This is a genomic window from Collinsella sp. AF02-46-1 (assembly GCF_003465825.1).
GTDB lineage: Bacteria > Actinomycetota > Coriobacteriia > Coriobacteriales > Coriobacteriaceae > Collinsella.
In genome coordinates this window covers 35113-133335 of record NZ_QSBV01000003.1, presented here as the reverse complement: position 1 = coordinate 133335, position 98223 = coordinate 35113, and the positions used below count along the sequence as shown (strand labels likewise).

The following is a 98223-nucleotide window of genomic DNA, read 5'->3' as shown; positions in this document are numbered from 1 at the left end:
GCGCCGGGGGCGGGAATCTGGGCGTACACATTTCCTACACATATTAAAACCCTGCTTACGTTTGCCAGCCGTTCTCTACCGCTCACCGAGGGCCTCTTTATAGTGAAGCGTCATATGGCTAAAGCTGATAGGCTCCCTTAGCCAAGGCACAGCCGGCATCGAGCAACTCATCGCGCTCCTCCACCGAGAACCCCTCGGCGTATACGCGAACCACCGGTTCGGTCCCGCTGGGGCGGATCAGCAGCCAGGTGTCATCCTCGAATGCCAAACGTAAACCATCCATATGGCTTACAGCCTGCGGCGCCTTGCCGCAAATCGATTTAGGATTCATGCCAGGAAGCAGCGTTCGCAGCGATTCGGCGTCTTCGGCCTCAAGGCGCAAATCGCGACGCCCATAGCTCGTCTTACCAAAACTGGCCTCGAGCTGATCGACCAAAACGCCCAAAGGCGCGCCCGTCTTTGCCATAAGCTCACACAGAATCAGACAAGCAAGGATTCCATCACGCTCAGGCATATGCGCGGCGATGCCGATACCGCCGGCCTCCTCGCCTCCCATGAGGACGCCGCCCTTCTTCATCTCTGCAGCTATATATTTGAAACCGACCGGCTTAACGGTCACACGACAGCCAAGCGCCTCGGCAATGCGACGCACGAGCGTCGAGCACGAGAGATTGACGACGACACGCCCCTCCAAATTGCGGAATTGAACGAGGTCGCCCAAAACAAGCGCCATGATTTGATGCGGATGAATATATCTACCGCGTTCGTCGACCGCACCGATACGGTCGGCATCGCCGTCGGTCACCAGGCCTGCACACGCCCCGTCCTCGACAACCGCACGCTCGCAAGCGTCCACCCACGGCTCAACAGGGTCGGGGCAAATGTCCTCTTGATCGGACGACTGTCCGGCATGAATCTCATGCACCTCGACGCCTAGCTCCCGCAGCAGGTCGGCAAGATATCCCTGGGCCGCGCCGCCCATGGGGTCAACTACCACACGCAGGTGAGCGGCTCGAATGGCCTCGGCATCGACAAACGATGCCACCGCCTGCATATAGTCAGGAATAATATCCGCGGTGCGATAGCGTTCCTCGATCCCCATCGGCTCGGGGGCCATAGTCTCTTCGAGCTCTTCGATGACATCCTGATTGGCCGTCGAGCCATCTCCCATGCGCAGCTTAAGGCACAGATACCCCTGCGGATGATGGGATCCCGTCACCATGAGCGCACCGCAGGCCTCGCCGTCATACGCCGCCGCCCACGTAAGGGCGGGGGTCGGAACAGGCCGAGATGCGAGCACTGCGTCCAATCCGTGAGCGGCAAGCACGCCTGCCGCAAGCTCAGCAAACTCGCGCGCCTGCGGCCGGGTGTCGAACCCTATATATACTGTTTTGCCGGGATTGATCTTTTGCCACAACTCGCCGACGGCATCGGCAATGCGGGCAACGTTGTCGACGGTAAAGTCGTCGTCGACGCGGGCGCGCCAACCGTCAGTTCCAAAATGAATTATCGCGCACACGCGCAGACACCTCGCAGTGTTTGGATCATGGTACGCATGAGGTATACCCGCAGCACGCACCCGGCAACCTGCCGGTACCAGCATTCACCATTTGGGCAAATGCTGCCGAGGACATGCAGGCAATAAAAAAAACCGCCCCGTATGGAGCGGTTTTGCCCTTTATATATCGAGCGCCTCGGCCATCGCTGCCGTAGTGATTGCCGTGGTTCCACAGCAACTGCCCACCATTGCGGCACCGGCATGTCTCCATTCGATGCATGCGCGCGCGAAAGCTTCGGGGTTCTCGTGCCATACGGGGCCATCCTGAGTCTGGACCGGATCGCCTACGTTGGGACGCACCGTGACGGGAGTAGTCGCCGATGCAACCATCCTGGGCACCGCCGCGTTCGCGGCCGCAAGCGAACAGCAATTAACACCAACCGAGTTTGCGCCGTGTTTTTCGGCGTACAAAACGGCTGCCTCGATGTTGAGGCCATCGCCCAACAGGTCGCCTTTATCGTCAACGACAAAACTCACCAGGACAGGCATGCCGTCGGCGGCATCTCGGGCGCCGGCAAGCGTGGGCTGCAAATTACGGATAGACGTCACCGTCTCGATCAGCAGACCGTCAACACCAGCATTGAGCAAGGCGTGCGCCTGTTCGCGCGCAATGCCTCGGATTTCACGATACTCGACAGAGTCTTCGGCAAACCACTCAATACCGATCGGGCCCATCGAGCCCAGTAGCAGCTGAGGGTGCGCCTGGCGGGCATCGTCGACGGCCCCGCGATTGACCTCCGCCACGGACGGCGCAATCTGATCGTGCTTGAGGGCATAGCTCGATGCCTGAAAGGTGTTGGTAATGAGCACCTGCGCGCCGGCGGCGACATACAAGCGATGAATACGAGAAACGGTCTGCGGCTCTGCCAGATTCCAAAACGCCGGTGGAATGTCGGCGGCATCGTACTCACTCAACAGAACACTGCCCATGGGGCCCTGCGCCAACAAGGTCTCGCTCGACAAGCGGCGCGTAAGTTCCTCGGCACCAAAGCGGTTGTAATAACTCGTATCCATATATATCCCGCTATTCCTCGACGCTGATTCCCTGCTTTTCGAGATAGGCGAGCCAGCGGTTCATCGTGTCCTCGGATAGCGCATGCTCCATCATGCAGGCCTCGGAATCGGCTCGCTCAAATTCGACACCGAGCTCCTGAACCAAAAACGTGCGGATGAGGCGATGACGGTACCAGATAGCCGTACCAACCTCGCGGCCGCGATCGGTCAGGACTACCTTGCCGTAGTGCGATTGCTCGACAAGTTCGGATGCTTTGAGCGCCGAAACCGCTTTATTGACCGATGCCTTGGAGACGCCAAGGCGCTGCGCGATGTCGACCGATCGCACGCCGTTGGTTTCCCCCTCTTCGCTTTCAATGCGAACCATGCACTCCAAGTAGTCTTCGTTCGCCACCGTCAGATGTAGTTCGCGCGAGCTATTTGTCGTATCCATGATCTTCCGTCCCTTCTGCATTCATTGGCTGATTCTACCCCATCCAAGCGTCGCGGTATGCCGTGGCATACCGTGCTAGAGTTCTTGTTGCACACGACGACCAAGATTGGAGCGGTCTTTATGGAAAACACCACCACGAACCCCGATGTCCTCGAGCGCTTTTTGCGCTACGTCCAGATCAACACGCAGTCCGAGGATGCAAACTGCGACCAGGTACCCTCGAGCGCCGTTCAGTTTGACCTTGCCAACGTGCTGGCTGAAGAGCTGCGCGAGCTTGGTGCGGAAGATGCCCACGTGACCGAGCACGCCTATGTCTGCGCGCATATCCCCGCAAGTGTGGGCGCTGAGGACAAGCCCGCCCTGGGCCTGATCGCCCATCTCGACACCACCGAAGTTGCACCGGGCGCCGGCGTGAAGCCGCACATCGTGCACTACGAAGGCGGCGACCTGGTCTGCGGCACGGTTGACGGTAAGCCCGTTGCCATGAGTACCGCCAAGCTTCCCGCCCTGAACGACCTCGCGGGTGAGGACCTGGTCTGCAGCGATGGCACCACGCTGCTGGGCGCGGACGACAAGGCAGGCGTCGCCGAGATCATGTCGCTTGTCGCGCGTATCGCTCAGGACCCTTCTCTGCCCCATCCCGCACTCGGCATTTGCTTCTGCCCTGACGAGGAGATCGGCCACGGAGCCGAGCTGTTGGATATCGATACCTTTGGCTGCAAGTATGCCTACACGGTCGACGGTGGCCCCATCGGCGAGCTGGAGTGGGAGTGCTTTAATGCCGCTGAGGCGACCGTCTGCTTTGAGGGCCAGTCCATCCACCCGGGCGACGCCAAAGGCCGTATGGTTAACGCAGGCAATCTGTTCTGCGACTTCAACGCGTTGCTCCCCTACGTGCAGCGCCCGGAGTATACGGAAGGCTACGAGGGCTTTTATCACCTTGAGGGTGTATCTGCAACCGTCGATCACGCCACAGCGCGCTATATCGTCCGCGACCATGACGCAGCCAAGTTCCAGCAGAAACTCGACCTTATTGATGCCGCCGCCTCGATGCTCAACCAGCGCTTGGGTGACAAGCGCGTGACGGTCGAGATTAAGCAGCAGTATCGAAATATGGCCGAGATCGTTCGTGACTATCCCGAGCTTATTGATGTTGCCAAGGAAGCCTACCTTGCCTGCGGCGTTGAGCCCCAAGTGCTGCCGATTCGCGGCGGCACCGACGGCGCGCAGCTGTCGTTCCGCGGTCTGCCCTGCCCCAACCTTTCCACCGGCGGCTATTGCTACCACGGCGTCAACGAGTTTGTCCCGGTCAGTTCGCTCGTCAAGATGACCGACGTCCTGCAGGAGCTCGTCGCCCGTTTCGCATAAGCCTGGCTGCATAAGCCCAAAAGACGAATCGCCCCGTCCTCTACAGAGAACGGGGCGGTTTTTGATACAAGGGGAGTAGTCAACATCGCAGGTTGAGCCAACGTCAGCGAGCGACGTCCAAGGCGAACAATTTGTCATTCAAAAGGCAGGGCATTGACCTTCTGGTCATGCCCTGCCTTTTGAATGACAAATTGTCGCCTTGGGCGGCGCGCAGCGTCGAGTCGTTACGGCGTTTGGTAAAACGCCGTAACTTAGTAGTTGGCTTCGTAGCCGTTGCCGTCGCCGGTGGGCTCTTCGTAGTAGTCCGAATCGCTCGAATCGCTTGAGTCATCGGAATCGTCAGAGCTGACCGATGAGGTTGCGGTACCGTTTGCGTAGTCGTCAGACGTGTTGTTGCTGAGGTCACCGATCGTGGAGCTGGAGCCGTCGGAAAGACCCATGGTGTTGGGGCCCTTGGGGTCCTTGCCGGCGTCGACACGGGCCATCATTTCCTTAAGCTCGTCTTCGTAGACAAAGACATAGCTCACGCCGTCGATCATGGTGCTGTCGTCGGCGTACGAGGGCAGGTTGGCCGAGTAGATACCGTCGACATCCATACCGCGCATGGCATTGACCGTAGCCACGATATCCTGAACGCTCATATCGGTTACGAGCATATCGGACAGCGAATTAACCAGGCCAAAGATCTTCGTGGCATCGAAGTTATTGAGAATCTGGTTGGCAAGGGCGCCAAGCACCTGACGCTGGTGGCGCATGCGCGTGTAATCGCCGTCGGCATAGGTGTAGCGGCAGCGGGCATAGGTAAGGGCGGTGGCACCGTCCATATGCTGTTGGCCAGCGGTAATCTTAATATCCAGGTGCTCGGGGTCGTCAACATCATCGGTTGCGTTAATGTCGATACCGCCAACCGAATCAATCAGCGCCTGCATACCGTCGAAGCTGACCTCGGCATAGTGGGAAATCTGAACACCGCACAGCTCGTTGACCGCCTCGACCATGGCCTCGGCGCCGCCAACGGTATGGCAGGCGTTGATCTTCATGGTCTCGCCCTTGTACTCGACCTTGGTGTCGCGCGGAACGGAAATGAGCGTCGCCTGCTTTTGCGTGGGGTCGATGCGTGCCAGGATAATCGAGTCGGCACGATACGTATCCTCGCCCGGACGGCCGTCGGTGCCAAGAAGCAGCACGTAGAACGGATCCTTTGCCTCATCGGTGTCAACCAGAACCCGACGCAGATTGTCGGTAATGACATTAGAATCGCCGAGCTTGCCCATAATGGTGGCAAACCACAGGCCGGCAGCGGTAGTGGCACTCAACAGCACGCCAAGCACGACAATGAGCGCGACGTGACGAATCGTGTGGCTACGACGACGTTGGCGAGCGCGCTCGGAATAGCGAGCCACGTTATCGCGACTGTAGATCTTGGCCTGCGCACCAGTTGAGGGTCTTCGGGTGGTGGTATCTGCGAGGGGCTTTTTATTAAACATAGGCAACCTGTATTAGTAGATGACGGGATCGGGGACGGTAGCATGCTCGACATGCGCGCCGAGCGCCTGCAGCTTTTCGACAAACTGCTCGTAGCCGCGCTTGATGTGATGGATAGCCGAAACCTCGGTCGTCCCGTCGGCGATCAAGCCCGCTACGACGAGGGCCGCTCCGCCGCGCAGATCGGGCGAGGTAACCTGTGCACCCGAGAAGCCCTTGACGCCATGAATCATGGCATGATGGCTCTCGATACGAATGTCGGCACCCATGCGCACCAGCTCAGAGGCAAACATAAAGCGATTCTCGAAGATGTTTTCGGTAATAACAGAACTGCCGTCGGCAAGGGCGGAGAGCACCATAATCTGCGCCTGCATGTCGGTCGGGAAACCGGGGAACGGAAGCGTCTGGATGTCGACCGGCTTGATACGCTCGGCACGGTTCACATGGACGCCATCCTCGACGCGCTCGCAGTCGATACCCATGAGCTCCATCTTCTTGAGCACCATGCCCAAGTGAATGGGGCAAATGCCCGTGACATCGACACCGCGATCGTCGGCCATCAACGCACCGGCAACGATAAAGGTACCGGCCTCGATGCGGTCGCCCACCACGCGATGGGTAACGGGATGGAGCTCTTCCACGCCTTCGATCGTCACGACGGGCGTACCGGCGCCAACAATCTTGGCGCCCATCTCGTTGAGCATGTTAGCGAGATCGACGATCTCGGGCTCGCGGGCGGCATTGTCGATAACTGTGGTGCCCTGTGCGCGCACAGAGGCCATGATGAGGTTCTCGGTCGCACCGACGCTGGCGAACTCGAGCGTGACGGTGGTACCGCGCAGACCTTGGGGCGCATTAGCGTTGATGTAACCGTGGGCGGTATCGAACTCAACGCCCAGGGCCTCAAGACCAAGAATGTGCATATCGATCTTGCGAGCACCCAGGTTGCAGCCGCCCGGCATGGCAATTTTGGCGCGATGGAAGCGGCCCAGCAGGGGTCCCATGACGGCGGTGGAAGCGCGCATCTTGGCAACGAGCTCGTAGGGGGCCTCCCATGAATCGACCTGAGAGGTATCAATCTCGAGCGTGTGCTCGTCGAGAACATCGATCGTAGCGCCCATGCCCTTGAGCACCTTGCCCATCACGTGGACATCGGAAATATCGGGCACGTTCTGCAGCGTCGTCTTGCCCGGCGCCAGAAGCGTTGCCGCCATGAGTTTGAGCGCGGAGTTCTTGGCGCCCGAGACGGGCACGGAGCCTCCGATGGCGTGGCCACCCTCAACGCGGATAATATCCAAGGTCTACCCTTTCAAAAAGCATGCCCGGGGTGGCTGGGCCATCCCGGGCATGATGTGTTCGCAAATGGTCGAACGCTAAATCGTTTGACTATTGGGCAAGCTTGAGCTTACACCATGCGATTTCATTATAGAGGTAGGCGCGGCGTGCATCATCCTCCGACAAATTACCCAGCTTCTCTTCAAAACCTTGAATATCAGCTTTAAGCTTGTCGGCATCGACGGTCGCCAAATCGCAAGCGCGCTCGGCGAGAACGGTCACGACATCGTCCGCAACCTGGGCATAGCCGCCGGCCACGGCAAACGTGTGGTCGACAGTGCCCATGGCCTTATCGGAAACGCGAACGTAACCGCGGTCGATCGTGCAGATCTCGCTGGAGTGAGCAGGCAGGACGCCAAACTCGCCATCCGTGGACGGAATCGACACAAACGCAGCGTCGCCCTCATAGGCGCAGCTCACGGGGCACACGATGCGGATACGCATAACCTACTTCTCCCCCATCTTGCGGGCGCGCTCGCGCACGTCCTCAATCGTGGAAGCATAGCGGAAAGCCTGCTCGGGCAGGTCATCGGCCTTGCCGTCGACAATCTCGGCGAAAGAGCGGACGGTATCCTCGACGCGGACGTAGACACCGGGGTTGCCGGTGAACTTCTCGGCGACGTGGAAGGACTGCGAGAGGAACTGCTGAATCTTACGGGCACGGTTGACCGTAAGGCGCTGCTCCTCGGACAGCTCGTCCATACCCAGAATGGCGATGATGTCCTGAAGGTCGGAGTACTCCTGCAGGAGCTCCTGGACCTTGACGGCGACACGGTAGTGCTCCTCGCCGACGATCGAGGGATCGAGAGCGTCGGAGGAAGATGCGAGCGGGTCGATAGCCGGGAACAGGCCAAGCGACGAAATGCTACGCGAAAGAACCGTGGTGGCGTCGAGGTGCGTAAACGTCGTGGCAGGCGCCGGGTCGGTCAGGTCGTCTGCGGGGACGTAGACAGCCTGGACGGAGGTAATGGAGCCCGTCTTGGTCGAGGTAATACGCTCCTGGAGGTCGCCCATCTCGGTTGCCAGCGTGGGCTGGTAACCAACGGCGGACGGCATACGGCCCAGCAGTGCGGAAACCTCGGAACCTGCCTGGGAGAAGCGGAAGATGTTGTCGATGAACAGCAGAACGTCCTGGCCGCGATCGCGGAAGTACTCAGCGGTGGTAAGGCCGGCCAGACCGATGCGCAGACGCGCTCCGGGCGGCTCGTTCATCTGACCATAGACCAAGCAGGTCTTGTCGATAACGCCAGACTCGCTCATCTCGAGGAACAGGTCGGTGCCCTCGCGGGTACGCTCGCCGACGCCGGTGAACACCGAGGTGCCGCCGTGCTCCTGGGCGAGGTTGTTGATGAGCTCCTGAATCAGAACGGTCTTGCCGACGCCGGCGCCGCCGAACAGGCCCGTCTTGCCGCCACGGATGTAGGGCTCGAGCAGGTCAACAGCTTTGATGCCGGTCTCGAAGATCTCGGTCTTGGTGGTGAGCTCGTCAAAGCGGGGCGCTGCATGGTGGATGGGGTAGAACTCCTCCACCTCGGGCATGGGCTTGCCGTCGACGGGCTTGCCCATAACGTTCCAAATTCGGCCGAGCGTCTTGGGGCCAACGGGCATCTTCATGGGCTCACCGGTATCGGTGGCGATGAGGCCGCGCTGCAGGCCGTCGGTCGAGGACATGGCGACCGTGCGGACGACGCCGCCCGGAAGCTGGCTCTCGACCTCGAGGATCGTGCTCAGATGACCGATCGGGGTCTCGGCCTCGACCGTGAGCGCGTTGTAGATCGGGGGCACCGCGCCGTCAAACTTGACGTCGACGACAGGGCCGATGATTCGCACGATGCGACCATCACCGGCAGTCGTCTTCTTGGTGGCTTCCTCGACCGCAAGCTTTACGGTGTTATTAGCCATTACTGTTCCTCCAATGCTGAGGCTCCGCCGACGATCTCGTTAATCTCGGTCGTGATCGAAGCCTGGCGCACGCGACTATACGTGCGGGTAAGGGTCGAGATGATCGCGGTGGCGTTTTCCGTCGCGGAGTGCATGGCCTTGCGGCGTGCACCCTGCTCGGCAGCCGCCGAATCGATCAGGGCCTGGTAGATGACCGTCAGGATGTAAGACGGCACAAGCTTGCCGAGAACATGCTCGGGAGAGGGCACGAACTCGAACGTGGACGAGATGCGCTTAGGGGCGTCGGTCTCGTTCTTACGCGGACCGTGGGCCATAGCGATCATCTCGGGGTCGAGCGGCAACAGATGCTCGACGCGAAGCTCCTGATCCACGCGGTTCTTGGCGTGGTGGTAGACAAGCTCGACACGGTCAAGCTCACCGGCACGATACGCATCGCAGATATGAGAGGAGATCATGCGGGCCTGATTGAAATCGGGCTCAGAGGAGTTGCCCTCAAAGTGCATGACAACGTTTGCGCGGTCACGGAAATACGTGGCCGGCTTACGCCCGCACGCGATGATCTCGCACTCGATGCCGTCGTTCGCCCAAGAAGCGGCGAGCTTTTCGGCCGTGCGCTCCACCGTCGTATTGAAACCGCCGGCAAGGCCGCGGTCCGAGGCAATAACGACAATCAGGCCATGCTTGACGCTCTCATGCTTCTGCAGCATGGGATCGGTGCCCGAACAGGAGGCGTCGCCGGCGACCGTCAACATGACGTCGGTCAGCGCCTCCTTATAGGGCTCGGCCTGCTTGGAGCGATCGAGGGCACGACGGATCTTGGCCGTAGAGACCATCTCCATCGTGCGCGTGATCTGCTTGGTCGTGGTAACCGAGGAGATTCGCTTCTTAATGTCGCGAAGGTTAGCCATGGGGCTTAGTTCTCCTCTGATCCAGAAACATCCGAATGGTGCTTGGCCATGAACTGCTGCTTGAAGTCGCCGATGACGCGCAAGAGCTCAGCCTTGGTGTCATCATCGATCTTCTTGGCGCGAACCTTGTCGAGCAGCGAGCCAAAGCCATTGTCCATGTACTCGATGAGCTCGGCACGGAAGGGCAGCACGTCGGCGATCTCCAGGTCATCCAGGAAGCCCTCGTTGCCAGCGAACAGCGTAACGATCTGCTCGCCAACCTCAAACGGCTTGTAACGCGGCTGCTTCAGGAGCTCGGTCATGCGAGCACCATGGGTCAGCTGCTTTTGCGTGGCCTCGTCGAGGTCGGAGCCGAACTGCGTGAAGCCGGCGAGCTCCTGGTACGAAGCAAGGTCCAGACGGAGGTTGCCGGCGACCTGCTTCATGGCCTTGGTCTGCGCATCGCCACCGACGCGGGACACGGAGATGCCCACGTCGACTGCCGGGCGCTGACCCTGGAAGAAGAGCTCGGACTGCAGGTAGATCTGACCATCGGTAATGGAAATGACGTTGGTCGGAATGTAGGCCGAGACGTCGCCGTCCTGGGTCTCGATGATCGGCAGTGCCGTCATGGAGCCGTAACCGTTCTTCTTGGACATCTTGACGGCACGCTCGAGCAGACGAGAGTGCAGGTAGAAGATGTCGCCAGGATAGGCCTCGCGTCCGGGCGGACGATGCAGCGTCAGCGACATCTGACGGTAGGCCACAGCCTGCTTGGACAGGTCGTCGTAGATGACGAGCACGTGGCCGCCGGGGTTGGTCTCGCTGGCGGGCTTGCCGTCCTCGCCGTTGTACATGAAGAACTCGCCGATAGCGGCACCGGCCATAGGCGCGATGTACTGCATAGGGGCGGAATCGGCAGCGGTGGCCGAAACGATGATGGTGTAGTCGAGCGCACCGTGCTGAGCGAGGGTCTCGCGGATGTTGGCAACCGTGGAGGCCTTCTGGCCGATGGCGACATAGATGCAGACCATGCCCTTGCCGCGCTGGTTGAGGATAGCGTCGATGGCGATGGCGGTCTTACCGGTCTTACGGTCGCCGATGATGAGCTCACGCTGACCGCGGCCAATAGGCACCATGGAGTCGATAGCGAGCAGACCGGTCTGAACCGGCTCGCACACCGGGGTACGATCGATGACGCCGGGAGCCTTGAACTCGATGGGGCGACGGTGCGTGGCGACGATGTCGCCCAGGCCGTCGATGGGCTGGCCGAGCGGATTGACGACGCGGCCGAGCATGGCACGGCTCACGGGGATATCCATAATGCGGCCAGTGGTGCGGCACTCGTCGCCTTCCTTGATGGAGTCGACGGCACCGAACAGAACGGCGCCGACCTCGTCACGGTCAAGGTTCTGGGCAAGGCCGAAGACGGTCTCACCGGTATCGGAGCTCTTGAACTCCAGAAGCTCGCCTGCCATGGCGCTCTTGAGGCCGGAGACGCGCGCGATGCCGTCGCCTACCTCGTCGACCGTTGAAACCTCATGCGTATCGACCGTCGCGGAGAGGCTCGTGAGCTGCTCCTGCAGTTTCTTGGCGATATCCTGGGCATTGAGGGTTTCGGACATTAGGCTTCACCTCCGTACGAATTAGCAGAGTTTGCGAGGGTCTCCTGCGCGATGCGCAGCTGCGTCTTGACGGAAATATCACGACGCTCGCCGCGGGCCTCGAGCACCAGGCCGCCCACGATAGACGGGTCGACCTGCTCGATAAGGAATACCTTGCGGCCGAAGTCCTGCTCGCATTTCTTAGTGATGGTTTGACGCAGCTCGTCGTCGAGCGGGATCGCCGTGGTGACGGTCACGCCCACTACATCCTCGTCTTCCTCGGCAACATACTTAAAGGCAGCTGCCACCTTGGGAAGAAGGTCGAGCTGGTCGCGCTTGGACATGGTGTCGAGCACGGCGATGATCTCGGGGCTGGCAGAAGCCAAGCGCTCGATCATCTCGAGGTCCTCGAACACATGGTTCTCGGCCTTAGCGGCTTCCAGAAGGGAGCGCGCGTAGGTCTCGAGCACCTTGTCCTGATAGCGGCTAGTCGGCATTCAGGCTACCTGCTTCCTGGATGTAGCGCTCGATGAGCTTCTTCTGCTCGGCATCGTCCTCGAGTGCCTCGCCCACGATCTTGGTGGCGACGGCAACGGACAGGTCGGCGATGGAGCTCGCGGCACCGGCGTAAATGGACTTGCGCTCGTCCTCGACGGTCGTATGGGCCTTGGCGATGATCTCCTCGGCCTCCTTGTGAGCAACCTCGATGATACGGGCGCGCTCGGACTCGGCGTCCTTACGGGCCTCGAGAACGATGTCGGCAGCCTGACGACGGGCGTCGGTGACGATCGAGTCGGACTCAGCGCGCTTGGCGATAGCCTCCTGCTTGGTCTTCTCGGCCTCGTCGAGGCTCTCCTCGATCTTCTTGCCGCGCTCCTCCATGGTTTTCATGATGCCCGGCAGGGCGACCTTGGCCAGCACGATCCAGATAATCAGGAAGGCGATAAGCGCCGGGATGAACTCCGCCATCTTAGGGATGAGGATGTCCGCACCGGCGGCGCCGTCCTCGGCGAACGCGGAAACCGGCATGAGCAGCGCGGCCGCGGACGCGGAGAGTGCGATCGCGCTCTTCTGGGATGAAAGATTCATACTTGACGCTCCGTGCTATTTAACGATCAGCGCGACAACGAAGCCGATCAGAGCCAGAGCCTCGCCGAAGGCGGAGCCCATGATGAAGACGGTGAACACGCGGCCCTGGACCTCAGGCTGACGGGCCATAGCACCCGTAGCACCCAGAGCAGACAGGCCGATAGCAAGACCAGCGCCGATAACACCGAGACCGTAACCGATAACTCCCACGATTCCTCCTTTGTCGTGCGTGTCTTATTTCACGCAGGATAACCTTTTTTATAACTGCCGGGCTCCATGGGTACGGGCACCGGCGGTTTAACGAATTGCTTACCTTTAAGGCGCGAGCGGAAGGCTACTCCTCCTCCGCGACCTCCTCTGCCTCGGAGACATACACGGCGGTAAGGACCGTGAAGACGTAAGCCTGGATGGCGCCGACCACAAGCTCGATCGCATAGATCAGGATGAGGATGGCAAGCCAGGCTAGCGAAGGCAGGGCGCCAACGGCGTGGGCCGCGGAAACCTGCTGAAGCAGCGGCTGCATGAACATGCTCGCCATGATGGCGAACGAGCCCATGACCACGTGTCCTGCGAACATGTTGCAGAACAGACGGACGGCAAGCGTGATGAGACGCAGGAAGGTCGAGAAAAGCTCGACGACCCACACAAGCACGTTCATCGGGAAGCTTACGCCCTGCGGGGCGAGGCTCTTGATGTAGCCGATCACGCCGTGAGCCTTGCATCCGTAGTAGATGAAGTACACGAAGGCGAAGATGGCGAGCGCGGCGGTGGAGCCGATTGCGCCGGTGCCGGGCTTCATTCCCGGAATCAGGCCGATCATGTTATTGATCAGGATGAACAGGAAAAGCGAGCACAGGAACGGGAAGTGTTTCTTCCAGTTCTCACCCACGACGCCCTTGCCGATATCGTTCTCGACGTACTCGATGATGTACTCGAAACCGTTGACGAAGAAGCCCTTGGGAACCAGGGTCTGCTTCTTCTTGAACACGGCCAGGACGATCAGGAGCACGATCGTGGAGACGATCAGCCAAAACGAGTACTGCGTGATGCCGCAGCTCAGATCGCCCACGACAGGGGTGGAGCTGAACTCGCTGACCAGATGATTAATCTCATCAGGCAGCTTTTCAAAAATTTCCACGACTTACCTTTCGACCTCATGAGGATCTCGCAGCGCCTTGGCGACGCGAACCGCGCAGGCGGCCATAAAGGCCACGAAGCCGATCGCCTCGCCCAGGAGGAACATGCGAAATGCCTCTCCGAACAACACAAACACAACCAAGGTAAAGACGAGCAGGGCGATTGCCGAGACCGCCAGACTCACCATACCCTTGAGCATGTCCGCATTCTGCTTATCGTCAAGAACCGGCTTGAGCGTAAAGACAAAGGGAAGGAAGGCAATTGCGCCCGCGATGGCGCCTGCAACGATAGCGAGCAGATCGGCTATCTGAAACACTGGCGTCCTCACTTTCCTTTTTTAACGCTTCCCAGAACAGTTCCCGCCAAACATTGGTGACTATTGTACGAGCCAATCGCTAAAGTACAACCGAAAAAGCATCGGTTAATACGCACCTGTTCGTTTTCTTAAGACCTTCTTTATGCCGCAGGTAGGTAATACGTTTTTCTCGAACCCCTCTAGGCTAAACGTCCGTTAACAGGAGTGCGCGTGGACGTCTTTTGCTCGCCCGCGCGCACCATTTCTTCGTATTTGTGACCGTAGCCGACAAGGCCCGACAACTAGAGCGTGCCGTAGATGCGGTCGCCGGCGTCGCCCAGGCCGGGAACGATGTAGGCGGCCTCGTTGAGATGGTCATCGATGGCGCACGTATAAATATGTACGTCAGGATCCTTCTCGGTCAGCGACTTGAGGCCCTCGGGCGCGGCGACGATGCACAGCATGCGGATGTCCTTGACACCGCGCTCGCGCAGGTAGCTGATGGCCATCTCGGCCGAACCGCCCGTGGCGAGCATGGGGTCGACAACCAGGCAGATACGCTGGTCGATATCCTTGGGCATCTTGCAGTAATACTCATGCGGCTCGTGGGTGACCTCGTCGCGCTCCATGCCGATGTGGCCCACGCGAGCGGAGGGCACCAGGTCGAGGATGCCGTCGACCATGCCAAGGCCCGCACGCAGGATGGGCACGATGGCGAGTTTCTTGCCGGCAAGCTGTTTGAACGTGGCGGTAGTGATGGGGGTCTCGACCTCGACGTCTTCCATAGGCAGGTCGCGCATGGCCTCGTAGCCGTCAAAGAGCGCAAGCTCGCGCACGAGCTGGCGGAACTGGTTGGTGCCGGTGTTTTTATCGCGCAGGATCGACAGCTTGTGCTGAACGAGCGGGTGATCGACAAGCGTCACACGGGACGCATCATAGGTGACGGTCATGGGTTGATTGCCCCTTTCGTTGCGGCCGCAAAACGGCCTTGCTGACAAGGCGCGCAGCAATGTTGCCGCCGCACGCCATGCATTAGTTTAGCGGTTTGTTGTATCGAGCAGCCCATCGCAGCCCTACTGTGCGGTACTGAGCGAGCGCCTGACTGCATCACACCAGCCCGCAAGGTTTTGTTCGCGGCGCTCGGCGGACATGTGGGGAAGGAAGGTCCTAACGATCTGGGCATTTTGCTCCAGCTCTTCCAGGTCTTCCCAATAGCCGACGGCAAGACCCGCCAAGTACGCGGCACCGATTGCCGTGGTCTCCACCGTCTCGCATTGCAGCACGGGGATATCCAGCAGGTCGGCCTGGAATTGCATGATGAACTCGTTGCGCGAGGCACCGCCATCGACAGACAGGCGCTCGATCGAAAGCCCCACGTCCTGCTCCATGGCGCGCAGCACGTCGTAGCTCTGATATGCCATGGATTCGCAGGCGGCACGTACGATGGTCGCACGGCTCGAGGCGCCGGTCAGACCGCACACGATACCGCGGGCATGCGGGTCCCACCAGGGAGCGCCCAGACCCGCAAAGGCGGGAACGAAGTAGCAGCCCTCGTTGTCGCTAATCGAAGCGGCGAGTTGTGCCGACTCGCTCACGCTCGAGATGATGCACATGTTGTTGCGAAGCCAGTTCATGGTGGAACCGGCAGCAAAGATGGAGCCCTCGAGCGCATAGCTGATCTTCCCGTTCGCAGCGATACCGATGGTGGAGACCAGACCGTTCTTGGATTCGACGATCTCGTCGCCGGTGTTCATGAGCATAAAGCAGCCCGTGCCATAGGTGTTTTTGGTCTGGCCGGGATGAAAGCAGCAGTGACCGAACAGCGACGCCTGCTGGTCGCCCGCCACACCCATGATGGGCGGCATGTTGGTCATGATGTCGCTCGCGACGCGGCCGTAGTCGCCCGAGCTCCAGCGAACCTCGGGCATCATGGAACGTGGAACATCAAAGAGCGCCAGCAGGTCGTCGTCCCAATCGAGCGTATGGATATTAAAGAGTGCCGTGCGGCTGGCATTGGTGTAGTCGGTGGCAAAGACCTGGCCGCCGGTGAGGTTGTAGATGAGCCAGGTGTCGATGGTGCCAAACATGAGGTCGCCCGCCGCCGCGCTCTCGCGTGCGCCGTCGACGTTGTCGAGAATCCACTGTACCTTGGAGGCCGAGAAATACGGGTCGAGCGTGAGTCCCGTGCGGGAGCGCACCAGCTCCTCGCAACCCTGTTCAACCAACGCCTCGATTGTCGACGCGGTACGGCGGCACTGCCATACGATAGCGTTATAGATCGGCTGACCGCTCACGCGATCCCAAACCACCGTGGTCTCGCGCTGGTTGGAGATGCCGATGGCGGCAATGCGGTCGGAGTGGATACCGCTCTTAAACTGGACTTCCATCATGACGGCGATTTGACTGGCAAGGACCGCCATGGGGTCTTGCTCTACCCAACCGGGACGCGGAAAACTGGTTTTGACGCTGCGACGTGCCTGCGCGACGATGCATCCGTACTCGTCGACGATGGTCGCAAGTACCGAGGTGGTGCCGCAGTCGAGCGCCATGATGTAGGAACCGCCAAAGTTAAACGAGGCATCTTCCATGCCCAGGCTGCCCAGATTCAACGACATCGCTTACACCTTTCTATTGCATCGGGTCGGACAGGACCCGTTCGATCTCTGATGCGGGAAGTGCGCCTTGGCGCAGGATCTGGAGCCCGCCGTGCTGGAGCGACACGATGGTCGAGGCATCGCGACACGGAGTCTCACCGGCGTCGACGGCAACATCGACACCCTCCAGGATGCGACCCTCGACGGCGGCAAAGCTTGCCGGCGAGGGCGCACCGTGCGTGTTGGCGCTGGTGCAGGCAAGGGGGCTGCCACAGGCGCGAATGAGCGCCTGCACCACGGGCGAGGCCGAAGCGCGAAGTGCCACCGTGTCGTCGGCGGCGCGCATAAAGGTCGGCACGCAGGGGGCCGCCTTGACCACGATAGTCAGGGCGCCCGGCCAGCATCGTCGGGCGAGCACGCGGGCCTCGTTAGGGATATCCACGCCATAGCGGTCGAGTGCCTCGGCATCATCGACCAGCCAGGCAACCGTTTGGGTGAGCTCGCGCTGCTTGAGGGTAAAGATACGACGATAGCCGGTACCGAGTGCGGGGACCGCGGCGCCGTTGACGGTGGCCTGCGGATCTCGCGGCCACGATGGGAATTCGCTTGTATCTTGAGGCACGGCGTCCGAAAAGGCGTTGACCGCCACGGCGACACCGTAGACCGTCTCGGTCGGGATCAAGGCCAGGCCGCCGCGGTCGAGCACCTCGGCCGTGCGCTCGACGGCAAGCCGATGCGGCTCGCGCGTTCCCTCGTATACCCGATAGACCGTCTGCATGTGTATGCCAGCCCCTTACGCTCTGGTGCAAGTTTGTTTACTGTGGGGCATTCTCGCACGAAACGTTCAACCTATTTGACCAGAGCGCATGTTGGTTTGGTGAGCGGCTCTAGTAGTCGGTGAAAGTGAGGGGGTTATTGGACTGCGACGAACTTCTTTGGCCTGCCGGCGTGGCGTTTTTGGGCTGCGTAGCGCTCGATGCTGTCTATCGTTATCATCCGACGGCCATCGACGAGTTCAACAACGAGTTTTCCGGCTTTGACCAGCGCGGTAATCCGCGGAGCGGAGACTTTGAGGTCCAGCGCTGCGTCTTTAAATGTTCGGCACGCCGCTTCCCGAGCGTCCTCGTGGTCGATTTCGACTGAAAGGGCCACGACCTCGGCCGAGCGTTCGTACCCTGCCGGAGTCAAACCGTTGTTGAGGTCGTCGGCCAAAAACGCCATCAGCGCCTCGGTGGCATGGGCAATCGCTTCTTCGCGCGTATCGCCATCGGCAAAGGCGCCGGGAATCTGCGGGAAGCTGGCGCAGTAACCGTCGTCTTCTTTTATGAGAACGCAGTCATAGGTAAATCGCTGCCTCATTTTGCCTCCAACTACCATCCAGCTTGGCGACGAATACTTGCCCACGTGCCCTTCTTTGGTCGATCACCACCAGAGCCGTTCACGGTGACAACACGGTCACCAGAAACATACTTAGCATGACTACCGACTTGCGCGACCTTCACGAATCCATCGTGCTTGAGTAGGGCAATGATTTCCCGAAAGGTAGGAGGTTGCATGGGCCGACCTCTTTCAGCCGTCCTAATTATAAATTAATTTATAATTTTTGCTAACCAGTTAATAAATATTACTGGCGCTGTTTGGGCTCGGTGACGATGGCTCGGACGATGCGGGGGCGATCGGTGAGGTCGTGGACGATGCGCACGTCCGACAGACCCGCTTGGCGGCAGAGCTCGGCCGCAGCGTCGAGCGCGCCCTCGTAGAGCTCGCAGGCAAAGAGGCCGCCAGCGCGCAACATGTAGGGCGCCGCGTTGAGCAGGCGGCGGAAGATATCGAGGCCGTCGGCACCGCCCTCGAGCGCCAGATCGGGCTCAAAGTCCTTGACCTCGTGCGGCAGCGAGCGCATGACATCGGTGGGGATGTAGGGCGGGTTGGAGACGAGTACGTCAAAGGTGCCCCACTCTTCACGGGGAATGGAGCTCACCAGGTTCGTGAGGCTGAAGGCGACCTCGTCGGACGTGAGGCCAAGCGCATCGCGGTTTTTGGTAGCAAGGTCGATGGCGCGCGGCTCGATATCGGTAGCAGTGCAGGTGACGTGGCCGCGACGCTCCCAGGCGATCGAGAGCGAGATACAGCCCGTGCCGCAGCCGACCTCGAGAACGCGGGCAGTGCGGGGCTCGGCTGGGGCAGGCGCAGCGGCATCCTGAGCTGAAACCGTCTCCTGGTCGGCGCCCTCGATGGCGATGTCGTATTCGTCGAGCTCGGGCTCGGCGGCTTTTGCGGCTTCGGCTTCTGCTGCTTGCGCGGCGGCTTCCTCGGCCTCGCGATCGGCAAGCTCCTCGGCATAGGCGCGGCTACCGAGCACGTCGCTACCCAGCGCAGCCTCATCGGCGGCCGTCAGGTTGGCAGCACGGCGCTCGGCGGTTGCGCGTTCGTCGGCCAGCGCCGCCTCAGCTTTGCGGGCCTGCTCGACCTCATCGTTCCAAGGCAGCTCAACACGCTGACGGGCAGCGGCCTCGGGGCTCAGCACCTCGGTATCCAGATAGTTCAGGACTTCTTCGACGAGCATCTCGGTCTCGGGGCGCGGGATGAGCACGCCGGGGGCGCACGCGACGTCGATCATGCGAAACTGCGCGCTGCCGGTGATGTACTGCAGCGGCTCGCCTTTGGCGCGACGAACGACGGCCGCGTGCATGGTCTCGAGCTGGGCTGCGTTAAGCGTCTCGTCCATGCGCATATACAAGTCGATACGCGCCAGGCCCGTGGCCGCGCACAGCAGCCACTCGGCAGAAAGACGGGGATGCTCCTCGCCGCGCTCGGCCAGGTACTCCTTGGTCCACTCGAGACAACGCTTGATGGTCCAAATCTCGTTTGCCATGGGGGCCCTCCCCTCTTAAGCGCCGGACGGCGCGCGAATGTCGGAGCAGATTGTAAGCGAGGCCAGCGCTTGGCAAGGGGCGATTAAAGGCGATTATCGAGAATCAGCCCAGAATTTTGCTTGGAGCCTGCCTAGAGTGTTCATTCGTCGACGTCTAAATCTGCATCCGTCAAGCTTTTGGCAAGGTTGCCCCAAAACTGACCAATATCTAACCAAGAACTTGCCACATCGCTTGACGCACGACCCATCAAAAATCGCCCCGCGATTTCTTGGACGTTTTTTCGAGCAATATTTTCAATTGCAGATGCATGCCGTTAATTGCTTTAAGCAGGTAAGCAGCTCAAAGGCCATCAAAACCGATTGAACAACATCTCAAAGCAATGTCCCCAATGACTCCCTACGGATCATTTGACAACCAAGGAAACGCCGATGTTTTGGCAATGCCAGCGAGCGACGTCCAGAGCGAACAAGTTGGCATGAAAAAGGCAAGGCATAGACCTTCTGGTCATGCCTTGCCTTTTGAATGACAAATTGTCGCTCTGGACGGCGCGCAGCGTCGGCTGGTCCGCCGTTCGGTAGAACGGCGGAACTTAGACTGCCTGTGCCAGCTTCTCGGCTCGCTCGGCGGCGGCGAGCGCCTCGATGACGGTGCCGAGCTGATCGCCCAGAAGGACGCCGTTGTAGGTGGAGTTGAAACCGATGCGGTGATCGGTCACGCGGTCCTGGGGCTGGTTGTAGGTACGGATCTTCTCGGAACGGTTGCCGTGGCCGATCTGGCTTTGGCGCTCGGCACCGAGCTCGGCCTGCTGCTTCTCGAGCTCCATCTCGTACAGACGGGCGCGCAGCATTTGCATGCAGACTTCGCGGTTCTGGATCTGGGAGCGCTGTTCCTGCGACTGCACCACGGTGTTGGTGGGCAGGTGGGTGATGCGCACGGCAGAATAAGTGGTATTAACGCACTGACCGCCAGGGCCGGAGGCGCAGTAGGTGTCGATGCGCAGGTCGGACTGGTTGATCTGAACGTCGATTTCCTCGGCCTCGGGAAGTACGGCGACGGTAGCCGTGGAGGTCTGAATGCGGCCCTGGGACTCGGTCTTGGGGACACGCTGGACGCGGTGCACGCCGGACTCGAACTTCATGACGGAGTAGACGCGGTCGCCCTCGACCTTGAACTCGATGGACTTAAAGCCGCCGGCCTCGCTGGGGCTGGAATCGAGCACGGTGGTCTTCCAGCCGCGCGATTCGCAGAAGCGCTGATACATCTTGTACAGGTCGCCGGCAAAGATGGCCGCCTCGTCGCCACCGGCGGCGGAGCGGATCTCGACGATGGTGTTCTTATCGTCGTTGGGGTCGCTCGGGATGAGCATGTACTTGATGTCTTCCTCGAGCTGGGGAAGCTTGGCCTCGTTTTCGGAGATGTCCATCTGGAGCATCTCCTTCTCATCGGCATCGGTCGTATCGTGGAGCATTTCCTTGGCAGCCTCGATGTCATCGAGCGCGCCGATATACTCGCGCGAGGCGGCGATGAGGTCGGACTGGTGCGCGTACTCCTTGTTGAGACGCGTGAACTCCTTGATATCGGAGGCGACGGCCGGGTCGGAAAGCTTCTTCTCGAGCTCCTCGTAGGCCTTGATAATCTTTTCGAGCTTGTCGCGCATGGCGGGACTCCTTTATATGCGTGAAGGTGAAAATCGGCAGAGCTGATGGGGCGCACGGCGCCACTGCGGGGGTAAGCCCGGCTAGAACATGTCGATCTTCAGATACATGCGCATCCCTTCGCGTATGGGGTACATAGTTGCGGTCTAACCCATACATGATAGCGTGCGCAGGCAAACCTGCATATAACCCGCACGGAATCCGACAAGGGGACAGTCCCTTTGTCGGATTCTAGAGCATATGGAGCAGGGCGATGAGGAAGCGAACACCCTGGAGGTAGGCGCGGCGGGTGATGCGCTCGTTGGTGCCGTGGACACCGCGCTCGCACTCGTCATCGTCTACCACAAAGGCCGAGAAGCGAATGCACTCGGGGCAAATGCGCTGGTAGTTGGCAGCATCGGTCGCGCCGATCACGGTCGAGGGAACGATACCGATAGGAGCTCCGCCCGCCGCTGATGATCCGTTTTCCTCCGTCCCCTCTGGATCACGGAAATAGCGGGCGGCGATGGCACGGACGGCCTCGAGCCCCGGCCCGCCGACACGCGGAGACGGCGAAGGCTCGGAGCTGCCGGGGCCGAGCTCGATCTCGACACGGTCGGCGAGCCCCGCCTCGGCAACGGCGACGCGGCAGCAGGCCACGACATCGGCCACACTCGTGCCCTCGAGCATGCGGAAATTGATATTGGCCCACATATCCTGCGGCATCACGTTGGCACCGGTGCTACCGCCCTCGATTTGGGTCGGTGCACAGGTGGTGGTCACGAGCGGATAGAGCTTCTTGCTGGCAAGGCACTCGCGCACGATGGCGTCCTTGTTGGCGGCAATCTCATCCGCCGTGTAGAGCCCCAGCTCGACAAGCTGCGCGGCAAGCAAATCGGTCACGCGCGTCGGCCACTCGATATCGCAGATTGCGGCGATGGCACGGCTCAACACCTCGAGCGACGTGCCGCCGTAGGGGTTGGAAGAATGCCCACCCGCGCTCTTTGTCTTGAGCACAATGTCGGCATAACCCTTCTCAGCCAGGTCGGCGTGCATGAGCCAACCCTCGCCCGCGTTGTACTCGGCAGCCGAAACAATACGGTAGTCACCCTCGTCGATCAGATATTCAAGTTCAACACCGCGCTCCTCGAGCACGCGGCCGATAGCTCCAGCGCCGTACTGCGTGGTTTCCTCGTCCTGGCCAAAGGCGAGCAACAGCGAACGCTTGTGCTCCCAGCCGTGCGCCAACGCATACTCAACCGCCTCGAGAATGCCTGCGACCTGATCCTTCATGTCGATAGCGCCGCGACCCCAAATGTAGGTGTCGTCCACCTGTCCGCTAAAGGGGGCGTGCGTCCAGTCGGCCTCGGTACCCGGCACCACGGGGACCACGTCCATGTGGCCCATGAGCATGACGGGTTTGAGGGCGGAGTCGGAACCGCCAAGCGTCACCAACAGCGAGTGGTCGATAAGCTCGACCTCGCCCGCCGCAAACACGCGCGGCCAGGCCTGCTGCATATAGGCGCGCAGGTCGTCGAAGGGCTGCCAGTCCACCGCCTCGGCATCCATGCTCGAGATGGTCGGAAACGACAGCACGCGGCCCAAGCGCTCGCACGCGCCGGCCTCGTCCATATCGGCAAAATCGTCCTCATGCGCAAAGAAGCGCCAAACCTCGGCCATGACATCCTTTCGATTGTGACGACAAAGGCCGCCCCACGGGAGCGGCCCTGCAACGTAGGCGTTTGCGCCGGTTATTTGTCCTCGAGATAGCGAGAGAGGAACTCGCGAGTGCGCTGGTGCTTGGGATTGCCGAAGAGCTCGGCCGGCGCGGCGTCCTCGAGTACCACGCCCTTGTCCATAAAGACCACGCGGTCGGATACGGTTCGGGCAAAGGCCATCTCATGCGTGACGACGACCATGGTCATGCCGTCGGCAGCGAGCTTGCGCATGACCTCGAGCACCTCGCCCACGATCTCGGGGTCGAGCGCCGAGGTCGGCTCGTCAAACAGCATGATCTGCGGATTCATGCACAGGGCACGAGCGATGGCCACGCGCTGCTTTTGACCACCGGACAGGCGACCCACGGCGGCGTGCGCGAACTTTTCGAGTCCCACGCTCGCCAGATGCTCCATCGCGACCTTCTCGGCCTCGGCCTTGCTCATCTTTTTGAGCGTGACGGGCGCGAGCGTGCAGTTGTCGAGCACGTCCATATTGTTGAACAGGTTGAAGCCCTGGAACACCATGCCGATGTCCTCGCGCAGCTTATTGATATTGCAGCGCTCGGCCGTGAGGTCCTGGCCGTGGAACCAGATGTGGCCCGCGTCCGGGGTCTCGAGCAGGTTGAGGCAGCGCAGGAAGGTCGACTTGCCCGAGCCCGAGGCGCCGATAATGGTGACGACCTCGCCGGGATTGACAGCGAGGTCGATGCCCTTAAGCACCTCGAGCGAGCCAAAGCTCTTGCGCAGGCCCTCGACGCGGATAAGCGGCTCATTGGTCTGTGCGGCGGCCGCGGTGCCGGTAGTGGCGGTATCTGCCATGATGATTCTCCTCGTCTTGAGCCTAGTTGGAGCTGGGCAGCGTTGCCGGGGCCTCGGCGCCGAGCTTTTTGCCAAAGGCCTCGAGCAGGCGGCTCGCCACGAGCGTCAGGATCAGGTAGACCACGAGCGCCACGCAGTAGACCTCCATCTGGCGGTAGTACACGCCGGCGACGGTGGTGGTGGCGTACATGAGGTCGAACACGCCGATGACCGAAAGCACCGACGAATCCTTGATGTTGATGATGAGCTCGTTGGTGAGCGCCGGAATCGCATTTTTAATGCCCTGGGGGAACACGACCTTGCGCATAGCCTGCCACTGCGAAAGCCCCAGCGAGCGCGCTGCCTCGGCCTGGCCGGGATCGATGGACTCGATGCCGCCGCGCAGGACCTCCATCATGTAGGCGGTGGAGTTGAGCGAGATGGTAACGAGGCCGGCGGTGAAGGTACTCCAAATCTGGTTGGCCTGGGCGGTCTCGAAGCCCATGCCGCGCAAAACGGTGAAGCCCGCGTAATAGATGAGCAGGCCCTGGACCATCATGGGCGTGCCGCGCACGATGGTGGAGTAGACGGTCGCAAAGCCGCGGCCGATGCTCTTAAAGAAGCGCACCAGGTCGTTGTCTACGCGGTCGAAGGTCTGAATACGCAGGAACACAAAGAGCAGCGCCAGGAAGAATGCGATGACGGTGCCGAAGGTGGCAAGCGCGATGGTGATCTCGATGCCACGGATGAAGAAGTCGCCGCTCTTGTAGGTCATGTAGACCAAGCTCGACAAAAAGTCGCTGGGGTTGGAATCCGAGACAATGCTCACCTGCACCAGGTCGATAAACGACATGACGCAGCGGTCGATAAAGAAGATCGCCGCGATGGCAACCACGACATAGCTGCCCAGGCGCGCGCTACGACGGAAGCGCTCAGATGCGAACGGCGACTTTTGGCGATAGTCGTTCCAATGCATGAGCTTGGTGACGAGCGCTGCCGCCGATACGACAATCCAAGCCCACAGAATCGCCCAGAGGCAGTCCTGGAACACACCCGTGGGCGCCAAGAAGCTCAGCGGCGTGGGGTTGCGCTGGCTAAACGCCAGGCCGAGCGCCGCGATAACGCTCGTGCCCAGGTACACATAACGGTGGTCGGCCTTGATAAAGGAGGCCAGACGATTGATGGTTTTCATGCTGCCTCCCTATGCCGGCTGACGGTCGAGGCACGCGTCCCACATTTGGTCGCGCTCCTCCTGGCTGACACCCTTGAGTGTCTTGTCGATGAGCTTAAGCAGTTTGTCCGATCCCTTGCGGCAGCCGACGTTTGCCGCGACCTCCTGCTTAAAGCCCTCGCCCTCGGCAAAATGAATGGGGACAATGCCCGGGTTTTGGGCCATATAGCCCTTCTCGCTCTCGGTGTTGTAGGTCACGGCGTCGCAGGTGCCCTGTAGCAGGTTCGAAAACACCGTGGGCACCGAATCGACCGGATTCTTGTGGACGACGCCCGGGATCTCGTCGATGACGGTATCGAGCATCGTGTCCTTTTGGCCGAGCACCGTGGCGCCACTAAAGTCGCTGAGCTTGGTCGCATTTTGGTAGGGCGAGCCCTCTTTTACGAACAGGCCAAAGTAGCCGATAAAGTACGGGTCGGAAAAGCCGACGGACTCCTCGCGCTCGGTCGTGGCGCTCATGCCGGCGATGATGAGGTCGATCTGGCCGTTGTTGAGCGAATCGATGAGACCCGAGAAGCTCTGTTTGACGGCAACGGGCTCGCCGCCAAGGGCCTTGCAGAGGATCTTTGCGATCTGAACATCGTAGCCATCGGCATAGGCGCCCTGCACGTTATCGATGGGGATCGTGAACTCGCTGGCCTCGGAGACCTGCCAGTTGTATGGGGCGTAGGCCGCCTCCATGCCGATGCGGATCTTGTCCTTGCCGATCACGGAATCGGACAGGTCGTCGCGACCGCCGCCCAGAGCGAACAAGTTGGCATGAAAAAGGCAAGGCGTAGACCTTCTGGTCATGCCTTGCCTTTTGAATGACAAATTGTTCGCTCTGGGTGGCGCGCAGCGTCGACCGGCCCGCCGTTCGCTAGAACGGCGGAACCTCTAGAGCAGGGTAACGCTAAAGGAGCGCTCGTCGGTGGCGCCGGGGGCCACGACGATGGTGTTGACCTTGTGCTCAAAGACGTCGTCCTCGGTGTCCATGGTGGTGTGACCGGTCCAAGGCTCAAGCGCCACAAACGGGGCGTCGTTGGCGGCAGACCACACGCCGATGTACTTAAAGCCCTCAAAGTCGATCTTGACGCCGTGACCAGACTTGCAACCGCGCAGCGTGAGCGTGGAGCCCGGGGTATCGGTGAACATGATGGCGTCGTTATCGAAGCTGCGGTGCGTGATGGGCAGCACGTCCGAGTTATCGGGGGCCTTGTAGCTGCCCTCGAACGTCATAAGGCCATCGGGCGTGATGACGGGGGCCTCGTTAGTCCAGGCCTCGGTAAACGCCAGCTCGTAATCCTCGAACGCCTCGTCCTCGGCACCGGGGGCGGGCACGTTAAATGCGGGGTGGCCGCCCACCGAGAACGGCAGGTCCATGTCGCCGGTGTTGGTGACGGCAAAGGTCTGCGTGAGGGTGGCGTCGCCGGTCAGGGCATAGGTCATGTTGAGCTTAAAGTGGAACGGGAACGCCTTGAGCGACTCGGGCGTGTCGGTAATCTCGTAGGTGACAGACGAGCCATCCTCAGAGACCTCGACCAGCTTGTGCTCGACAATGCGCGCGAGTCCGTGGCGCGGCATCTCGCAGGTGCCGGCCGCAGACGTTGCCGTGTTGTTGCGCAGCGAGCCCACAATGGGGAACAGGATGGGCGCATGCTTGCCCCAAAAGGCGGGGTCGCCCTGCCACAGATACTCGTTGCCGTCGAGAGCAAGGCTCGTGAGCTGGGCTCCCATGGAATCGATGGCCGCGGTGAGGCCGCCGCGCTTGATGGTAGTGACGGTGGACATGCTACTTCCTCCAAAAATAAACAATAGTGTCGAGGGCTATTGTCCCACTCTTGGCGGCGGGACGGGACGGCAGGCGATTATTGAGTAGCCATAGCGGAATGAGCGGCAAACGCCTACTGGGTATCCACGTAAAGGTCGAACCCGCCCTGCGGCGTGGTGTCGACCGTATCGGGCGCCTGCGAGTTAAAGCTCACGGGAACCATGCGCTTTGAGGCGCGGAAACGCGTACCGTCGGTGGCGACGGGCGGCTCATCGACCGTGAGCTCGTAGTCACCAGGCTTGAGCTCGATACCGTCACCTTCGGAATTGACGTATTGGTACTCGTCGACCGCTTGCCCCTTGAGCGTGCGACCCACAATATGGACGAGCATCTGGCTGTCGCCGCGCGCAGTGTCCCACGTCGCGCCGTCCTTGACCTCGACCGACACATGTACCGAGCGCGTGCGGCCGAGCGATTGCTCGACAGACATCTCGACCTTGGCGGCGTCTCTTCGCTGTTGTTCAACATGGCTCCAAACGCTACCAATTACCGAGCATGCGATAACGCCGGCCATAAAGGCGATAAGGATGGGGCCGAGCGGCGAGCGACGTCCCGCATCTTCCTCGTGAGACAGATTGGGGCGACGTGTGGGCGCGAGCGCCTGGGCACCCTGCGAGGGCACGTCGAGAATGCTGAAGGATGCCGTGCTGTCGGGGTCGATGGTGTGGCGCGGCTGCGGGGTCTTTGCCGGCGAGATCGACATGTCGGCTGGCTCGCCGAGCGTGGCCGTAGCATCGGCTTTGGCCTCGTCTGCCTCGGCCTGGGCCCAAGCTTGTTCGAAGGTCAGGGGATCGACAGGGCCGAGGGCGGCGTCCGAGTCGGCGGCGACGTCGTTGCCAGTCTCGTCCTCGTCGATCGACACGTCACGCGGCGCAGGCTCGTCCCACCCCTCGTCCGGAGCCTCACCCTCGCTGTACCACCATTCAAAGTTATCGATATCCATACGGGGCGCCCCTTAGGCCTCGCAAATAAACACTTGCTAGTTTTATACCCCCAGACGGCACGGCGGCTCGCCGGCACAGATAGGAAAACCATCACAACATTCGACGCTTTTCCTCGTTTTCGAGCTTTTCATCGAATGTTGTGACGGTTTGGGCGGCAGCCACGCCGCGAATGTGACAAAGGGACTGTCCCTTTGTCACATTCTGTTAGAGTTGCAGGGATTGAATCCCGCTTATTCATGCGACATTGGAGTGACAACCTTGATCGCCGCAACCACGCCTAAAAGCAAGTCAACCGCCGCCGCGCTCTCCCCTGCGCGCACCAAGCTCTGTCTGGCGTTACTCGTGTTGTTAGGCTTTTCGCTCGGCTGTTCCGAGTTCGTGGTCATCGGCATCGAAAGCGACTTGGCAACGGAACTCGGCGTATCGCTTGCCACCGCAGGCCAACTTATTAGCGTGTTCGCGCTCGTCTACGCTATCGCCACACCGGTGCTTGCGCTCAGCACGGGACGCTTCCGGCGCTACCAGCTGCTCGTGTGCTACAGCATCGTCTTTGTGCTCGGCAACCTGGTCATGGCGTTGGCGCCCAACTTCCAGGTGCTGTTTATCTCGCGCATTGTCCTGGGCTCCGTCTCGGGCGCGCTGCTCGCCGTGGGCGTAACGTACATCCCCGAGCTGCTGTCTCCGCAGCAAACTTCACTTGCCATCTCGGTGGTATATGGTGCGTTTTCCGTGGCAATGGTCTTTGTCACTTCGATCGGCAAGTTTGTGGCCGACACGCTCGATTGGCACGTGGCCATGTACGGCACGCTGACCTTTGCCGTTTTGATCTGCGGAGCGCTTGTGGCGTTTATGCCGCGCTCCGGTCAGACCGATGAGCCCGCCACCTTCCGCGAGCAGGCGGGGCTGCTACGCGAGCCGAGCATCATCACCGGCATGCTCATCTTTTTGTTTGGCGTGGGGTCGGTCTACGTTTTCTACGGCTATGTGACGCCTTATCTTGAGCAGGTGCTGGGCATGGGCACGGTCGAGGCCAGCACCACCCTTATGGCCTACGGCGTGTTCTGCCTGATCTCGAACATCCTGGGCGGATGGATCGATGCGCGCTTTGGCATGAAGGCGCTGCTTGTGACGTTTGTGCTGCAGGCCGCGGCGTTATTCGGGCTGTTTGCCGTGGGCGGCACCATGCCGCTCGCGCTGGTCTTTGTCTTTAGCTTGGCGCTGCTCATGTACCTGTTCTCGGTGTCATGCATCACGCACTTTATGGACGTGGCACGCAGCCGCCATCCCAAGTCGATGGTGCTCGCGAGTTCGGTTGAGCCCATGGCGTTTAACGTCGGCATTTCGTTTGGCACCGCGGTAGGCGGCGCCGTTGTGAGCAGCGCTGGCATTGCGTACGTGGGTGCCGTGGGCGCCGCGTTCTCGCTTGTGGCCTGGGCGCTTACGCTGGTGACGATTAAGTTGGCTCGCTGGGAGCGTCGTCGCGGGTAGCGCAATTGCAGCCAAAAGCCGCAGCACCGCCCACCATCTTTTGACCGCCTGGCGTTCGCTCCCGCAGCCATGCAACACGTCGCCCAAGTCAGCATCTTTCCCGGCGCTATTTAACCACGCAAAACGCATCCTGTTAAGATTACCGCTATCGTTTTTCGCAATCTGAAAATCGGTAGAATCGCAGGTAAAGCTTTCGTAGTCTGAAGTGGTCAATCCACACGAAAGGGGTTTACCACATGGACAAGAAAGCAGTTGTAATCGCCGGGGCCGGCAGCACCCACACTCCCGGCATCATCCAGAGCCTATTGCAGAAGAAAAACGAATTGCCGCTGCGCAAACTCGCCCTGTACGACATCGACGAGAAGCGCATGCATCTCGTCTACGACATCATGAAGCAGTTCATCGAGCAGGAAGCTCCTGACATTGAAGTTGTCGTGACGACCGATCCCGAAAAGGCATTCACCGATGTCGACTTCGTCTTCGCACAAATCCGCCAGGGTGGCCTTCAGATGCGTCGCCAGGACGAGCGCATCCCTCTCAAGTACGGTTGTGTAGGACAGGAAACCTGCGGCGCCGGCGGTTCGATCTCCTATGGCATCAGGTCCATCCCCGGCGTCTTCGACCTCGTACGCTACGCCAAGAAATACAGTCCAGACGCCTGGATCCTCAACTATTCCAACCCCGCCGCAGTTGTCGCCGAGGCCACACGTCGCGAGTTTAACAACGACCATATCCTTAACATCTGCGATATGCCCACGGCTATCTTGCTCTCGTACTCTAAGATGCTCGGACTTCCCAGCTGGCGCGATATCGACCCCATGTATTTTGGACTCAATCACTTTGGCTGGTTTACCAAAATCTACGACAAGCAGGGACGCGATCGTCTGCCGGAGCTCCGTCAGATGATTCTCGAGCACGGCATGGCCGTGAGCGACAAGCATCACAAGGACAAGGACTGGATGCACACCTGGGGTCAATACGTCAAGATTGTGAAGGACTATCCCGAGTATCTGCCCAACAGCTACCTGCAGTACTACCTGTACTCCAAAGACATGGCAGATGACATGGACCCCAACTGGACGCGCGCCGACAACGTCATCAACGGACGCGAGAAGGAGATGTTTGCCGAGCACGACAAGTACCTGGCAGATCCCGCCAATTACAAGAGCCCCGTACAGAGCTTCACGGTCTTTGGCGACTTTATCGTCGACGCAGCCGCCTCTATCGCCTACAACAAGTGCGAACGTTATCTCGTAATCGTCGAGAATAACGGCGCCATCCCCAATCTGCCCGATGACGCCATGGTCGAGGTCCCCGCCTACCTGCGCTCTTGGGGCCCTGAACCCATCAGCCAGCCTGCTATCCCCACCTTTTACAAGGGGCTTATCGAAGAGCAGAATGCCAGCGAGAAGCTCGCCGTCGACGCATATTACGAGCATTCCTACCAGAAGGCGCTCGAAGCCATCGCGATCAACAAGACCGTCCCTTCGACTACCGTCGCGCGCCAAATCCTCGACGACCTGATCGAAGCGAACGGCGATTATTGGCCGACCCTGTCCTAACTCCCCGCGCATCGAAGGAACATCATGAAAGAAAGCAAGCTCTACAGCGAGTTCCAGAGACTCGGCAAGGTGCTCATGGCGCCGGTCCTCCTCCTGCCCGTTTCCGGCATTTTGGTCGGTCTGGGCTCCGCCCTTTCCAATGCTAACCTCATCTCGCTCTGCCCGCTTTTGGGCACCGAGCCAATGGTGATCTTTAGCACACTCATCAAAGCAGCCGGCAACGTTATCAATGGTAACATCTCGGTTCTCTTTGCAATCTGCATCGCCTACGGTTACGCCAAGGCCGAGAAGGCGACCGCCGCACTCTCAGGCTTCATCGGCTATATGACCATGAACACAATCATGGGTCAGCTGCTTATCCTGCTGGGCACCATCGATCCCGCCAACCTGCAGACCGGTCAGAACGCCATCCTGGGCGTAACCACACTCGACACCGGCGTATTCGGCGGCATCATCATCGGCTTGGTAGTCGCGTGGATCCACAACCGATTCTATAAGGTGCAGCTTCCGCCGGTGCTCGGCATCTTCAACGGCACACGCTGCGTCCCCGCCCTCACCGTCGTTTTCGCGAGCCTGGTGGGCGTTGCACTCGCCTTCGTGTTCCCATTTGTGCAAACCGGCCTAAAGGCCGCCTCGACACTCATCGATTCCACCGGGGTGTTTGGCGCGTTCATCTATGGCTTCTCCGAGCGCATGCTTCTGCCCTTCGGCCTGCATCATTTCATCTACCTGCCGTTTTTCTTCACTTCTCTGGGCGGTAGCATCCAGGTTGACGGCCAGACCGTCGAAAGTGCTGTCAACATCTACAACGCCATGCTCAACACGCCCGGCATGATGTACGACATCGACATCTCAAAATACGTCATGAACGGCAAGGTGCTGTTCGCCATGTGCGGCCTGCCCGCGGCGGCACTCGCCATCTACCACTGTGCCCGTCCCGAGAATAAAAAGAAGGTCGGCTCCCTCATGATCGCCGCCGTTATCCCGGCCGCCATCATGGGCATAACCGAACCGCTCGAGTACTCCTTCCTCTTTGTAGCACCCGTACTCTATGTGGTCCACGCCCTGCTGTGCGGCATCGCGTATGTACTCACCTACCTAGTACAGTTCAATGTGCCCGGGCCTTCCGCCTTCGGCGGACCGCTCCTCTCGTGGATCTTCAACGGCATCATGAACGCCGACAAAGGCTCCAACTGGTTCTGGCTTATTCCGCTCGGCATCGCTTACTTCGGGATCTATTACGTGCTGTTCCGCGCCTTTATCAAGAAATTTGACCTCAAAACCTCGGGCCGCGAGGATGATGACACGCAGGCAGCGGATGACACGTCGGCAATCGACTCCAAAGCACCTGTCCAGGTAAGCGAGCTCATCCCACAGATCGTGGAAGCCGTGGGCGGCGCCGATAACATCTCGGGTGTCAACGCCTGCTTCACTCGCCTGAGGCTCAGCCTCAAAGACACCGCCCTAGTCAAGGACGATAGCGTCTTCACCAAAGACCTCGGCGCCAGTGCCATCGTGCACGTTGGCGGCGGTGTTCAGATCGTTTACGGCAATAAAGCTTCTGTCTACAAAGTCGAAATGAGAGAATACTTGGGCATGGAATAAATCCGTCCCATAGCTTCACCACAATGCTCCGGAGATGGCATATCCGCTCCGGGGCATTATTGTTTGGAGTGATTTGAATGTCGATGTACGAGGTCTATTCGAACCTCAGGTCTTGTATCGAAGACGTCGAGAAGGGCGGCAGCCTTGACGCCCACATCGCACTCTACGCCCTTTCCCATCACGACGAGGTCCCAGAGCTCTCAATAGAAGAACTTGCCCGCGCGTGCAATACATCGCCCGCGACCATCTCACGCTTCTGCAGGCGCGTAAACGGCTCGAGCTTTCGATCGTTCAAAGAGCAAGTTGACGACTTCAACGCTTGGCTCCAGCGTGAGACAACCGAGGCAAGGGCTCATAAGCAAATCGATATACCCTGGTATTTCGATATCGTAGAGACCTCTTTGCTTGAAACAAAACGCCTGCTCACTGAGGATCGACTCGAGCAGGCCGTTGACTGGCTTCTCGATGCGCAAAATGTCTACGTATACGGAAGCTCATTCTCCAATCTCGCCGCCCGCTCACTCTGCGAAAAGCTGAGCCGCGTAAACCGACTGTGCTTCTCATTTGGCTCCGTCAAGGGACAGGAGACGTCACTCTGTCTGCTCCAACCCGACGATCTAACCATCTTTGTATCGTTCTCAGGAAAGACGAGCTATATCTTCAATCTTTACGTTGAGGCCAAGCGGCGAGGTTGCCGCGTTATTTGGATATCGAGCAACATGGCATTCGATAACAACGGGGCGCGTGAGCTCTTGCTACCCGTGAGCACGGAGTCACTCAGCGAGTATTCGACCGCCTTGGTTGAGGGCATGAGCCTACAAAGCGCGGTTAACGCTCTATATATCAGCTGTGCAAATCGACTTCGGGCGCAGCGCTAGCCGCAAACATGCTAGAACTGAAAAGAACGCACCTCACCGTCGCAAGGCGTCCGAATACACGATAGGCAGTGCCAAAAGAGAGCAGCGAGCACGTCATGTACTTGCCCATTCGCCCCAAAACAGCACAGGTCGGCGCCCGATTGAAGAATCGGACGCCGACCTGTATTAATCTTGATCGTGTGGTTGAGTCGTTTACTCCATACCCAGCAGCTCGCGCATCTGAGTTGCGTAGTTAGATGCCATGTTGCCGTAGACAATCTGCACGCCGCCGTTGACATGCACGATGCCACGCGCTTCAAGCTTTTCGGTAAACTCGGCGTCATCAACCACCTTGTCACAGTCATTGAGCTGGATGCGCAGACGGGTGAAACAAGCCTCGACAGACTTAATATTGTTGTCGCCGCCCACTGCCTCAACGATGGCGGGAATGAGGTCGCTGATCACGGTCTTGGGAGCCTTTTCGGCCTCGTCGTCGGACTCTTCCTCGCGGCCAGGGGTCTTAAGGTCCTTCTTAAGAATGATGAACTTGAAGACGAAGTAGTACACCACGAAGTAGATGGGGCCAAGGAACAGGATAACCTGCCAGTTGGAGCCCTTGGCTGCACCCATAATGCCGTTAAAGATCAACGACAAGAGCGGGCCACCGAAGGACGCGGAACCAGCCACGTTGAACTGCAGGACATAGGTCAGTGCATAGGCAAGACCAGCCATGAGAGCGTGGAACACGTAGAGGATGGGCGCGATAAACAGGAAGGAATACTCGAGCGGCTCGGTAATGCCGGAGAGGATGCAAGGCACCACGATGGCGATCATGAGCGCTGCGGTCTTCTTCTTGTTCTTGGGAAGCGCCGTCTTGTAGAAGGCGAGTGCAGCGCCGGGCAGGCCGAACATGGCGAAGATAACCTTGCCGTTCATGACAAAACGGCTGACCTCGATGTTAAACGGCGTGCTGGGAGAGCCCAGGATCGCATTGTAGATATTGATAGCGCCCTGAACGGTCTGGCCGTCGATGGTCTCGACGCCACCGAGCGACGTGAAGAAGAACGGCAAATAGACAAAGTGATGCAGGCCAAAAGGCAGGAGCATGCGTTCGCCGGCACCGTAGACAAATGCACCAAAGGCACCCGTAGTCTTGATGAACTCGGACAGCGCACCGAGAGCGTTCTGAATAAACGGGAAAACAAAGGACATGACCAATGCGAGGATGCTGCATGAGAGCAGCGTTACCGCCGGAATAAAGCGCGTACCGTTGAAGATGGAGAACACGGCGGGCAGCTCAATCTTGTAGTAACGGTTATGCAACCATGCGACGATTGCGCCCACCAGAAGACCGCCGATAACGCCAGTGTCGAGCGTGGTGATACCGAGAATCGTGCTCTGGCCCGTCGTAAGATTCGCGGGATCGATAACGCCAGTCGCCGTAAGGAACGTGCCCATCACGGAATTCATGCACATGTAGCCCAAAAAGCCACAAAGCGCCGCGGTAGCCTTCTCGGACTTGGCGAAGCCATAGGCGAGACAAATCGAGAAGATAACCGGGATGTTGTTCATAACGATGCCGGCTGCGGCCTTGAGAATCGAAAAGAAAATCGCAAAGCCCGGAGCAGCAAGCCAGGGAACAGCTGCCGTAAGGGTGGGGCTGGTAAAGGCATTGCCAAAGCCCTGGAGGATGCCGGCAATTGGCAGAATCAGCACGGGCGTCATGAGGACTTTGCCCAGGCGCTGGAACTTTGCCAGCAGCTCATCTTTGTTCATGGGATACCCCTCTTAAAGAAACGGGGCGCGCGGCTCTACAATCCACACGCCCCATAACAGTTATCAAGCGATATGGAACTAGTTACTTAAGCTCCGGCCAATAATCCTTGTTCGCCTCGATGAGCTTGTCGAGCACCTTACGAGCCTTCTTAGCATCACCGACCAGACGATTAAGCGTGAGTGCCTGCAGAGCCTTCTCGTAGGAACCCTCCATCCAAGCCTCAACAGTCAGGCGCTCATAGGCGTACTGGTTCTCCATAAGGCCGCGATAGAAGGTGCCAATCTTGCCAACAGCATAGGGCTGCGGGCCATTGGCGCCCACGCTTGCCGCGACCTCGACCATGGCGTCATCGGGCATGCCCTCGATAATGCCGTTGTTGGGCACAATGACAATGAAGGTCTTGTTGGTGTTGCGATAAATGGCCGAGGTGATTTCCACGATCATATCGCCATGAGCATCGTTCTGCACAACCGAGGAGTTCTTTGCGGTGCCGACTTTGGCAACACGCTCGCACTCGGCGAACACGCGCTTCTCACGGCCGTTGATAACCTCATCGGAGCGAGTGTAGTCGGGGTCGAGGTGAGCGACCTTGTACTCGGGATACAGATAGTACTGCAGATAAGTGTTGGGCAGATAGTCGGGGAAGTCCTCGAGCATGTCCTTGACCATGGCGTAGGTATCAAGCCAGGACTGGTCACGCTGCTCGGCATCGGCAGGAAGGAAGCCGTTCTTCTCCGTGTACTCCTTAATCTGCGGGACGAGGTCATGACCCTCTTCATCGTAGATGTGCTTGAACCAACCGAAGTGATTGAGGCCAAAGTACACGGGCTCCGTCTTGCTCATATCGCGACCGAGCAGGCGACCGTAAGAGCGCATGAGGTTGACAGGCTGGTCGCAGATGTTGAGGACGCGATGCTCATCGGGCAGAACGCGCTCGAGACCATATGCCACAATAGCAGCCGGGTTGGTGTAGTTGATAATCCACGCCTCCGGGCTATGAGCGCGAACGTCGTTGACGATCTCAACCATGTCATGCATGGAGCGCATACCGTAAGCCATGCCGCCGGGGCCCACCGTTTCCTGGCCGATGATTCCCATATGCAGCGGAATCTTCTCATCCTTGCTGCGCATCTCGTAGCCGCCGGTACGAATCTGGCAGAGCACAAAGTCAACGTCAGTGTATGCCTCGTCCTTATCGGTGGTGTAACCAAACTCCACACCGGGCTCCTCCTCGGCGAAGAGGATCTTGCCAAACTCGCCGATCGGACGCTGGCGCTCGGCATCGATGTCATAGAGCATCACGCGGTTCAGCGGCAGAATGTCCATGTGCTTGGTCAGGGCTTTAAGAATGCCAGGGCACCACGTGGAGCCGCCGCCAACGATCACAATATTGAGCTTATCCTTCATGTTCCGTCCCTCCAGGGTTGGCTGATCGGTGTTCTCGAAGACCTTGGGCTCCGCGGTTGTCCTCGGCTTGCTTCGTTTCGATTGATATTTTGCGACTTGAGATCATTTGCAAGCCCCTGCGCAGGTCAATGCGAAACGGGGACACATGATTTCGTTCACGACACAGATATGTGTAGGCCGACACGTACGTTTGCCCAGTTCATGGGTAATAGGCAATCTTGACCGATTACCGATTTCTCACCTGGCTACACAAAGCGGTACCATATGTACGGCGAGGTGCGAGGGGCTGAAACATCTTATGAAAGATCAAGAATCTTTTTATGATCATGTGCGAGCTGGCGAGAGCAAGCTCAACGATCTCGAAAGCGAGATCATGCGCTACATCATCGAGCTGCGTGACGATATTGACGATGTCACGCTTAAGGGCGTTGCTGAACGGTTCTTTGTCGCTCCCAACACGATCGTAAGGCTTGCCCATAAGCTTGGCTTCTCGGGGTTTACGGAGCTCAAACAATCGTATTCCGCCTCGCTCGATCGCAATCGATTCACTATCGAGGCACTTCCTCTTGATACCCAGCTCGTACAAACAAAAGACCTGATTAACGACCGGGTCATCGACTCGGTTGTAAGCCTTATCCAGGACGCCTCGCATATCGTGTTCTTCTGCTCGGGCTTTTCGAAATACCCGTGCCTCGAGATGGCTGAAAAGCTCAAAATAATGGGCAAGAACACCGATACGCTCAGCGAACGCCATGTCATGAGGCATTACGCAGAACTGCTTGGCAAAAACGACCTGGTCTTCAGCGTTTCCGTAAGCGGCGAGACGCAGGTGTCTATTGACGCCACATCGATAGCCAAAACGCGCGGATGCAAGGTCGTCACACTCACCGGCTTTTCTCGAAATTCTCTCTCGAAACTAGCCGACTACCCTATCTACACCGTGCAAAAAGAAATCCGCTTGGGCAGCATGGACCTCGACAGTCGATTAATGTTCTATTACGTTTTCGAATTGATATTTGAGCGCTACTTCAAACTGGCTAAGAAATAAAACTCTGTATGCGCCCGGCTTCGACTCTTTAGCAGCCTTCTATATGAAAGGTATCGTTCTATGCAACGCGTACTGTTTATCTGTCATGGGAATATCTGCAGATTCAGAAAAATGCCTAGCTAGTTAGGATCCCGGCGAACCATATCGCGTACCTTACGACGTTTTTACGACTTTGAGCCCCGATGCGATATTGCCGTGATGGAGAAAAGCAACTCCTTTCGCCTTTCCCCAGTAGCTGAAGAACGGAGAATCGAGCATAAGCATTCCTTTCCGGTCGTCTCAAACCTCTGCAATTTGGAGGGTAAATCGCGAAAGCTAATATCTCAAACACCAGAAAAATCAAGTCGATGACCTCGCTCAACATTCACGATGTTAGTGTCGGAAAAATTTAGCCAAATATAGTCGGCCGAGATTGACCAATCCCGGCCGACCCATTTTGGCCAACACGCCCGCATCTATGACTTTCCTATCGCATTCCTACATCCCCTCGGGCTGGATCCCCCTCACCTTCACCGCCTGGGGGACGGCCTCCACCGAGTACGTGTCGAGCCCCCTGCCGCGGTAGCTCGGGCCCCGCATCACGAACACCGACGCCTTGTCGAGCAGCCTGTCGAGGGCGGCGTGTTGGCGCCACCAGCGTAGTGGCGGCGGGGAGGCACGGTGGCCATTATTCGGTGACCGGGATTGGTCAAAATCGGTTGACTATTAGCGGCTAAAATCGCCCGGCGCTAACAACGACGCCCACCATCGCATGCTAGTTACAAGAAGCGGATGCACTAGTATTCTTTCAATCGACTTGCAAACCCCTTCAAGCGTCCAACGCAATGGCGTGCTTTCAGACGCAACGCCTCCTTGCGTCCGCATTATTGCTTTGTTAGACTCTACGGAAGAATTCAGCGCAGGCCCATATGCCAAGCCAGCGCCCCGGAAAGGAAAAGGATTCGTGAAGCTGTAGACGATACATATCGACGCCAATTTGCAAATTGCCATCTATCCAAGAATAAATCTGGCTGCACATTTGTCGTATCGTCTTTTCACTGATCCTCGTATATCCTAAACACTACCTTTGCGAGCATTGCCGTCGACTCATTTTCTTTCAGCTTGACTCGAGTCGACGGGCGTTCACGTTGGTCGGAACGAGCCAATCAGAGCATATGCGGCAAAACGCGGCCTCCCATGCCGAGGAGGCACAATGTCAAGAACCAATTTGAACAGCTCCACCACCCTCGTTCTTTCCCATATTACTTATGCATATCCTGGCAGCGCAATGCCCGCACTCGACAACGTGTCGGCGACATTTGCCCCCGGCTGGCACGGCATCGTCGGAGACAACGGGTGCGGGAAATCAACTTTCGTCCGCATTGCGTGCGGACTTCTGATTCCAGATCGCGGCGTCGTTTCACCGCGTCTCGTCTCCGCATATTGCGCGCAAGAAGCCGGAGTCGAACCGCCCATGCTCTTCGATTTTGCGTGCGACTTCGCCCCGGCGACCACGCACCTCAGAAGGATGCTCCGCATCACCGATGATATGCTCTGGCGTTTTTCCGAGCTCTCCGGTGGCGAGCAGAAGAAAATTCAAATAGCCGTCGCGCTTTGGCAGAATCCCGATCTTCTGGCAATGGATGAACCGACTAACCATGTGGACGCAGAATGCAGAAGGCAGATTTGCAAAGCACTCGCCGAGTACAAGGGTATTGGCCTCCTCGTCTCGCACGACCGTGCGTTGCTCGACTCCTTGGCAAAGGACTGCCTGTGCTTTGAGTCGGGGCACGTCACCATGCGCCCCGGCAACTACTCCCAAGCTCGCTCGCAGGCGAATCTGGAGCGCGAAAGCGCGGCGCGGGCCAAATCGATTGCGCGATCCGAAGAAAAGCGCATGAAGGCTGAGTATATCAGGCGCGTTGAAAACGCCTCACGGTCCGCATCCAAGAGAAGCGCCCGTCATGTCGATCCGAAGGATCACGACGCGAAAGCACGAATCAAACTCGCCATTCTCACTGGCAGAGACGGCGTTGCGGGCAAGCTCGCTTCGCGCATGGACTCCCGAATCCAGCGCGCGCAAGCCGCCGTCGACGCCCACCATGTCGAAAAGCGCTACGAAAGCACCTTGTGGATGGAAGCGCAACCCAGCCCGCGCAAAACACTGATTCACGTCAGCTCAGATCGCATACCGTGCGGCCCGAGGCAATCTTTGCGGGTTCCCGAGATTTATCTGGGAAATACCGATCATCTGGGCATAAGCGGCCCCAACGGAGCGGGGAAAACAACACTGGTCAAGCATATCCTGGAGATATTGGAAGGCCGCAAGGCCACGGGATTGGACATTCGCACGCTGTATATCCCTCAGGAAGTCGACGATTCATCCTCAATTGAATTCCTCTCGGAAATCAAGGACCTGCCCCAAGCCGAACGTGGAGCCCTGCTTTCGATCGTTGCGCAACTCAATTCGGATCCCGAACGAATATTGTCCGGCGAGAACATCAGCCCGGGGGAGCTGCGGAAGCTCATGCTCGCCCGCGGTATACTAGATGCCCCCGAAATCATCGTCATGGACGAACCCACGAATCACCTGGACCTGCACTCGGTGGAGGCACTCGAGCGAGCGCTTTCCGCCTTTCCCGGCGCGCTTGTTTTGGTGAGCCATGACGAGCAGTTCCTCTCGGCCTCATGCCCCCTCCGCTTGGATTTGGCCCCAGAAGAGGAGCACACTATTGGTCAGCCCCTCCTCTAGCGCTCAGGCATGTCTTCTGCAAGCCGCCTTCTTCTGATATCCCCTCCCCCGTTTTGCAAGCAACTCAGCGCAAATGGCCCATCCCCCTCAGCCTGAAGGCTCAGCGACACCAACGATACCGACGATTCAATATCTGGATGTCCATATTTGCCCCATCTGGGTGATTATTAAATTGTGTTTGTTCCGTGATTGAATACTTTGTCATCATTACGCCCCACTTCTTCTCATCAGAGGACGTCGAGAACGACAGGTCCTTGCGAAATAATCCCAGCTCAGAAGCTTATGGCATGATGTGCTCACCGAATGCTCGATGACGATTGACGAATCGTCGGTAATATCCAATTTTAGGAAAGAGGTGTGTATGACCCGACCGAAGATCATGCGCGGACCGTTTGAATGCGGCTCCATCTCAACAACCAGTACGGCAATGTCGTCTATAAAGGAGTCTTCGGCGAGCATGCCGACTTGTTCTGAACGAGCTGTTCGACATGCCCTGAAGGCCGAAGAGATGTTCTCTCGCGTCATGTATCGCCAGATTCTTTGTGCCCACACGAAGCTCCATGGGGCAATGTTTGGGGACGATGATCTTCATGCCGCAACAAGAAATGTCGAGGAGATCTTGCGCAACGTCCTGCGCCTCTATCTCGATGTCCACGGCGAGCCGCAACGCGGAGTCAGCAAATAATTGGATTGAGAGGAGTTCGAGTATGAGGAAATTGAATCAGTTTATGAAGTTCGATTGGGAAGCTTTTGCGAAAGGCAAGCGTTTCCTTTGTGTCGGAGGTGGTAAATGGGTTGATTAAAACACCAAAGAGCATCGCGGCACCAAGATCGACGTGGTGATCACAACCGATAACACGCAGTATCACCAAAACGAAGGCGAGGTGGTCAGCAATCGTTTCGAGAAGCTTTCCATCAAGGTTTCGAACGATATCGAGATTCCCGTCAATCAGCACGTCATTCCCACCGGCGTGGTCGCAAAGGTTTACGGTGATTATCGCAACCAGTTGTCCATCACGGCGGACGGCATTACCGTCATCCCCGCGAAGGGCTAGGTGATTGTGGTGCGTTACTCCAGTGGCGCACCGGCGATCGTGTATTCGACCCCCAGCGCAAAGCTTTGTGTGCTGGGGGTCGCTTTATTTGCGGTCGCCGCGTGCGTTTATTGCATCGGGCTATTCGTGAACACCATTCTTGCGCCCATCGCCATAGAGCCCAGTACGGTGATGGCGTTTGGCGGCAACCTTACCTCCGCAGCGGCCACTCTTAGCCTCGCTGGGACCATGTTGTTTGCGGGAGGGATCACACATTACGTCATGCTATCTGAATCAACACGGTTGCATGCACGCATTAGGAAGGGGCTCTTTGATCCACGTTACGGGAATCCTCTACACCTGCGAGAAGGCGAGCTTCTTCCCGACATCTCTTGCAAAGAGACGGCTCCTGGACAGTTCGAGCTCGCCATCTCAACCTCATCCTCAACGGCAGAAGAAATATCGAAGATGGGACCTAGCATTAGCTCCCGACTTCGCGGAAGGTTCTCCCGCTACGCCGTCGTACTTGCCGAAGCAGACGTCGCATGCAATCAAGTGACCTTCTTCCTTGAAGATGTGACGTTGCATCGAGAGATCAAGGCATCGCGTGTCGAGGATTTGTGCCCGGCGAACGCCTACGAATTCCGCGTTCAAAACGGCACGAGCATCGACCTCCGCACCTCCGGTTCCATGCTCATCGCTGGAAAGACCACGGGCGTGATCGCCCTCTTGCTCCAAGCCCTGTTGGCTGGTCCTGACGGACACGGATCGCAAGTCCTCATCATAGACCCCAAGCAGGCCGAGCCCTCCCGACTTCCTCGCGTGGTTTCACTGAATGCTGACGGGGACGCTCGCGCAATCCTGTCTGCGTTATCACGGTTCGCCGACAGCATCAAAGAGCGACAGAGCTTCCTCAACGACAGGTCGACAGAGACGGGAGACGCCGTGCACTGGTGGGATGCGGGGCTTCACGTTTCGCTTCTCTTCATGGATGAGTACGTGGCACTCCGCACGCTGTTTCCCAAGCGCGCGAGCAAGGAGGACCCCGATTACTGCCTCGCGACGTTTGATGGGCTGGTGAAGCGCATCGTAACGATGGGGGCGAGCGCGGGCTGCTACGCCATCATCTCGATCGCCGAGGCGTCTGTTGAGGAGGGGGGCTTGCCGTCGATGCTGCGCTCGGCGTGCAGCACCCGCGTCCTCTTCAAGCCGACGCTTCCCGAGGCGCGGCTCATATGGGGCGCGGAACGCCTGCTCGACCTCGGTGCACCTCGCACCTTCTCCCCGGGCGACGCTTGGTTCAGCAGTACGGACGGGGCGCACGACCGCATCGGCTTTGTGCATTTTCCGATCATGGACTTCCCCGTGTACCGCGAGCTTGGGCGGCTCCTTGACCTGTACTTCAGAGAATAACCACCGCGGGGTCCGCTTCGCGCAGCAAAAGCGGACCCCGTCGATTGTTCCATTACTTGAAATTCTGCTCATTTATGCGCCTTGGGGAGCTTGTTATCCCAAGGCGCACCCTCGGGCGCGTTCCAAAATCGTCCCGAAATAGCTCATTTACGAGAAAGGACTCGGAACCATGACCAATTCTCTGCCCATGAAGACCCGCGCGATGATGTACGAGCAGCAGCTCGATCACCTGCCCCGTCTTGTGGACGAAATGTACCGAAGAATCGAAACACTCGCCCCGAAGCGCTATGCGGGCATCGTGCACGACAGCGACACGACGGACGCGGGACGTCCGGCAGCCGCGCATCTTCACGTGATGATGGAGTTCCAGAATCCGCGCTCGCTCAATAGCATCGCGAAGCTCCTTGGAGATAAACCTGAGCGCATCGAGGCTTGGAAGGCAGGTGTGGAAAACGGTTTTTCCTACCTGTGCCACAGAACGGATGGCGCACGATCCAAGCATCAGTACGACCCCAAAATCGTGCGCTCCAATTTCGATTACCCAGCGCTACTTGCTTCTATTGAGTCGCGCGTTGCTCGAACGAGGTCCCATAGCAGCATCAAAGTCCTTCTCGATGACCTTCTCGAAGGTCGTATCGACAAGGAGTCCTTGATCTCTCAGCTCTCCGGATCCGAATATGCCCGGACATAGCGTCAGATCGAAGACGTTTATGCACGCCGCCTTCAGGTTCAGGCCCGGGAATGGCGGGGGTTGATGCTCAAGGGCGAAAGAAGGGTGGAATCAGTTTGGATCTTCGGGCCTGCTGGAACGGGGAAGTCCACCCTCGCAAAGCTCTATGCGAAGCGGAAGGGCGAACCGTTCTTCGTCTCTGGATCTACGAGAGACATCTTTCAGGGGTATGAGGGCAAGCACACGGTGATTCTTGACGAACTTCGTCCCTCATCCATCCCCTACGCCGACCTGCTTCGCATCACGGATCCCTATGCGATGGAGCATGAGGTGATGGCACCGTCCCGATATTCCGACAAAGCGATAGCCGCCGATCTCGTAATCGTCACGACGCCCTACAGCCCCTTGGAATTCTATGGAGAACAGATGCGCCGATCCGCGACTTATCGTCCGCAAAACGATGTCGACGGATTTGGTCAACTTGAGAGGCGCCTCTCCGTCGTTGCGGAGATGCAGACGAGGGAGATCTGTCTCTCTGAGTTTAGGCACGATCTCGACGGATACTGGCCGGTCGAAGGTTCCTCTCGTACAAACCCATATTCGAGTTATGCGCGAGGACTCGCCCCCTCGTCCTGCGCCAACGCTCTTTATAAAGAGCTTCTCGACACCGTTTCGCACTTGACAGCTTAACCAATCGGGCCCCGTGCGATAATCTTGAAATATCGCATCGGGGCTCTTTTCTGAACAGGAAGGAGCCTGCTAGTGACTGTGAGAAAAGACAGCAAAGGGCGAATCCTCAGACGCGGGGAAAGCCAGAGAAAAAACGGCCGTTACTGCTTCAAGTATGTGGATGCAAGAGGTAAAACGCGGAGCGTCTACTCGTGGACCTTGACAACTCATGATCTAACTCCGAAGGGGAAGAAAGCCAGTCCGTGCTTGCGCGCGTTGGAGCATGAGATCCAGCGCGATCTGCTTGATAAGGTCGCGCCGAACAATATGACAGTCTACGAACTCGCATCTCGTTACACTGAAACAAAGACTGCCGTGAAACAATCCACTCGAGCCGCCTACAAGACAATCCTCAATTTTCTTGCTACAGATGAATTCGGCTCGCGACGAATATGCGGTGTCACCTCCCTTGATGCCAAGGAATGGCTCATCAACCTGCAAAAAATCCACGGCAAGCGCTATAGCACAATCCATAGCATCCGTGGTGTTCTGAGACCGGCGTTTCAACTGGCAGAGGAGAACAGCCTGATTCGCCGAAATCCCTTCTATTTCGAGCTCGCAACGATACTGACAAACGACATGGTTACACGCAAGGCCTTGGCCACTAACCAAGAACGCAGATTTCTTGCTTTCGTGGAGGGCGATGAACACTTTCACCGCTATCGTGACGCCATCTACATCCTTCTAAATACGGGCCTGCGCATTTCTGAATTCTGCGGTCTTACCGTCGAAGACCTTGATTTCAAAAACGGAAGCATTCGGGTAAACAAGCAACTTCAGCGGACCAGCAACATGCGATACTACATCGAACGTCCCAAGACGGAGAGCGGGATCCGCTATGTTCCCATGACTCAAGCCGTGACAGAGTGTTTCAGGAGTATCCTTGCGCAACGTCTAAAGCCTTCGAGTGAGCCGGTCGTTGACGGTGTTAGCGGTTTTCTGTTTCTTGATAAAAACGAGATGCCGCGTGTTGCCCTGCACTGGGAGAAGTACTTCCACCACGCGATAGAGAAACATAATCGCATCTACAAGGATGAGCTTCCCAAAATCACACCACATGTCTGCCGACATACCTTCTGCTCGAAGATGGCACGCAGGGGAATGAACCCTGCGAAGCTAAAATGCATCATGGGCCACTCCGACATCAACGTGACTTTTAACACATACACCCATCTTGATTTCGACGACGTCAGAGAGGATATGCTGAAAATTGGATGCAAAGGACGGTCAACATTGTGACAACAAGTCGTAAACCCTCGTTCTTTACGACAATTCTTACGACGCTGGAAAGAAGAATAATCCGCTCATTTATGAATCAATTTGATATTCTGTCCTTGACGAGGGATCAAAAAGCAGTGCGATTATCTGCGAAAACTCTGATATTCGAGAGGTTTTAGCCAATGCGCAAAATCCTATTTGTCTGTCATGGGAACATCTGTCGCTCGACGATGGCTGAGTCGGTGTTTGCCGAGCTGGTGCGCCGTGCTGGGCGCGAGGCGGAGTTCGTCATTGATTCTGCCGCGACCTCGACCGAGGAGATTGGCAACCCTCCGCATCATGGCACCGTCGCCAAGCTGCGCGAGGTCGGGATTCCCGTCGTTGCGCACCGCGCGCGCCAGGTTCGTCGCGCGGAGTATGGTGACTGGGACCGCATCGTCTATATGGATGCCGAGAACGCGCGCGGCCTGCGTCGCATCTTCGGCGACGATGCCGACGGCAAGATTTCGCGGCTGCTGGATTGGACCGATCGCCCCGGCGACGTCGCCGATCCCTGGTACACCGGCAACTTCGATGCCACCTACCGCGATGTGCTCGCCGGCTGCACGGCCATGCTCGAGCAACTGTAGGCGCCCGGGCGGCGCGGATGCGTGAGCCACGCCATCGGCATAAAATGAGCGTGGATAATCTCCCGCATACAAATTGAGCGTGGATAATCTCCCACTTTGAACGCAAAACGGCGCTCTAAACGGGAGATTATCCACGCTCATTATCTTGGTGGGAGAAAATCCACGCTCGATTACTCGTCGACGATCTCGGCGAGCCAGACGTTCAACGTATCGACCTCGGGGCAGCAGAACTTTGCCGTACCGGGCTCGTTGCCGGGCACGGTTCCGCCGTAGCGCAGGATGTCGATATAGGGAAAGCCCACATGGCAGGCCATGGAGCACATCTTGCCGCGATCGCGGTCGAAGTCGAAGACGTCGCCGGGCTTGTGGCCATGGTGGCAGCGGCACGTGCCCAGCTGGTCCACGCAGCTAATGCGGATACGTGGGCGCTTGCCGCGTGGCGCGCCGAGCAACTTGCCCTCGCTCGCGGGCTCGGGGCCGCTTTCGCTGGCGCTACTCATGGTCGATCACATCCAGGCAGGCCTCGATGGGCAGGCCGGCAGACTTGTCCTCCTGGTCAGCGTTGCGCTCGATAAGCTCGGCCACCACACGCATGGCATCGGCCGTTGCGTGCTGCAGGCTCCAGCCAGCCATAACGCGACCGACGAGCACCGCCGAGAACGTGTCACCGGTGCCCGGGAAATAGACCGGGATCAGGTCGAAGGGAATCGTGAAGTACTCCCCCGCCACGTGGTCGTAACCGATGACGGCGTTCGTGCCGTCGACCACAGCGCTCGTAATGACCACCGACTTGGCGCCCAGCGCGCGCATGGCGTCCACAAGGGCGTGGGCCTCGTCAGGCGTGATTTGCTCGGCAATGGGCGTGTCGGTGAGCAGGCACGCCTCGGTATAGTTGGGCACCGCATAGTCGGCGCACTCGAGCAGATGCCTCATGAGACCGATCGTGGACTCGGGCACACCGGCGTAAAGTTTGCCGTTGTCGCCCATGATGGGGTCGACGAATACCTTGGTGCCCTTTTGCGCGCGGCGGTGGCAAAAGTCTGAGATGATGCGCGTCTCTTCTTCGGTCACGATAAAGCCAGTGGAGATGGCGTCGAACTCAAAGCCGAGCTCTTCCCAGATGGCGAGACTCTGACGCACGTACTCCGTGGTGTCGTGGATGTAGAACTTGGGGTAGTTGAGCGTATCGGACACAAGCGCCGTCGGCAGGTTGTGGATGCGGTAGCCCATATGCGACAGCACCGGCAGCATGGCGGAAAGCGCGACCTTGCCGTAGCCGCACATATCGTTGATCAGCAGCAGCTGAGTGTTCTTCATGAGAGTCCCCCCTTGGGTCGGGAGCGGCGCAAAGTCGCCACAGTGCGACTAAGTGTAGCGCAGGGACCGTTGCGAGCAGGCGCCAGGGCCGCGAAGAGCGCATTGTTGCGGAAAGGTTTCGGAAAATGATCCCTTTTCCTCCGTCCCCCACGGATCATTCCAACATGTAAACGTCGATGTTTTGGCAATGCCAGCGAGCGGGTCGCATTTGAGGCAAGGTGACGTGAAACGAAAGGGTGCTGACCTTCTGGTCGCGCCCTTGAAGTTGAACGTCAGATTGTCCAAATGCGGCCCGCGCAGCGTCGGCTGGTCCGCCGTTCGTTAGAACGGCGGGACCAATAGGTTTGGTAAAACCGCGCAACAACTACTTTGGTACCTTGACATTCCTGTATAGCACTCCTAGATTAGTTAGGCACAAAACAATCCCACTACCTAACTAAAGAAAGGAGCGATACGAATTCATGTGCGATGAACCCCTTAACCTTCGTCCGCACGAGCCCGGCGGCGACCCGTCGCAGCCGGCAGACGTGCCCGAAGCAGTTAACGGCGAAGACAAGCTCGCCAAGCGCATCCTGAGCGGCCTAGGCTTTTGCGGCCACTACATGCACTTTCACGGCGGCGGCGTGTCCGGCAAGGCGCCCATCGTCTGCCTGCTTGCCAAGCAGGAAAACGGCGAGATGTCGCAGCAGGAACTCGGCATGCACTTCGACCTCAAGCCGGGGTCGCTTTCCGAAATCTTGTCCAAGCTCGAGTGCGCCGGCATCATCGAGCGCAGCCGCAATCCAAAAGATCGCCGGCAGCTCACCATTCGCCTGACCGAGATCGGCTGGGAGAAGGCCCGCATCGACCAAGCCGCCCGCATCCGCTTTAGGGAGCAGGCCTTTAGCGCCCTCAACCACGACGAGCGCGAGCAGCTCGCCGAAATGCTCGAGAAAATCCGTGTAACCTGGGAGGAACTGGATGATTAAAACCCTCATGGGCAGCATCCGCGACTATATGAAAGTCACTGTTGCCACGCCATTGCTCGTGCTTGGCGAGGTGCTCTGCGAGATGCTGATTCCATTTATCACCGCCAACCTGATCGATGCCATCAAAGACGGCGCCACCGTAGCCGAGATGCTTCCCACCGCGGGCTTTTTGGTGCTCATCGCGCTGACGTCGCTTGCTTTTGGCGCCGCTGCCGGCGTCACCTGCAGCCATGCGAGCTGCGGCTTCGCCAAGAACCTGCGTCACGACCTGTTCTACAAGATCCAGACGTTCAGCTTTGCCAACATCGATGAATTCTCGAGTTCCTCGCTCGTCACGCGTCTGACCACCGATATCAACAACGTGCAGCAGGCCTTTATGATGATCATCCGCATCGCCGTGCGCGCGCCGCTGGTATTGATCTTCGCCTTTACCATGGCGTTTATCATGGGCGGCAGCGTTGCCATGGTCTACCTGATCATCATTCCGCTGCTGGGCTTTGGGCTGTTCTTTATCATCTTTAAGGTGCGCCCCATCTTCTCGCGCGTGTTCCACAAGTACGACGCCCTTAACGAGTCCGTCGAGGAAAACGTCACCGGCATGCGCGTAGTTAAGAGCTATGTGCGCGAAGACTTTGAGAAGGAGAAGTTCGCGACCGCTGCGCGCGACGTCCAGATGGACTTCACCCACGCCGAGAAGCTGCTTGCCTTTAACAACCCCATGATGAACATCTGCGTCAACGGCGCGTTTGTCGTCATCATCTACCTGGGCTCCAAGCTCATCATCACGAGCCAGGGCACGCTGTTCGACGTGGGCCAGCTCTCCTCGATCTTTACCTATGGCTTCCAAATCCTCATGAGTCTGATGCAGCTGTCGATGATCTTTGTCATGGTGACCATGGCCGACGAATCGGCGCACCGCATCACCGAGGTGCTGGCCGCCGAGCCCACGATCGCCGATCCCGCCGAGCCCGTGCTCGAGGTCGCCGATGGCTCCATCGACTTTGACCACGTGAGCTTTAAGTATTCCGCGCATGCGAAGCGCCAGGCGCTCGACGATATCGACCTGCACATTAAGAGCGGCGAGACCATCGGCATCATCGGCGGCACCGGCTCGGCCAAGTCCACGCTTGTAAACCTCATCGCCCGTCTGTACGACACCACCGAAGGTACCGTGCGCGTGGGCGGCGTGGATGTGCGCGACTACGACTTGGACGCTCTGCGCCACCAAGTGGCCATGGTATTGCAGAAAAACGTGCTGTTTAGCGGCACGATTGCCGAGAACCTGCGTTGGGGCGACCCGAACGCCACCGACGAAGAGGTCCGCGAGGCGGCACATCTGGCCTGCGCCGACGAGTTTGTCGATGGCTTCCCCAAGGGCTATGACACCTGGATCGAACAGGGCGGCTCCAATGTTTCCGGCGGTCAGAAGCAGCGCCTGTGCATTGCACGCGCCCTGCTGCGTCGCCCCAAGATCTTAATCCTGGACGACTCCACCAGCGCCGTCGACACCAAGACCGACGCCAAGATTCGCGCAGGGTTGGCAAGCTATCTGCCCAACACGACCAAGCTCATCATCGCCCAGCGCATTAGCTCCGTGCAGGATGCAGACCGCATCATCGTCATGGAGGGCGGCCGCATCGCGCAGATCGGCAACCACGATGAGCTGCTCAAGACGAGCGAGATCTACCGCGAGACCTTTACCTCGCAGAACAAGATGTCTGCCGAGGGCGAAGAGGCCGTCGAGGCCGACACCGAGGCATCCGTAACGCAAGCTCAGACCCAGGAAGGAGGCGAGGCACATGAGTAAGGCAACGACCGCTGAGCGCGCACTCAACCGCAAGGGCGGCACCATGTCGCGCCTCATCAAGACGCTCTTTGGCTTCTACCCCGTGCTTTTGCCCCTCGTCGTCGTCGGCGTGGTGCTCTGCGCCATCATCAACTCCATCGGCGCGACCTTCCTTCAGAGCGCTCTGCAGATTATTAGCGAATCGTGGCAGTCGGGCGATTGGGAAGCCGCACAGCCCAAGATCGCACAGCTCGTGACCACCCTCGCCTGCATCTACGGCGTCGGCATCCTGTCCTCGCTGTTCTGGAACCGCGCCATGGCCATCGTCACGCAGGGCTCGCTCGAGAAGCTGCGCGAGAAGATGTTCAACCGCATGCAGGACCTGCCGATTCGCTACTTCGACACGCACCAGCGCGGCGACATCATGAGCCACTACACCAACGACATCGACACGCTGCGCCAGATGATCAGCCAGTCGCTGCCCAACCTGCTCATGACGACCATCGTCATCGTCACGGTGTTTTTTATCATGCTGTACTACAGCGTGTGGATGTGCCTGGTCATTGTGGCCGGCGTCGCCTTTATGACCTTTATGACCAAGCTGCTCGGCTCTAACTCCGCGCGCTTCTTTATTGCGCAGCAGACCGAGCTCGGCGTGGTCGAGGGCCATATCGAGGAAGTCATGAACGGCCAGAAGGTCGTCAAGGCATTCTGCCACGAGTCTGCCGCCGAAGCCGATTTTGACGAGCGCAACGAAAAGCTCTTCGAGGTCTCGCAGAAGGCCAACATGTACGCCAACATCCTCATGCCTATCCTTATGAACCTGGGCAACCTGCTCTACGTGCTAGTCGCACTGGCAGGCGGCATTTTCCTGGCGCTGGGCGTGCCCAACCTGAGCATCTCGGGCATGACGCTGTCCATCGCCGTCGTGGTGCCGTTCCTCAACATGACCAAGCAGTTCTGCGGACAGATCGGCCAGATCTCGCAGCAGATCAACGCCGTGGTCATGGGCCTCGCCGGCGCCGACCGCATCTTTGAGCTCATCGACGAGGAGCCCGAGGCCGACGAAGGCTATGTGACGCTCGTCAACGCGCAGGTGAACCCCGATACCTGGCAGCTCGAGGAGGCCGACCACCACACCGGCATGTGGGCATGGAAACATCCGCACCGCGCAACCGGCGAGATTGAGTACGTGCCGCTGCGCGGCGACCTGGTCATGGACAACGTCGACTTTGGCTACACGCCCGACCACGAGGTGCTGCACGGCGTGTCCGTGTTTGCCAAGCCGGGCCAGAAGGTCGCGTTTGTCGGCGCCACCGGTGCCGGCAAGACGACCATCACCAACCTCATCAACCGCTTCTATGACATCGCCGACGGCAAGATCCGCTACGACGGCATCAACGTCAACAAGATCCGCAAGGCCGATCTGCGCCGCTCGCTGGGCGTCGTGCTGCAGGACGTGAACCTGTTCACCGGCACCGTGATGGATAACATCCGCTACGGCAACCTGGACGCCACCGACGAGGAGTGCATCGCGGCGGCAAAGCTCGCGGGCGCGGACGACTTTATCACCCGCCTGCCCGACGGCTACGACACCATGCTCACCGGCAACGGCGCGCAGCTGTCGCAGGGCCAGCGCCAGCTGATCTCGATCGCGCGCGCCGCTGTCGCCGATCCGCCGGCGATGATCCTGGACGAGGCAACGTCGAGCATTGACACCCGCACCGAGGCTATCGTGCAGGCGGGTATGGACAAGCTCATGGAGGGTCGCACGACGTTTGTCATCGCACACCGTCTCTCCACCGTACGCAACTCCGACGCGATCATCTGCCTAGACCACGGCCGCATCATCGAGCGCGGCAACCACGACGAGTTGATCGCCAAGCGCGGGTACTACTACCAGCTGTATACGGGTGCATTTGAGCTGGAGTAGGACCGGCTACTGACGGAGGGTGCCCCGGGGCGGGCGGGGTAATTCCTCCGTGCTCAAACATTCTCGCTGCGCTGCGAAACTGCGCGCGGAGGAAATACCCCGCCGCCCCCGGGGCGCCCTCCTGCGCGCGATCAGCCCGTCATTAAAAACGGAATAAAAGTTAGTGAGGCCCTGGCCGGTTGGCCAGGGCCTCTTTTTACGGGCTTACCGTTCCTCGCGTTGCGGCACGGCCGCCTCGGCTGTCTTCACGCGGTTCTTGTCGATGTACATGTTTTTGTCGGCCTGGGAAAAGAGCTCGCGCATCGTAGGCGGTTCATCAAAATCACTGGAAAGCGCGTAGCCCACCGCATAGCTAATAGGCATGTCGGGGTGAGCCTCGGAATACTCGTTCACATTCGCACGGACCCGAGCGAGACGGGACTCCACGGCAGCTCGATCGGCATCCCACAGCACCGCGATAAACTCATCGCCGCCGTCGCGGCCCACAAAGCAGGCCTCGGACGCCACGCGCCCAGCTGCTGGGCAAAAGAACGGATGTATTCGTCACCCTTCTCGTGGCCAAAGCGGTTATTGACCGTATGCAGATTATTTAGATCGAAGACACACAGCGCAACGGGCGCTTCAGCGGAAACGGGATGCTCCTGGCCCAAGATTTCCTCGCACTTGTTCTTGTTGGGCAGTCCCGTAGCTTCGTCGAGATAAACTTTGCTCTGCAGCTCGCGATTGAGCGCGGCAGTGCGTACCGCGCGAACAAGTTCGACCGCAAAGGTCGTCACCAAGCCCACGATGTCGATGATCACCAAGCCCTCGAGATAGTTGAGCGCCGACGCCTTCTCCTGAGAGTAGTCCTCTGCGAGTCGCGTAGCATCGTCGCAAATGCCAAAGAACTCCTCGCTCATGGAGATGATGTCGGTGTTCTCGTAGCCGACTTCGCGCACGCGGATAATCTCGGCGCAAAGCTTATCAAAATAGTTTGCAAGCTCGGTCATCTTTGTCTGATACTCATCGTCGTCGAGACGGACGAGGTTAAGGTCGTCACTTCCGTAACGCAAACCGTTAATGTATGAATCCACGGCTTTGAGCAGGTCATCTTGAGGTTGGCCCGCGTCCTCGAGCTTAACGATTCGCTGCGTGGTGCCGCGCACCAGACCGGCGTAGTTGACCACGCGCGCCGTGCCCTGGATATCGGAGACGAGCAGCATAACATTGATGAAGAAGAAGATGAGAACTGCCGTGAGCACCATCATGAGCAGGCGCACCGCCTGGCTGGCCTTCTTGGCGACAGAAGTATTCACAAGTTTACTCCCCTAAATGGCAAAAGTGCAGGTAGCACACAGTGTGCTGAAATTCACGTGAGGTCAACTCTACCAGATGATTTTTCTAGGACGGGGATTAAAGAATCATCGACACGATAGCTATTTGAGAAGTTGGGCCATGGCGTTGACGAATTTTTGGACTTGGAGGGTGGGTTCGAGCGGGTAGTGCAGAAAGACCGGCACCTCGCGGCCGCACAGGAACGGCACGCCCACAAAGGCCGGGTGCACGCCCGACCACGCTCCGCAGGTGAGCACCGCGTCACCCTTTTCCTCCGCATCGTTAAAGAGCGCAAAGTCAAAGCTGTCCACGTCGATCACATCCACGCCGCCGTCGGCCAACAGATCGATACGCAGGCTGTCCATGGCGTCGTTGCCGTGGCGAAGCACGCGCAAGCGCATGCCCTCTAGGTCGGCAACCGTGATGCGCGTCTTGCGCGCGAGTCGGCTTGTGCGCGGCACGTCGATATAAAACGGCACGTTGACGATACGGAGCTTTTGGCAGGCATCGCCCCAGCGCGGGGTCGAGAAACTCGACTGCACCACATCCACCTCGCGACCCAGGCTGCGCATGACGGTTTCACGCTCGTCATAGAGGTCGCTCACTGGGACAATTTCGAAGCGCAACGACGGTTCCAGCTCGTGCACGTCCGTCCACATCGACAGCGTCTGGCGCCCCGGGCACATCATCGACACACCCAGGCGCACGGCGCCGCCATCGCCCGCTGCGCGTCGGGCGCGGCGCAACGCATCCTCGGACTGGCGCATGATCGAGCGCGCATCGTCTACCAGCAGCGCCCCCGCCGGCGTCACCTTGACGCCCGAATGTGAGCGCTCAAACAACGTGATGCCAAACTCGGCCTCGAATCCCGACACCTGCTTGACGAGCGCCGGGGTCGACACACGCAGTTTTGCCGCCGCGCGCGAGAAGCTCCCCAGCTCCGCGGCGGCCGAAATAGCCTCAAGTCGTCGATCGTACACGTCATCTCTCCGTTTTCGCACGTACGGCCACACGGTGCCGTAGGGGGTCGTTTTCGCAGGTCACGCGCTCAATCGGATACAAATCGCATCAAGCGGTATGAACCTACGGTTAACGCCATTCTAACAAATATGCAATTCACCTGCGCAAACGCAAAGCATACGATAACCAGCGAAAACCACGTGGGTCGGTTAATGGGAGCGACCCACCGGGAGGCACAAGAAGGGAAGTTCCTATGAGCAACTGGCTTAAGCTCGAGGGCGATGTCTGCGCCGTGACCGGCGCACTCGGCGGTATGGGCGTCGAGATTTGCCGCGAGTTCGCCCGCAACGGCGCCAACGTCGTCCTGCTCGATCTAGACGAAGAAAAGGTCAAGGCCGCTGCCGCCGACCTCGCCGCCGAGTTTGGCATCCACGCCGAGGGTTACAAGATGAACGCCACCGACGAGGCCGAGGTTCAGGCCGCCGTCGACGCCACCATCGCCGACTTCGGCCGCGTCGACGTTCTCGTCAACACCGCCGGCATCCTGCGCTTCGCCGCCATGGAGGACCTGCCGCTGAGCGACTGGGAGCAGGTGCTCAACGTCAATCTCACCGGTTACTTCATCACCTCGCAGCGCTTTGGTCGCGAGATGATCAAGGCCGGCCAGGGCCGCCTGGTGCACATCTCGACCGTCGCCAGCCACTCCCCCGAGACGTTCTCGGGCGCGTACAGCTCCACCAAGGCCGGCGTCAACATGATGTCCAAGATGCTCGCCGCCGAGTGGGGCCCCTACGGCGTCCGCTCCAACTGCGTCGAGCCCTGCTTCGTTAAGACCCCGATGTCGGCCAACTTCTACGCCGACCCCGAGGTCGAAAAGAGCCGCAGCCGTCTGATCGCCACGCGTCGCATCGGCGAGGTCAGTGATATCGCCAACGCCGTCATGTTCCTGGCGTCCAAGCGCTCGGACTTTACCACCGGCGACGCCATCAAGGTCGATGGTGGCTTCTCCAATATGATGGGCGACCTCACCGCCAAGCCCGGCGGCCGTCGCGCCTATGCCGACAACTACCTCAAGAACAAGGGTGTCGAGCTTTGGTCCGATGAGTCCGGCGTCGCCAAGCCGACTGACCAGTAAACCAACCTGACAGGGAGGCCCCGCGGACACGCCCGCTCCTCCCCGTATCGATTAGAAAGAGTCCAATGGCTTCCACCAACTCCAACAAGGGTCGCGCCGTCGTGCTTTCCGCCGCGTGCGTCACCATGTTCTTCATTAGCTCCATCGCGCTGTATTCCGTCGTGAGCAAGAATCTGCTCGCCGTCTACCCCGAGTGGTCGAGTGCCCTTACCTGGGCCTTCCCGGTCTTTCAGACCATCATGGCCGTAACGGGCATCTTCGCCGGCCGCATCTCCGATAAGATCGGCCCGCGCAACGTCGTGATCGCCGCCGCCGTGTGCTACGGCCTGGGCTGGTTCATGTCCGGCACCGTCACCGAGCCGTGGCAGTTCTACCTGTGGTTCTCGCTCGTCGCCGCCATCGGCAACGGCCTGGGCTACAACCCGGCGCTCACCACCGGCCAAAAGTGGTTCATCGACAAGAAGGGCCTTGCCTCCGGCATCACCCTGGCCGCTTCGACCGCCGGTCCCGCCGTGCTGTCCCCGGTGCTCGCCTCGCTGCTCATCCCAAGCCTGGGCATCTTTGGCGCCCTTAAGGCGCTCGGCGTCATCTTCTTTGTGATGATCGCCGCCTCCGCCCTGTTCCTGAAGGCCCCCGAGGCCGGTTGGCTGCCCGAGGGCTTCGAGGCCCCCAAGGGTGGCGCACATGCCGGCACCTTCGGTGACCTCACCCCGGGCGAGATGGTCAAGACCCCGCGCTTCTGGGTCCTCATCGTCACCTTCGCCTTTGCCGCCACCGCGGGCACCCTGCTCGTGGGCAAGGTTGCCTCCATCGCCGCCGTCCAGCTCTTCGCCGACCCCACGAGCGCCGCGGCCGTCGCCCTCGGCGGTGTGGTGGTCTCCGTCAACACCTGCGCCAACCTGGTTGGCCGTCTGTCCTTTGGCCAGATCATCGACAAGCTCGGCGCCTATAAGTCGCTGCTCATCAGCCTTGTCGTCACCATCGTCGCGCTCGTCATCATGTCGATGAGCTTTACGCAGAGCATGTTCTTTGTGGCGCTCGCCCTGCTCGGCTTTAGCTTTGGCGCCCTGCTCGTCATCTACCCGCCGCTCACCGGTGGCGCCTTTGGCACCAGCAACATCGGCGTCAACTACGGCATCATGTTTTTGGGCTATGCCGCTTCCACCTGGATCAGCCAGCCCATCACCGCCGTGCTGTATCACGCCGAGGCCGGCAGCGCCGCCTACCAGCAGTCCTTCTACGGCGCCATTGTGATCGCCGCCATCGCCGTCGTGCTCACCGTCTACATGATGGTCTCCGACAGCAAGAAGAAGTCCGCCTAGTTTTACCGATGCGACAAAGGGACAGCCCCTTTGTCGCATTCCACCGGTCACCAGTATTAAGGAGTCGAAATGTCTGAGCTCAACCCCGTCCGCATTGCCGTTATCGGCGCCGGCGCCATGGGCCGCAACCACATCCGCTTTGTCACCGAGGAGCCCGAGGCCGAGCTCGTCGCCATCGCCGACGCCTTTGAAGGCGCCCGTGCCACGGCCGAGGCCGCCCGCGTGCCGTTTTACACCGATCCCGCCCAGATGATGGACGAGGTCAAGCCCGAGGCCGTCATTATCGCCACGCCCAACGACCTGCACCTGGGCGTAGCCCGCGAGGCTGTGAAGCGCAACATCGTGCCGCTGGTCGAAAAGCCGATCTCCAACGATCTCGAGGATGCCCAGGCCTTCGCCGCCGAGGCCGAAACCGCCGGCGTGCCCGTGCTCGTGGGTCAGCACCGTCGCCACAACCCCTTCGTCAACAAGGCCAAGGAGATCATCGAGTCCGGCGAGCTGGGCAAGCTCACCGTGTCGAGCTTCCACTACATGATCTATAAGAACGACGAGTACTTCGATGTCGAGTGGCGCCGCAAAAAGGGTGCCGGCCCGATCCTGGTCAACCTGGTGCACGACGTCGACCTGCTCCGCTACCTGCTGGGCGAGCCCGTTGCCGTCCAGGGTATGCAGTCCAGCGCCGCCCGCGGTTTTGAGACCGAGGACTCCGCCGTGGTCAACGTCCGTTTTGCCGATGGCGCGCTCGCAAGCATGACCATCTCCGATGCCACCGCCAGCCCCTGGAACTGGGAGGCGACTGCTCGCGAGGACCCGCAGTACCGCCCCTTCGACGCCGATGCCTACTTTATTGGCGGTACCAAGGGCGCCCTTTCGCTGCCCCGCCTGCACCAGTTCTCCTACGACGGTGCCTCCAACTGGCACAAGCCGCTGCAGATGGAGATCCCGGCTGTGGACCCGGCGCTGCCGCACAAGATGCAGCTCAAGCACTTTGTGAAGGTCGTCCGCCGCGAGGTCGAGCCCGTCGTGACGCCGGCCGACAACGTCAAGACGCTCACGCTTCTCAACGCCGTCAAGGAGGCCGCCGAGACCGGCCAGCTCGTCGAGCTGTAACGCCTTAAGAGCGGCCGCGACAGAAACCCCATGCCGAGCCCCTCGGTCCGCCACAAATAAGCCCCTCTTCTTTGCCCTGCGAGCAGCCTCCTGCCCGCGGGGCATTTTGCTACGTTGCCAATGATTTTTCTGGAGCGAGGGCTATTTTGCGCCTCAGCCTGGTTCGTTCGCCACGAAATGGGTCTATCTACTACGTTTAACCGACCACCCTCAACCATACCGAATTTCGCGAAATAAAAACCGCAGGTAAACGGCTTGCCAATTTTCGGAAAACCGGGGGATGGTCGACCCACACGGTTCAAACGTAGTAGATAGGCCGCTTTCGTGGTTCCACGCCAAAACAGTCTTTTTTGAGCGAAGTGGCGGGTGGTATCCTTGGTAGCCCTGTGCTGCAAACGTACCTTAAACGCAAGGAGTTCCATGGATCTTATCGCCCAGCTCGCCCGCGAGCTCAACCTTAAGGCCGCCAATGTCGAGTCGGCCGTCAAGCTCATCGACGAGGGCAACACCATCCCCTTTATCTCGCGCTACCGCAAGGAAGCCACGGGCGGCATGGACGACGTTGCCCTGCGCGCGCTCGACGAGCGCCTGTCCTACCTGCGCAATCTTGAACAGCGTAAAGAGGACGTCATCCTGCTCATCGACGCCCAGGGCAAACTCACGCCCGAGCTCGAGCAGCAGATTCGCGAGGCCACACAGCTCCAGCGCGTCGAAGACCTCTACAAGCCCTACCGCAAAAAGCGCATGACCCGCGCGCAGAAGGCCCGCGAGGCAGGCCTGGAGCCACTCGCCAACATGATCATCATGCAGGCCTCGGCCAAGGGCAGCGCGCTCGACGCCGCCGCGGCATACGTCAACGAGGAGGCCGGCTTCGACACGCCCGAGAAGGCGCTCGCTGGCGCCGCCGACATCGTGGCCGAGACGGTAGCCGAGGACCCCGAGAACGTCGCCGACCTGCGCGCCTTTACGCAAAACACCGCCGACATCGTCGTCGAGGCAACCGACCCCGCCGAGAAGACTCCCTACGAGCCCTACTACGACTTTGACGAGCCGCTGCGCCGTATTCCCAACCACCGCGTGCTGGCCATCGACCGCGGCGAGCGCGAGGGCAAGCTCCGCGTGCGTGTAAACGTCGACGGCGCCGCTGCCACGGCGCGCCTCGGCAGCCGCTGGCCCCGTCGTCAGGGCGTGTTTGCTCCCATCTTCGATGCCGCCATCGCTGACGGTTACAAGCGCCTCATGGCCCCCTCGCTGGAGCGCGAGGCCCGCGCCAAACTCACCGTTCGCGCGCAGACCGAGGCCATCAATGTCTTTGCCAAGAATCTCGAGGGCTTGCTCTCGGCGCGCCCCGTGCGCGGCGCCCGCGTGCTCGCGCTCGATCCGGGCTACCGCACTGGCTGCAAGGTCGCCGTCATGGACGAGACCGGCAAGCTGCTCGACCACGGCGTGGTCTACCCCACCAAGCCGCGCCACGACGTCGCCGGCACCAAGCGTGAGCTCGCCCGCCTCGTCAAGAAGGACGGCGTCAACACCATCGTCATCGGCAACGGCACCGCCAGCCGCGAGACCGAAGAAGTCGTCTCGGAGTTCATTGCCGAGCAGGCGCCCAGCCTTCGCTACACCATCGTTAACGAGGCCGGCGCGTCGGTGTACTCCGCGTCCGAGCTCGCCAGCCAGGAATATCCCGACCTGGACGTCACCGTGCGCGGCGCCATGAGCCTGGGCCGCCGCCTGCAGGACCCGCTGGCAGAGCTCGTCAAGATTCCGCCCCAGTCCATCGGCGTTGGCCAGTACCAGCACGACCTTGACCAGGCCGAGCTTTCGCGCACCCTGGCCCACGTGGTGGAGGACGTCGTCAACCGCGTGGGCGTCGACGTCAACACCGCGAGCGCGAGCCTGCTGGGATACGTATCGGGCATCACGCCGAGCGTGGCCAAGAACATCGTGGCCTACCGCGAGGAAAACGGCGCCTTTACCGATCGCCGCCAGCTCAAGAAGGTCCCCAAGCTGGGACCCAAGGCATACCTCAACGCCGCGGGCTTCCTGCGCATCAGCGGCGGCAAGAACCCGCTCGACGCGACAAGCGTCCACCCCGAGAGCTACGAGGTGGCCACGGCCGTCCTGGAGCGCGCCGGCGTAGCGGCAAGCGAGCTCAGCCGCGGCGGCGTGCCCGACATCGAGCGCCGCCTGGGCAGCATCTCGGCGCTGGCAAGCGATCTGGACTGCGGCACCCTGACGCTCATCGACATTGTCAACGAGCTCAAGAAGCCCGGCCGCGACCCGCGCGACGACGCGCCCGAGGTGGTCTTTAGCCGCTCGGCGCTTTCCATTGACGACTTGGAACCCGGCATGGAACTCAAGGGCACGGTGCGCAACGTCGTCGACTTTGGCGCCTTTGTCGACGTGGGCGTGCACCAGGATGGCCTCGTGCACATCTCCAAGCTGGCCAACCGCTTCGTCAAGCACCCGAGCGACGTGGTGCGCGTCGGCGACACGGTAAAGGTGTGGGTCGAAAAGGTCGATCGCGACCGCAAGAAGATCTCGCTCACCATGGTGCAGGGGAAATAAACCGCCAAAGCAAGGGTACCCCCTGTAGCAGCGTGCAAAATCGCGAGTATTCTGCAATTTCCGCCGCTCCGAACGCCCCTCAGAGGCAATAAAGTCACAAACAGCCCCCGTTTTAGCGTCGTCAGAGCCAAAACGGGGGCTGTTCCGTGCTTCAGCCAGCTGGTAAAAACCTTTACCTTGCTGAATACTCTCAATTTTGCACGTCGCAGGCGGGGGTACCTTTGCCCGCGGCAGGATATGGAAGCCGAGTGCTAACTTGCCGGCAAGCTCGTGTCGGCAGCCCCGGCCTTTCCTTTACCTAGCGCGACCCTCGCGAAGCGCGTGAGCGATAGGGAAAGGAAAGGCCGGGGCGAACAACCCGCGGCGCAGCCAGTGTTCGCGTTACGGCAAGATATGGAAGCCCAAAGCGGCGATATCCTTGGCAAAGCCGCGCACGGTGTCGAGCGAGACCTCGTACGGATCGCGACCGATGTTCTTGCGCTTGGCCAGGATGCTGTTGGGCACCGTGATGATCTGGCAACCGCAGGCCTGCGCCTGGTAAATGTTGATGAGCTCGCGCGTGGATGCCCACAGGACCTCGCAGTTGGGCTTGGCGGCGGCCGTCTTGACCGACTCCGTCACAAACGGAATGGGATCGACGCCGGTGTCGGCGATGCGACCGGCAAAGAGCGAGATGATGGACGGCGTCTCGGCGTCAACGGCCTCGACCATCTCGTCGACCTGCGTAGGCGTAAAGATGGTGGTGACGTTGACCTTGATGCCGTCGGCCGAAAGCTTGTGCACCAGCTCGGCGGTGGACTCGCCCTTGGTGGTCACGCACGGAATCTTGACGTAGACGTTCTCGGCCCAGGCAGCAATCTCGCGGGCCTCGACCTCCATGGTCTCGACGTCGTCGGCAAAGACCTCAAACGACACGGACACATCGGTGATGTGGGCCAGGACCTCCTTGGCAAACGCGCGGTAATCCGTCACGCCGCCCTTCTTCATAAGGGACGGGTTGGTCGTGAAACCCTGAACGTTGCCGCTCTCGTACATGTCGAGCATGCCCTCGAGGTTTGCACCGTCAGCGAACACCTTGATTGCCATCTGCCTGATTCCTTTCGTTAGCATACGGCCGATAAACTGCTAAACACTTTATCTACGTTTATCAAGGCGTGAACTGCGGTTTTTTATCTTCTCGGCGATCGGTTTTGCAGATTTACCATTTTTATATCGACGCCCCAGCGGCAAAACGTTTTTGCCGATCATTGCGTTTGATTCCGTTCACGGAACAGAAGCAGCGCCTCGCCGGCTCATATTCACAATCGCTCCAAAGCAAAAAGCGGTGACGCCTCGATTGAGACGTCACCGCTTCCGTGTAGGAGCCGGTTATCGGAGCTCCGCCCGATTAGGGCTTAACGTATGCCTGGATTACTCTTCCTCAACGTGATTGATCACAGCACCCTTGGTGTGGATGAAGTTGGGGACGAAGGCAACGACCAGAAGGACAGCGAGAATCGCGTAGACACCGGTGGTACCGAAGGCCTCGGCAGCGCGGCCAAGCGTAATACCAATGACGGAGAAATCGAAGTCGCCGAACGTAGTGTTCTTGAAGCCAAAGACGTCAAGAACGGGCAGGAGCAGGGCCGGGGCAAAGGTGATGAGCAGGCCGTTGACGAAAGCGCCAAGAGCTGCGCCCTTGCGACCGCCGGTAGCATTGCCGTAGATGCCCGCGGTAGCACCGCAGAAGAAGTGGGGAACCATGCCCGGGATGATGAAGATGCCCAGGGTAGCGCCCACGATGAACATACCGACCACGCCACCGATAAAGGAAGCGACAAAGCCGAGGATGACGGCGGTGGGAGCATAGGGGAAGAAGACGGCGCAGTCGACGGCGGGGATGGCACCGGGGATCAGCTTGTTGGAGATGCCCTGGAAAGCCGGGACCAGGTCGGCAAGGATCATACGAACGCCGTTATAGACGATGGTGACACCAACGGCGAAAGACAGAGCGCAGGTCAGGGCATAGACAATCACGTTGTCGCCGCCAGCGGTCTTGGTAACGACCGCAGGATCTGCGATGTAAGCGGCGAAAGCGGTAACCAGGTAGAAGAAGGCCATGGTAAGAGCCGTGGAGATGGTAGTGTCGCGCAGGAAGGCGAACTTCTCGGGAACCTCGATCTTCTCGGTGCTGTTCTCCTCGGCGTCCTTAGCAAAAAGCGTACCGACTGCAGCGGAGATGTAATAGGCGAGTGAACCGAAGTGGCCCATGGCGATTTCATCGCCATCGGTAACCTTCTCGGTGAAACGCTGACCAACGGCAGGAAGCATAGCGCTCACGAGGCCCAGGAACATGCCGCCCACGATGACAAGCTGGACATCCTGGAAGCCAGATGCCTGCAGAACGGCAGACAGCAGGCAGGCCATAAACATGCTGTGATGGCCCGTCAGGAAGATGTACTTAAACTTGGTAAAGCGGGCAATGATAATGTTCACGACATAGCCGAGAATCAGGATCATCATGGTCTGAACGCCGAGCACGCTCTGAGCCATCGAAACGACGACCTCGTTGTTGGGCACGACGCCGGTGATGTGGAAACCGGTCTCGATGAAGGTACCCAGCGGAGCAAGGTTCTCCTGAACAACAGCGGCGCCGGCGGACAGCATGATGTAACCAAGAATGGGCTTCAGGGTGCCCGTCATCACCTTGTGGGCAGGACGCTTAAGCGCGACAAGGCCCACAAAGGCAAATAGACCCATAATCCACGCTGGCTTGGTCAGAATCGATTGGATAAACTCAAGTATGGGAAGGATGGCTTGCATCTGCGCTTCCTTTCTCTCTAACGTGGGCGCGTTTCCCTCTTCCACAGGGAACCGCCCTTTTTTGTGCCGCTTTAGGCGTTAGCGGCGGCCGCCTTGATTGCCTCGAGGGCGTCTTCGCGGATCTTCTTCTTGTTCACATAGCTGCGAACAATCACAACGTTGCCGTGGAGCTCGGGGGCGAGTTCCTTAACGGTGATGAACAGATCCGGATTTGCGGAAGAAGCACCGTTCAGGTCCATAGACTCAACGTCGGCCTTGATGCCCTCCTCCTCGCAAAGCTCCTCGACTTTGCCAGCGAGCATCAGGCTGGACCCGATGCCGTTTCCGCATACGGTGATGATATGCATGGCAACCTTCCTCTCCTACACGTGACGGTTTTCCGTCTATCCAAAAGCGGCGACGCATCGCCGTGCCATTAAGGCCTAAAAGAATGAACGCATGGTCTCCAAAACCTGCTCGGGCGTATCGCATGCGCTGAGCTTGGCAACGCAGTCCTCGTCCTCGAACATCTGCGAAAGCTCCGCCAAGCAGCCAAGATGAGCCTTGGGGTCGGGTGCGCAAATACCCACGAGCACGTGAACCGGATCGAAATCCTCGTGTCCAAACGCAACGGCTGGGTCAAGCGTGACGATACAGATTCCCGCTTCGCTCACATTGCCATCTGCCTGAGCGTGGGGCATGGCGATGCCCTCTTCCAAGACCATATAGGGGCCGAATTTGTGAACCGATGAAATCATGGCGTCAACATAGCTCTGATCGCATTTGCCAGCGTCTACGAGCAACTTACCGCATGCCCTGATCGCTTCCTCCCAGTCGGAGGCCTCGACGTGGCAGGCAACAAGCTCGGGCTTAAGAAGATCGGTCAGCATGCTCGTCCCCTACTCCTCGGGCAGGATATGAAAACCAAGCGCCTGAATGTCGCGGGCAAAACCCTTGACCGTATCAAGCGAGTACTCAAGCAAATCTTTCCCGAAATTCTTGCGCTTGGCAAGAAGGGCATTGGGGACCGTAATGATCTGGCATCCAACGGACTCCGCCTGGAAGATATTGAGGACCTCGCGCGTAGACGCCCAGAGAACCTCGGCAGCAGGCTTAACGGCAGCCTTCTTTACGGACTCCGCCATGAGGGGCAGCGGATCGACGCCGGTATCGGCAATGCGACCGGCGAAGATGGACAGAATAGAGGGGGTCTCAGCAGAGACGGCATCGACAAACTCGTCGACCTGCTCGGGCGTGAAGATAGTGGTGACATTCACCTTGATGCCGTCGGCAGAAAGGCGCTTGACCAGCGCGGCAGTGGACTCACCCTTGGTGTTGAGCGCCGGGATCTTAACGTAGACGTTGTCTGCCCAGGTTGCGATCTCGCGAGCCTCGGCTTCCATACCCGCCTCGTCGTCGGCGAATACCTCAAAAGAGACCGACACATCAGTAATGTGCTCAAGAACCGTCTTGGCAAAAGCGCGGTAGTCGGTCACGCCGCCGGCCTTCATAAGGGAAGGATTGGTCGTGAAGCCCTGAACGTTGCCATTGTCATGCATGTCAAGCATGCCCTCGAGGTTAGCGCCGTCGGCAAACACCTTGATCGCCATGTTCGGTCCTTTCTCATCTAACACTATTGCTATCGAAAGCCTTCTTCTTTGTTTCAAAAGCTTTTCGGTTTTCTTTTATAAACTATTTCAAAAGCTATCGAAAGCTCAATTGTCAACTTTCCGTGAACGGTCGAATATCGGGCGTGAACGTACTTCTTTTGGGCGGCACCTTCAGAATGAGACTCTTTATAGCCCGTTTACGTGCGAACTATCTGCTACGCATGCATTTGTGACATGCCATTCCGTTCTTTTGATTCATTCGAATTTGCCTTGTTCTTTTCATATCGATACGTTATATTTCGATTACGAAAGGCGCATCTTTTACCTTTTGTTCAAAAGGAGCGGCATATGGCATCTACTTCAGACCTTTCACCGGCCGAGCGTCAGCGATTTATCATGAATTGGCTGGCCGAAAAGCCAAATATCTCGGTATCCGACATCGTTCGCCGTTTTTCGGTTTCGGAAGTCACCGCACGGCACGACCTCATCTCGCTGGAATCCGAAGGCAAGCTGCGTCGCGTACGCGGTGGAGCGGTATCGCTTTCTCGCTCCAACGCAATCTCGTATCCCGAGGAGCGCATCAATGTCCAAGTCGAGGCCAAGGAGACCATCGCCGCAACCGCAGCAACTCTTGTTGATGATGGCGATGTTCTGGTAATTGATATCGGCACCACAGGCTTTTACTTCGCTAAGGCCCTCATGGACAAGCGCGAGATCACCATTATCACCGGCGATCTTGCAATCGCGAACTACGCCAGCTTCAATCTCCCCAACGCTTCGGTAGTGCTGCTGGGCGGCTCCGTGCGCAAGGGCCACCTCTATCTCGCGGGCGCACTAACGCTCGACTGCATGAGCAAACTACATGCCGACAAGGCGTTTGTCAGTGCCGATGGATTCCACCCCGACCACGGTTTTACCGTCGAGCACGACTTCTCGGCCATGATCAAGCATATGTACCTGACCAACTCAAACCAGGGCTACATGATGGTTGACCAGGGAAAGTTCAACAAGACCAGTTTTTATCAGTCCGCGCAAATCGATGACCTCGACGGCATCATCGTTGATGGAGACGACGAGGGCATCATGACGGCGGCGATCGAGAGCAGTCGCAGTCATCCCAAGCTCTATATTGCAAAATAGCTCAAATGGCCGGGTCGCCCCCACTGCGGGTGACCCGGCCATTTATTAAATCAACCCAAAGTGGCGCATCGCGGTGACGGTGCCGTCGTGTGTCACATCGTCGGTCACGTAGTCGGCGAGCGCCTTGACCTCGGGCATGGCGTTGCCCATGGCTACAGCCGTCTCGACGGCGGCGAGCATACCCAGATCGTTGCCGGAATCGCCAAAGCCAAAGGTGCGCGCGTTGCCGGTGCGACCCAGGTATTCCAGCGCTCGCGCCACGCCCACGCCCTTGTCGATGCCCTTGGGGCTCAGCTCGCGATTCTGACCACCGGTGTTGCACAGCTCAAACTCGCGCTCGATAAAGCCGTCATCGTTGGCTACGCGAGCCAGGTCGTACGCGTTAATGCACACCTTGCCTACGCGCAAGCGGCCATCGACGCGCATCTGGTCGGTGCCATGCACCACGCCGGCGCCTAGCAGAAATGACTGTTCGACACCAACTGGCTCAAGTGAATAGGTGGCACCGTTCGTCTCGAACAACGCCTCGCCGCCCGCCACAGTAATGCGACGCGCGAGCTCCTCAACAATGTCCTCGTCAATGCAGTCCTCGTGTGCCACGCGGCCCTCGACCTCGAGCGTGGCCCCCGCCATGGCAACGATACCCGCCGGATTCAGCGCGCGCAGGCCATCGGCAATCAGCCACAAGGGGCGACCCGTGCAGATAAATGCCTGGTGACCCGCATTGCGCAGGCGACCAAATGCATCGACAACGGCCTTCGACGGATGGATTGCATTGAAGTCCTTATCGGTCATATCGTCGGGATCGAACGACGTCAGCGTGCCGTCCACGTCAAAAAAGAGCACAGCGGGTTCGGGACACGCATCAATCATATGGGTTCCTTTCGAGGATAAGGGCAAACGAAGCATCCATCATATAATGGAGCGACGCAACCAGAGAGGTCACCCATGGAATTTTACGCAAGCTGCCCCGAGGGCTTTGAGTCCGCACTCGCCGATGAGCTTAAACGCCTCGGGCTTTCGCATGTCCGCCGCCTGAAGGGCCGCGCTACATTTGAGGGCGAGCTCGAAGAAGGTTACCGCGCCTGTCTGTGGTCGCGCCTGGCCAGCCGCGTGTTTGTAGTGCTTGGGCGCTTTGAGGCGCAGGATGCCGATGAGTTGTACGACGGCGTTTACGACATCGCCTGGGAAAGCATCGTTCACCCGGGCGCTACCATCGCCATCACCGCCCGCGGCGTGACCGAGCAGCTGCGCAACACGCGCTTCTCGGCCCTGCGCGCCAAGGACGCGCTGTGCGACCGTCTTGCCGAGACCACGGGCCGTCGCGCCGACGTCGATGCCGCCGACCCCGATGTTCACCTACTGCTTTCGCTGCGTCAGCGCCGCGCGAGCATCAGCCTGGACCTTTCGGGCGACCCGCTGTTCAAACGCCTGCCGCCCGCTGCGACTCGTGCCGGCGAGGGCGCACACGTGTTGCGCCCCGACTACGCCGCCCTGGTGCTGGCGCAGGTCGGCTGGACCGCACTATGCGAGCGCGAGCTGACGGCCGACGATTACGAGAACGAAGCCCTTCCCACGCTGATCGATGCCTCGTGCGCCGGCGGCGGTCTGCTGCTGGAGGCCGTGAACATTCTGACCGACCGCGCCCCGGGCGCCACACGCGAGCGCTGGGGCTTTGAGGGCTGGCAGCTGCACGATGCCGCCCTGTGGGAGCAGCTGCTTGCCGAGGCGCGCGAGCGCGAGGCGGCAGCGCGCGAGCGCCAGGCGCGCATCGTGGCCGTGGATGTTGACCCCGCCGCCCGCAAGACCGCTGAGCGCATGGTTAAATGTGCCGGCTACAAGCGCTTTGTCGATTTTTGCGCCGCCAAGTCCGCCACCGTACTGGACCACGCGGGCGCTGTCGCCGGCGCCGCCGTGGTCGCGGATACGACCGAGACACCGCTTTCGCTCATGCATGACACCATGACGCTCATCGGCGAGTTGCGCCGCGCGCCCGAGCTTGCCGCGGCGCCGGTCGCCGCGCTCACCCGCGACGGATTGCTGGCTCGCGCGCTCCACACCGAGCCCGAGCGCTCGATCGCCGTCATGCCCAACAACGAAGAGGCGACCGTCGAAGTCTGGCTTTCGCTCGACCACGCCGCCGCAGCGTTTGAGGCTGCGACCAGTGCGGATGCCGAGGCCGAGGCTGCGGATGCCAACGAAGTCAACGATGAAGCCGCCGTTTCCGCCATGCCCGAGCCTGCCGCCATGCTCGACCTGGGCGACGGCAAGCCACTGCCCGTGCTCATCCCCGAGTCCGAGCAGTTCGCCAACCGCCTGCGCAAGAATGCCCGTCTGCGCCGCAAGTGGGCCAGGCGCGAGGGCGTGAGCTGCTACCGCGTCTACGATGCCGACCTGCCCGACTACTCCGCCGCTATCGACCTGTACGAGGGTTGCCCGCAGACGCCGGGCCGCTGGCTCGTCATCGCCGAATACGCCGCGCCCAAGACCATCGACCCCGCACTGGCCCAGGCCCGTATGCTCGACATTCTGGCCATCGCGCCGCGCATCCTAGATGTTCCCGCCGAGCATGTGCACGCCAAGGCCCGCATGCGTTCGCGCGGCGGCTCGCAGTACGGCAAGCAGGGCGCCGGCAAGGGCGGCTCGGGCGAGCGCGCCAATATCGCGCGTCGTCGCCTGCCGCTCATCGAAGAGGGCGGCCTCACCTTTGCCGTCAACTTTGACGACTACCTGGACGTCGGCATCTTCTTGGACCACCGCGTCACCCGCAACCTGGTGCGCGAGCACGCCAAGCAGGCGCGCCGCTTCCTCAATCTGTTTGCCTACACCGGCACTGCCACCTGCTACGCGGCCGATGGCGGCGTCGAGGAGACCGTGACGGTCGACCTCTCCAATACCTATCTGGACTGGGCCGAGCGCAACATGCGCCAGAACGGCTTTGTGGGGCCTCAGCATCATTTTGTGCGCGACGACGTGCTCGCCTGGATTCGCGACCAGCGCCAGACGCGCAACCGCTGGGACCTGATCTTTGTCGACCCGCCCACGTTCTCGAACTCGTCCAAGATGGGCCGCCGCACCTGGGATGTCCAGCGCGACCATGTTGAGCTTTTGGCTGGCGTATCGCGCCTGCTCGCGCAGGGCGGCCATGCCATCTTTAGCTGCAACCTGCGCGGCTTCCGCCCCGAAACGCGCAAGCTCGCCCGCGCGGGCGTGGTGCTGGAGGACATTACGGCGCAGACCATCCCCGAGGACTTCGCGCGCAACCAGAAGGTGCACCACTGCTACATCGTGCGCCGCCTGCCCATCGAGGACGCCATGGCCGAAGTCGGCTTTAGCGCCGAGGAAATTGCCGAGCGCGTCGAGGAGCTGCGCAACCCCGAAGCCCGCAAGCCTCGCGCAACGGCGCCCGCGCACGCGCAGGCAGGCGACCGGGGGCCGCGCGGCAACGGCAAGCCTGACTCCGCCGGCAAGCCCAAAAAGAAGAAGTTCTACGCCAGCAAGCCCAAGGGCAAATAACAAAGTTGCGGTGGAATACGGACTGTTTTGCCTGGAATTAGGCAAATTTAGACCGTATTTCACCGCAACTCATATTGGGATGGTGGTTGGCGATCTAGCCTTGGATGACCAATCGGTAGCCGATGCCCACATGCGTCTGGATATAGCGCGGATGCGCGGGGTCGGACTCGATTTTCTTGCGCAGCGTGCCCATAAAGACGCGCAGGCTCGCCAGGTCGCTCTTGGTCGCCGTGCCCCAAATCTCGTGCAGGATAAACTGGTGCGTCAACACCTTGTCGGCGTTGTGCGCCAGCAGACACAGGAGCTTGTACTCGATCGGCGTCAGGTGCAGTTCCTCGCCATCCATCATGGCGATGCCAGCATCAAAATCGATATGCAGCTCACCGGTATCGAACGAGCCCTCGGAGGCAACGCCGCCCGTTTGCGCATACGAAAGGCGCCTGAGCGTCGTGCGAATGCGCGCGAGCAGTTCCTCGACCGAAAACGGCTTGGTCAGGTAGTCGTCGGCACCAGCATCGAGCGCGCGGATCTTGTCCGCGTCCTCGCTGCGCGCCGAGACCACGATGATCGGCATGCCCGACCACGTGCGCACCGACTCCACCACCTTGACGCCGTCCATATCGGGCAGGCCCAGATCGAGCAGCACAATGCTCGGCGCTTGCGACGAGGCGGCGGCGATGGCGGCATGTGCGGTCTCCACGGCCATATGGCGCAAGCCGTGCGCCTCGAGCGCGGCGACGATAAGGTTGCGGACGGCGGGATCGTCCTCAACGACCAAGATGAGCGGTTTCACGGCAGAGTTCGGCACGGCGCTACTCCTTATCAAACGAAACATCGGCGGCGGGAAGCTCAATCGTAAAGACCGAGCCGTGCGGGTCCGCCGCGGCAACCTCTATGCTACCGCCATGCGCCAACGCAATGGAGCGGCAGAGCGAAAGACCCAGGCCCACGCTGCGATGGCTGTCGGCAAGACCGTGGTTGGCGGTGTAGAACGACTCAAAGATTCGCTCGCGGTCCTCGGGTGCGATGCCCGGACCATCATCGGCCACCGAGCACGCCACGCGTCCATCGTCGACGCTAATCGAAATCATGATATGCGAGCCCGCGGGCGTATAGGTGATGGCGTTGTTCACCAGATTGACCACCAGCTGCACCATCAGGCGTGCATCGACGTTGACGAGCGCCGGCTCATCGCACGCCACCACCTTAAGGTCGTGCTCGCGCACGGCAGGGTTCACGTGGCGCAGCGCCTCCTCGACGATATCGTCCATGAGCTCGAGCGTAGTCGACAGACGCATGCCGCCGCCCTCGAGCTTGGTGATGGCGAGCAGGTTCTCGACGGTGGCGTTGAGCCACAGCGCATCCGAGCGAATGGATAGAAGCAGGCCGCGGCGCGTCTGGGCATCGAGCACGGCGGTGCCGGTCGAGCCCTGGTCGAGCAGCACGTCGGCATTACCCGAAATACTGGTAAGCGGTGTGCGCAGATCGTGCGAGATGGAGCGCAGCAGGTTGGCGCGCAGCTGTTCGTTTTTGGCGAGCACCGCCGCTTCCTCGCGGGCCTCCATGGCGCGGGCGCGGTCGAGCGCCAGCTCGCCTTCGCTCACGATGGCATCGGCAAGCGTCCGCTCCTCGTGCGTCAGCACGTCGGGCGCGGCAACGATAGCCAGCACGCCCACCACCGAGGCAGGGTCGCCCGAGCGCACGAAGCCGTCGCCTGTGCGAACCGTCAGGTAGATGCCATAAAACGCCGAGCCGCCATAGGTGGCATCGAGCGGCGTTCCCACATAGGCGGACGCCGAGAGCCGCGGCGGCATCTGCGGCGCCAGTTCGTGCACCGGCGCGGCATCGCCCACGGCCGTGTACATCGTGCGCGGCAGCAGGTCATCGTCGTCGGCATCGGCGCTATACCACACGACCGGACAGTCCGAAAGACGCGCCAGTTGCGTTGCCATAGCATGCACAATCTGTTGCTGATCGCCGCACCGCTGCAGCATGCGGTTGGTCTCGAGCACCATCTGCGTGCGACGGTCGCTGGCGGCAGCCTGCGCCAAGGCGCGGCGCAGGGCCAGCGCAATCGAGCTCGACACGAGCGAGACCACAAACATGATGAAGAACATGCCGGGATAGACGCGGTCGATGAGCGACAGCGAGTAGCGCGGGTCGACAAACAAATAGTTGTAGAGCGCCACGGCGGCAGCCGAGCTCAGCAGGCAATACAGGCGGCTCCAGGTAAAGAATGCGCACAGCTGCACGGCAAACACATAGACGATCATGATGCTCGGCGCGAGACCCGGACGGTCGAGCAGCGCGCCCACAATCGTCGCCGCGACCAGCAGCCCCGCTGATACGCAGGCGTCATACAGAGGGCTGCGACGCGTCAGCGTCGTGCGCCGCCACCAAAAGTTCTCGGCAATATCGCCGTCCGTATGGACGTCCATCAGCGCACCGCCCCTCTCTCAAAAACAAAAACCACCACAAAGGGGACAGGCACCTTTGCGGTGGTTGCCTCCTTGTGGTGGTTCCAAGTGTATAGCCTTTGCAGCCTGCGGTCGTTAGACAAACAGCAGACGTCGACTACGGGCGCTCGTCGGGGGCCAGACGCTGCATCTTGTTCACGGCCTTGAACTTGGTGAACAGCGGCACGTACTCAAAGCTCACGTTGGAGTTCTCCAGGCCGTACCAGCGTGCAGGCGTGCCGGCGGCGCGACGAATGATGTACTTGAGCGTGATGGCCGTACGCTCGCTCGGCTCCACATCGCTCTCAGGCGCCAGAAGCTTACGGATCAGGACGAACTTGAACGTACCGATGTTGCCCGGATCCTTGTAGACCGAGTAATCATGCGTCTGCGCCGGCAGCTCGCCGGTGGCAGCCAGGTCCTGAACAACCTGACGCAGGTAGGCATTGACGCGCTGGTTGATCTTGTAGCCCAGGTACAGATGCACGCGGAACACGTAGTCGGTGCCGAACGTCTCGACCGAATAGGCAAAGGTATGCGGCTCGTCCATGGTCTCGACATTCACAAACCACCAGGCGCGAGCGCGCTTGGGATGCTTGTCCAAAATCGAGTAGACGATATCACGGTCGATGTAATCGGTATGGGTGTCCTTGGTCAGGTACACGATGTTGTCGCTCAGGCGCTCGTAGCGATCGTCATCGCGCAGGCGCTTGAGCTGCGGCAGGTAGCTGCGCAGCGGCAGCAGCGTAAACTGGCGCTGCTCAACAGCCGTACCGTTGTACCAGCACACCATAATGCCCATGATGAGTGCAGCCATGAGGATGGTGAAGTAGCCGCCGTGGAAGAACTTGGTGAGCGAGCTCACAAAGAAGAAGCCCTCGAGCATAAGGAAGAAGGCGGCAAAGATCCACGGCGCGACCTTGAGATTGCGCTCCACGTGCAGATAGAAGAAGAGCAGCATTGTCGTGCACATCATGGTCAGCGTAATGGCAAGGCCGTAGGCGGCTTCCATATGCGCCGAGTTCTGGAACAGCAGCACCACGATGACGCAGCCGACAAGCATGACGTTGTTGACCATGGGGATGTAGAGCTGGCCCTTGGTCTCGGCAGGGTAGAAGACCTGCATGTGCGGCATGAGGTCCAGGCGACTGGCCTCGGACACCAGCGAGAACGCGCCGGTGATGAGCGCCTGCGAGGCAATGATGGCCGCGACGGTGGAAAGGCCTACGGCAAACGGGCGCAGGCCCGGGGCGAGCATCTGGTAGAACGGGTTGAGATCGGCAATGCCCATGAGCTCGGGGTTGGCAGCGTTGTTCATAAGCCAAGCGCCCTGGCCCATATAGGACAGCAGCAGACAGCACTTAACGAACGGCCAGGTAGCGTAGATGTTGCCGCGGCCGACGTGGCCCATGTCGGAGTAGAGCGCCTCGGCACCGGTGGTGGCGAGGAAGCAGCTGCCCAGGATCATGATGCCCGCGTGGTTGTTGGGGCTCAGCAAAAAGGCGATGCCGCGCACCGGGTTGAGGCACAGCAGCACGGCGGGGTGCTGGAAGACAAAGAACAGACCCGTGCCGCCCAGGAACAGGAACCACAGCGTCATGATGGGGCCAAAGGCGTGACCGATTTTGGCCGTACCGATGCGCTGTACCAAGAAGAGCACGATGATGATGGCGAGCGTAATGGCGACGACGCGGCCCTGGTCATCGCCCAGCACGGCATGGACCGCCGGGATGGTGCGCAGGCCCTCGATGGCCGTGGTAACGGTAACGGCCGGCGTCAGGATGCCGTCGGCGAGCAGCGCGGCGCCACCCAGCATGGCAGGGATGATGAGCCATTTGCCGCAGCGCTTGACCAGGCTGTACAGGGCAAAGATGCCGCCCTCGCCGTGGTTATCGGCACGCAGCGAGATCAGCACGTACTTGATGGTGGTCAGCAGCGTGACCGTCCACACGACAAGGGAGAGCGCGCCGAGCACGAACTCCTCCGTAACGCTTCCGATGCCGCCGTTGCCGGCAACGAGCGCCTTGGTTACATACATAGGGCTGGTGCCGATATCGCCATACACCACGCCCAGCGTGACGAGCATCGCCGAGATGCTCACAGGAATCGCAGCGTGCGAGGCTGCCTCCTTGGCCTTTTGTTCCATAAGCCGGTTTCCTCCCAACTTTAATGTTCGAAGGGATTATAGGCAATCGGCCCATGTTTTAATGCACTGTTTTCCCAGCTAAATAAACATTTATACGGCCTTTAGGCCACCTCGGCGATATGGAATGTGACAAAGGGACTGTCCCTTTGTCACATCACCGCATTCGTTACTTGCCGAGCCAGTTTTTGAACCACCACTCCATGGAACGGCTCATCTCGGCCATAAAGGGGCTCGTGTGCTTGCGGGTGTAGATATCCACCACGCGCTCGCCTACCTCGCGGGCATGCGGACGGAACATCGCGTCCATCTCGGCCACCTGCGCGTCCATGGTCGTGGCGCCGGCGCGGCAGTAGCGCTCCTCGTGCACCAGGTTCACCACGGGGTGCGCGATTGCCGGGCGCTCCTTACGGGGCGTGCCGATGATGAGCATCGACAGCGGCATGGTATAGGCAGGCAAGTCCAGCAGTGCGGCAACTTCCTCGGCGTTCTCGACGATATCGCCGATATAGCAGCTCCCCAGCCCCAGAGATTCGGCGGCGACCACGGCGTTTTGAGCGGCGATCACGGCATCCTGCGCCGCGATGGCAAAGTCGCCCAAACCCGGCGCGCGGCGGGGCGCCTTGCCCGTGCGCCCGACAAACTCGGGTTCAAAGCAGCCCACGTGCTCAAACAGATCGATCCACTTGGCATAATCGACCACAAATATAAGTGCCCAGGGCGCCTTGGCGATCATGGGCTGGTGATCGCACAGGTCGGCCAGACGGTCCAGCGTAGCCTGCTCGCGAATGCTCACGATGGAATACATCATCATGGCGCCCGCCGACGGCGCGCGACTCGCCGCATGCAAGATCGCCGCCCGCTGCTCGTCGGTCACCGCCACGGGACGGTCGTTGTCATCGCGCGCAAAAGCGCGCGTGGACGAACGGTGCTCCAAAATGTCCAGTACCGCGTTGCCCGTAGTCTCGACCGGATAGCCGTACGTATCCACGCCCGCAGCTCCGTCGTCGCCCATGCCCGCCTCGCAAACCTGCTCGCTCATCGCCCTACCCTCGCCATTTCTTTAAGAAGCCTTTACGTTTCCGTGTAATTCCCGTCCATTATCGCGCAGGTCGCCACTACATTGCGCCACACCGCCACACGCGCGCGTTAATATGGCTGGTTGGTGTGCGCAGCCACCAATTGCTGCGCATATCTTGGTAACAATCGGGTAAATCCCCGCTTTCGTAGGTTTTAGTTTGTGAGGAGTCTCAGCATGTTCGCTGCCGCCATCTCGCTCGTCGGTCTTGCGGCGACCGTCTACCTTGTCTTGCGCGAGGCCAAGGCCATTTGCGCAAAGTCGGGCACCGTTGCCAAAAGCGCTCTTGGGTGGAGCGTCGCCTTCGGCCTGTTCCAGCTCTTTTTGACCATTTGGGGCGCCATTGGCCTCGTCTCTCAAAACGAGCCGCTCGCCTTTGTGATGCTCATCCTGACCAACGCCATCCTCACCGGCTGCGCTTGGGCCAGCATCGCCCGCGACCGCATCGCCCCGCGCGTCTTTGCGTTCGCCTCGGCCGACGCTCCCGCCCCCACTGGCAAGCTCGCCCGCCTGCGCGGCGCCTTTGTGGGCAAACCGCTCGTCGCCGCCGTCCTGTGCCTGCTGCTCGCCGGCGTCTTTGCGCTGCTGGGCATGGAGGTCTCGTCCAACCACGACTTTACCTGGGTCTACCCCCTGTGCATCCTGCTCGAGTGGGCCATCATCACCACGCTCATGGTCGGCCTGTTCTTCCTATTCCAGCGCCACGGCGCAGCTCCCGCCGTCCTGGCCTTTGCCCTCTTTATCCTGGGCATTGCCGAGTTCTTCGTCATCACGTTTAAATCCATGCCCATCCAGCCGGGCGACCTTTCGGCCATCTCCACCGCCGCCGCGGTCGCCGGCACCGGCTACACCTTCTCGATCTCGCTGTTCTGCGTGCTGTCCATGGGCTTTACCGCCATCGCCATGCTGCTGTGCGAGTACGCCGGCCTGGTCGCGCCGCATCGCCAAAAGGGTGCCGCCAACGCCAAGCGCATCCTGCTCACCAACCTGCTCGTGGCGGTGCTGTGCCTGGGCGGCGTGACCGCGCATGTCACGCTCATCGACTACTACAACACCCTCGGTATCACCGTCTACACCTGGCGCCCGCTCGAGAGCTACTGGCGCGAGGGCTATCTGCCTGCCTTTATTAGTGCGGCACAGTCCATCAAGCCGCCCAAACCCGCCGACTACTCCGTCGACGATGCCAAGGCCACGCTCAAAAAGTACGCCAAGGCCTACGACAAGTCCGACGCCGCCAAGAGTGACGAGCGCGCCGCCGCAAAGGAGCAGTTCGACAGCGAGAAGCCCACGGTCATCGCCATCATGAACGAGACGTTCTCGGATCTGTCGATCTACCAGAACATGCGCGCCGGCTACGAAGGCCCACAGTACTTTAAGAACCTGTCCAACTGCCTCAGCCGCGGCAAGCTCTACGTGAGCGCCTACGGCGGCGGCACGGCCAATACCGAGTTTGAGTTTATGACCGGCAACTCCATGGCCAACCTGGGCTCGGGCGTGTACCCCTACACCATCTACAACATGGAAACGACCGGGAACCTGGCAGAGCAGTTCAAGTCGCTCGGATATTCCACCACGGCCATGCATCCCAACCACGCAACCAACTGGAACCGCGAGAACGTCTACAAGGACTTTGGCTTTGACCAGTTCCTGTCCATCAACGACTTCCAGGGTGCCGATACCCTGCGCGGCATGGTGACCGACCAGGCTACCTACGACAAGATTCTTGAGCTGCTCGACCAGAACGCCGATCCGCAGTTTATCTTCGACGTGACCATGCAGAACCACTCGGGCTACGACACGGGCCTGCTGCCGGTCGACAAGCAGATGCACCTGAACATCGACACGACCGATCTGGACGCCAAGACCATCGAGGACGGCACGCTGTCCGATGTCGACGAGTACGTCTCGTGCATCGAGCAGTCCGACCAGGCGCTGCGCTACTTCCTCAACGCCTTGAGCAAGCTCGACCGCAAGGTGGTCGTGGTGTTCTGGGGCGATCACCAGCCGTTCTTCCCGTCCAAGTTCAACGATAAGTGGTTCACCGGCGAGGACGATGCCACCCACCAGGAACGTCTGTGGCAGACCGACTACATCATTTGGGCCAACTACGACGTTGCCGGCTGCGACCAGACGAGTGAGACCGACGACCTGTCCACCAACTACCTGTCCACGCAGCTCATGCAGCTGATCGGCGCACCGCTGACCGACTACCAGAAAGCGCACATGACGCTGCGCGAGTCGCTGCCCGCTATCAACTCCGTGGGCTACGAGGACTCCAGCCTGCGCTGGGCGCTCTCCTCCAACGTCACCGGTGACGACGCCGCCGCAGCAGCCGCCACCAAGGCACGCGAGGATTACGCCAAGATGCAGTACTACGAGATGTTCCGCGACGGCAAGAACGTCTACACCGAGCACTTCCAGACCGAGGCCAACGAGACCGACCCCAACCTGGCGCCGGGTACGACCAAGATCAAATAGCGACACGTCTTAACTGGTTCGTCTGCCCGGCGGCGCGAAACGTAAGGTTCCCTGCTCGGACAGTCCTGCTCGCACGGAGAGCACATTAAGTGCTCTCCGGCTCGTGCGGAACTCGCGATGAACCTTACATTCCGCGTCGCCGGGCAGACGCCTCGGTGTTGAAGCGCGGCTTGTCATGGGGATACCCGCAACATATATAAGTTGAAGGCCACGTCATGTGGCCTTTTTTGCATCCGGAAGCCGTGTCCCAGAATCCATGTCTGGAATGGGATGCGGTTTCCGCTTACGGCCCCGTTGGGAAACTCCATCCCACTCCGATTGCAAATTCCGGGTCGCAGTTTCCGTCAAGCCCCTCAACCGGAAACCGCATCCCATTCCAAAGGCGAATTCCGGGACACAGCTTCCGCAACCCCACCCATCCGGAAAGCCCATCCCACTCCGAACACATCCGGGCATAGAATAATCAGCTTATTAGGCCTTCCATCAATAAAGAGGCGCCCTCCCGGGCGGCGGGCACGAAGTTCATCGCGAGTTCCGCACGCAAAGAAGACCACTTAATGTGGCCTTCGTCTTGCGCAGGACTGTAGAGCTGGGAACTTCGTGCCCGCCGCCCAGGAGGGCGTTGCGTTTAGAAGATGGACCTAGCGCTTGTTCCTCCGGGACAAGAGAAGCGCGGCTATAAAAGCGATGATGGCAAGCGCCAGCAACACCAAAAGCAAAGCGAGCGTGTTGTCGCCCGTTGCCGCCAGACCAAGCAAGCCGGGCTTCTTGCTGCCAGCAGGTTGTACGGGGATCTTCTCGCCATCGTCTTCGGCGGTGATTTCCCAGCGAATTGCCTTGTTTGCGTCGGCAAGCTCGTTGCCCACCGACGTCGGGACACTTAGTTGCAAATTGAGTACCGTGCTGCCATCGCTCGTAAACGTTGCGACCTGCGTGGGATAGGCAAACACGCTGCCCGGCGTTCCCGTCTGGAGCCAACCGGCAGACGCATCGGCCGCCGACGCCGTTAGGGTAATGGGCGACAGCAGATGTGCCGTCTCGTGATCGACAACAGCCCGCACAAACACACGTACCTGGGACTTTACACCCGTGGCACGAACCCCAATCTGTTGCTCGCGTACATCGCCGGGCATTAGATCTTTAAAGGCTGGAAACAGATCGGGCTCCCCCGAGGAGTCCGTCGCTCCCGATACCGTTAGCTGGCGTGCATTTCCGTCATAGGCAATCGAGGGCGTATCGGCGAACGCACGGGCAGGAACGGCGAGCGCGACCACGCAGAAAATGGCCGCGACCACACAACGCAAGGAACGCGCAACGTCTTTGAAAATCGGTAAAGCCATGCTTACGCACCTCCGTGCGGCGGCACCAGCACGCCATCTTTGACCGTACAGTTCCATGCCTCGGTGACCGCATCGTCGGGCGTAGACTGAATCGCTTGGGTCGAGATGTCAACAACTAGGTTTTTACCATCTGCCTTCTTCTCGGACACGCCCTTGATGAGCACGCCCGTCTTGTCGAGCGGCGCAACAGGAGACGTCCAGTAGTAGAACCCGTCGGCCGAGCGAACCCAAGACGAGGCGCTGCCAGTAGTTGAGGCATTGGACACGTTGCCCCACACAATGGCGTAGTCGGTACCCTCGACCGGCTCATCCCACAGGCGCGCGCCATCCTGGTCCTGCCAGTAGATATCCACCGCAGCACGCAGGTATGCCGGAGCCGAGCCCTTGTTTGTAATCGTGACGTCACTCTTCACGTTGCCATTGAGCTTCTCGTCTACCGAGGGCGCCACCGAACCAAAGCCAAACTCGTTGACCAGCACGCCCGTAACCGAAAGCCACGCAAAGGTGCCGGCAACGCCAGCCAAAAGAAGAACGCCGACAAGGAGGGCAACGATCTGCTTGCGCTTACCCATCCTAGTCCTCCCTCCTTAGCGTGCCGTTTTCCCAAACATTCTTGGCACGCGAGCCACCATCGACCCATTTGTCCTTCGCGCGCGTGTTAACGCACGTCACCACGGCGTCGCCTGCGCTCGAAGCAGACGAAATCGTCAGCTCGGCAGTTTTACCGGGCGCCTTGCCCGGCGTGCTCAGCTCGCCCCGGTAGCGCCATGCCCAAGCCGTATCTTCCTCGACGGTATAGATGCCCGCCGGAGCGGCGAACTGCACGCTGCCGACATACCAGGTCTCACCGTTTTCCGGCTGCTGCTTATCGACTTTCACCTCGACCATGCGCGTCTCGGCAGGAGAATCCTGCGACATCTTTCGCGTTACCTTAAAGCGGAACGTTTGCCCCATAGCGCTGGCATCGGTCGTCTTTTTAACGATCGTCAGCGCATGAGTCTGGGCAAAGTTGAACACGGCTTTGCCGGGGCCCTGATCGCCCTCGCCCGTCTTCTTGGACTCCAGACGGTTGGCCAGGTCGAACGAGCCGCCACCCGAACCCAGACTGTAGAGCGAGACAAACTTGCCGTTCACAGGCTTTTCCGCCGCAGAAACGCCCTCTGCACCAGGGCCGTAGCTTGCCTGCGTTACCGTAACGGTCAGTTGTGTTCCCATAAACGGCTCGGCAAAGCAGACCTTAAACGGCGCCTGGTCGGCACCGTCATCGACGGTGTTGGCGGCGGCGGGATCGAGCAGCCATTTAAGCTGCGCGGTCATGGTTACGGGTTTCGCGGGATCAGACGTATCGTTGGCAACCACGCGATACGTCACGGGATACAGGTCCATGTCGCCCTTGACTGGCTCGCCCTTGAACTCATCCCAAGACTTTGCAGTGCCATCGGCACCCACATATCGCCACTCCAAGAAGAGCTCGCGCTTATCGCCATTGGCAGCAGCCTGTTCATCGAGCAGCGCGACGATCTTGGAGTGGGCGTCCGGATCGTACGCCACGGATTTTTGCTCCATCACAGGATTGCCGTCGTTGTCGTAGAAAGGGTTGCCGCTCTCGTCCATTTTGGGAACATCGACCGTGTAGACAAAGCCAGGCTTACCGTCCTGCGCGCGCTCGTCGCCCGAGTCGACCGTCGCCGTAAAGATGACCGCCCCGTCGACGCTGTGATAGCGCACCTTATACGGCGTGACCTTGTACACCGCGGTATACGTCGCGCCCTTAAAGGGTTCACTACCCTCGAGGGGATACTTATCGTCTTCGGTCAACAGGGTGTATTTGCCATCGGGTTCATAGTCGCGCGACCAGCCGACAAAGTCGTACTTGGTGCCGTCAATGCCGACAACCTCAGCTGTAGCTCTTACTTCCAGCGAAATTTGATCGCCAGAGTCGGTGCGCGAAAGAGAACGCACGGAATCGGGGTTATCCAGATTGGCATCGATATTCGATTGGACAATTACCGCGCTGGCACGGTAGACCGGGTACAGCTCCATGGGGGCGTTAACCACAGTGTTTGTATTCACCATGGGAAGGCCGTCCGACCAAACGACATAACAGTTGCCGGATGCCGGTTTAGTTTCCGTCCAGCCTACGAAGGCATTGTATGCGTTCGTTGCATCATCGATGTCGCCAACGTTATACGTCGGCAGCGGGATGCCGTCCTTAAGGCTGCCGAGCGTATCGCCCTGCTGGGCTACCTTGCCATCCACATCTTTGGCATTGAGATGGTACACGACCGCCAACGGCGAATAGTACGCCACAAATGTATAGGCTCCGCCGGGTTCCACCTGATAGGAATACGAGTTATCGCCGTTAGGTTCGAGCTTTTTAACCTCACCGTTCGGGAGTTCGATTTCGACCTTATTCAGCTTGTATAACTCGCCGCCGGACTTGTATACCGTCGTTTCGATATCAGGAGTCACCGTTGCCGTGGCGGGATCGTTGTCCGCATTGAGATTAGGGGTGATGTCATACCTAGGAACATTCACCTCGGAAGTGCCATTAAAACCGGCGCGGTGCAGGTTGGTGGTGTAGTTGACGTCGAACTTTGCGTAGACGGGATAGGCATCCTGACACTTGGTGACCTTGAAGTCATCCGTCGCCAAGTATGGCGCCGCCTTTTCCGGATCGCTCGTCACATAGGGGTCGTTGGCGACATCATAGATATAGTTCCAGACGGGAGAATCCTTCTGGACCTCGGCGGTCGAAATCCAACCCAAGAACTTATATCTCGGATCCGGCTCGCCCTTAGGATTCCGCACGGCCATTTCAGTATCGGTCGGAGAAGACTCGAGGGTCAGGGGGCTCTCATACGATCCCTTCTCACCATCTTCTGGCTTTTCGGCCACTTTAACCGACTTATTAACATGCGGGTAGTAATACGTGAACGTCGGATCCGCCCCGTTCACCTTGGTCTGCAGCAAGTTACTCTCATAGCGCCGCGTGGCAGTCCTCACGACATTATCGCCCTTGTTGTAGAAATTAACGTCCGTGGTAATCATCGCGCGAACGTAGTACTTCTTATCTGTACGCACCATGCTCTCGATGGGATTTTTCACATATGTCCAATATTCACCATCGCGCTCAAGCGTCCAGAAATTCAGGCGATAGCGATCATTCACCGGTTTGACCGTTACGTTCAGCGAAGCCGAAGTCCAAGTATCGCTTAGCGTTGCAGCGCCTGGAAAATCGGTATCGGCATAGAGGTTTTTTAGAGTATCGGCTCCCGTATCGTTTTTAACGTTGTGCGAGTACGCGTTAAGGGGACTCACGACAAGGGTTTCCTTCGTGAAGCGTGTGCCACACGTTTCATAACTATCCTTTATACCGTGGTCAACATGCTCCGGGCCCCAGTGGACGACGTTTTCACGCACGAAGGTACTACCGACGTTTTCCTCAAAGGGCGTTTGATAGCGATTCCAAACGGAACAAAGTAGCTTGCTGTCCGTAAACTCATGGTTGGTATAAGCCCGAACGTAATAATCCACTCGGTACTCAAAGCGGGCGATGTAGGTATGCGGCGCGGTTAAATCGACATCGGTGGGGAGCGTATAGCTGGGATCGCGGCTTACGCGCACCTCAAGCGGGGCATCCTCGGTTCCCTTGTTTTCATACCAACCCAGGAAACGGTAGCCGTCGGGCAGCGCACCGTCCTCTGATAAAGGCTTGTTGTCCACGTCGCACACCCGCACCGTGTACACACCGGTGCCATCCTCGGCAGTCTCAACCTTAACGTCAGTTTTGCCCACACCATCGCGCCGAGTCTGATCGTCGATTGCATCCTGCTCATTGCCCTCAAACACCGTCATGATGTTCGACACATAGTCGGTGTACACCGGATAAAAATCGGTAGGGCCAAGCACAGTGATCTCAGCGCCGGCAGGATAGAACGCACCGGCGTTTTTTAGCTCGGCAAGCTTAGGCGAGGTGATGGCCGCGTAACCGCCATGCATCCCGGCCTCGCCGCTCGGCTGCGTCGTCCAACCAATAAAGGTGGCGCTGGCAGATAGAGTGCCGCGGTCCGCAGGGGCAACCGGCGTTAAACCGACACCATAGCGGTACCAATCCGTCGACTTGTCGTGCGCCTCGCCGCTCTGCCACGAGAGCATCTCACCCTTGACGTTATAGAACAGCACCTGCGCCTCGTACGAAGCAATAAAGAGGTCGTTGCCCTTAAAGGCCTCGGCCCCCTTCGCGTTATCGGCAGTATAGGTCGACGTTTTGTCGTTTGCCTCGTTCTTCTGGACCTGCTTGCCAGCAGCCACAGCATCGGCATCGGTCTTGCCGTCAAACCAGCTGTTGTCTTGTCCAATTCGGTTCACACGCACATCGGGCTCGCGGAACCAGCCCATAAAGCGGTAGCCGCCGTTCGCCTCGCTCAGGTCGGCAGGCTTTGCAGAGGTCTCCTGCTTAAACGTTACCGAGGTATCGCCCTGGGCCAAGCCCTGAGCAGTTCCCGCCAGCACGGCACTCACGGCAAAGGCATACGGATCCGAGGTCGCCTGATCAATACCGAGTTTGGTTGCCGTAATAGTCGCGGTACCCGCACCGGGAAAATCGATCGTCGCCTTAACGCTTTGGCCATGCACGGGGATATTCAGCTTGTAATCCATCGCCCATTCATTGGTGTGCTGGCCACCCAGGGCATCGTCGTTGGCGGTCGAGCGCATGGTGCCGGCACAGAAGTCGTAGTCGTGCTCTTCCCATAGCTCACGCGTGGTATAGCGCTCGTCGTCCCACGGGCCATAGCCGTCGCCCTTGGTGGTACCGTCGCCGCCAAAAGAGGGGATCTTCTTCTTAGCCGCGGTACCCTGGCTGCTGCCGTTTAGGCTCACGCTCGGCTTAAAGTAGCACTCGGTGACCGTGGCGTCGCCCTTGTTGGCGCGCGCAGCAATACCGCCCAGGTTCACGTCGTTTTGGATGATGGGGATCACGGCGATGGGGTTGTATTGACGCGAGCTCAGGTCACCTGCAAAGTGGCTGCGGACGAGCTCATTGCCTTCTTTGGTTAAAATACGACCCGCCAGGCCACCCGCCCACGCGCGCGTCACGGCGACAACGCCCACGTACGACGCGGCATAGCTGTAGCACTGGGCCGTCGAGAAGCAGTCGATGATCTTGGCGTCACCTGCCATGCAGCCCACAAAGCCCGAGGCGTACACGTTGTTGCCGCCCAGGGCGCCAATGGCCACGTCGTACTTATTGGTGACGTCGGTCATGCCCTTCTCGGCAATCGAGCCGTCGTCCTTACGCGTCGGCGTCACGCGGCAGTACTCGATAGTCGATTTCTCAACGTAGCCGGCAAACGCCGCCATATACAGACCCTCACCGCCGAGCGCCTGCACGCCCGAAGTCGTGTTGTTAACGGCGCGGCCACCACGTACCTCGCAGTTATAGAGGGTACAGCCGTCGAGCTCGCCGGCGATGAGACCGCCCTCAAAGCCTGCGTTGGTAATGAGGTTGAGAGCATTGTTGGCGCAGGTCACGTGCAGCGTGCTCTCCATGACCATAACGTTTTCGAAACGCGTATTGACGGCCTTGCCCACGATAATGCCACCGCGGAAGTCCGCCCACACGTTGGCGTCCTTGACCAGGAAGTTTTTGATGGTGGCACCGTTGGTCTCGGCAAAAAATCCCGTATCGCGCTCGGGGTCAAAAGCGTCTTTATCGTAGTTCAGGCCCTCAACGGTGTGGTTTTGACCATCGAACACGCCCTTAAACGGATGCTCCTTGTTGCCAAACGACAGATGCTTAACGGTGTTTGCAACGATGTCTTTCATGTCGTCGCTGTCGAGCTCAATGTCGTTATCGAGATAAACGTGCCAGCCGGACGTATCGCGCTCGCGCGACAGCGCCACACACGACAAAAAGTCAGCCTCGTTTTTGATGTGGAATTCGTTTTTGTTCTCGGGCACGTCCTCGGCATGCACCGCCGTCGGCAGCGCCATAACGCAGCAAATGGCAATCGTCGCGACGGCAACTAGCCTGCTAAGCACGCCCCGGTTCATGTTCTTGATCTTCATAGGCTAGTTCGCCTCCGGCCAACCCACAACGTCAAGTACGTCGAGGGCGGTATCGCTTGCCTGCTGGTTTTTGGCCTGCACGGCCTGAACATCGATATCGAGCCTGAATGAGCCGCCGCGCGCGGCATCGTGGTAGTCGTCCACAAAGCGCAGCGAGTCCATGAGGCTTTCCGTCATGGCGCCGGGGTCGAGCGTGCCGCCACGCCCGGCCAATCCGCGGTAGTAGTACCACCCATCGCCGCCATCGACCCACGGGAACCCCTCGCCCGCGTTCACATGAAACGCAACGCTGCCCGAAGCATCCGCGCTCGAACCGTCGGGCGCCACCGACGTCATGCGCAGACGCGCGCGAACGTACTCAGGCTGCGTGCCAGCGTTCTCCACGCGCACAATGCGGCTGATGTCAGAACCCCCGGCCTTGGTGTCGGGATAGTCCCCGTGCTCGTTGGGCTCAAACGGAATCTCCTCGCCCTGCTCGTTGAGGGTGTATTCGCAGACTCGTACCTTCACGCTGCCAAACGATAGAACGTTGTTCGCCGGAACCATATCAACGGTAAAAGCCAGCGTGCCGCACAGACACGCCAGGGCCAACAGCGCCATCGCGGCAAGCGCCAAGGTACGTTTCTGATTGTCGGAAAGATTGTTGAGCATTACGTTCGCCAATCGTCGATCAAAGGGGGACCGAGATCCCGACCCGAAAATGGGGATGGGGAGCGGGCCGGGATCTCGGTGGGGGGGGTGGGGTTACTGCTTGGTCTGAGCCCAGGCCTTGGCCTGAGCAACGGCGTTGTCCGCTGCGTTGGTGGCGCCATCAGCCTGATCAGCACCGAAAATAAAGGCGGAGACAGTAATCTCAGGCTTAACGCCATCACCCGAGACAACGTCATCGCTCTTCATTGCACCGGGGATCATCACCTGGCTAAAGAGCTCGCCAGTGTAGACATCCTTAGCTGCTTCCTTGGCACCCAAGGCGACGGGACCGTTCTCGGCACCCTTGGCGTACATGAACAGACCGCTTACGTACTGTCCCTCGGTGCCGTTCGTCGTCACCTGTTCAGCAGAAACCGGCTTCCAGTTCGCGTTGAGCGTAAAGTAAGGAGTGCTCGCAAGACCTGCACTATTCTTGACCACGGCGTTCTTTACATAGATGAACACAAAAGCGTCATCGGAACCGTTTTTAATACCAACGTTCGGGTTCTTGCCCATCGGAGAGCCCGGAATCATCTTGTGCTCCGCGCTGGGGTCCCACTTGGTCTCGAACAGATAGGCACCGCCACCAGCCTCCGTGCCAGGCTGCTCGGGGTTTTCCGGATCAGGCTTCTTATCGGGAGCCTCGATTTTTCCAATCGTAAACACGTTGTGCAGGTCGGCAGTAGCCGTCAGCCATGCATAGGTACCCACGCCGGCAGCCAGTACCAGCAGCAGCAAGGCGGCAACGATGCCGTAGCGTTTTTTCTTCTTGTTTTCCATCGTTCTCTTCCTTTCGAAAATCGACTTCCCCGGCAACGGCCCTTGCCGTTGCCGACACCTCTCCCCTGCCGCTATGAACGCCGCTCCCTCGCATGCGCGCGGGCATGCTTGCCCGCAGGCTCGTCGGGAACCATCCGATCGAGCACAATCGACGCCGCGACCAGCAGCGCCAGAACGGCCACCACAACAAGCAAACCGGGCATCGTCGTGCAATATGCGTTAACGAAGCCCAGGTAAGGGACACAAAAAGAAACGACACCGATCACGCGTGAAAAAGGCGTCTGCTCGGCGTCGTGCATGATGGTTCCATCTGCATTTTTGTTTGCGATTCCCTGCGTGCTGATCGTCTGCGCCACGGGGTCGACCTCGTACACCTGGTGAGTCACCACGGCACCGTCCGATCGGTAAAAAGCTGCATTGTCACCCACGACAATATCCGTTGGATCAACCTGGCGAACAAACACCATGGAGCCGACGGGGAGCTCGGGTTCCATAGAGCCCGAAAGCACTGCAAAAGGCGTGTATCCAAATGCGCGGGGAGCAAAAGAAACAACGGCAAGGGCTATGACAAGCGCAAGCGCCAGACTGCTAAGAAGTGCAATAAAATGTTTGACTCCGCGCGCCGCCATAATGATTAATTCATCCCCATCGAGGCCTTATTCGACCCCTCCAAAGGTCAGCAAGTTTCAACAGGAACCGCAAGGCGATTGAAAAGTGAGTCCGAAATAAGCCATTTGGAATCTTTTCGTAATAAAAACATAGCGATGTGCTACATATTTTTCAATGTTTTGTCGCTAAATGCTACTTATTTTGGCGTAAGCGGTCATTTATCCCCAAATTAGACTGTTTTATCCAATATCTGTGACTAACCCCTACGCAATTCATTAATAGAGGGTTTGATATTATGCGCAACCAAAAGAATCATACCCCCCCCCCACATTAAAATTAACTGCTGGATGTACCATTTATTTTTAACCCCTCCTATTTGAGTTTTATGCTGCCGCATATCGCTCGCAGCCCATAACCCTCAGCAAGCCGTGCCCCAGAATTCGCGTCCGGAGTGGAATGCGGTTTCCGCTTGCGGCCCCGTTGGGAAACCGCATCCCGTTTCTCGACCGAATACTGGGATGCAGTTTCCACAGAGCCCCTCAACGGGAAACCGCATCCCATTCCAAAGGCAAATTCCGGGATAAAGTTTCCGAATCACCACTCATCCGGAAAGCCCATCCCACCCTGAACACATCCGGGTACGTTTTTCAGCTACCTGCTACGCCCAGGCTCTGCAATGTGGCGCCCGCCCGGCGGCGTCTTGCTGCATGAATCCCATCGAATGGTGCGAAAAGAAGCCCGGATACGTCTGGTAGCCGTACTCCATCTGGCGATACATCCAGCGAATGCACGAGACCGCATCGTTCAAAACCGACTTATCATCCGGATGATGGAAAAGCCCCCAGACGCTTGCCACGGCACATCCCCGTGTTAAGAAAAAAGCCTCGAGAATTTCGAGGCTTTCACGTTTGTATTATTTCGAGCGCGCGACGGCGATTGCCTACTCGCCCAAAACGGCCTTTTTGGCGGCTGCAGCCATGTTGTCCAGATCTTCCTTGGTGGGATGGTCCTTCGCGGCAACCCAGTTGTCGAGCAGCATCTTAAAGCGGGCGTTGTCGGGATCTTGCTCGAGCATGGCCTCGTAGCGCTGCTTGACCGCAGGGCCCATCTTACCCTGGCACATCGCCCAGCCCGCAAGCTCGGCATCCCCAGCCAAATTGGAAGTTACGCGGTCGATAATCTGCTGGTAATAGCTCTGGTCGGCGCCAAAGCCGCAGGTGCCAAACAGGAACACGCGCTTGCCGTGCAAGGCGGAGAGCAACGCCGCGACCGAAGGCGTGCACGCGCCCTTGTCGCACCAAAAACCGACGAGCACTGTGTCGGCCGCGCAGGCGCCCTGCGCCTCGAGCGCAACCTGGTCTGCATCTGCATCGTCACTCAACGCCGCGGCATGGACAAACTCAACGCCCGCAGCCTGCAGAGTGCGCTTGATCGCGCCCGAAACCATCCTGGTATTACCGCTCTTGCTGTTAACCACCATTGAGCACGTCATAGTCACGTTGCCTCGTTTCCCCCAAAACTAAAGCCACTAATGCAATTTATTAGATGAATATCTTAGTACTAACGTGACAGATGTAAACCACCGTCTGTCGATTGGCGACGCAGACGACATCTTTGGACAGATTTCGAACATGTATGTACTTCGGACTGAAACCGCCGCAGAACGTTTCACGAATGGCCGAAAAACTGTTTCACAAAACGCCGTCAAATTGTTTCACGAAATACCGTCAAATTGTTTCACGCGCTGGTAGAACGCTATATAACACGATCGCTCTATGGGACAAACAAACCTGATTAATTTGCCCCACGGGCTTGCTCACTGAGCAAACTGGCTGCGGTAGAGTTCGGCGTAGAAGCCGCCTGCCGCTAGCAGCTCGTCGTGCGTGCCGCGCTCGATAATCTGGCCGTCGCGCATGACCAGGATGCAGTCGGCGTTGCGGATGGTGCTCAGGCGGTGCGCCACCACAAAGCTTGTGCGGCCAGCCATGAGCTCGTCGAATGCTGCCTGCACCTGCAGCTCGGTGCGGGTATCGATGCTCGACGTTGCCTCGTCCAGCAGCAAGATCGCCGGGTCGGTAAGCATGACGCGCGCGATGCACAGCAGCTGTTTTTGACCCTGGCTAAACGTGCCGCCGTCCTCGCCAATCACCGTGTCGTAGCCGCCTGGCAGCTGCACGATAAACTTGTGCGCATGCGCGCGCTTGGCCGCCTCGATAACCTGTTCGCGTGTGGCATCGGGACAACCGTAGGCGATGTTGTCCGCCACGGTGCCCTCGAACAGCCACGTATCCTGCAGCACCATGCCAAAGGCACGGCGCAGGCTTGCGCGCGTGTAGTCACGCGAGGAACGGCCATCGACCGCGATGCGACCGGTGTCGATATCGTAGAACCGCAGCAGCAAATTGATGAGCGTTGTCTTGCCACAGCCCGTGGGACCGACCAGGGCAAAGCGCATGCCGGGCTTGGCATCGATGCAGATATCCTGCAGCAGTTTGCGGTCGGGCACATAGCTAAAGTCCACATGCTCAAACGAAACCTCGCCCTGCGGGGCGGCAAGCTCTACGGCGTCCGACGCGTCGGGCTCCTGCTCGCGCGCATCGAGCAGCGCAAACATGCGGCGCGCCGAGGCGTACGCGGTCTGGATCTGCGTGATGACGTTGGTGACCTCGTTGAACGGCTTGGTGTACTGGTTGGCATAGGACAGGAAAATCTGCACGCCGCCCACCGTAAGCGCCGCCGGCACGCCCGTGATCACGCCCACGCAGCCGATCACAGCGACCACGGCATAGATGATGTTATTGATAAAGCGCGTGCCGGGGTTGGAGAGCGAACCCATAAACTGCGCGCGCTCACCCGCGGTGTAGAGCTCAGCGTTGAGGGCATCGAAGCGCTGCTGAGCGTGCGGACCGTAGGCAAAGGCGTCGACAAGTTTCTGCTCGCCCACATACTCCTCGATATGACCACCGAGCTGCCCTTGGATGCGCTGCTGTGCTGTAAAGCTCTTGTTGGAAAGCTTGGCGATGGCGCCGGCTGCAAAAATGGAAAGCGGCGTGACGAGCACCACCACGAGCGTCATGATCAGGTTGATGGAGAGCATAAACGCGAGCGTGCCAACGATGGTGATAACGCCGGTAAAGAGCTGGGTAAAGCCCTGCAGCAGACCGTCGCCGACCTGGTCGACGTCGTTGACCACGCGGCTCATAAGGTCGCCGTGGGCATGGCCGTCGATAAAACTGAGCGGCATGCGGCTGAGCTTATCGCTCGCCTCCACGCGCATGTCGCGCACCGTTTCGTAGGACAGGCGGTTGACGCAGTAGCCCTGCAGCCACTGGAAGGCCGCTGCTCCCACCACGACGAGCGCGAGTTTGGTAACGAGCGGCAGCAGCGCGTCGAAGTCCACCTGACCGGCGGCAACGATAAGGTCGATGCCCTCGCCGATGAGGATGGGCGTATAGAGTTGCAAGATCACCGAGACAGAGGCACTCACAAACGATGCCGCAAACGAAATGCGGTGCGGTCGGACATAGCCCAGCAGGCGGCGGGTCACCGCGCCCACGGGATAGCGCTCGGGATCGCCGGGCTGGCGCGGACCGTCGCCCAGGTCGTTAAGGTTATCGTTACCGGACACATTGGCCGTCATCGTGGCGACCGAACCGGAGGAAGTGTACGGATTCATTTAGCAGCCCTCCTTTGCGCAAGTGGATGCCAGGGCGCACGCGGCGCCTGGGGTGGACGTGGACGTCGCGCTCCCCCGCTGACCCTCGAGCTCCTCACGACGAAGCTGCGACTGGCAAATCTCGCGATAGAGCCGGCAGGTCGAGTACAGCTCATCGTGCGCGCCCAGGCCCGCGACCGAACCGTGGTCGAGCACGCAGATCATGTCGGCATCGCGCACGGTCGAGACGCGCTGGCTCACGATCACCGTGGTCAGTGGGAGCCCGCCCGCGGCGGCACCGCGCACGCTGCGCTCGCGGATGGCATGGCGAAGCGCCGCGTCGGTCTTAAAGTCGAGCGCCGAGGCGGAGTCATCCATGATTAGGACCTGTGGAGAGCCCACCAGGGCACGTGCGATGGTCAGGCGCTGGCGCTGGCCACCGCTAAAGTTCTTGCCGCCCGCCTCGACCGGGGCATCGAGCCCCTGCGGCTTGTTGCGCACGAACTCGCTCGCCTGCGCCATGTCGAGCGCCGCCCAGAGCTCCTCGTCGGTTGCCGCCTCGTCGCGCCAGGTTAGGTTGCTGCGAATGGTGCCGCTCACCAGCGACGCTCGCTGCGGAACGGTCGCGACCACGTGGCGCAGCTGATCGAGCGGCCAGGTGCGCACGTCGGCGCCCATCACGCTCACGCTGCCGGTGCCCGCATCGTACAGGCGCGGGATGAGCGAGACGAGCGTGGACTTACCACTGCCCGTACCGCCAATAATGCCGAGCGTCTTGCCCAGCGGGAGCTCCAGGGTCACATCGTTGACGGCGTTGGCAGCGCCCGCGCCAAAAGAGAAGCTCGCATGGCTCAAGCTCAGCGCAGGAACTGGAGCGACATTGCCCGGCTTGAGCAGCGCGACCGGCTGGTTGCCCTCGTCAGCGATGCTCGGCTCGCAGTTGAGCACCTCGTTGATGCGCGACGCGCTGGCGCTCGCCTTGGTAAAGACCACGACCAAGTTGGCAACATACACGATGGAGGTGAGGGTCTGCGTCATGTAGTTCACAAACGCCATGACCTGACCCTGCGTGAGCTCGCCCACGTTGACCTGGATGCCGCCCACCCACAGGATGGCGCACACGCCCAGGTTCATCACCAAAAAGGTGACGGGATTGAGCACCGACGAGAGCTTGCCCACCGCGATGGCAGTATTGGCCTGGTCATCGGCGGCTTGGGCAAAGCGCTCGCGCTCATGGTCCTCGCGCACAAAGGCGCGAACCACGCGGGCGCCCGAAAGCCCCTCGCGGCAAATGAGCGCGATGCGGTCGAGCTTTGCCTGCAGCTGCTTGTAGTACGGAATGCAGCGCGCCATGACAAACCAAAACACCAGGCCGATGGCGGGCGTGCAAATCAAAAAAATCATGCCGAGCTTAAGGTCGATGGCAAGGGCCGCGCACATGGAGCCCACCGCCAGGAAAGGCCAGCGGATGAGCATACGCACGCCCAGCGCCACGGCGAGCTGCACCTGGTTGACGTCGTTGGTGATGCGGGTGATAAGCGACGGCGTGCCAAAGCGGTCGAGCTCGGCATAGCTCAGCTTGTTGATGTGCTCGTAGAGCGCGCCGCGGATATCGGTACCCATGCCCTGCGAGGTCAGCGCCGCCATCTTTTGGCAGACGAGCGTAAACGAGATGCCGATCACGGCCATGGCGCCAAGCACCATACCGTAGTGGACGACGGCGTTGACATCGTGTGTGCCGATGCCCTTATCGATCATCTGGGCAATCACGAGCGGTGTAAGCAGGTCAAAGATCACTTCGATCAGCTTGCACGCTGGGCCGATCACCATATACCGGCGAAACTTGCCACCAAAACGCCTGAGCAGCTCAATCATGTATAGGCGCTCCCTATCATCATCCACATTCAATTCGAACCATGATAGTACCGCCACCCCAAAAGAAGCGTAAACAACTCGCCATTTCTAATGGGGTTCGGTTTCCAAAGAAGCGGAGAGGCACGCGCACACCCAGCCAGTGGCGGGCAAACCGCCTGATATACTTACATTAGTGCTACCAAGTTAGTCGCCGACCCTTGAAATGAGGTGCCGAGATGAACGAGATTCTCGCAAGAAGAGCAAGACGAGCAACTGTGGGCATCGCCCTTTCCGCGGCACTTGTCGCGGGAATCGCCCCCGCAACGGCGATCGCGGCAGAAATCAGCTCCCCCACCGGTGCAGTTGCCTTGCAGACGGAAGATGCGGCCACCGCAAAAGAAAGAGCGTATGCAGCCATGCAGGAAGCGCTCAAAAACCTCGAAGCCGCGAAAGACGCCGCAAGTCTCGAGAAACTTGCGGAAATCGATGATGACATTGCCAGTTTTCAAGAGATCCACGACATGGTGGTGACGGAAGCCGCCAAACGGAGGGAACCCCTTCCCGCCATGCAAGCGAACGTCGATGCAGCCCAAGCCAAATACGATGAGGCCCACGACCGGACAAGCGGCCTTCAGGCAGAATTAAATAAGGCAATCGACGACGGAGCTTCTAACGAAACTATTAAGCAGTTGCGAAGTAAGATCATGTCGGCAGAAAGGCGAGAAAAATCTTGTGAAGATGATCTTCACCACTGCCAACGCCGGCTCGAAAGCCAGAAAAAACAGGTTCAGTATTTCGAAAGTGAGGCAAAGGAAGCTAAAGCCCACATCGACGAGGAAATAGCCAAGCGAAATGCGCTCCTTAGCGATTTGGAAAAGGCGCAAGCGGCCTATGACGACGCCTGCAAGGCATACGAAGAGGCAAAGGCCGCGGCAGACAAGGCCACCTCGCCCGAGATAACGAAACCCGCCGAGACGACAAAACCCTCCAGCTCAGCGCAGCCGGCCGAAACGGCACAGCCCGCCAGCTCGTCCGCGACCGGCAAATACGCTCCATCGAGCTCCACCAAGCAAGCAGATACGACCGCCGGCAAGCTCGCGAACACGGGCGACGCAGCGCCGAGCACAATCGCACTCGCAGGCATCGCCGCCACAGGACTCGGAATAGCCACCGCAGCCACACGCCGCCTCAAGAACTCAAAATAGCCGCCAGATCATACTACCTTCGCCAATCCACAAACCCGGAGACAAAAGAGGCCCGTTTCCCCAACCCATGGAAACGGGCCTCTTTACTTGAAAAAACAGATGGCAACGCCGCCGTCTCTTGTACCACGCAGCCATCAATGCCCAGACAACACTAGCAAGCCGCGTTCCTTAAGGGATAGATTTAATTAGACTAACGCGCCTTTACGGGTGATTTTTGGACGACGGGGCCCGGCCGGCGACGAGGCATTTGGTAGTCGAGCGATCCCGCAGGCGCAGCCGAGGACCAGCGAGACACCAAATGCCTCGTCGCCGGCCGGGCCATGTCGCGGCACCAAAAAAGCGCCCGTGCGCTCGATGGATTCGGATGCCCGACAGAGGCTCCTTATGGCTGCTTCCTTCCGGACCTGACCAGATTCGGAACATGTCGTCATCCGAACCCATCGAACGCGCTAGGCGCTCGGTATATCTTACCTGCTCCCGCCCGATGGGGCAAGACAGCTAATTTGGGACGGGGCTTTTTTGACTACTTTTTGACTGGGGGCATCAGAGTGGCGAAAGTAGTCAAGAAAGCCCCGTCCCAAATAGACTGGTCTGACGCTGCGCCACGAAAAGGGCCTATCTACTACGTTTAGGCCGCGGGGTCAACCATAGCCGGCTTTTTCGAAAATTGGCAAGCTTTCTACCTGCGGTTTTAATTTCACAAATTCCGGGATGGTCGAGGGTGTTCCGCTAAACGTAGTAGATTACCGCATTTCATGGCAGACGGTCCGACCCAAAGCACAAGGCGACCAGCCTCGGATGGCCATTCACGAAGTTGCGGTGGAATACGGACTGAATTGGCGCCTTAAAGGCAAAAACACTCTGTATTTCACCGCAAGTTATTGGGGAGGGATTGGTTTTAGAGGCGGCCAAGGTCGTAGGCTCGCGCGGCAGACTCGCCGGCGCAGATGAGGTTGGTTGCGGCTTCTTGCGGATCGAGTGCCCGCTCCAGGTCCATGGGCTTGCGACAGATCGGCAGTACAAGGTCAATGCCCTGCTCATACACCGCATCCAGGCTGTCGGCACGACCACCCACGACGGCGACCACCGGCTTGCCACACCGCTTGGCACGGCGCGCCACGCCCACCGGCGCCTTACCGGCGGCGGACTGCTCGTCCATATTACCCTCGCCCGTTATGACCAGGTCGACATCGCGTACACGCTTGTCAAACCCCACGAGATCGAGCACCGTCTCCACACCCGAGCGTAGCTCCGCACCGAGCGCCAGCAGCGCGGCACCCAGGCCACCGGCGGCACCTGCGCCGGGCACGCCGAGCACCGAGCCAAATGTCCGTGCGCCCTCGGGTGTGCGCAACAACCCCTGAGCCCGCGCCCCAGCAATCGCCGCATCGAGCAGGCGGCCGTAGCTGACCATCCAGCTGTCGCGCCTGCGCAGCACCTCAGCGTCATCCGCCGGCAGACCCTTCTGGCCGCCGAACACCGCAAGCGCGCCGCGACGCCCCACGAGCGGATTCTCGACATCGGAGAGCACGACGACACGCGCGCCATGCAGCGCCCGAAGTGCCGGCGCCAAATCGATACTCGCCACCTGCTCAAGTCCAGCAAGCCCGGGAGCGATATCGCGGCCGCGCTCATCGACAAGGTGGGCGCCCAGCGCCTGCAGCATACCGGCGCCACCATCGTTGGTGGCACTGCCGCCCAGACCAATATAGATAGTCTTTGCCCTGGCACGGACCGCGCGAAACATGAGCTCGCCCACGCCATAGGTCGAAGTCGCAAGCGCCGCCGATTCCGTGCAGGGCGAATACCCAATACCCGCCGCCTCGGCCATCTCAATTACAGCCGACTCGTGCTCGCCGTCCACCAGCATCCGGGCAGACACGCGGTCGCCCAAGGGGCCTGTAACCTCGCAGGTCACAAGCTCGCCACCGCGCACGGCGATGGCGGCGATCGTTCCCTCGCCACCATCCGCCAGCGGCAACGCGGCCATCTCGGCATCGGGCCACACACGGCGCACGCCTTCGGCAACCGCCGCCTCCGCCTGCGCGCTCGAAACGCTGCCCTTAAAGGAATCAATCGCCAACAGCACACGGCGGGGCCGGCGGCACGCAGGACCAAAGTCAACCGCCGTGCCGGCATCCTCACCGGCACCTGCAAGCGCTGCGGCGTGAGCGACGTGCGCGTCAAGATCGGCCCCACAACCGCAATCAGCGCCGCCTGCTCCGCGCAGACCGCCAAAATAGCTACTCAGTAGCTCGCGGCATTCATCCGCCAGGACCCCAGCCGTCACGTTAAACCGATGATTCAGGCGCGAATCGGCATTCAGGTCATACAGCGAACCCAGAGCGCCCGCCTTGGCATCAGCCGCGCCATACACGCAGCGTCCTACGCGCGCGTTAACCATAAGCCCCGCACACATGCAGCAGGGCTCGAGCGTCACGTAGACCGTACAGTCGGAAAGGCGCCAGCGACCGAGCGACCGAGCGGCAGCGCACAGGGCCGCGAACTCTGCATGAGCCGAAGGGTCCTGATCGAGCTCGCGACGATTATGCGCCCGCGCGACGATCTCACCCGCGCGCACCACCACAGCGCCAATGGGCACCTCGCCCACCGCCGCGGCGGCTCGCGCCTCCGCCAACGCCTCGCGCATGAACTTCTCGTCGATTTCGGTGATCGTCATCGTTCGCCTTCCCTGTTGCAGATTCAAAACGATGCTATCATTACGACTCACGGAGAGATGGCAGAGCGGTTGAATGCGGCGGTCTTGAAAACCGTTGAGCGCGAGAGCGTTCCGGGGGTTCGAATCCCCCTCTCTCCGCCACCTTAGTGATTCACCGGTGTCATGGTCCGCTCAAACAGTGCATCGACCACGTCGGCTATCTCAGGTCGACGCTCAAGATCGTGGCCCGATTCCCACCATATCGTGAAAAGTCGAATAATACCGCCGGCGACAAACTCAGACGTCGTCTCGAGCGACACGGGGGCCAGGGCATCCTCGGCAAGCACGTTCATCACACGCTCGCGGATGGAGCGGGCAATGCGGTCGCAAATAACGTTGGTCAACATGCCCGACATGCTGCTTGCCAAAATGTTATCCATGAGCTGCTCGTGCGCCAGAATCAAATCCATGGCATCGTCCAAAATCGCGTGCCGAAGCGCGCGCACGTCCTCGGCAGACACTGCGCCGGCCTCATCGGGCTGTTTTTGCGGCAAGCCCGACATGAGCTCATCGATATAAAAGGCAAAGTAATCGTTCTTGTCGCGAAAGTGCTTGTAGAACGTCGTGCGGCGAATCATGGCGCGGTCGCACAGCATGGCAACCGTCAGGTCCTCAAAACGATGCTCCTCGAGAAGCTCGGTGAAGGCATCGAACAGGGCGCGGTAGGTTTTCTTAATGCGAAGGTCCACTGGTATCGCCATCCTCAGGGCAAAGACAACGTTCGTCAATCTGTCGCATATCTTACACCTGTACCTCGTGCGCTTTGTCCCGGTACCAACCCCACCGAAAACATAACGCTTACCGGAAAGTTCGGCACGGCAAAACGTTGCGGGTATACTAGTAGCGTTATACCAACGGCAGCTGGCGCATGCCGCCGCGGCCATTCGAAACGGAGACATCATGATTACCGTCATCATCGGCATCGTTGTTGTCATTGTGATTGTCTGCGCCATCGCCGGCATCTACAACAACATGGTCACCAAGCGTAACCGCATCGATAACGCCTGGCAGAACATCGATACGCAGCTGCAGCGCCGTAACGACCTGATCCCCAACCTGGTCGAGACCGTCAAGGGCTACGCCAAGCACGAGCAGGAGACGCTCTCCGCCGTGATCAGCGCGCGCAACACCGCCGTCAAGGCCACCACGCCCGAGGCCAAGATGGAAGCCGACAACGTGCTGACCGGTGCGCTGCGCCAGCTCTTTGCCGTCGCCGAGGCCTACCCCGACCTTAAGGCGAACACCAACTTTACGCAGCTCCAGGCATCGCTCGAGGATACCGAGAACAAGGTGAGCTACGCACGCCAGAGCTACAACGATTGCGTGCTCAGCTACAACAACGCCATCCAGACGTTCCCGGCTGTTATCTTTGCCGGCATCTTCCAGTTTAAGGAGCGCCAGGGCTTCGAGGCCGCCGAGGCCGCCCGCCAGGCACCAACCGTCAAGTTCTAGTGAGCCGTTGACGCATCCACAACCGTTTTTGCATAAACCGCCCCGTCGAATGCATACTTCGACGGGGCGGTTGCTTTTTGCCCGAAGGTACCCCCAGGGGCGGCGTGCAAATTTTGGAGTTTTCAGCATCCCGGAACCCACAGGGCAGGAACGTGCCCACAGAACCGCGTTGAAAACCCTGATTCTGAGCCCTCAGCGCCTCAGAGATCGCTCATTTTTTTACAGGATGCGGCTCATGGCGCCTGACTTTTGTCCAAAAACCAGTATGCAGGCACCCTCGACTGCTGAAAACTCCCAAAAATGCACGCCCCGCCCCACCCCAGGCGAGCGGCAACCGAAAAAACGTGCACGT

General features: G+C 59.5%; 82 protein-coding genes, 1 tRNA gene and 1 other RNA gene. 28 read left to right on the top strand and 56 right to left on the bottom strand.

All coding sequences use genetic code 11. The features are described from left to right. Nucleotides 1-118 precede the first annotated feature (118 nt). From DWV20_RS02410 to DWV20_RS02400, 3 genes are all read right to left on the bottom strand, one after another. A complete protein-coding gene (locus DWV20_RS02410) occupies nt 119-1519 on the bottom strand; it encodes a phosphoglucomutase/phosphomannomutase family protein (RefSeq protein ID WP_117758466.1) in 1401 nt (466 codons plus the stop codon). Between the two features lie 159 nt (nt 1520-1678). Next, nucleotides 1679-2572 (bottom strand): homocysteine S-methyltransferase family protein, encoded by an 894-nt coding sequence (locus tag DWV20_RS02405; protein ID WP_117766200.1) that lies wholly within the window; start codon nt 2570-2572, stop codon nt 1679-1681. Between the two features lie 10 nt (nt 2573-2582). Then, nucleotides 2583-3005, bottom strand: coding sequence for a metal-dependent transcriptional regulator (locus tag DWV20_RS02400; protein WP_035138800.1), 423 nt, complete (start codon nt 3003-3005; stop codon nt 2583-2585). A 120-nt stretch (nt 3006-3125) separates the two neighbouring features. Here DWV20_RS02400 and pepT point away from each other — a divergent pair, with 120 nt between their 5' ends. After that, nucleotides 3126-4373 (top strand): peptidase T, encoded by a 1248-nt coding sequence (gene pepT / locus DWV20_RS02395; protein WP_117766202.1) that lies wholly within the window; start codon nt 3126-3128, stop codon nt 4371-4373. A 251-nt stretch (nt 4374-4624) separates the two neighbouring features. Here pepT and DWV20_RS02390 read toward each other — a convergent pair whose 3' ends face one another. The 17 genes from DWV20_RS02390 to DWV20_RS02310 form a co-directional block, all read right to left on the bottom strand. Continuing rightward, nucleotides 4625-5860 (bottom strand): LCP family protein, encoded by a 1236-nt coding sequence (locus DWV20_RS02390; protein ID WP_118256294.1) that lies wholly within the window; start codon nt 5858-5860, stop codon nt 4625-4627. Between the two features lie 12 nt (nt 5861-5872). Next, entirely contained in the window at nt 5873-7156 is a 1284-nt protein-coding gene (murA, locus tag DWV20_RS02385; protein ID WP_118256293.1) for a UDP-N-acetylglucosamine 1-carboxyvinyltransferase, read from the bottom strand. An 88-nt stretch (nt 7157-7244) separates the two neighbouring features. Continuing rightward, a complete protein-coding gene (gene atpC / locus DWV20_RS02380; protein ID WP_006235718.1) occupies nt 7245-7637 on the bottom strand; it encodes an ATP synthase F1 subunit epsilon in 393 nt (130 codons plus the stop codon). A 3-nt stretch (nt 7638-7640) separates the two neighbouring features. After that, a complete protein-coding gene (gene atpD, locus DWV20_RS02375) occupies nt 7641-9095 on the bottom strand; it encodes a F0F1 ATP synthase subunit beta (RefSeq protein WP_006235717.1) in 1455 nt (484 codons plus the stop codon). Continuing rightward, entirely contained in the window at nt 9095-10003 is a 909-nt protein-coding gene (gene atpG / locus DWV20_RS02370; protein ID WP_006235716.1) for an ATP synthase F1 subunit gamma, read from the bottom strand. Before atpG ends, atpD begins: the two co-directional genes overlap by 1 nt. Before the next feature lie 5 nt (nt 10004-10008). Further along, entirely contained in the window at nt 10009-11607 is a 1599-nt protein-coding gene (gene atpA, locus DWV20_RS02365; protein ID WP_035138794.1) for a F0F1 ATP synthase subunit alpha, read from the bottom strand. Further along, a complete protein-coding gene (locus DWV20_RS02360) occupies nt 11607-12083 on the bottom strand; it encodes a FoF1 ATP synthase subunit delta (protein ID WP_006235713.1) in 477 nt (158 codons plus the stop codon). The genes atpA and DWV20_RS02360 overlap by 1 nt, the downstream gene beginning before the upstream one ends. After that, a complete protein-coding gene (atpF, locus tag DWV20_RS02355) occupies nt 12073-12675 on the bottom strand; it encodes a F0F1 ATP synthase subunit B (RefSeq protein ID WP_118256292.1) in 603 nt (200 codons plus the stop codon). Before atpF ends, DWV20_RS02360 begins: the two co-directional genes overlap by 11 nt. Before the next feature lie 15 nt (nt 12676-12690). Then, nucleotides 12691-12885, bottom strand: a complete 195-nt coding sequence (locus tag DWV20_RS02350) for an ATP synthase subunit C (protein ID WP_022094262.1) — start codon at nt 12883-12885, stop codon at nt 12691-12693. Nucleotides 12886-13009: 124 nt separating this feature from the next. Then, nucleotides 13010-13813 (bottom strand): F0F1 ATP synthase subunit A, encoded by an 804-nt coding sequence (atpB, locus tag DWV20_RS02345; protein ID WP_022094263.1) that lies wholly within the window; start codon nt 13811-13813, stop codon nt 13010-13012. A gap of 3 nt (nt 13814-13816) precedes the next feature. Next, a complete protein-coding gene (locus DWV20_RS02340; RefSeq protein WP_035138788.1) occupies nt 13817-14128 on the bottom strand; it encodes a hypothetical protein in 312 nt (103 codons plus the stop codon). A gap of 281 nt (nt 14129-14409) precedes the next feature. Continuing rightward, a complete protein-coding gene (upp, locus tag DWV20_RS02335; protein ID WP_040359658.1) occupies nt 14410-15057 on the bottom strand; it encodes a uracil phosphoribosyltransferase in 648 nt (215 codons plus the stop codon). 123 nt (nt 15058-15180) lie between these two features. Then, nucleotides 15181-16722, bottom strand: coding sequence for a glycerol kinase GlpK (gene glpK / locus DWV20_RS02330; protein ID WP_118256291.1), 1542 nt, complete (start codon nt 16720-16722; stop codon nt 15181-15183). A 13-nt stretch (nt 16723-16735) separates the two neighbouring features. Then, nucleotides 16736-17479 (bottom strand): L-threonylcarbamoyladenylate synthase, encoded by a 744-nt coding sequence (locus tag DWV20_RS02325; protein WP_118256290.1) that lies wholly within the window; start codon nt 17477-17479, stop codon nt 16736-16738. Nucleotides 17480-17613: 134 nt separating this feature from the next. Continuing rightward, entirely contained in the window at nt 17614-18105 is a 492-nt protein-coding gene (locus DWV20_RS02320) for a type II toxin-antitoxin system HicB family antitoxin (protein ID WP_147346303.1), read from the bottom strand. Next, the gene (locus DWV20_RS10180; RefSeq protein ID WP_089573106.1) at nt 18072-18257 is read right to left on the bottom strand and encodes a type II toxin-antitoxin system HicA family toxin; all 186 of its coding nucleotides are present in this window, start codon (nt 18255-18257) and stop codon (nt 18072-18074) included. Before DWV20_RS10180 ends, DWV20_RS02320 begins: the two co-directional genes overlap by 34 nt. Nucleotides 18258-18325: 68 nt before the next feature. After that, nucleotides 18326-19576, bottom strand: a complete 1251-nt coding sequence (locus tag DWV20_RS02310) for a HemK/PrmC family methyltransferase (protein WP_118256288.1) — start codon at nt 19574-19576, stop codon at nt 18326-18328. Nucleotides 19577-19613: 37 nt separating this feature from the next. Here DWV20_RS02310 and DWV20_RS09845 point away from each other — a divergent pair, with 37 nt between their 5' ends. Next, complete coding sequence (locus DWV20_RS09845; protein ID WP_147346302.1) at nt 19614-19940, top strand: hypothetical protein; 327 nt, start codon at nt 19614-19616, stop codon at nt 19938-19940. 226 nt (nt 19941-20166) lie between these two features. Here DWV20_RS09845 and prfA read toward each other — a convergent pair whose 3' ends face one another. From prfA to DWV20_RS02275, 7 genes are all read right to left on the bottom strand, one after another. Continuing rightward, nucleotides 20167-21234, bottom strand: coding sequence for a peptide chain release factor 1 (gene prfA, locus DWV20_RS02305; RefSeq protein ID WP_055252487.1), 1068 nt, complete (start codon nt 21232-21234; stop codon nt 20167-20169). 229 nt (nt 21235-21463) lie between these two features. Beyond that, complete coding sequence (locus tag DWV20_RS02300) at nt 21464-22891, bottom strand: M20/M25/M40 family metallo-hydrolase (RefSeq protein ID WP_118256287.1); 1428 nt, start codon at nt 22889-22891, stop codon at nt 21464-21466. 71 nt (nt 22892-22962) lie between these two features. Further along, complete coding sequence (locus tag DWV20_RS02295) at nt 22963-23748, bottom strand: amino acid ABC transporter ATP-binding protein (RefSeq protein ID WP_117637675.1); 786 nt, start codon at nt 23746-23748, stop codon at nt 22963-22965. 22 nt (nt 23749-23770) lie between these two features. Continuing rightward, the gene (locus DWV20_RS02290; RefSeq protein WP_118256286.1) at nt 23771-24919 is read right to left on the bottom strand and encodes an amino acid ABC transporter permease; all 1149 of its coding nucleotides are present in this window, start codon (nt 24917-24919) and stop codon (nt 23771-23773) included. 9 nt (nt 24920-24928) lie between these two features. Beyond that, nucleotides 24929-25750: a transporter substrate-binding domain-containing protein gene (locus DWV20_RS02285; RefSeq protein WP_233505620.1), complete on the bottom strand. Its 822-nt coding sequence runs from the start codon at nt 25748-25750 to the stop codon at nt 24929-24931. An 84-nt stretch (nt 25751-25834) separates the two neighbouring features. After that, nucleotides 25835-26728, bottom strand: coding sequence for an aldose 1-epimerase family protein (locus DWV20_RS02280; protein ID WP_117763854.1), 894 nt, complete (start codon nt 26726-26728; stop codon nt 25835-25837). A 113-nt stretch (nt 26729-26841) separates the two neighbouring features. After that, nucleotides 26842-27711, bottom strand: a complete 870-nt coding sequence (locus DWV20_RS02275) for a hypothetical protein (RefSeq protein WP_117734905.1) — start codon at nt 27709-27711, stop codon at nt 26842-26844. 250 nt (nt 27712-27961) lie between these two features. Here DWV20_RS02275 and DWV20_RS02270 point away from each other — a divergent pair, with 250 nt between their 5' ends. From DWV20_RS02270 to DWV20_RS02255, 4 genes are all read left to right on the top strand, one after another. Then, nucleotides 27962-29200 carry an MFS transporter gene (locus tag DWV20_RS02270; protein ID WP_233539756.1) on the top strand — a complete coding sequence of 413 codons (1239 nt, stop codon included), beginning with the start codon at nt 27962-27964 and terminating at the stop codon, nt 29198-29200. Between the two features lie 236 nt (nt 29201-29436). Beyond that, nucleotides 29437-30762, top strand: coding sequence for a 6-phospho-alpha-glucosidase (locus DWV20_RS02265; protein WP_117763852.1), 1326 nt, complete (start codon nt 29437-29439; stop codon nt 30760-30762). Nucleotides 30763-30786: 24 nt separating this feature from the next. Then, nucleotides 30787-32367, top strand: coding sequence for a PTS transporter subunit EIIC (locus DWV20_RS02260; protein WP_118256285.1), 1581 nt, complete (start codon nt 30787-30789; stop codon nt 32365-32367). Between the two features lie 77 nt (nt 32368-32444). After that, nucleotides 32445-33245 (top strand): MurR/RpiR family transcriptional regulator, encoded by an 801-nt coding sequence (locus DWV20_RS02255; protein WP_117743849.1) that lies wholly within the window; start codon nt 32445-32447, stop codon nt 33243-33245. Between the two features lie 192 nt (nt 33246-33437). Here the strand turns inward: DWV20_RS02255 and DWV20_RS02250 are convergent, their stop codons facing one another. Both DWV20_RS02250 and DWV20_RS02245 read right to left on the bottom strand, forming a co-directional pair. Beyond that, nucleotides 33438-35000 (bottom strand): PTS transporter subunit EIIC, encoded by a 1563-nt coding sequence (locus DWV20_RS02250; protein WP_117734901.1) that lies wholly within the window; start codon nt 34998-35000, stop codon nt 33438-33440. A gap of 82 nt (nt 35001-35082) precedes the next feature. Beyond that, nucleotides 35083-36408, bottom strand: a complete 1326-nt coding sequence (locus tag DWV20_RS02245; RefSeq protein ID WP_089573127.1) for a 6-phospho-alpha-glucosidase — start codon at nt 36406-36408, stop codon at nt 35083-35085. A gap of 298 nt (nt 36409-36706) precedes the next feature. On the opposite strand from DWV20_RS02245, the gene DWV20_RS02240 reads away from it, so the two are divergent. The 9 genes from DWV20_RS02240 to DWV20_RS02200 all read left to right on the top strand — a co-directional run bounded on the left by DWV20_RS02240 (nt 36707) and on the right by DWV20_RS02200 (nt 45880). Next, nucleotides 36707-37456, top strand: a complete 750-nt coding sequence (locus DWV20_RS02240) for a MurR/RpiR family transcriptional regulator (RefSeq protein ID WP_158566287.1) — start codon at nt 36707-36709, stop codon at nt 37454-37456. Between the two features lie 1192 nt (nt 37457-38648). Then, the gene (locus DWV20_RS02230) at nt 38649-40187 is read left to right on the top strand and encodes an ATP-binding cassette domain-containing protein (RefSeq protein WP_117743464.1); all 1539 of its coding nucleotides are present in this window, start codon (nt 38649-38651) and stop codon (nt 40185-40187) included. A gap of 361 nt (nt 40188-40548) precedes the next feature. Then, the gene (locus tag DWV20_RS09840; RefSeq protein WP_117734898.1) at nt 40549-40872 is read left to right on the top strand and encodes a hypothetical protein; all 324 of its coding nucleotides are present in this window, start codon (nt 40549-40551) and stop codon (nt 40870-40872) included. A 154-nt stretch (nt 40873-41026) separates the two neighbouring features. Continuing rightward, the gene (locus tag DWV20_RS02225) at nt 41027-41242 is read left to right on the top strand and encodes a hypothetical protein (protein ID WP_117743463.1); all 216 of its coding nucleotides are present in this window, start codon (nt 41027-41029) and stop codon (nt 41240-41242) included. 9 nt (nt 41243-41251) lie between these two features. Then, nucleotides 41252-42634 (top strand): hypothetical protein, encoded by a 1383-nt coding sequence (locus DWV20_RS02220; RefSeq protein WP_147346301.1) that lies wholly within the window; start codon nt 41252-41254, stop codon nt 42632-42634. 169 nt (nt 42635-42803) lie between these two features. Then, nucleotides 42804-43325, top strand: coding sequence for a Rep family protein (locus DWV20_RS02215; protein WP_117743461.1), 522 nt, complete (start codon nt 42804-42806; stop codon nt 43323-43325). A gap of 63 nt (nt 43326-43388) precedes the next feature. Then, complete coding sequence (locus DWV20_RS02210; protein WP_117734894.1) at nt 43389-43994, top strand: hypothetical protein; 606 nt, start codon at nt 43389-43391, stop codon at nt 43992-43994. Between the two features lie 72 nt (nt 43995-44066). After that, on the top strand, nt 44067-45272 hold the full coding sequence (locus DWV20_RS02205; protein ID WP_199407132.1) for a site-specific integrase: 1206 nt from the start codon (nt 44067-44069) through the stop codon (nt 45270-45272). A gap of 161 nt (nt 45273-45433) precedes the next feature. Continuing rightward, nucleotides 45434-45880 carry a low molecular weight protein-tyrosine-phosphatase gene (locus DWV20_RS02200; protein ID WP_118256283.1) on the top strand — a complete coding sequence of 149 codons (447 nt, stop codon included), beginning with the start codon at nt 45434-45436 and terminating at the stop codon, nt 45878-45880. 170 nt (nt 45881-46050) lie between these two features. On the opposite strand, the gene DWV20_RS02195 is transcribed toward DWV20_RS02200, so the two are convergent. Then, nucleotides 46051-46380 (bottom strand): TIGR04076 family protein, encoded by a 330-nt coding sequence (locus DWV20_RS02195; RefSeq protein WP_117743458.1) that lies wholly within the window; start codon nt 46378-46380, stop codon nt 46051-46053. Further along, complete coding sequence (locus tag DWV20_RS02190; RefSeq protein ID WP_117743457.1) at nt 46373-47197, bottom strand: PfkB family carbohydrate kinase; 825 nt, start codon at nt 47195-47197, stop codon at nt 46373-46375. Before DWV20_RS02190 ends, DWV20_RS02195 begins: the two co-directional genes overlap by 8 nt. 461 nt (nt 47198-47658) lie before the next feature. Between DWV20_RS02190 and DWV20_RS02185 the strand changes: the two genes are divergently transcribed. The 3 genes from DWV20_RS02185 to DWV20_RS02175 are packed head-to-tail and all read left to right on the top strand — an operon-like array spanning nt 47659 to nt 51884. Further along, nucleotides 47659-48165 (top strand): MarR family winged helix-turn-helix transcriptional regulator, encoded by a 507-nt coding sequence (locus DWV20_RS02185; protein WP_117746998.1) that lies wholly within the window; start codon nt 47659-47661, stop codon nt 48163-48165. Then, nucleotides 48158-49972, top strand: coding sequence for an ABC transporter ATP-binding protein (locus DWV20_RS02180; RefSeq protein ID WP_118256282.1), 1815 nt, complete (start codon nt 48158-48160; stop codon nt 49970-49972). Before DWV20_RS02185 ends, DWV20_RS02180 begins: the two co-directional genes overlap by 8 nt. Beyond that, nucleotides 49965-51884 (top strand): ABC transporter ATP-binding protein, encoded by a 1920-nt coding sequence (locus DWV20_RS02175; RefSeq protein WP_118256281.1) that lies wholly within the window; start codon nt 49965-49967, stop codon nt 51882-51884. The genes DWV20_RS02180 and DWV20_RS02175 overlap by 8 nt, the downstream gene beginning before the upstream one ends. 204 nt (nt 51885-52088) lie before the next feature. Here DWV20_RS02175 and DWV20_RS10120 read toward each other — a convergent pair whose 3' ends face one another. The 3 genes from DWV20_RS10120 to DWV20_RS02165 form a co-directional block, all read right to left on the bottom strand. Continuing rightward, entirely contained in the window at nt 52089-52337 is a 249-nt protein-coding gene (locus tag DWV20_RS10120) for a hypothetical protein (RefSeq protein WP_199581764.1), read from the bottom strand. Next, nucleotides 52274-53179, bottom strand: coding sequence for a diguanylate cyclase domain-containing protein (locus tag DWV20_RS10115; protein WP_199581762.1), 906 nt, complete (start codon nt 53177-53179; stop codon nt 52274-52276). The genes DWV20_RS10120 and DWV20_RS10115 overlap by 64 nt, the downstream gene beginning before the upstream one ends. 120 nt (nt 53180-53299) lie before the next feature. Then, entirely contained in the window at nt 53300-54178 is an 879-nt protein-coding gene (locus tag DWV20_RS02165; protein WP_118256280.1) for a LysR family transcriptional regulator, read from the bottom strand. 233 nt (nt 54179-54411) lie between these two features. On the opposite strand from DWV20_RS02165, the gene DWV20_RS02160 reads away from it, so the two are divergent. From DWV20_RS02160 to DWV20_RS02145, 4 genes are all read left to right on the top strand, one after another. Next, the gene (locus DWV20_RS02160) at nt 54412-55293 is read left to right on the top strand and encodes an SDR family NAD(P)-dependent oxidoreductase (RefSeq protein ID WP_118256279.1); all 882 of its coding nucleotides are present in this window, start codon (nt 54412-54414) and stop codon (nt 55291-55293) included. A gap of 65 nt (nt 55294-55358) precedes the next feature. Continuing rightward, complete coding sequence (locus DWV20_RS02155) at nt 55359-56615, top strand: MFS transporter (protein ID WP_117803937.1); 1257 nt, start codon at nt 55359-55361, stop codon at nt 56613-56615. 69 nt (nt 56616-56684) lie between these two features. Then, on the top strand, nt 56685-57725 hold the full coding sequence (locus DWV20_RS02150; RefSeq protein ID WP_118256278.1) for a Gfo/Idh/MocA family protein: 1041 nt from the start codon (nt 56685-56687) through the stop codon (nt 57723-57725). A 420-nt stretch (nt 57726-58145) separates the two neighbouring features. Next, nucleotides 58146-60293 carry a Tex family protein gene (locus tag DWV20_RS02145; protein WP_118256277.1) on the top strand — a complete coding sequence of 716 codons (2148 nt, stop codon included), beginning with the start codon at nt 58146-58148 and terminating at the stop codon, nt 60291-60293. A 381-nt stretch (nt 60294-60674) separates the two neighbouring features. Here the strand turns inward: DWV20_RS02145 and DWV20_RS02140 are convergent, their stop codons facing one another. The 5 genes from DWV20_RS02140 to DWV20_RS02120 form a co-directional block, all read right to left on the bottom strand. Next, a complete protein-coding gene (locus DWV20_RS02140) occupies nt 60675-61379 on the bottom strand; it encodes a transaldolase (protein WP_233539755.1) in 705 nt (234 codons plus the stop codon). 324 nt (nt 61380-61703) lie between these two features. Then, nucleotides 61704-63095 carry a PTS ascorbate transporter subunit IIC gene (locus DWV20_RS02135; RefSeq protein ID WP_089573144.1) on the bottom strand — a complete coding sequence of 464 codons (1392 nt, stop codon included), beginning with the start codon at nt 63093-63095 and terminating at the stop codon, nt 61704-61706. Between the two features lie 71 nt (nt 63096-63166). Then, nucleotides 63167-63442: a PTS sugar transporter subunit IIB gene (locus DWV20_RS02130; protein ID WP_022094539.1), complete on the bottom strand. Its 276-nt coding sequence runs from the start codon at nt 63440-63442 to the stop codon at nt 63167-63169. Between the two features lie 75 nt (nt 63443-63517). Next, entirely contained in the window at nt 63518-63964 is a 447-nt protein-coding gene (locus tag DWV20_RS02125; protein WP_117582968.1) for a PTS sugar transporter subunit IIA, read from the bottom strand. Nucleotides 63965-63973: 9 nt separating this feature from the next. Then, the gene (locus tag DWV20_RS02120) at nt 63974-64684 is read right to left on the bottom strand and encodes a transaldolase (RefSeq protein WP_117564350.1); all 711 of its coding nucleotides are present in this window, start codon (nt 64682-64684) and stop codon (nt 63974-63976) included. A 348-nt stretch (nt 64685-65032) separates the two neighbouring features. Here DWV20_RS02120 and DWV20_RS02115 point away from each other — a divergent pair, with 348 nt between their 5' ends. After that, nucleotides 65033-65824 (top strand): DeoR/GlpR family DNA-binding transcription regulator, encoded by a 792-nt coding sequence (locus DWV20_RS02115; protein ID WP_158566285.1) that lies wholly within the window; start codon nt 65033-65035, stop codon nt 65822-65824. Between the two features lie 45 nt (nt 65825-65869). On the opposite strand, the gene DWV20_RS02110 is transcribed toward DWV20_RS02115, so the two are convergent. Then, nucleotides 65870-66697, bottom strand: coding sequence for an HAD hydrolase family protein (locus DWV20_RS02110; protein WP_158566283.1), 828 nt, complete (start codon nt 66695-66697; stop codon nt 65870-65872). Between the two features lie 75 nt (nt 66698-66772). Here DWV20_RS02110 and rlmKL point away from each other — a divergent pair, with 75 nt between their 5' ends. Beyond that, nucleotides 66773-69340 carry a bifunctional 23S rRNA (guanine(2069)-N(7))-methyltransferase RlmK/23S rRNA (guanine(2445)-N(2))-methyltransferase RlmL gene (gene rlmKL, locus DWV20_RS02105; protein ID WP_118256273.1) on the top strand — a complete coding sequence of 856 codons (2568 nt, stop codon included), beginning with the start codon at nt 66773-66775 and terminating at the stop codon, nt 69338-69340. Between the two features lie 94 nt (nt 69341-69434). Here rlmKL and DWV20_RS02100 read toward each other — a convergent pair whose 3' ends face one another. From DWV20_RS02100 to DWV20_RS02085, 4 genes are all read right to left on the bottom strand, one after another. Continuing rightward, the gene (locus tag DWV20_RS02100) at nt 69435-70148 is read right to left on the bottom strand and encodes a response regulator (protein ID WP_199407905.1); all 714 of its coding nucleotides are present in this window, start codon (nt 70146-70148) and stop codon (nt 69435-69437) included. A 4-nt stretch (nt 70149-70152) separates the two neighbouring features. Then, nucleotides 70153-71778, bottom strand: coding sequence for an ATP-binding protein (locus tag DWV20_RS02095; RefSeq protein ID WP_118256272.1), 1626 nt, complete (start codon nt 71776-71778; stop codon nt 70153-70155). A gap of 136 nt (nt 71779-71914) precedes the next feature. Further along, nucleotides 71915-73942 carry a KUP/HAK/KT family potassium transporter gene (locus DWV20_RS02090; RefSeq protein WP_118256271.1) on the bottom strand — a complete coding sequence of 676 codons (2028 nt, stop codon included), beginning with the start codon at nt 73940-73942 and terminating at the stop codon, nt 71915-71917. 166 nt (nt 73943-74108) lie between these two features. After that, a complete protein-coding gene (locus DWV20_RS02085) occupies nt 74109-74981 on the bottom strand; it encodes a nitroreductase family protein (protein ID WP_233539754.1) in 873 nt (290 codons plus the stop codon). Between the two features lie 213 nt (nt 74982-75194). Here DWV20_RS02085 and DWV20_RS02080 point away from each other — a divergent pair, with 213 nt between their 5' ends. Then, complete coding sequence (locus DWV20_RS02080) at nt 75195-77495, top strand: LTA synthase family protein (protein WP_118256270.1); 2301 nt, start codon at nt 75195-75197, stop codon at nt 77493-77495. A 641-nt stretch (nt 77496-78136) separates the two neighbouring features. On the opposite strand, the gene DWV20_RS02075 is transcribed toward DWV20_RS02080, so the two are convergent. From DWV20_RS02075 to DWV20_RS02030, 9 genes are all read right to left on the bottom strand, one after another. Then, on the bottom strand, nt 78137-78835 hold the full coding sequence (locus DWV20_RS02075) for a hypothetical protein (RefSeq protein WP_117635587.1): 699 nt from the start codon (nt 78833-78835) through the stop codon (nt 78137-78139). A gap of 2 nt (nt 78836-78837) precedes the next feature. Further along, nucleotides 78838-79407, bottom strand: coding sequence for a hypothetical protein (locus DWV20_RS02070; protein WP_118094321.1), 570 nt, complete (start codon nt 79405-79407; stop codon nt 78838-78840). A gap of 1 nt (nt 79408) precedes the next feature. Next, a complete protein-coding gene (locus DWV20_RS02065) occupies nt 79409-84907 on the bottom strand; it encodes a hypothetical protein (protein ID WP_118256269.1) in 5499 nt (1832 codons plus the stop codon). A 3-nt stretch (nt 84908-84910) separates the two neighbouring features. Then, on the bottom strand, nt 84911-85558 hold the full coding sequence (locus DWV20_RS02060; RefSeq protein WP_117635590.1) for a hypothetical protein: 648 nt from the start codon (nt 85556-85558) through the stop codon (nt 84911-84913). Between the two features lie 93 nt (nt 85559-85651). Beyond that, complete coding sequence (locus tag DWV20_RS02055; protein ID WP_118256268.1) at nt 85652-86377, bottom strand: SipW-dependent-type signal peptide-containing protein; 726 nt, start codon at nt 86375-86377, stop codon at nt 85652-85654. Between the two features lie 71 nt (nt 86378-86448). Further along, entirely contained in the window at nt 86449-87006 is a 558-nt protein-coding gene (locus DWV20_RS02050; RefSeq protein WP_118256267.1) for a signal peptidase I, read from the bottom strand. A gap of 920 nt (nt 87007-87926) precedes the next feature. After that, the gene (gene bilS, locus DWV20_RS02040; RefSeq protein ID WP_117803973.1) at nt 87927-88478 is read right to left on the bottom strand and encodes a flavodoxin family protein BilS; all 552 of its coding nucleotides are present in this window, start codon (nt 88476-88478) and stop codon (nt 87927-87929) included. 324 nt (nt 88479-88802) lie between these two features. Beyond that, complete coding sequence (locus DWV20_RS02035) at nt 88803-90662, bottom strand: ABC transporter ATP-binding protein (protein ID WP_118256266.1); 1860 nt, start codon at nt 90660-90662, stop codon at nt 88803-88805. Further along, on the bottom strand, nt 90663-92516 hold the full coding sequence (locus tag DWV20_RS02030) for an ABC transporter ATP-binding protein (RefSeq protein WP_118256265.1): 1854 nt from the start codon (nt 92514-92516) through the stop codon (nt 90663-90665). 215 nt (nt 92517-92731) lie between these two features. Here DWV20_RS02030 and DWV20_RS02025 point away from each other — a divergent pair, with 215 nt between their 5' ends. Continuing rightward, nucleotides 92732-93700, top strand: a complete 969-nt coding sequence (locus DWV20_RS02025) for a hypothetical protein (RefSeq protein WP_118256264.1) — start codon at nt 92732-92734, stop codon at nt 93698-93700. 348 nt (nt 93701-94048) lie between these two features. On the opposite strand, the gene ffs is transcribed toward DWV20_RS02025, so the two are convergent. Both ffs and tadA read right to left on the bottom strand, forming a co-directional pair. Continuing rightward, nucleotides 94049-94144: signal recognition particle sRNA small type (ffs, locus tag DWV20_RS02020), an RNA gene on the bottom strand. 454 nt (nt 94145-94598) lie between these two features. Continuing rightward, nucleotides 94599-96380 carry a tRNA adenosine(34) deaminase TadA gene (gene tadA, locus DWV20_RS02015; RefSeq protein WP_118256263.1) on the bottom strand — a complete coding sequence of 594 codons (1782 nt, stop codon included), beginning with the start codon at nt 96378-96380 and terminating at the stop codon, nt 94599-94601. A gap of 51 nt (nt 96381-96431) precedes the next feature. Between tadA and DWV20_RS02010 the strand changes: the two genes are divergently transcribed. After that, nucleotides 96432-96521: transfer RNA gene (locus tag DWV20_RS02010), tRNA-Ser, on the top strand. 2 nt (nt 96522-96523) lie between these two features. Here DWV20_RS02010 and DWV20_RS02005 read toward each other — a convergent pair. Further along, on the bottom strand, nt 96524-97108 hold the full coding sequence (locus DWV20_RS02005; protein WP_158566281.1) for a TetR/AcrR family transcriptional regulator: 585 nt from the start codon (nt 97106-97108) through the stop codon (nt 96524-96526). Nucleotides 97109-97319: 211 nt separating this feature from the next. On the opposite strand from DWV20_RS02005, the gene DWV20_RS02000 reads away from it, so the two are divergent. Continuing rightward, nucleotides 97320-97871: a LemA family protein gene (locus DWV20_RS02000; RefSeq protein WP_199411166.1), complete on the top strand. Its 552-nt coding sequence runs from the start codon at nt 97320-97322 to the stop codon at nt 97869-97871. Nucleotides 97872-98223 lie beyond the last annotated feature (352 nt).

Coding starts and splice junctions, on each gene's coding strand:
- DWV20_RS02130 (WP_022094539.1), bottom strand. CDS start 63,442: ATGCATATCATCACCGTATGCGGAAACGGCATCGGGTCCAGCCTGATG.
- DWV20_RS02075 (WP_117635587.1), bottom strand. CDS start 78,835: ATGGCTTTACCGATTTTCAAAGACGTTGCGCGTTCCTTGCGTTGTGTG.
- DWV20_RS02085 (WP_233539754.1), bottom strand. CDS start 74,981: ATGAGCGAGCAGGTTTGCGAGGCGGGCATGGGCGACGACGGAGCTGCG.
- DWV20_RS09845 (WP_147346302.1), top strand. CDS start 19,614: ATGTCGGAGCAGATTGTAAGCGAGGCCAGCGCTTGGCAAGGGGCGATT.
- DWV20_RS10180 (WP_089573106.1), bottom strand. CDS start 18,257: ATGCAACCTCCTACCTTTCGGGAAATCATTGCCCTACTCAAGCACGAT.
- DWV20_RS02155 (WP_117803937.1), top strand. CDS start 55,359: ATGGCTTCCACCAACTCCAACAAGGGTCGCGCCGTCGTGCTTTCCGCC.
- atpA (WP_035138794.1), bottom strand. CDS start 11,607: ATGTCCGAAACCCTCAATGCCCAGGATATCGCCAAGAAACTGCAGGAG.
- DWV20_RS02400 (WP_035138800.1), bottom strand. CDS start 3,005: ATGGATACGACAAATAGCTCGCGCGAACTACATCTGACGGTGGCGAAC.
- DWV20_RS02280 (WP_117763854.1), bottom strand. CDS start 26,728: ATGTCCACCGTCACTACCATCAAGCGCGGCGGCCTCACCGCGGCCATC.
- DWV20_RS02310 (WP_118256288.1), bottom strand. CDS start 19,576: ATGGCAAACGAGATTTGGACCATCAAGCGTTGTCTCGAGTGGACCAAG.
- DWV20_RS02295 (WP_117637675.1), bottom strand. CDS start 23,748: ATGGCAGATACCGCCACTACCGGCACCGCGGCCGCCGCACAGACCAAT.
- DWV20_RS02135 (WP_089573144.1), bottom strand. CDS start 63,095: ATGCAAGCCATCCTTCCCATACTTGAGTTTATCCAATCGATTCTGACC.
- DWV20_RS02360 (WP_006235713.1), bottom strand. CDS start 12,083: ATGCCGACTAGCCGCTATCAGGACAAGGTGCTCGAGACCTACGCGCGC.
- DWV20_RS02245 (WP_089573127.1), bottom strand. CDS start 36,408: ATGAAGGATAAGCTCAATATTGTGATCGTTGGCGGCGGCTCCACGTGG.
- rlmKL (WP_118256273.1), top strand. CDS start 66,773: ATGGAATTTTACGCAAGCTGCCCCGAGGGCTTTGAGTCCGCACTCGCC.
- DWV20_RS02215 (WP_117743461.1), top strand. CDS start 42,804: ATGACCAATTCTCTGCCCATGAAGACCCGCGCGATGATGTACGAGCAG.
- DWV20_RS02115 (WP_158566285.1), top strand. CDS start 65,033: ATGGCATCTACTTCAGACCTTTCACCGGCCGAGCGTCAGCGATTTATC.
- DWV20_RS02250 (WP_117734901.1), bottom strand. CDS start 35,000: ATGAACAAAGATGAGCTGCTGGCAAAGTTCCAGCGCCTGGGCAAAGTC.
- DWV20_RS02210 (WP_117734894.1), top strand. CDS start 43,389: ATGCTCAAGGGCGAAAGAAGGGTGGAATCAGTTTGGATCTTCGGGCCT.
- glpK (WP_118256291.1), bottom strand. CDS start 16,722: ATGTCGTTGAATCTGGGCAGCCTGGGCATGGAAGATGCCTCGTTTAAC.
- DWV20_RS02055 (WP_118256268.1), bottom strand. CDS start 86,377: ATGGAAAACAAGAAGAAAAAACGCTACGGCATCGTTGCCGCCTTGCTG.
- tadA (WP_118256263.1), bottom strand. CDS start 96,380: ATGACGATCACCGAAATCGACGAGAAGTTCATGCGCGAGGCGTTGGCG.
- DWV20_RS02080 (WP_118256270.1), top strand. CDS start 75,195: ATGTTCGCTGCCGCCATCTCGCTCGTCGGTCTTGCGGCGACCGTCTAC.
- DWV20_RS02000 (WP_199411166.1), top strand. CDS start 97,320: ATGATTACCGTCATCATCGGCATCGTTGTTGTCATTGTGATTGTCTGC.
- DWV20_RS02260 (WP_118256285.1), top strand. CDS start 30,787: ATGAAAGAAAGCAAGCTCTACAGCGAGTTCCAGAGACTCGGCAAGGTG.
- DWV20_RS02160 (WP_118256279.1), top strand. CDS start 54,412: ATGAGCAACTGGCTTAAGCTCGAGGGCGATGTCTGCGCCGTGACCGGC.
- DWV20_RS02265 (WP_117763852.1), top strand. CDS start 29,437: ATGGACAAGAAAGCAGTTGTAATCGCCGGGGCCGGCAGCACCCACACT.
- upp (WP_040359658.1), bottom strand. CDS start 15,057: ATGACCGTCACCTATGATGCGTCCCGTGTGACGCTTGTCGATCACCCG.
- DWV20_RS02120 (WP_117564350.1), bottom strand. CDS start 64,684: ATGGCGATCAAGGTGTTTGCCGACGGCGCTAACCTCGAGGGCATGCTT.
- pepT (WP_117766202.1), top strand. CDS start 3,126: ATGGAAAACACCACCACGAACCCCGATGTCCTCGAGCGCTTTTTGCGC.
- DWV20_RS02095 (WP_118256272.1), bottom strand. CDS start 71,778: ATGGACGTCCATACGGACGGCGATATTGCCGAGAACTTTTGGTGGCGG.
- DWV20_RS02300 (WP_118256287.1), bottom strand. CDS start 22,891: ATGGCCGAGGTTTGGCGCTTCTTTGCGCATGAGGACGATTTTGCCGAT.
- bilS (WP_117803973.1), bottom strand. CDS start 88,478: ATGACGTGCTCAATGGTGGTTAACAGCAAGAGCGGTAATACCAGGATG.
- DWV20_RS02035 (WP_118256266.1), bottom strand. CDS start 90,662: ATGAATCCGTACACTTCCTCCGGTTCGGTCGCCACGATGACGGCCAAT.
- prfA (WP_055252487.1), bottom strand. CDS start 21,234: ATGCGCGACAAGCTCGAAAAGATTATCAAGGCCTACGAGGAGCTCGAG.
- DWV20_RS02180 (WP_118256282.1), top strand. CDS start 48,158: ATGATTAAAACCCTCATGGGCAGCATCCGCGACTATATGAAAGTCACT.
- DWV20_RS02290 (WP_118256286.1), bottom strand. CDS start 24,919: ATGAAAACCATCAATCGTCTGGCCTCCTTTATCAAGGCCGACCACCGT.
- DWV20_RS02145 (WP_118256277.1), top strand. CDS start 58,146: ATGGATCTTATCGCCCAGCTCGCCCGCGAGCTCAACCTTAAGGCCGCC.
- DWV20_RS02255 (WP_117743849.1), top strand. CDS start 32,445: ATGTCGATGTACGAGGTCTATTCGAACCTCAGGTCTTGTATCGAAGAC.
- atpF (WP_118256292.1), bottom strand. CDS start 12,675: ATGAATCTTTCATCCCAGAAGAGCGCGATCGCACTCTCCGCGTCCGCG.
- DWV20_RS02200 (WP_118256283.1), top strand. CDS start 45,434: ATGCGCAAAATCCTATTTGTCTGTCATGGGAACATCTGTCGCTCGACG.
- DWV20_RS02150 (WP_118256278.1), top strand. CDS start 56,685: ATGTCTGAGCTCAACCCCGTCCGCATTGCCGTTATCGGCGCCGGCGCC.
- atpC (WP_006235718.1), bottom strand. CDS start 7,637: ATGCGTATCCGCATCGTGTGCCCCGTGAGCTGCGCCTATGAGGGCGAC.
- DWV20_RS02190 (WP_117743457.1), bottom strand. CDS start 47,197: ATGAAGAACACTCAGCTGCTGCTGATCAACGATATGTGCGGCTACGGC.
- DWV20_RS02090 (WP_118256271.1), bottom strand. CDS start 73,942: ATGGAACAAAAGGCCAAGGAGGCAGCCTCGCACGCTGCGATTCCTGTG.
- DWV20_RS02230 (WP_117743464.1), top strand. CDS start 38,649: ATGTCAAGAACCAATTTGAACAGCTCCACCACCCTCGTTCTTTCCCAT.
- DWV20_RS02285 (WP_233505620.1), bottom strand. CDS start 25,750: ATGACCAGAAGGTCTACGCCTTGCCTTTTTCATGCCAACTTGTTCGCT.
- DWV20_RS02125 (WP_117582968.1), bottom strand. CDS start 63,964: ATGCTGACCGATCTTCTTAAGCCCGAGCTTGTTGCCTGCCACGTCGAG.
- DWV20_RS02060 (WP_117635590.1), bottom strand. CDS start 85,558: ATGCTCAACAATCTTTCCGACAATCAGAAACGTACCTTGGCGCTTGCC.
- DWV20_RS02325 (WP_118256290.1), bottom strand. CDS start 17,479: ATGCAGACGGTCTATCGGGTATACGAGGGAACGCGCGAGCCGCATCGG.
- DWV20_RS02185 (WP_117746998.1), top strand. CDS start 47,659: ATGTGCGATGAACCCCTTAACCTTCGTCCGCACGAGCCCGGCGGCGAC.
- DWV20_RS02275 (WP_117734905.1), bottom strand. CDS start 27,711: ATGGATATCGATAACTTTGAATGGTGGTACAGCGAGGGTGAGGCTCCG.
- DWV20_RS02240 (WP_158566287.1), top strand. CDS start 36,707: ATGAAAGATCAAGAATCTTTTTATGATCATGTGCGAGCTGGCGAGAGC.
- DWV20_RS02070 (WP_118094321.1), bottom strand. CDS start 79,407: ATGGGTAAGCGCAAGCAGATCGTTGCCCTCCTTGTCGGCGTTCTTCTT.
- DWV20_RS02175 (WP_118256281.1), top strand. CDS start 49,965: ATGAGTAAGGCAACGACCGCTGAGCGCGCACTCAACCGCAAGGGCGGC.
- DWV20_RS02025 (WP_118256264.1), top strand. CDS start 92,732: ATGAACGAGATTCTCGCAAGAAGAGCAAGACGAGCAACTGTGGGCATC.
- DWV20_RS02050 (WP_118256267.1), bottom strand. CDS start 87,006: ATGGCGGCGCGCGGAGTCAAACATTTTATTGCACTTCTTAGCAGTCTG.
- DWV20_RS02405 (WP_117766200.1), bottom strand. CDS start 2,572: ATGGATACGAGTTATTACAACCGCTTTGGTGCCGAGGAACTTACGCGC.
- DWV20_RS02110 (WP_158566283.1), bottom strand. CDS start 66,697: ATGATTGATGCGTGTCCCGAACCCGCTGTGCTCTTTTTTGACGTGGAC.
- DWV20_RS02140 (WP_233539755.1), bottom strand. CDS start 61,379: ATGGCAATCAAGGTGTTCGCTGACGGTGCAAACCTCGAGGGCATGCTC.
- DWV20_RS02390 (WP_118256294.1), bottom strand. CDS start 5,860: ATGTTTAATAAAAAGCCCCTCGCAGATACCACCACCCGAAGACCCTCA.
- DWV20_RS02065 (WP_118256269.1), bottom strand. CDS start 84,907: ATGAAGATCAAGAACATGAACCGGGGCGTGCTTAGCAGGCTAGTTGCC.
- DWV20_RS09840 (WP_117734898.1), top strand. CDS start 40,549: ATGACCCGACCGAAGATCATGCGCGGACCGTTTGAATGCGGCTCCATC.
- DWV20_RS02030 (WP_118256265.1), bottom strand. CDS start 92,516: ATGATTGAGCTGCTCAGGCGTTTTGGTGGCAAGTTTCGCCGGTATATG.
- atpD (WP_006235717.1), bottom strand. CDS start 9,095: ATGGCTAATAACACCGTAAAGCTTGCGGTCGAGGAAGCCACCAAGAAG.
- DWV20_RS02195 (WP_117743458.1), bottom strand. CDS start 46,380: ATGAGTAGCGCCAGCGAAAGCGGCCCCGAGCCCGCGAGCGAGGGCAAG.
- atpG (WP_006235716.1), bottom strand. CDS start 10,003: ATGGCTAACCTTCGCGACATTAAGAAGCGAATCTCCTCGGTTACCACG.